At 64.2% G+C, this 112,375-nt stretch carries 105 protein-coding genes, 1 tRNA gene and 1 other RNA gene (1 of these 107 cut by a window edge); 65 read left to right on the top strand and 42 right to left on the bottom strand.

Features of this window, described 5'->3' with window-relative positions; all coding sequences use genetic code 11:
* On the top strand, positions 1-107 hold a 107-nt coding region (locus ACU8YE_RS13200), incomplete at its 5' end, for an IS3 family transposase (protein ID WP_373407738.1).
* A 102-nt stretch (positions 108-209) separates the two neighbouring features.
* Here the strand turns inward: ACU8YE_RS13200 and ACU8YE_RS13205 are convergent.
* The 8 genes from ACU8YE_RS13205 to ACU8YE_RS13240 all read right to left on the bottom strand — a co-directional run bounded on the left by ACU8YE_RS13205 (position 210) and on the right by ACU8YE_RS13240 (position 7,036).
* Positions 210-857 (bottom strand): DUF4124 domain-containing protein, encoded by a 648-nt coding sequence (locus tag ACU8YE_RS13205; RefSeq protein ID WP_446928906.1) that lies wholly within the window; start codon positions 855-857, stop codon positions 210-212.
* 24 nt (positions 858-881) lie between these two features.
* Positions 882-1,484, bottom strand: coding sequence for an aminoacyl-tRNA hydrolase (gene pth, locus ACU8YE_RS13210; RefSeq protein ID WP_232041876.1), 603 nt, complete (start codon positions 1,482-1,484; stop codon positions 882-884).
* Between the two features lie 168 nt (positions 1,485-1,652).
* Positions 1,653-2,279 carry a 50S ribosomal protein L25/general stress protein Ctc gene (locus tag ACU8YE_RS13215; protein ID WP_232041877.1) on the bottom strand — a complete coding sequence of 209 codons (627 nt, stop codon included), beginning with the start codon at positions 2,277-2,279 and terminating at the stop codon, positions 1,653-1,655.
* 152 nt (positions 2,280-2,431) lie between these two features.
* Positions 2,432-3,382, bottom strand: a complete 951-nt coding sequence (locus ACU8YE_RS13220; protein ID WP_004633415.1) for a ribose-phosphate pyrophosphokinase — start codon at positions 3,380-3,382, stop codon at positions 2,432-2,434.
* A gap of 82 nt (positions 3,383-3,464) precedes the next feature.
* Positions 3,465-3,541: transfer RNA gene (locus ACU8YE_RS13225), tRNA-Gln, on the bottom strand.
* A gap of 50 nt (positions 3,542-3,591) precedes the next feature.
* A complete protein-coding gene (ispE, locus tag ACU8YE_RS13230) occupies positions 3,592-4,461 on the bottom strand; it encodes a 4-(cytidine 5'-diphospho)-2-C-methyl-D-erythritol kinase (protein ID WP_446928907.1) in 870 nt (289 codons plus the stop codon).
* 14 nt (positions 4,462-4,475) lie between these two features.
* On the bottom strand, positions 4,476-5,099 hold the full coding sequence (gene lolB, locus ACU8YE_RS13235; protein ID WP_446928908.1) for a lipoprotein insertase outer membrane protein LolB: 624 nt from the start codon (positions 5,097-5,099) through the stop codon (positions 4,476-4,478).
* Entirely contained in the window at positions 5,099-7,036 is a 1,938-nt protein-coding gene (locus ACU8YE_RS13240) for a tetratricopeptide repeat protein (protein ID WP_446928909.1), read from the bottom strand. Before ACU8YE_RS13240 ends, lolB begins: the two co-directional genes overlap by 1 nt.
* Before the next feature lie 101 nt (positions 7,037-7,137).
* On the opposite strand from ACU8YE_RS13240, the gene mutM reads away from it, so the two are divergent.
* The 3 genes from mutM to mutY all read left to right on the top strand — a co-directional run bounded on the left by mutM (position 7,138) and on the right by mutY (position 11,498).
* Positions 7,138-8,013 (top strand): bifunctional DNA-formamidopyrimidine glycosylase/DNA-(apurinic or apyrimidinic site) lyase, encoded by an 876-nt coding sequence (gene mutM, locus ACU8YE_RS13245; RefSeq protein ID WP_446928910.1) that lies wholly within the window; start codon positions 7,138-7,140, stop codon positions 8,011-8,013.
* A gap of 289 nt (positions 8,014-8,302) precedes the next feature.
* On the top strand, positions 8,303-10,246 hold the full coding sequence (locus tag ACU8YE_RS13250; protein WP_232041882.1) for a dynamin-like GTPase family protein: 1,944 nt from the start codon (positions 8,303-8,305) through the stop codon (positions 10,244-10,246).
* A gap of 103 nt (positions 10,247-10,349) precedes the next feature.
* A complete protein-coding gene (gene mutY, locus ACU8YE_RS13255) occupies positions 10,350-11,498 on the top strand; it encodes an A/G-specific adenine glycosylase (RefSeq protein ID WP_446928911.1) in 1,149 nt (382 codons plus the stop codon).
* 30 nt (positions 11,499-11,528) lie between these two features.
* Here mutY and ACU8YE_RS13260 read toward each other — a convergent pair whose 3' ends face one another.
* The 12 genes from ACU8YE_RS13260 to ACU8YE_RS13315 form a co-directional block, all read right to left on the bottom strand.
* Positions 11,529-12,182, bottom strand: coding sequence for an LON peptidase substrate-binding domain-containing protein (locus tag ACU8YE_RS13260; protein ID WP_232041884.1), 654 nt, complete (start codon positions 12,180-12,182; stop codon positions 11,529-11,531).
* A gap of 103 nt (positions 12,183-12,285) precedes the next feature.
* Positions 12,286-13,179, bottom strand: coding sequence for an RNase adapter RapZ (rapZ, locus tag ACU8YE_RS13265; RefSeq protein WP_316878495.1), 894 nt, complete (start codon positions 13,177-13,179; stop codon positions 12,286-12,288).
* Positions 13,180-13,273: 94 nt separating this feature from the next.
* Positions 13,274-13,615: a PsiF family protein gene (locus ACU8YE_RS13270; RefSeq protein WP_260803113.1), complete on the bottom strand. Its 342-nt coding sequence runs from the start codon at positions 13,613-13,615 to the stop codon at positions 13,274-13,276.
* 186 nt (positions 13,616-13,801) lie between these two features.
* On the bottom strand, positions 13,802-14,776 hold the full coding sequence (gene hprK, locus ACU8YE_RS13275; protein ID WP_004633393.1) for an HPr(Ser) kinase/phosphatase: 975 nt from the start codon (positions 14,774-14,776) through the stop codon (positions 13,802-13,804).
* Positions 14,777-14,849: 73 nt separating this feature from the next.
* On the bottom strand, positions 14,850-15,305 hold the full coding sequence (gene ptsN, locus ACU8YE_RS13280) for a PTS IIA-like nitrogen regulatory protein PtsN (RefSeq protein WP_012761097.1): 456 nt from the start codon (positions 15,303-15,305) through the stop codon (positions 14,850-14,852).
* A gap of 347 nt (positions 15,306-15,652) precedes the next feature.
* Positions 15,653-16,006: a ribosome hibernation-promoting factor, HPF/YfiA family gene (gene hpf / locus ACU8YE_RS13285; RefSeq protein WP_004633388.1), complete on the bottom strand. Its 354-nt coding sequence runs from the start codon at positions 16,004-16,006 to the stop codon at positions 15,653-15,655.
* A 50-nt stretch (positions 16,007-16,056) separates the two neighbouring features.
* Positions 16,057-17,565: an RNA polymerase factor sigma-54 gene (locus tag ACU8YE_RS13290; protein ID WP_446928912.1), complete on the bottom strand. Its 1,509-nt coding sequence runs from the start codon at positions 17,563-17,565 to the stop codon at positions 16,057-16,059.
* Between the two features lie 96 nt (positions 17,566-17,661).
* A complete protein-coding gene (gene lptB, locus ACU8YE_RS13295; RefSeq protein ID WP_004633384.1) occupies positions 17,662-18,450 on the bottom strand; it encodes an LPS export ABC transporter ATP-binding protein in 789 nt (262 codons plus the stop codon).
* A gap of 30 nt (positions 18,451-18,480) precedes the next feature.
* Entirely contained in the window at positions 18,481-19,071 is a 591-nt protein-coding gene (gene lptA, locus ACU8YE_RS13300) for a lipopolysaccharide transport periplasmic protein LptA (protein WP_260803112.1), read from the bottom strand.
* A 59-nt stretch (positions 19,072-19,130) separates the two neighbouring features.
* The gene (gene lptC / locus ACU8YE_RS13305; protein WP_045202514.1) at positions 19,131-19,763 is read right to left on the bottom strand and encodes an LPS export ABC transporter periplasmic protein LptC; all 633 of its coding nucleotides are present in this window, start codon (positions 19,761-19,763) and stop codon (positions 19,131-19,133) included.
* A 4-nt stretch (positions 19,764-19,767) separates the two neighbouring features.
* On the bottom strand, positions 19,768-20,364 hold the full coding sequence (locus ACU8YE_RS13310; RefSeq protein WP_316868272.1) for a KdsC family phosphatase: 597 nt from the start codon (positions 20,362-20,364) through the stop codon (positions 19,768-19,770).
* Between the two features lie 16 nt (positions 20,365-20,380).
* The gene (locus ACU8YE_RS13315; RefSeq protein WP_446928913.1) at positions 20,381-21,364 is read right to left on the bottom strand and encodes a KpsF/GutQ family sugar-phosphate isomerase; all 984 of its coding nucleotides are present in this window, start codon (positions 21,362-21,364) and stop codon (positions 20,381-20,383) included.
* Positions 21,365-21,675: 311 nt separating this feature from the next.
* Here ACU8YE_RS13315 and ACU8YE_RS13320 point away from each other — a divergent pair, with 311 nt between their 5' ends.
* Positions 21,676-23,655: a cation:proton antiporter domain-containing protein gene (locus ACU8YE_RS13320; RefSeq protein ID WP_446928914.1), complete on the top strand. Its 1,980-nt coding sequence runs from the start codon at positions 21,676-21,678 to the stop codon at positions 23,653-23,655.
* A gap of 9 nt (positions 23,656-23,664) precedes the next feature.
* On the opposite strand, the gene ACU8YE_RS13325 is transcribed toward ACU8YE_RS13320, so the two are convergent.
* Both ACU8YE_RS13325 and ACU8YE_RS13330 read right to left on the bottom strand, forming a co-directional pair.
* The gene (locus tag ACU8YE_RS13325) at positions 23,665-24,069 is read right to left on the bottom strand and encodes a ribbon-helix-helix domain-containing protein (protein ID WP_232041892.1); all 405 of its coding nucleotides are present in this window, start codon (positions 24,067-24,069) and stop codon (positions 23,665-23,667) included.
* Positions 24,070-24,110: 41 nt separating this feature from the next.
* Positions 24,111-24,689 carry a DJ-1/PfpI family protein gene (locus ACU8YE_RS13330; RefSeq protein WP_446928915.1) on the bottom strand — a complete coding sequence of 193 codons (579 nt, stop codon included), beginning with the start codon at positions 24,687-24,689 and terminating at the stop codon, positions 24,111-24,113.
* A 107-nt stretch (positions 24,690-24,796) separates the two neighbouring features.
* Between ACU8YE_RS13330 and ACU8YE_RS13335 the strand changes: the two genes are divergently transcribed.
* The 3 genes from ACU8YE_RS13335 to ACU8YE_RS13345 all read left to right on the top strand — a co-directional run bounded on the left by ACU8YE_RS13335 (position 24,797) and on the right by ACU8YE_RS13345 (position 27,848).
* Complete coding sequence (locus ACU8YE_RS13335) at positions 24,797-25,405, top strand: adenine phosphoribosyltransferase (protein ID WP_045202521.1); 609 nt, start codon at positions 24,797-24,799, stop codon at positions 25,403-25,405.
* A 126-nt stretch (positions 25,406-25,531) separates the two neighbouring features.
* Positions 25,532-26,152 (top strand): LysE family translocator, encoded by a 621-nt coding sequence (locus ACU8YE_RS13340; protein WP_414560148.1) that lies wholly within the window; start codon positions 25,532-25,534, stop codon positions 26,150-26,152.
* Between the two features lie 19 nt (positions 26,153-26,171).
* Positions 26,172-27,848, top strand: coding sequence for a Na/Pi cotransporter family protein (locus ACU8YE_RS13345; protein ID WP_446928916.1), 1,677 nt, complete (start codon positions 26,172-26,174; stop codon positions 27,846-27,848).
* A 61-nt stretch (positions 27,849-27,909) separates the two neighbouring features.
* On the opposite strand, the gene uvrA is transcribed toward ACU8YE_RS13345, so the two are convergent.
* Positions 27,910-30,774, bottom strand: coding sequence for an excinuclease ABC subunit UvrA (uvrA, locus tag ACU8YE_RS13350; protein ID WP_446928917.1), 2,865 nt, complete (start codon positions 30,772-30,774; stop codon positions 27,910-27,912).
* Between the two features lie 198 nt (positions 30,775-30,972).
* Here uvrA and ACU8YE_RS13355 point away from each other — a divergent pair, with 198 nt between their 5' ends.
* On the top strand, positions 30,973-32,178 hold the full coding sequence (locus tag ACU8YE_RS13355; protein ID WP_232041897.1) for an MFS transporter: 1,206 nt from the start codon (positions 30,973-30,975) through the stop codon (positions 32,176-32,178).
* Positions 32,179-32,351: 173 nt separating this feature from the next.
* Positions 32,352-32,906 (top strand): single-stranded DNA-binding protein, encoded by a 555-nt coding sequence (locus tag ACU8YE_RS13360; RefSeq protein ID WP_316878489.1) that lies wholly within the window; start codon positions 32,352-32,354, stop codon positions 32,904-32,906.
* An 87-nt stretch (positions 32,907-32,993) separates the two neighbouring features.
* On the opposite strand, the gene ACU8YE_RS13365 is transcribed toward ACU8YE_RS13360, so the two are convergent.
* The 10 genes from ACU8YE_RS13365 to ACU8YE_RS13410 all read right to left on the bottom strand — a co-directional run bounded on the left by ACU8YE_RS13365 (position 32,994) and on the right by ACU8YE_RS13410 (position 43,071).
* Positions 32,994-33,254: a hypothetical protein gene (locus tag ACU8YE_RS13365; RefSeq protein ID WP_232043086.1), complete on the bottom strand. Its 261-nt coding sequence runs from the start codon at positions 33,252-33,254 to the stop codon at positions 32,994-32,996.
* A 23-nt stretch (positions 33,255-33,277) separates the two neighbouring features.
* Positions 33,278-33,739, bottom strand: coding sequence for a hotdog family protein (locus ACU8YE_RS13370; protein WP_232041899.1), 462 nt, complete (start codon positions 33,737-33,739; stop codon positions 33,278-33,280).
* Positions 33,736-34,539, bottom strand: a complete 804-nt coding sequence (locus ACU8YE_RS13375) for a beta-ketoacyl synthase chain length factor (RefSeq protein ID WP_446928918.1) — start codon at positions 34,537-34,539, stop codon at positions 33,736-33,738. The genes ACU8YE_RS13370 and ACU8YE_RS13375 overlap by 4 nt, the downstream gene beginning before the upstream one ends.
* Positions 34,536-35,753: a beta-ketoacyl-[acyl-carrier-protein] synthase family protein gene (locus tag ACU8YE_RS13380; RefSeq protein ID WP_446928919.1), complete on the bottom strand. Its 1,218-nt coding sequence runs from the start codon at positions 35,751-35,753 to the stop codon at positions 34,536-34,538. The genes ACU8YE_RS13375 and ACU8YE_RS13380 overlap by 4 nt, the downstream gene beginning before the upstream one ends.
* Before the next feature lie 73 nt (positions 35,754-35,826).
* A complete protein-coding gene (locus ACU8YE_RS13385) occupies positions 35,827-36,690 on the bottom strand; it encodes a polysaccharide deacetylase family protein (protein WP_446928920.1) in 864 nt (287 codons plus the stop codon).
* Positions 36,687-39,107 carry an MMPL family transporter gene (locus ACU8YE_RS13390; protein WP_446928921.1) on the bottom strand — a complete coding sequence of 807 codons (2,421 nt, stop codon included), beginning with the start codon at positions 39,105-39,107 and terminating at the stop codon, positions 36,687-36,689. The genes ACU8YE_RS13385 and ACU8YE_RS13390 overlap by 4 nt, the downstream gene beginning before the upstream one ends.
* 13 nt (positions 39,108-39,120) lie before the next feature.
* Positions 39,121-39,717 (bottom strand): outer membrane lipoprotein carrier protein LolA, encoded by a 597-nt coding sequence (locus ACU8YE_RS13395; RefSeq protein WP_446928922.1) that lies wholly within the window; start codon positions 39,715-39,717, stop codon positions 39,121-39,123.
* Positions 39,714-40,676, bottom strand: coding sequence for an LpxL/LpxP family acyltransferase (locus tag ACU8YE_RS13400; protein WP_446928923.1), 963 nt, complete (start codon positions 40,674-40,676; stop codon positions 39,714-39,716). Before ACU8YE_RS13400 ends, ACU8YE_RS13395 begins: the two co-directional genes overlap by 4 nt.
* Positions 40,673-42,370 carry an AMP-binding protein gene (locus ACU8YE_RS13405; RefSeq protein ID WP_446928924.1) on the bottom strand — a complete coding sequence of 566 codons (1,698 nt, stop codon included), beginning with the start codon at positions 42,368-42,370 and terminating at the stop codon, positions 40,673-40,675. Before ACU8YE_RS13405 ends, ACU8YE_RS13400 begins: the two co-directional genes overlap by 4 nt.
* 26 nt (positions 42,371-42,396) lie before the next feature.
* Positions 42,397-43,071 carry a COG4648 family protein gene (locus tag ACU8YE_RS13410; RefSeq protein ID WP_414560153.1) on the bottom strand — a complete coding sequence of 225 codons (675 nt, stop codon included), beginning with the start codon at positions 43,069-43,071 and terminating at the stop codon, positions 42,397-42,399.
* A gap of 412 nt (positions 43,072-43,483) precedes the next feature.
* On the opposite strand from ACU8YE_RS13410, the gene ACU8YE_RS13415 reads away from it, so the two are divergent.
* On the top strand, positions 43,484-43,744 hold the full coding sequence (locus ACU8YE_RS13415) for a phosphopantetheine-binding protein (protein WP_004633317.1): 261 nt from the start codon (positions 43,484-43,486) through the stop codon (positions 43,742-43,744).
* A 54-nt stretch (positions 43,745-43,798) separates the two neighbouring features.
* Complete coding sequence (locus tag ACU8YE_RS13420) at positions 43,799-44,569, top strand: glycosyltransferase family 2 protein (RefSeq protein WP_045203803.1); 771 nt, start codon at positions 43,799-43,801, stop codon at positions 44,567-44,569.
* Between the two features lie 16 nt (positions 44,570-44,585).
* Here the strand turns inward: ACU8YE_RS13420 and ACU8YE_RS13425 are convergent, their stop codons facing one another.
* Complete coding sequence (locus ACU8YE_RS13425) at positions 44,586-45,164, bottom strand: TetR/AcrR family transcriptional regulator (RefSeq protein ID WP_260803094.1); 579 nt, start codon at positions 45,162-45,164, stop codon at positions 44,586-44,588.
* A 330-nt stretch (positions 45,165-45,494) separates the two neighbouring features.
* Here ACU8YE_RS13425 and ACU8YE_RS13430 point away from each other — a divergent pair, with 330 nt between their 5' ends.
* The 4 genes from ACU8YE_RS13430 to ACU8YE_RS13445 all read left to right on the top strand — a co-directional run bounded on the left by ACU8YE_RS13430 (position 45,495) and on the right by ACU8YE_RS13445 (position 49,160).
* Positions 45,495-46,076, top strand: coding sequence for a tetratricopeptide repeat protein (locus ACU8YE_RS13430; protein WP_232041910.1), 582 nt, complete (start codon positions 45,495-45,497; stop codon positions 46,074-46,076).
* Positions 46,077-46,228: 152 nt separating this feature from the next.
* The gene (locus tag ACU8YE_RS13435) at positions 46,229-47,062 is read left to right on the top strand and encodes a hypothetical protein (RefSeq protein WP_045203800.1); all 834 of its coding nucleotides are present in this window, start codon (positions 46,229-46,231) and stop codon (positions 47,060-47,062) included.
* Between the two features lie 274 nt (positions 47,063-47,336).
* Positions 47,337-48,308 (top strand): alpha/beta hydrolase, encoded by a 972-nt coding sequence (locus ACU8YE_RS13440; RefSeq protein ID WP_232041911.1) that lies wholly within the window; start codon positions 47,337-47,339, stop codon positions 48,306-48,308.
* Between the two features lie 57 nt (positions 48,309-48,365).
* Positions 48,366-49,160, top strand: coding sequence for a hypothetical protein (locus tag ACU8YE_RS13445; RefSeq protein ID WP_232041912.1), 795 nt, complete (start codon positions 48,366-48,368; stop codon positions 49,158-49,160).
* A gap of 16 nt (positions 49,161-49,176) precedes the next feature.
* Here ACU8YE_RS13445 and ACU8YE_RS13450 read toward each other — a convergent pair whose 3' ends face one another.
* Positions 49,177-49,686: a gluconokinase gene (locus ACU8YE_RS13450; protein WP_232043087.1), complete on the bottom strand. Its 510-nt coding sequence runs from the start codon at positions 49,684-49,686 to the stop codon at positions 49,177-49,179.
* A 232-nt stretch (positions 49,687-49,918) separates the two neighbouring features.
* Here ACU8YE_RS13450 and ACU8YE_RS13455 point away from each other — a divergent pair, with 232 nt between their 5' ends.
* From ACU8YE_RS13455 to ACU8YE_RS13475, 5 genes are all read left to right on the top strand, one after another.
* Positions 49,919-51,634: an AMP-binding protein gene (locus ACU8YE_RS13455; protein WP_232041913.1), complete on the top strand. Its 1,716-nt coding sequence runs from the start codon at positions 49,919-49,921 to the stop codon at positions 51,632-51,634.
* A 705-nt stretch (positions 51,635-52,339) separates the two neighbouring features.
* Positions 52,340-53,632, top strand: coding sequence for a hypothetical protein (locus ACU8YE_RS13460; protein ID WP_446928925.1), 1,293 nt, complete (start codon positions 52,340-52,342; stop codon positions 53,630-53,632).
* A gap of 124 nt (positions 53,633-53,756) precedes the next feature.
* Positions 53,757-54,191: a hypothetical protein gene (locus ACU8YE_RS13465; RefSeq protein ID WP_260803090.1), complete on the top strand. Its 435-nt coding sequence runs from the start codon at positions 53,757-53,759 to the stop codon at positions 54,189-54,191.
* A gap of 19 nt (positions 54,192-54,210) precedes the next feature.
* Entirely contained in the window at positions 54,211-54,894 is a 684-nt protein-coding gene (locus tag ACU8YE_RS13470) for a cysteine peptidase family C39 domain-containing protein (RefSeq protein ID WP_433866258.1), read from the top strand.
* 43 nt (positions 54,895-54,937) lie between these two features.
* Positions 54,938-55,471, top strand: a complete 534-nt coding sequence (locus tag ACU8YE_RS13475) for a hypothetical protein (RefSeq protein WP_446928926.1) — start codon at positions 54,938-54,940, stop codon at positions 55,469-55,471.
* A 1-nt stretch (position 55,472) separates the two neighbouring features.
* Here the strand turns inward: ACU8YE_RS13475 and ACU8YE_RS13480 are convergent, their stop codons facing one another.
* The 3 genes from ACU8YE_RS13480 to ilvA form a co-directional block, all read right to left on the bottom strand.
* A complete protein-coding gene (locus ACU8YE_RS13480; protein ID WP_232041917.1) occupies positions 55,473-56,783 on the bottom strand; it encodes a transporter in 1,311 nt (436 codons plus the stop codon).
* A 224-nt stretch (positions 56,784-57,007) separates the two neighbouring features.
* Positions 57,008-57,844 carry an NADPH-dependent 7-cyano-7-deazaguanine reductase QueF gene (gene queF / locus ACU8YE_RS13485; RefSeq protein WP_232041918.1) on the bottom strand — a complete coding sequence of 279 codons (837 nt, stop codon included), beginning with the start codon at positions 57,842-57,844 and terminating at the stop codon, positions 57,008-57,010.
* The gene (gene ilvA, locus ACU8YE_RS13490) at positions 57,844-59,364 is read right to left on the bottom strand and encodes a threonine ammonia-lyase, biosynthetic (RefSeq protein WP_232041919.1); all 1,521 of its coding nucleotides are present in this window, start codon (positions 59,362-59,364) and stop codon (positions 57,844-57,846) included. The genes queF and ilvA overlap by 1 nt, the downstream gene beginning before the upstream one ends.
* Before the next feature lie 142 nt (positions 59,365-59,506).
* On the opposite strand from ilvA, the gene ACU8YE_RS13495 reads away from it, so the two are divergent.
* From ACU8YE_RS13495 to ACU8YE_RS13625, 27 genes are all read left to right on the top strand, one after another.
* Positions 59,507-60,424 (top strand): ion channel, encoded by a 918-nt coding sequence (locus ACU8YE_RS13495; protein ID WP_260803086.1) that lies wholly within the window; start codon positions 59,507-59,509, stop codon positions 60,422-60,424.
* Positions 60,425-60,455: 31 nt separating this feature from the next.
* Positions 60,456-61,703: a nucleoside recognition domain-containing protein gene (locus ACU8YE_RS13500; protein WP_446928927.1), complete on the top strand. Its 1,248-nt coding sequence runs from the start codon at positions 60,456-60,458 to the stop codon at positions 61,701-61,703.
* Positions 61,704-61,760: 57 nt separating this feature from the next.
* Positions 61,761-62,342 carry a YqaA family protein gene (locus ACU8YE_RS13505; RefSeq protein ID WP_232041923.1) on the top strand — a complete coding sequence of 194 codons (582 nt, stop codon included), beginning with the start codon at positions 61,761-61,763 and terminating at the stop codon, positions 62,340-62,342.
* Between the two features lie 201 nt (positions 62,343-62,543).
* Positions 62,544-66,578: a DUF3683 domain-containing protein gene (locus ACU8YE_RS13510; RefSeq protein ID WP_414560159.1), complete on the top strand. Its 4,035-nt coding sequence runs from the start codon at positions 62,544-62,546 to the stop codon at positions 66,576-66,578.
* Entirely contained in the window at positions 66,575-67,018 is a 444-nt protein-coding gene (locus tag ACU8YE_RS13515; protein ID WP_232041925.1) for an HIT family protein, read from the top strand. Before ACU8YE_RS13510 ends, ACU8YE_RS13515 begins: the two co-directional genes overlap by 4 nt.
* Before the next feature lie 114 nt (positions 67,019-67,132).
* Positions 67,133-68,977: an ABC transporter ATP-binding protein/permease gene (locus ACU8YE_RS13520; RefSeq protein ID WP_232041926.1), complete on the top strand. Its 1,845-nt coding sequence runs from the start codon at positions 67,133-67,135 to the stop codon at positions 68,975-68,977.
* A 32-nt stretch (positions 68,978-69,009) separates the two neighbouring features.
* Positions 69,010-69,426 carry a gamma-butyrobetaine hydroxylase-like domain-containing protein gene (locus ACU8YE_RS13525; RefSeq protein WP_232041927.1) on the top strand — a complete coding sequence of 139 codons (417 nt, stop codon included), beginning with the start codon at positions 69,010-69,012 and terminating at the stop codon, positions 69,424-69,426.
* Between the two features lie 52 nt (positions 69,427-69,478).
* On the top strand, positions 69,479-70,210 hold the full coding sequence (gene ubiE, locus ACU8YE_RS13530; RefSeq protein ID WP_232041928.1) for a bifunctional demethylmenaquinone methyltransferase/2-methoxy-6-polyprenyl-1,4-benzoquinol methylase UbiE: 732 nt from the start codon (positions 69,479-69,481) through the stop codon (positions 70,208-70,210).
* A 127-nt stretch (positions 70,211-70,337) separates the two neighbouring features.
* A complete protein-coding gene (locus tag ACU8YE_RS13535; RefSeq protein WP_446928928.1) occupies positions 70,338-71,387 on the top strand; it encodes a Tim44 domain-containing protein in 1,050 nt (349 codons plus the stop codon).
* Between the two features lie 148 nt (positions 71,388-71,535).
* Positions 71,536-72,192 carry a ubiquinone biosynthesis accessory factor UbiJ gene (locus ACU8YE_RS13540; protein ID WP_446928929.1) on the top strand — a complete coding sequence of 219 codons (657 nt, stop codon included), beginning with the start codon at positions 71,536-71,538 and terminating at the stop codon, positions 72,190-72,192.
* Positions 72,189-73,766 (top strand): ubiquinone biosynthesis regulatory protein kinase UbiB, encoded by a 1,578-nt coding sequence (gene ubiB, locus ACU8YE_RS13545; RefSeq protein ID WP_232041931.1) that lies wholly within the window; start codon positions 72,189-72,191, stop codon positions 73,764-73,766. Before ACU8YE_RS13540 ends, ubiB begins: the two co-directional genes overlap by 4 nt.
* A gap of 23 nt (positions 73,767-73,789) precedes the next feature.
* Entirely contained in the window at positions 73,790-74,419 is a 630-nt protein-coding gene (locus ACU8YE_RS13550; protein WP_446928930.1) for an SAM-dependent methyltransferase, read from the top strand.
* Positions 74,420-74,649: 230 nt separating this feature from the next.
* A complete protein-coding gene (locus ACU8YE_RS13555; protein WP_232041933.1) occupies positions 74,650-76,089 on the top strand; it encodes a sodium:solute symporter family protein in 1,440 nt (479 codons plus the stop codon).
* Positions 76,090-76,334: 245 nt separating this feature from the next.
* Positions 76,335-76,679, top strand: coding sequence for an FmdB family zinc ribbon protein (locus ACU8YE_RS13560; protein WP_232041934.1), 345 nt, complete (start codon positions 76,335-76,337; stop codon positions 76,677-76,679).
* 31 nt (positions 76,680-76,710) lie between these two features.
* Positions 76,711-77,448, top strand: a complete 738-nt coding sequence (locus tag ACU8YE_RS13565) for a DUF502 domain-containing protein (RefSeq protein ID WP_232041935.1) — start codon at positions 76,711-76,713, stop codon at positions 77,446-77,448.
* 96 nt (positions 77,449-77,544) lie between these two features.
* Complete coding sequence (gene aspS, locus ACU8YE_RS13570; protein WP_232041936.1) at positions 77,545-79,371, top strand: aspartate--tRNA ligase; 1,827 nt, start codon at positions 77,545-77,547, stop codon at positions 79,369-79,371.
* 163 nt (positions 79,372-79,534) lie between these two features.
* Complete coding sequence (locus ACU8YE_RS13575; protein WP_446928931.1) at positions 79,535-80,395, top strand: hypothetical protein; 861 nt, start codon at positions 79,535-79,537, stop codon at positions 80,393-80,395.
* 116 nt (positions 80,396-80,511) lie between these two features.
* A complete protein-coding gene (gene nudB / locus ACU8YE_RS13580; RefSeq protein WP_260803081.1) occupies positions 80,512-80,997 on the top strand; it encodes a dihydroneopterin triphosphate diphosphatase in 486 nt (161 codons plus the stop codon).
* A 1-nt stretch (position 80,998) separates the two neighbouring features.
* Positions 80,999-81,745, top strand: a complete 747-nt coding sequence (locus tag ACU8YE_RS13585) for an endonuclease/exonuclease/phosphatase family protein (protein ID WP_252691761.1) — start codon at positions 80,999-81,001, stop codon at positions 81,743-81,745.
* Positions 81,742-83,010: a cardiolipin synthase ClsB gene (gene clsB, locus ACU8YE_RS13590; protein WP_260803079.1), complete on the top strand. Its 1,269-nt coding sequence runs from the start codon at positions 81,742-81,744 to the stop codon at positions 83,008-83,010. The genes ACU8YE_RS13585 and clsB overlap by 4 nt, the downstream gene beginning before the upstream one ends.
* A 41-nt stretch (positions 83,011-83,051) precedes the next feature.
* Positions 83,052-84,716: an acyl CoA:acetate/3-ketoacid CoA transferase gene (locus tag ACU8YE_RS13595; RefSeq protein WP_446928932.1), complete on the top strand. Its 1,665-nt coding sequence runs from the start codon at positions 83,052-83,054 to the stop codon at positions 84,714-84,716.
* A gap of 404 nt (positions 84,717-85,120) precedes the next feature.
* Positions 85,121-85,711, top strand: a complete 591-nt coding sequence (locus ACU8YE_RS13600; RefSeq protein ID WP_021196492.1) for a TetR/AcrR family transcriptional regulator — start codon at positions 85,121-85,123, stop codon at positions 85,709-85,711.
* A gap of 51 nt (positions 85,712-85,762) precedes the next feature.
* Complete coding sequence (locus tag ACU8YE_RS13605; RefSeq protein WP_232041942.1) at positions 85,763-87,550, top strand: acyl-CoA dehydrogenase C-terminal domain-containing protein; 1,788 nt, start codon at positions 85,763-85,765, stop codon at positions 87,548-87,550.
* 73 nt (positions 87,551-87,623) lie between these two features.
* A complete protein-coding gene (locus ACU8YE_RS13610; RefSeq protein WP_446928933.1) occupies positions 87,624-90,104 on the top strand; it encodes a 3-hydroxyacyl-CoA dehydrogenase/enoyl-CoA hydratase family protein in 2,481 nt (826 codons plus the stop codon).
* A gap of 33 nt (positions 90,105-90,137) precedes the next feature.
* The gene (locus ACU8YE_RS13615; RefSeq protein ID WP_232041944.1) at positions 90,138-91,337 is read left to right on the top strand and encodes an acetyl-CoA C-acyltransferase; all 1,200 of its coding nucleotides are present in this window, start codon (positions 90,138-90,140) and stop codon (positions 91,335-91,337) included.
* A gap of 217 nt (positions 91,338-91,554) precedes the next feature.
* Positions 91,555-92,520 (top strand): DegV family protein, encoded by a 966-nt coding sequence (locus ACU8YE_RS13620; protein ID WP_232041945.1) that lies wholly within the window; start codon positions 91,555-91,557, stop codon positions 92,518-92,520.
* Between the two features lie 26 nt (positions 92,521-92,546).
* Positions 92,547-93,311 (top strand): enoyl-CoA hydratase, encoded by a 765-nt coding sequence (locus ACU8YE_RS13625; RefSeq protein WP_045203767.1) that lies wholly within the window; start codon positions 92,547-92,549, stop codon positions 93,309-93,311.
* 66 nt (positions 93,312-93,377) lie between these two features.
* On the opposite strand, the gene ACU8YE_RS13630 is transcribed toward ACU8YE_RS13625, so the two are convergent.
* Complete coding sequence (locus ACU8YE_RS13630) at positions 93,378-93,815, bottom strand: acyl-CoA thioesterase (protein ID WP_092973286.1); 438 nt, start codon at positions 93,813-93,815, stop codon at positions 93,378-93,380.
* 90 nt (positions 93,816-93,905) lie between these two features.
* On the opposite strand from ACU8YE_RS13630, the gene ACU8YE_RS13635 reads away from it, so the two are divergent.
* From ACU8YE_RS13635 to ACU8YE_RS13665, 7 genes are all read left to right on the top strand, one after another.
* A complete protein-coding gene (locus ACU8YE_RS13635; protein WP_232041946.1) occupies positions 93,906-95,744 on the top strand; it encodes an ABCB family ABC transporter ATP-binding protein/permease in 1,839 nt (612 codons plus the stop codon).
* A gap of 15 nt (positions 95,745-95,759) precedes the next feature.
* Positions 95,760-96,704 (top strand): LysR substrate-binding domain-containing protein, encoded by a 945-nt coding sequence (locus ACU8YE_RS13640; RefSeq protein ID WP_232041947.1) that lies wholly within the window; start codon positions 95,760-95,762, stop codon positions 96,702-96,704.
* A gap of 152 nt (positions 96,705-96,856) precedes the next feature.
* On the top strand, positions 96,857-98,158 hold the full coding sequence (locus ACU8YE_RS13645) for a Glu/Leu/Phe/Val family dehydrogenase (RefSeq protein ID WP_232041948.1): 1,302 nt from the start codon (positions 96,857-96,859) through the stop codon (positions 98,156-98,158).
* A gap of 520 nt (positions 98,159-98,678) precedes the next feature.
* Positions 98,679-99,587, top strand: coding sequence for a glutamate/aspartate ABC transporter substrate-binding protein (locus tag ACU8YE_RS13650; protein ID WP_322017747.1), 909 nt, complete (start codon positions 98,679-98,681; stop codon positions 99,585-99,587).
* 99 nt (positions 99,588-99,686) lie between these two features.
* Complete coding sequence (locus ACU8YE_RS13655) at positions 99,687-100,415, top strand: amino acid ABC transporter permease (protein ID WP_232041950.1); 729 nt, start codon at positions 99,687-99,689, stop codon at positions 100,413-100,415.
* A gap of 17 nt (positions 100,416-100,432) precedes the next feature.
* A complete protein-coding gene (gene gltK / locus ACU8YE_RS13660; protein WP_232041951.1) occupies positions 100,433-101,116 on the top strand; it encodes a glutamate/aspartate ABC transporter permease GltK in 684 nt (227 codons plus the stop codon).
* A complete protein-coding gene (locus tag ACU8YE_RS13665; RefSeq protein ID WP_414560168.1) occupies positions 101,113-101,847 on the top strand; it encodes an amino acid ABC transporter ATP-binding protein in 735 nt (244 codons plus the stop codon). The genes gltK and ACU8YE_RS13665 overlap by 4 nt, the downstream gene beginning before the upstream one ends.
* A 75-nt stretch (positions 101,848-101,922) precedes the next feature.
* On the opposite strand, the gene ACU8YE_RS13670 is transcribed toward ACU8YE_RS13665, so the two are convergent.
* Positions 101,923-102,753, bottom strand: a complete 831-nt coding sequence (locus ACU8YE_RS13670) for a class II glutamine amidotransferase (protein WP_024976643.1) — start codon at positions 102,751-102,753, stop codon at positions 101,923-101,925.
* A gap of 158 nt (positions 102,754-102,911) precedes the next feature.
* On the opposite strand from ACU8YE_RS13670, the gene ACU8YE_RS13675 reads away from it, so the two are divergent.
* The 4 genes from ACU8YE_RS13675 (at position 102,912) to rnpB (ending at position 106,438) form a co-directional block, all read left to right on the top strand.
* Entirely contained in the window at positions 102,912-104,210 is a 1,299-nt protein-coding gene (locus ACU8YE_RS13675; RefSeq protein ID WP_446928934.1) for a glycerate kinase type-2 family protein, read from the top strand.
* Between the two features lie 33 nt (positions 104,211-104,243).
* Positions 104,244-105,278: a dihydroorotase gene (gene pyrC / locus ACU8YE_RS13680; protein ID WP_004633200.1), complete on the top strand. Its 1,035-nt coding sequence runs from the start codon at positions 104,244-104,246 to the stop codon at positions 105,276-105,278.
* A gap of 1 nt (position 105,279) precedes the next feature.
* Positions 105,280-106,083 (top strand): DUF3025 domain-containing protein, encoded by an 804-nt coding sequence (locus ACU8YE_RS13685; RefSeq protein ID WP_446928935.1) that lies wholly within the window; start codon positions 105,280-105,282, stop codon positions 106,081-106,083.
* A gap of 13 nt (positions 106,084-106,096) precedes the next feature.
* Positions 106,097-106,438, top strand: an RNA gene (gene rnpB, locus ACU8YE_RS13690) — RNase P RNA component class A.
* Between the two features lies 1 nt (position 106,439).
* Here rnpB and ACU8YE_RS13695 read toward each other — a convergent pair.
* Complete coding sequence (locus ACU8YE_RS13695; protein ID WP_232041954.1) at positions 106,440-106,886, bottom strand: OsmC family protein; 447 nt, start codon at positions 106,884-106,886, stop codon at positions 106,440-106,442.
* 698 nt (positions 106,887-107,584) lie between these two features.
* Between ACU8YE_RS13695 and rplM the strand changes: the two genes are divergently transcribed.
* The 5 genes from rplM to erpA all read left to right on the top strand — a co-directional run bounded on the left by rplM (position 107,585) and on the right by erpA (position 110,354).
* Complete coding sequence (gene rplM / locus ACU8YE_RS13700) at positions 107,585-108,013, top strand: 50S ribosomal protein L13 (RefSeq protein WP_009239122.1); 429 nt, start codon at positions 107,585-107,587, stop codon at positions 108,011-108,013.
* Positions 108,014-108,025: 12 nt separating this feature from the next.
* The gene (gene rpsI / locus ACU8YE_RS13705; protein WP_004633190.1) at positions 108,026-108,418 is read left to right on the top strand and encodes a 30S ribosomal protein S9; all 393 of its coding nucleotides are present in this window, start codon (positions 108,026-108,028) and stop codon (positions 108,416-108,418) included.
* A gap of 231 nt (positions 108,419-108,649) precedes the next feature.
* On the top strand, positions 108,650-109,405 hold the full coding sequence (locus tag ACU8YE_RS13710; protein ID WP_446928936.1) for a DUF6776 family protein: 756 nt from the start codon (positions 108,650-108,652) through the stop codon (positions 109,403-109,405).
* A gap of 43 nt (positions 109,406-109,448) precedes the next feature.
* The gene (locus ACU8YE_RS13715) at positions 109,449-109,853 is read left to right on the top strand and encodes a bactofilin family protein (RefSeq protein WP_012761179.1); all 405 of its coding nucleotides are present in this window, start codon (positions 109,449-109,451) and stop codon (positions 109,851-109,853) included.
* 126 nt (positions 109,854-109,979) lie between these two features.
* Complete coding sequence (gene erpA / locus ACU8YE_RS13720; protein WP_004633183.1) at positions 109,980-110,354, top strand: iron-sulfur cluster insertion protein ErpA; 375 nt, start codon at positions 109,980-109,982, stop codon at positions 110,352-110,354.
* Positions 110,355-110,420: 66 nt separating this feature from the next.
* Here erpA and ACU8YE_RS13725 read toward each other — a convergent pair whose 3' ends face one another.
* Positions 110,421-111,575 (bottom strand): anhydro-N-acetylmuramic acid kinase, encoded by a 1,155-nt coding sequence (locus tag ACU8YE_RS13725; RefSeq protein ID WP_446928937.1) that lies wholly within the window; start codon positions 111,573-111,575, stop codon positions 110,421-110,423.
* 174 nt (positions 111,576-111,749) lie between these two features.
* Between ACU8YE_RS13725 and tyrS the strand changes: the two genes are divergently transcribed.
* Positions 111,750-112,375, top strand: partial view of a tyrosine--tRNA ligase gene (tyrS, locus tag ACU8YE_RS13730; protein WP_232041957.1) — the 5' portion only. The gene runs 640 nt beyond the window's last position; only the first 626 of its 1,266 coding nucleotides appear in the window; the start codon lies at positions 111,750-111,752; its stop codon lies beyond the right edge, outside the window.

Below are 112,375 nucleotides of genomic sequence, written 5' to 3' on the forward strand. Positions count from 1 at the left end.
ACTACATCGAGATGTTCTACAACCCAACACGGCGCCATTCGAGCGCCAACGGACTATCACCGGTAGAGTTCGAACAACGTCATTCCCAACGGCTCGGGGGTGTCTAGGAAAGTCGGGGCGATTCACCACCACGCGCGGCGTGAGCACAAAAAAGAGACGGCTTTGGCCGTCTCTTTTCATAGGTGCCTGCCGTTTTGTTGGCAGCATGTCTATTGGATCGGCAGCAGATCTTCCGGTCCTTCGTACGCATAGCCCGGTTCGCAGACGATGCGGTAGTGCGGGTAATGCGGATGCGGTGGGCGCGGCACGATCGGTGTGGGCGCCAATGGTGCTTGCGCGAACGGCTTCGGGCCATTGCCAGGTTGGCGCAGCGCGCCCGCAACCGGCGCGGGAGGTTGGCGAATGACCGGCATCGGCGTCGGATAGGGTTGCGGATATGGCACCGGGTACGGCAACGGCCCCACGTAGACGCGATGGCAGTATCGAACGCCTTCCTGCGCAACCACCACTCTCTGCCGTTGCTCGCGGCGTGCCTGTTCGGCCGCCTGCGCGGCCATCTGGGCTTGGCGAGCGTCTTCCGCAGCCTGCGCTTTGCGGCGCGCGGTTTCCATCTGCTGCACTTCAGCGGCTTCGGCGCTGGCGCGTTCGCGGGCAGCCTTTTGATCGGCGGCGCTGGGTGTGTTGTCGATCATCGGCACGGGCTGGGCGCGCGTACCGCAGGGGTGGTCGGAATAGGTCGTCTGGCCGTTCTCGCTGCAGCGATACACCTGCGCTTGCGCCGGCAGGCTAGCCGCCAGGCCGAGCGCCAGACCCGCCAGCACGGCGGCGCGTGAGGTCAGTTTGGCAAACGGTGTCATGGCGGTCTCCTCGGTGTCGGCGGATCAGCGCGCGGTGTGCAGGCGCATCATGGCCTTCTCGGCGTTGCCGGCAATCAGTTCGGGCAGCGCGTCCAGGCTCTGATCGATGGCGCGGTCGATGAGGTCCTGCTCTTCTTTGCGAGGTGCTTTGAGCACGAAGTTGGCGACATCATGCTGACCGGACGGTGCCGTGCCGGGCGGCAACAGGTTGCGCGGGTGGCCGATGCCCAGCCGCAGCCGCCAGAACTGTTGCGTGGTCAGGTGTGCGGCAATGTCCTTCAGGCCGTTATGCCCCCCGGAACCGCCGCCGAGCTTGAGTTTGACAGCGCCAGGCGGCAGATCCAGTTCGTCGTGCACGACCAGGATTTCATCGGGCATGACCTTGTAGAAGCGGGCCAATGCCACGGTGGCCAGGCCCGAACGGTTCATGAAGGTTTGCGGCTGCAGAAGCCACACCTCGTTACCCCAAAGGTTGGCGCGCGCGGCATAGCCGTGAAAGCGCGTCTCGTTGCGCAACGTCACGTTGCCCATGCGCGCGAGTTGGTCGACCAGCCAGAAGCCAGCGTTGTGTCGCGTCGCCGCATATTCGGCGCCCGGATTGCCGAGCCCGACGATGAGTTTGATCATGCGATTCGTATCAGGTTGGGGTGCAGGAAGCGCCCCTTGATCCTACAAGCATAGCTGCTTTCCGCAGCCTGAAAGCGGTGTGGCTCGCCCCGCTCAGGCAGAAAAAAAGCCCGGCGAGACGAGCTCGGCGGGCTTTTTCGCTCGCACCGAAGTGCGAGGTGCGGCAACTTAGGCTGCCGGCTTGTCTTCGCCTGCAGCAGCAGCGCCTTCTTCGGCGGCGGCGGACTTCTCGCCAGCCGGCACGCTGATGTTGGCAACAGCCGGGTTCTCATCGCCACCGTGGGTGAGGATGGTCACGCCCTTCGGCAGCTTCAGGTCAGCGATGTGCAGGGTTTGGCCGATTTCCAGCGTACCCAGATCCACTTCGATGAACTCCGGCAGGTCGGCCGGCAGGCACGACACTTCAACGTCGTTCAGGATGTGGTTCACGATGCCGTGGCCCAGCTTCACGCCCGGTGCGGTTTCCTGGTTCAGGAAGTGCAGCGGCACCTTGACGTGGATCTTTTCCTTGGCCGACACGCGTTGGAAGTCGACGTGCAGAACCAGTTGCTTGAACGGGTGCAGTTGGAAGTCGCGCAGCAGCGCCTTTTCCACCTTGCCAGCCACTTCGATGTCGAGGATCGACGAGTGGAAGGCTTCCTTCTTCAGTGCGTGGTACAGCGCGTTGTGATCGAGTTCGATCAGCTTCGGCTCGGTGCCAGCACCGTAAATGATGGCCGGGGTCTTGCCGGAATTGCGCAGGCGGCGGCTCGCACCAGTGCCCTGAACGCTACGCTCGAAAGCGACAACTTTCATGATTGCTCCAAACGAAAAAGACGACTCGCGACCAAGCCGTCTGGTGAACGGGGCGCCATATTGCGCCCCGCAGACACCGCAGAAGTGCCGTCTAATCGACGTTTTCTGCAGTAAAGCCTTGAATTATAACAGTAAGCCGCCTGGCTGCCGAATTATTCAGCAAACAGCGACATGATCGAGTCACCGCGCACAATGCGGGTGAACGTCTCGGCCAGCAGCGGTGCCGTCGAGAGCTGGCGGATCTTGCCGCACTTGATGGCGTCTTCGCGCAGCGGGATGGTGTCGGTCACGACCACTTCGTCGAGCGCCGAGTCTGCAATGCGGGCAGCCGCGCCGCCCGACAGCACCGGATGCGTGCAATACGAAAACACTTGCTTGGCACCGCGCTCCTTGAGCACCTGCGCGGCTTTGCACAGCGTGCCGCCGGTGTCGATCATGTCATCCATGATCACGCAGTTGCGGCCGTCGACTTCACCGATGATGTTCATCACCTCGGCCACGTTGGCCTTCGGGCGACGCTTGTCGATGATCGCCAGATCCACGCCGAGTTGCTTGGCGAGGGCACGTGCGCGCACCACGCCGCCGACGTCAGGCGACACCACCAGCAGATCTTCGTAGTTCTTCTTGCGCAGGTCTTCGAGCAGAATCGGCGACGCGTAGATGTTGTCGACCGGGATATCGAAGAAGCCTTGGATTTGGTCAGCGTGGAGGTCCATCGTCAGCACGCGCTCGACGCCTGCGACTTCCAGCATGTTGGCCACGACCTTGGCGGTGATCGCCACACGCGCCGAACGCGGGCGACGGTCTTGGCGGGCGTAGCCGAAGTAGGGGATGGCGGCCGTGATGCGGCGGGCAGACGCGCGCTTGAGCGCATCGACCATCACCATCAGTTCCATCAGATTGTCGTTGGTCGGGGCGCAGGTGGATTGCAGGATGAACACGTGCTTGCCGCGCACGTTCTCCTGGATCTCGACCTGGACTTCACCATCGGAGAATCGGCCGACGAGGGCCTTGCCTAGGGGAATGCCTAGGTGCTTGACGACAGCTTCGGCGAGTTTCGGGTTGGCGTTGCCGGTAAAAACCATCAAGCCTTCGCTGCTCATCGGGGCACCTGTTTTTCGACTTCAGACGCGCCGGTCAGTTAAAGCACCGACCGGGCTATTGCTGGGAACATGAGGAAGAAAATGGCAGGGGCGGAAGGATTCGAACCTACGCATGCCGGAATCAAAATCCGGTGCCTTAACCAGCTTGGCGACGCCCCTACACAACCTATCGGTTACCGCCTCCATTGCAGAAGCGATAACTGCAAACCTTACACAGCAAATCTTTCGAGCGGGTGATGCGTCAGACCTGCCGCACACCGACCTTCCCATTCGGAAGGCACCTGATCCGCTACCGCTTGCGCATGCTCGACGTTGTCGAACGGAGCAAACACGCAGGCACCGGATCCGGTCATTCTTGCCAGAGGGCTGAATTGACGCAGCCAGACAAGTGCTCGGGCGATTTCGCCGTATTTCCTTTCCGCCACTGCTTGCAGGTCGTTGCGACCGTAAGCGAAAACAATTTGTTGGTCAGGAAAGTCCGTAATTATGGTGAGTGGCGTATCGCGTGTCAACCCTTCATCGGAAAAAATTGCGGGGGTGGGTACATGCACGCGTGGGTGAATCACCACGAAGGCGGCTGGCGGCAGCGTGACAGGCGTGAGTTCTTCTCCGATTCCCTCGGCGAAGGCGTTCTGGCCGAACACGAAGAAGGGCACGTCGGCGCCGAGCTTGAGGCCGATCTTCATCAGTTGTGTGCGCGGCAGGTCGAGGCCCCAGAGACGATTGAGCGCAAGCAGCGTGGTGGCGGCATCAGACGAGCCACCGCCAATGCCACCGCCCATCGGCAGGCGTTTCTCGATGGCGATGTCGACGCCGTAGGTGCAGCCGGTTTCCGCTTGCAGCAGGCGCGCGGCCTGGATCACGAGGTCGTCATCGGCGGGCACGCCGGGGATATCGGTGATGCGCACGAGACGGCCGTCGGTGCGGCGCGCGAAATGCAGCGTGTCGCTCCAGTCAATCAGCTGGAAGACGGTTTGCAGCAGATGGTAGCCATCGGGCCGGCGGCCGACCACGTGCAGGAAGAGGTTGAGCTTGGCGGGCGCTGGGCAATCACGCAGCTCGACGGGTGCGGAAGACATGACGAAGCGAGGCGTTACCGGTCGAGCACGAGCCGCACCGAGAGCGGGCCATTGGTGCCCTGCGGGCGGTCAAGATCGAGCCGGCGGATGCTGACCTTGGCGCCGTCGGCACTATTGCCGTCGTCAGTCCAGGCGACGTAGTGGACGGTCCAGCCGTTCTGCTCGATGGTTTCGGGGCGCGATTGCGCGTCACGCGCCACGCGTGCCGGTGTACCGGGAGCGGGGCGGGCGCGCAACCAGTCGCGCAGGCCGGAGACCGGCAGCGAAAAGCCGAGCGCATCCTGCATCAGCGTGTCGACTTCGGGGGCGCGGCGCGGCGGCTGGTTCGGCAGTTCGAGCGTGGCGCCCTGGTTGCTCTGGCTGACGATGGCCAGCGTCTGGCCCAGTGGCGACATCAGCTCAAGCTGCACATCGGGTCCGCGCTCACGCCAGAGGAAGCTGCCGACGGCGCTTTGCTCGGCATTGTTCTGCGTGTAATGGGCTGAGAAGCGACCCTGATAGCGCGTGATGGTGGCATCGGCGTCTTGCGCGCCGGCGAAGAGATCGTTGGCCGGCCGCAAGGTTGTGCAGCCGCTGAACAGCGCGCAGCCAGCGCCAAGCATCAGCGCGCCAAGCGCGCGCGTGAACCGCATCGCCATCAATTTGCACTCACGGGAACATTGGGCACCGGCTGGCCGAAGCGGCGCAGCGTGTCGCGCAGCGTGGAGTCGTTCACGTCGAGCTTGGACGCTTCGGTCCAGATCTGGCGCGCGTCGTCCTGCTTGCCCGATTGCCACAGCACTTCGCCCAGGTGTGCGCCGATTTCGGCTTGCGGGGCGGCAGCCCACGCCTTGCGCAGGATGTCGGTGGCGGCGGGCAGATCGCCGCGACGGTATTTGACCCAGCCGAGGCTGTCGGCGATGTAGGGATCGTCCGGCGCCAGCGACACCGCTTTCTCCAGCAGCTCCTGCGCTTCCTGCAGGCGCACGTTGCGATCGGCCAGCGAGTAGCCGAGCGCGTTGTAGCCGATGGCCTGGCCGGGGCGCAGGTCAATCACCTTGCGCAGCAGCGTTTCCATGTTGTCGTAGTGGCCGTCGTGCTCTTCGAGCATCGCCAGTTGGTACGTGTATTCGACGTTGTCCGGATCGCTCTTGAGCAGCTCGTTGACGCGGGCGCGGGCGCGGCCGTAGGCCTTGGCGTCCATCAGCATGCCGATTTCTGCCTGGCGGATGCCGTCCATCAGGGCCTGGCGGCGCGGGCCGTCGGGCACGTCTTCGGAATCGGCGACGAGCTCGTCGAAGGTCTGCTGTGCCTCGTCGATACGGCGCAGCTTGCCGAGGAGCTGGCCGCGCTTGATGCCCGCTGCCAGTGCGGTCTGGCCATCGGCGTCGCCGTTGGCGGAACCGGTGATCTTGTCGACCCAGCCCAGCGCGGCGGCGTAGTCGCGCTTTTCTTCAGCCAGCTGGGCGAGGCCCTGGTAGCCAGGTTCGGGGCTCAGCGTGGGAGACTTGGCGGTGGCGGCGACGTATTCCTTCAGGTAACGCTCGGCGTCGTCGTACTGGCGCTGTTGCAGGTTCAGCAGGCCCAGGGCAAGCGTGATTCGCGCATCGTTGGGCGCGATCTTCTTGAGCGCTTCGAATTCAGCGCGCGCCTTGTCTTGCTGATTGCGCATGAGGTACATGCGGGCGAGCGTCAGATGGCCGTCGATGGAGGCTGGTGCTGCTTTCAGGAAGCTGCGCAGGCCAGCGATGGCGGCATCGGGATCGCCATCGGCACGCAGTTCGGCGGCGAGGATGGCGGCGTCTTCATAACCGGGGCGCAGCTTGAGCGCGGCGTCCAATTCCGTCAGCGCGCCGGGGACATCCTTGGCGGCAACCTTCGCTCGTGCCAGGGCCAGATGCGTTTCGGGGCGCTGCATGTCATGCGAGGCGATACGCTGCAGCGCGCCTACGGCACCCGCCGGATCGCTGCTCTTGGACATCTGCTGCTGCAATTGCAGCAGGGCATCGGCACGCTGGCCGGGCGAGACCTTGTTCAACTGCGCCTGCAGCATCGGTTCGACTTCCGACCACTGGCCCGTGGCCACCAGCAGGAGCTGCTGCACCTGGCGTGCCGGCATGGACGTCGGTGATAGCTCCACCCACAGGCGCGCGGCGGTCAGGGCTTGCGCGGGGGAGCGTGTCAGAAATGCGATTTCCGTGGCGCGCTGGGCAAAGCGGGGGTCGCGCGTCTCCTGTGCGAGTGCGAGGTAGGTGCGGTACGCCGGTTCGACCAGCCCGCGCTGCAGTGACACCTCCGATGCCAGCACGCGGTACATGATGTCTTCAGTGAGCGCGACACGCGGCAGATCTGTGCGCTCCGAACTCAACAGACCAGTACGCGGGCGCGAGCGCTCAATTTGGATGGCTGCGCGGCCGCCTGCGCCGCTTTCCTGCGCCGCTTGGGCAACGAGTGGTGCGCCGGCAGCCGACTGCGACGACCAGGCCGGCAGGCTCATCAGCCCTCCCGCCACCAGCGCGGCCAGGAGGGCCGTTCGGCTGCGCGGAAATCGCTGCGGGCGTTGCATCGCAGGCGAACGTGAGAGGGCGTGAGGCATGGTCTCGAAGCTCCGGATAAGGGTTCAGGGCATTGTAGCCTGACCGCTACAATCGCCCGCATCGTAAAAAAGGTTGGAGCAGCACATGGGATGGAGGTTCGATGCCTGAGTTGCCGGAGGTCGAGGTCACTCGCCTGGGTTTGCTACCCCATATTACGGGGCGACGTATCGTGCGCGCCGTGGTGCGCCATCACGGCTTGCGCTGGCCGATCGATCCTGCGCTGCCGGAATTGCTCGCGGGCCTGACTGTTACGCGCTTGCTGCGCCGGGGTAAATACCTGCTCATCGAATGCATGCCCGCGGTAAGCCAATCCGCAAGCCATGCTGATGCCGCAGGTGGCTGGCTGCTGATTCACCTGGGCATGACCGGCACGTTGCGCGTGCTGGAGGCGCCCGTGCCGCCCGGCACACACGATCACGTCGACATCGACCTAGCCGACGCAACTGGCGTACCCATCACACTGCGCTATCGAGACCCGCGCCGCTTTGGTGCCGTGCTCTGGCACGCCGGGGACGAAGCCGGCTTGGCTGAACATCCGCTGCTGCGCAATCTGGGCATTGAGCCGTTCGATGCGCGATTCGACGGCGACTGGATGTTTGCCCGCACGCGCGGGCGCCGGGTTGCCATCAAGTCGGCGCTGTTGGCAGGCGACATCGTGGTCGGCGTGGGCAATATCTATTGTTCGGAGAGCTTGTTCCGCGCCGGTATCCGGCCGACCACGGCGGCGGGCCGCATCAGCCGGCCGCGCTATGCGGCGCTGGCCGAGGCCATTCGCGTCACGCTGGCCGATGCCATCGCACGGGGCGGCAGCACGCTGCGGGATTTTGTCGGGTCAGACGGACAGAGCGGCTACTTCCAACTCGAAGCCTTCGTCTACGACCGCGCCGGTCTGCCGTGCCGCGTGTGCGGCACGCCGATCCGCCAGATTGTCCAGGGGCAGCGCTCCACGTTCTATTGCCCGACCTGTCAGCGCTGATCGGTCTGCCAAGGGCATCGAAAGCCGCCTGAAAACGTGGCGCTGGAGCGATCCGACTGCCATTTCGCAAGGTTTTTGAAGTGGGGTGTCCGGCCGCCGATGGCATCCCGCAACACTTGTCTGCCCGGGCTGGAGAACCTTGCGGAAAGTTCGCCCGGAAGCTGGCGGTTCGCTGTATCGTTCCACCTAAATTTGTGCATTTCTGTGCCGTAATTGGGCGGAACAGCGATGTCGAGGGGCGCGTGCATTTTTCTTTGCGGTCGGGTCGCGCACACAATAAGACAGAACGATGAACAACACACTGAGCACACAGTTCGAGCAGTACAGCGCCTGGCGCGCTTCGGTACTGCAGTCGGTGGGGGAATTCCAGGACTGGCTGCAAGCCCAGGAGCTGTACGACGCCCAGGCTGACATGCGCGCGCAGCGCATTCGCGGTGTCCTGCGCAGCGACAAACTGAAGGTTGCCTTTATTGCCGAGTTCTCGCGCGGCAAGAGCGAGCTGATCAACGCCATCTTCTTTGCGGATTTTGGCCGCCGCATTTTGCCGTCGTCGGCGGGCCGGACCACGATGTGTCCGACCGAGCTGATGTACGACGAAAGCTATCCGCCGTCGATCCGCCTGCTGCCGATCGAGACGCGTCTGCATGATGCATCGACGGCCGATTTTCGCGATGCGGGCAGCCACTGGCTGTCCGTGCCGCTCGATCCGTCGTCGCCCGAGGGCATGCTCGAAGCGTTCCGCCACGTGGTGGAAACCGTGCGCGTGCCCAAGGAAGAAGCCGAGCAGCTGGGCCTCTATAACGACGCGGATCCGGATGCCGCGTTCTCGGTGGATGCCGCGGGTACGGTCGAAGTGTCGAAGTGGCGTCACGCGATCATCAATTTCCCGCACCCGATGCTCAAGCAGGGGCTGGTGATCCTGGATACGCCGGGCCTGAACGCCATTGGTACCGAGCCGGAGCTGACGCTGCGCCTGATTCCGGATGCGCACGTCGTCGTGTTCGTGCTGGCGGCGGATGCCGGCGTGACCAAGAGTGACCTGGAACTTTGGCGCTCGCATGTGGGCGGTGGTCAGCGCAAAGGCTGCATCGCGGTGCTCAACAAGGTCGACGGCCTGTGGGATCCGCTCAAGTCCGAAGAGGAAGTCGAGAGCGAAGTCAGCCGCCAGATCATGACGACGGCGCAGGTGCTCGATATCGATGTCGAGCGCGTGTATCCGGTGTCGGCACAGAAGGGCCTGGTCGCCAAGGTCAGCCATGACCATGAGCTGCTGGCCAAGAGCCGGCTGCCGGAGTTGGAGTCGGTGCTGTCGGATCAGTTGATTCCGCAGCGTCGCGAGATCGTCACCGAGCAGGTTCAACTGGCGGTGAAGGACATGGCCACCGGCGCGCAGCAACTGCTGCAGATGCGCCGCCGCGACATCGTCGAGCAGTTGTTCGAACTGCGCGGCCTGCGCGGCAAGAACCATACGATGGTCAAGCACATGCTGATGCGCGTGCAGGGCGAGAAGGAAGAGTTCGAGCAGAGCATCGCCAAGTTCCAGGCGCTGCGTACGGTGTTCGGCCGCCACAGCGCAGAGATCATCAAGAGTGTGCAGCTCAAGCAGATCCGCTCGACCATGCGCGAGGCGCGCGAGAAGATGAAGGAGCGCGTGTTCTCCCGCGGCCTGCGTGACGACATGGACAAGCTGTTCGGCCACCTGACCGGTCTCGTGCGCGATGCAGCCAATCGCATCGACCAACTGCACCAGATGGTCGATGGCATGTACAAGAAGTTCAATGCCGAGCACGGCTTCACGCTGTCGCCGCCGCTGCGCTTTTTGGGTACGCGCTACGATGCCGATCTGAAAGAAACGCTGATGCTTGCGCACAATCACTTCGGCGCATTCAGCTTCTTGACGCGCCCGAAGCCGCAGCTTGTGCACGGCGCGTTCTCGACGGTGGCCAGCCGCGTGCTGGATACCTTCCAGGACATGAACCGCGATATCGAGATCTGGCTGAAGTCGGTCATGACGCCGCTCGAAGCGCAGGTGCGCGATCACCAGAAGCAACTGCGCAAGCGCGTGGATTCGATCGAGCGCATTCACGAAGCGACCGATACGCTGGAAGCGCGCATCACCGAACTCGAAGCGCTGCTCAATACGCTGGATGAGCGCAGCGGCACGATCGCCCAGTACACCGATCGCATTCTTGCGGCCGGGACGATTCTGGAGCGGCAGTCGGTCGCGGCCTGACGCGCACCGTCGGTTACGGAGAAGGCGCCTGCGGGCGCCTTTTTTGTTCTGGTAGGATCGCCGCCAGCGCGCATCTTCTGCTCGCCGCTTCCCCATCACACGCATGACCGCCACCCCTCGCCGCACGCGCCGCGCCGCACAACCTGCTGCCGTTTTACCTTCGCTTCCCGATGATTTCGCCGTGCGCGTGATCGCGTGGCAGCAGCGTCATGGTCGCCACCACTTGCCATGGCAGAACACCGGCGACGCGTATCGCACGTGGTTGTCAGAGATCATGCTGCAGCAGACTCAGGTGAGCGCGGTGCTGGGCTACTATGCACGTTTCATCGAGCGCTTCCCGACCGTGCAGGCTCTGGCCACTGCGCCGGCAGACGACGTCATGGCTGCTTGGGCCGGCCTGGGCTATTACACACGCGCGCGCAACCTGCATCGCTGCGCGCAGATCGTGGTGGCGGAGCACGGCGGCATCTTCCCGCGCGATCCCGACGTGCTGGCGACCTTGCCGGGCATCGGCCGCTCGACCGCCGCGGCCATCGCCGCGTTCTCATACGGCGTGCGTGCCGCCATTCTCGATGGCAACGTCAAGCGCGTCTTCGCGCGCGTGTTCGGCATCGATGGCTTTCCTGGCGACAAGCGCATCGAAGACACCATGTGGCGTATCGCCGAAGCCGTGCTGCCGCCGGCAGACGGCATTCAACCGTACACGCAGGGTTTGATGGATCTTGGGGCCACGGTGTGCACGCGCGGCAAGCCGGCATGCTTGACCGGCGAACGCGCCTGTCCGCTCGAATCGCTATGCGAAGCGCGCAGTACCGATCGCGTGACGGAGTTGCCCGTGCCGCGCCCGCGCAAGGCGATACCCGAGCGTGCCGCGACACTCGTCATCGCGCTGCACGAGGATGCGGTGCTGTTGCAGCGTCGTCCGCAACGCGGCATCTGGGGTGGATTGTGGTCCTTGCCGCTGGTGGGCGAGATGGACGACGCGCTCGATGCGCATCCGTTGGACGCGGGCGCCGTACGTCGTGCTGCGCAGGCATACGGCGCTGTCTCGACCGTGGAGACGGCCGGCGCGCTCACGCACACCTTCACGCACTTCCGTCTGCATATGCACCTGCTGCGCGCGGACGTCACCATGCCCGCTCCGCTCGCCGAGGACTGGCGCTGGGTACCGCTCGCGCAACTCAATTCGGTGGGATTGCCGGCGCCGGTGAAGTTGGCGCTGGAGACGCTGGTGCAGCCAAGCCTGATCTAGCCAGTTCGGCCGGGCTTGGCTGATAAGGCATCACAGAATGTGATGCTGCTTCATGTAGCGATGGACGATCTCGATGCGCATCCCGGCGTCCATCAGTTCCATCAGCTTCTGCTTGGCCTTGAGCGGCACCGGCAGCAGTTCGCACAGCCGGTTCGCGACCCAGCTAGGGCTGGTCCATTCGTAGGGCTCCGCCATCGGGACGTTGCCGTCTTCGCGTGAGCCGAGTGTGGTAATGATGCGGCGCAGGGCGCCCACGCAATCGTCGAACAGTTCGCCCTTGCAGTCTTCCACGTCGGTGCCGATGGGCTCCACGGTGCCGCGCATGAGGCCGTTTGGCGTGGTCTCGAACGTCAGCACCTTGAAGCGCTGCGTCCCGCGTACCTTGATCATTAGCAGGCCGAGCTGCTCCATGTCGCATTCGACGATATGGGCGATGCAGCCAACGTCGACCGGTACGGTCGGGCCGTCTATGGTGGCGACTTCATTGCCGCGCTCGATCAGGCAGACGCCGAACGGCGTCTTGTCGCGCAGGCACGTGCGCACCATGTCCATGTAGCGGGCTTCGAAAATGCGCAGCGGGAGAAGGCCGCCCGGAAACAGCACCGTGTGCAACGGAAAGAGCGGCAGCTCGGTGGGCAGCGGCGGCAGCGGCGAGAACGGCGAGAGAGCGATGTCTTCTTGCATGGACGGGCTTTCAGCAGGCGGCGGCAAGACCTTCGCGGGCGCCGCGCAACAAGCCGCATCCAAATGAAGCTGACCGACGCGCGGAGTGTGTCCGGCGCGCAGTTCAGCCGTCTACGGCCAATTCGCGGTGGCGGACCAACACATTACCATGCGCGCGGAAGTACGTGGCAAGCCGTTCCGCGATGTACACGGAACGATGCTGGCCGCCTGTGCAGCCGATCGCCACGGTCAGGTAGCTGCGGTTGTCGGCGATGAAACTCGGCAGCCACTTTTCCACGTAGGCGCGGATGTCCTCTGCCATCGCAAGCACCATCGGCTGGCTTTGCAGGAAATCGATGACGGGCTGGTCGCGCCCCGTGAGTGGGCGCAGTTGCGTGTCGTAGTATGGGTTGGGCAGCGAACGCACGTCGAAGACGAGATCGGCGTCGGTCGGTACGCCATGCTTGAAGCCGAACGATTCGAACATCAACGTGATGTCGTGCGGCTCGTCGCTGATGAATTCCTTGATGTACGCGCGCAGGGCGTTTGTGCGCAGCGTGCTCGTGTCGATGCGATGGGCCGGATCAGCAAGCGGGCTCAGCAGCTCGCGCTCCATTTCGATCGCTTCGATAAGCGAGGTGTCCAGGCCCTTGGTGGCCGCTTGCACGTTGGCGGCGGTATCGGGGCGGCCGTTACGGATCGACAGCGGATGCCGGCGGCGCGTCTCGGAATAGCGCTGCACCAGCGCGTTCGTGCTCGCTGTCAGGAACAGCATGCGCACGTCGTGTTCCTTGCGCAGCACGGTGACCGTCTCGGGCACCTTGCGTAGCGATTCACGGCTGCGGATGTCAGTGGCCACGCCCAGATGCGTATAACCCTGGTCCGCCAGATAGCGCGCCAGTTCGGGGATGAACTGCGCGGGCAGGTTGTCGACACAGTAATAACCTGCGTCTTCGAGCACGTTCAGGGCGACCGATTTCCCTGAACCCGACATACCGGTGATGAGAATGATCCGCATGCCGCGAGGATAGCATCCCTGTGTTGCAAAGCAGCGACCAGTAAAAAAGGCGACCGATCTGGCCGCCTCTTTTGAAGCGAAGCTAACGCAATACTCAGCCCTTCGAGAGGCACTCTTTTTGGGCTTTCTTGTACTCGTCGCCCTTCTTGCCCTTGTTGGCCTTGGAGCAGGCTGCCATCTTTTCCTGCTGCGTCATCGGCTTGGCGGCCGCAGCCGGCTTGTCAGACAGGCAGCCTTTCATGAACGCCTTGCGCTCGTCGCCCTTCTTGCCGGCGGCGTCCATGTTGCATTGCTTCATCTTGTCTTGCTGCGAATTCTTGGCTGCCGGAGCGGCAGCAGGTGCGGCCGGCGCGGCTGCCGGTGCGCTACCTTGGGCGAATGCCTGGCCAGCCAGGAACGGGAGCGCCAGGGCGCAAGCGGCAATCAGTTGTTTCATCGTCGTGTTCTCCTTGGGTACCATCAGAAGAGCGGGCGAAGACGGCCGCCGCGCTCGCGATGAACGCCGCCGCGTGCGTGCTCGGCGCATTCCCTCCCACAACGGAGAGGCCGCATGACGGGTTGACGTTTCTCACCAAAAACTAGGGTAAAACCGGCCCGATGGCGAAACTTTGTGGCGACTTTGTTAAAGCAGGCGACCCTGAGGCGAGTGCGAGGCAGCTTCGGCCTGCATGGCGGCACGCTGGCGGTCCATGAAGTCGCGCAACGTATCGATGCCGCGCAGGCGCAGGATCGTGTTGCGCACGGCGGCTTCGACCAGCACGGCCAAGTTGCGGCCGGCTGCCACCTGGATCTTCACCATGTGGATCGGCAAGCCGAGCACATCGAGGTACTGCGAATCGAGTGGCAGGCGCTCGAACTCACCATCGTTGCGGCGCACGAGCTGAACGATGAGCTTGATCTTCATCTTCCGGCGCACCGCCGTCTCACCGAAAATCGTCTTGATGTCGAGCAGACCCAGACCGCGCACTTCCAGCAGATTCTGCAGCAGCGGCGGGCAGCGGCCTTCGATAAAGTCCGGCCCGAGGCGCACGAAATCGACTGCGTCATCGGCCACCAGACCATGACCGCGCGAGATCAGCTCCAGGCCCAATTCGCTTTTGCCCAGGCCGGAGTCGCCCATGATCAGCACGCCCATGCCGAGGATGTCGAGAAACACCCCGTGCATCGTCACGCGCGGTGCCGAGATGCGCGACAGATACAGACGCAGATGATCAATGACCGCGGCAGACGAAATCGGCGACGTGAACAGCGGCGTGGAAGAGCGCGTGCAGCGCAGTTCCAGATCGGGCGGCGGATCCACGCCATCGGCCACGACCAGGAAGGGCGGTTCCAGCAGGATCAGCTCGCCCATCTGCCGCTTGCGGTTTTCTTCCGACAGGCGCTGGTAATAGGTGATCTCGGGCTTGCCGAGCACCTGGATGCGATTCGGGTGGATGAGGTTCAAGTGCCCGACCAGATCCGCCGCAGACGTCGCTTCCTTGGCGAAATCCACGTCGAACGCGCGGTCCGCGCCCTCCAGGCCGGCGACCCACGACAGCTTCAAATCAGCTGCGTTGTCGTCAAAGATCGATTGGGCGATGACGCCGGTCAGTTCCATAGCAGGGCACAGTGGTGCCGACGGGGCATAGCGCGTTCGCAATCGGTTGCGCTTGCCACCGATTGCGCTGCGATCAGGGCCGCCAGTCGGTCAGTAGCTGGTGAATCGCCTCGGGCGACGGCAGGGTGGCGAGGCCTTCGCGCATGTCTCGGTCGGACAGCAGTTGGGCGATTTCAGAGAGGATTTCCAGATGTTGCTGGGTCGCCTGTTCGGGCACCAGCAAAAAGATCAGCAACGAGACGGGTTTGCCGTCCGGTGACTCAAAAGGCACCGGCTCGGACAGGCGCATGAATGCAGCCAGCGGTTGCTTGAGCCCTTTGATACGGCCATGCGGAATGGCCACGCCGGCCCCCAGGCCCGTGGATCCAAGCGACTCGCGCGCAAACAGGTTGTCTGTGACGACTGCGCGCGTCACGCCGTGGTTGTTCTCGAACAGCAGGCCGGCCTGTTCAAATACCCGCTTTTTGCTGGTTACGCTGACGTCGAGGGCAATGTTCCCGGGCGGCAGCAGTTTGGCCAAGCGATTCATGTGCAATGCGTGAAATGAGCGGCGTCCTTCTGCACCAAGATGGCGCGCGGACAATGGGGTCATTATAGACCACGTGCCGCGCGGCTTTGTGCGGCGCACCAGTGGTGCACCGCGCAGGGCAGAGAAGCGAATCCCCCAGGGGCTGCGATCAGTCGGTGCCGGCAATCTGCGCGCGGCATCGACCCTGTTTTTGCCAGCATCGCGCCAAAAACCGCGCCACGCCAGCATTCATACTTTCGTCAGATTTTAGCCCGACTTAAATCCGTTGCAATCGGATTCGTCACGAATGCACCACGGCATAAAAAAACCGCGCCAACTCGGGGCGCGGTTTTTGCGGTGCCGTCCTGCTATTGCTGCATCTGCACGGCCTGGAAGGCTTGGTGCTTCATGCTGTCACGATCGTGCCCCTGCACGCGGTCCTTGTACTTGATCACTTGCCTGTCCAGTTTATCGACGAGTAGGTCGATGGCCGCATAAAGATCTTCATGGTGTGATTCGACGAAGACGTCCTTACCCTTGAGGTGCAAGTTGATTTCCGCGTACTGACGCCGATCCTTCTCCTTGTGGTTATCGACCGATAGCAACACGCTGACGCCAATCACCTGATCGAAGTGCCTGATCACACGCTCCAGTTTCGTTTCCACGTACTCACGCAAAGCGGGCGTGATGTCCAGGTGGTGTCCACTGAGTTTGAAGTTCATAGCGGTTCTCCTTCTCAAGATGAGCCGCACCGGAACTGCCCGCGATGCGGCTATAAAGACTTGCGCAAATTCACTGCAGGGATCTTGAGGGCTTCGCGGTATTTGGCCACCGTCCGACGGGCCACCACGAATCCTTGTTCGCCTAACAGCTCGGCAATTCTGCTATCGGACAGAGGATTCTTCGGGTCTTCGGCTCCTACAAGTTGCTTGATGAGCGCGCGTATCGCGGTGGATGACGCAGCCCCGCCGGTTTCCGTCGATACATGGCTGCCGAAGAAATACTTCAACTCGAACGTCCCCATCGGGGTCGCCATGTATTTGTTGGTTGTCACACGGGAGATCGTGGACTCGTGTAGACCCAGTGTATCGGCTATTTCCCGCAAAACCAAGGGGCGCATGGCGATTTCGCCGTGCGTGAAGAAGCTCTTTTGACGCTCGACAATGGCTTGCGAGACACGCAGGATCGTATCGAAGCGCTGCTGGATGTTCTTGATCAGCCAGCGTGCTTCCTGCAGCTTCTGCTGTAGATTGGCGGCGCCCGATTCACCGCGGCTGCTGCGCAGGATCTGCGCGTACATGTCGTTGATGCGCAGGCGCGGCATCACATCGGGATTCAGTTGCGCCATCCAGCCTGCGCTCGTCTTGCGCACGATCACGTCAGGCACCACGAAATCCGCCTCGGCGCGACCGAACGCATGACCCGGGAACGGTGCCAGTGAACGGATCAGCTCATGCGCTGCTTTCAGTGCGGGTTCGTCGACAGACAGTGCCTTCTTCAGGCGCGTGTAGTCACGCGCAGCCAGTAGTTCGAGATGCTGATTGACGATGATGAGCGCCAGCGCCTTCGCGGGCGAATCGAGCCGGTGCAATTGCAGTGACAGGCACTCGGCGGCTGAGCGTGCGCCAATGCCAGGCGGATCAAAACTCTGCAGCATGCGTAGCGCGGCTTGCAGTTCGTCGAGTTCGACTTCGAGTTCGGCGGGCAGATCCGCGAGGATTTCGTCGAGTGTGCCTGCCAGATAGCCTTCGTCGTCGAGCGACTCAATCAGGAAAATGACGAGGCCCTTGTCGCGCATCGACAGCTTGAGCGGTGCGAGCTGTTCCATGAGGAATTCGCGCAGGCTTTGTTCGGCCTCGCGCAATTGCAGCGGGGCGCGGTCGTCTTCGTCGGATTGCGGTTTGCGGGCGAAGTCGTCAAGGCTCCAGTCGGAGCGGTCGGAACCGTAATCGCTGTCGAAATCAGCGCCGTTGTCGTGACTGTTTTCGTAGCTGTCGGGGGTGTCGCTGCTGTCGCCACCGTTGGGTGCGGGCGGAGGAGACTCGGTGGGCAGGGGCGTGGCACTGTTGCTTTGCAACGCGTTCACGGAGCCGTCCGCGCCGATGCGTGTGGAGGTGTCGAGCCACTCGTTTTCCCGCTCCAGCAGCGGGTTTTCAGTCAGGGCCTGCTCAACTTCCTGCTGCAGTTCGATGGTCGACAACTGCAGCAATCGGATCGATTGCTGCAACTGCGGCGTGAGCGCGAGATGCTGGGAGAGACGGAGCTGGAGCGACTGTTTCATGCGGGCTATTCTATGCCCAACTCTCGGTCGATGGAACGGATTTTGCTTTAAGGTGCGGCTTTGCCACGTCCTTAAGGCGTAAGCGTGCAGCGTGGCTTACATCCGGAAGTTATCGCCCAGATAGACCTTGCGTACATCCTCGTTTTCGATGATCTGTTCCGGCATGCCTGCAGCCAGCACGGTCCCTTCGCTGATGATGTAGGCGTGATCGCAGATGCCCAGCGTTTCGCGCACGTTGTGATCGGTGATCAGCACGCCGATATTGCGGTCTTTCAGGAAGCTGACGATGCGTTGAATCTCGCCCACCGCGATCGGGTCGACGCCGGCAAACGGTTCATCGAGCAGGATGAAACGCGGCGACGAGGCCAGAGCGCGCGCAATTTCCACGCGGCGGCGCTCACCGCCCGAAAGCGACAGCGCGGGGTTGTCGCGCAGGTGAGCGATCTGCAAGTCGTCGAGCAGGCCGTCGAGGCGGCGGTTGACTTCGTCTTGCGAGAGCTTCTTGCCGTTCTGCTCCTGCAGCTCGAGCACCGCGCGGATGTTTTCCTGCACGTTGAGCTTGCGGAACACCGACGCTTCCTGCGGCAAATACGACAGGCCCATGCGCGCACGCTGGTGGATCGGCAGGCGGCTGATGTGTTCGCCGTCGAGCACGATGTCGCCGGCGTCGAGCGCCACCAGGCCGACGATCATGTAGAACGAGGTCGTCTTACCTGCACCGTTGGGGCCCAGCAGGCCGACCACCTCGCCACTTTTCACGTCAAGCGACACGTCCTTGACCACGGTGCGCGTGCCGTAGCGCTTCTTCAGATGGCGGACGACCAGCGTGCTGGAAGTCGTGGCCTGCGGCGCTGCAGTTTTGGGGGCGAGGGTGGTGGCAGACATAAGCAGAACAAAAAAGACTGGCGGTGCGGATCAGGGCTTGGCGGCCGGGCTGGATGCCGCCGGTGTGCCAGGCGTGCTCGTGCGCGGTGCTAGAACGGCGCGCACGCGGCCCGACGGATTGGCGGAGGTGGCGTTTTCCGCGCCGCCCGAGGCCGTGTAGAACTCCTTCTGGCCGTCGTATGTGATCACGGCGCCGCGGATTTCGTCGAGCTGCGTAGCGCCTTGCAGGCGCTCCATGCGCGCCCGGGTGATCAGCTTGGAAATCTCTTGCTTGCCGTCGTATTCGATGCGCTCGCCCCAACCCTGGATGTATTCGTCGACGTTGTCCCGCTTCTGGCGAATGAAGGCCAGGTTGCCGGGCTTGGATGTGGCGACGGCGTAGTTGTAGCCCTCCGGATCGGTTCGCAGATCGGCCTCGTCGGAGCGCAGCACCATGGTGCCCTTGGTCAGCACTACGTTGCCGGTCAAGTGATAGACCTGCTTCAGATCGTCGTAGCTGGCGTTGTCGGCTTCGAGCACGAGCGGCTTGTCGCGGTCGGCACGCTCGGCGTGTGCGGGCAGGGCCGGTAGCAGCAGCGCAGCGACGATGGCGAGGCCGGCAGCACGGAGGGAATCAGTCATGGGGATCACGTCGGAGAAGGGCGCGGTCGGTGGGCGTTGTCAGGTGTCGGGGGCAGAGTTTACTGCTTCGGCGCCCCCAGCCCTTCGATTCGGCCGCGCACGTTGCCCAGCAATTGTACTTGGCGCGTCACGTTGTTGAAGGTGAGGCCGTTGGCGTTCATGATCGACGGCCCCCGGTGCAACTCGACCGGCTTGTCGGTGCGCACGATGTCGTCGTTGAGCAGCACCTGGAAGTACGTCGAATCGGCCGTCATCAGCGGGTCCTGGCGGGCGTCGGGGCCCTGCGCGCGGATGACCTTGGCATTGTTGTACAGATCGATGATGGTGCCGTCGCCGTTCATCTTGCCGAGGTCTGCGCGGGCAGTGACCTGCGGGCGGTCGGGCGCGTACACGCGCAGTGCGGGATACGTGACGTCGTAGGTCAGGTCGTCCTCATAGTGGTTCATGTGGACGCCGGTGAAGCGGTATTTGGTCGTGCCGGTCTCGTCCAGCGCGGTGGCCGAGATGCCGTCCATGGTGTAGTCGGCGATGTGGCGCTTGGGCTGGGTGGCGGCTTCGTCCGTTTGCGGGGTGTTGACCTGCACAAGCAGGAACGTGACGCCGCAGACGATTGCCATCAGGAGGATCGGCAGCCCGCGCAGCATGACCTGCAGCACGGTGGAGACGAGGCGTTGGGAGCGTTCGCTGGCCATGGAGTCAGAAGGATTGCGGGGCCTGCAGCAGTTGCGCAAGCAGGGCGTCGTAGGCGCCTTGGGCCTTGAGGATCAGGTCGGCGACTTCGCGCACTGCGCCGCGTCCGCCCGTGGCCTGGGCCACATAGTGGGCGCGGCTGCGCAGTTCGGCATGGGCCTGGGCGGGGCAGGCGGTAAAGCCCACCATCGTCATCACCGGCAGGTCGGGCCAGTCGTCGCCCATGTAGCCGGCGTCGGTGGCCTGAAGTTGCGTGGCGGCCAACAGGTGGGCAAATGCCTCGCGCTTGTCGGCTACGCCTTGGTACAGATGTTCGATGCCGAGTTCCCCGGCGCGCCAGGCCACGATCTCGGATTGCCGTCCGCTGATGATGGCCGGCATGACGCCGGCCTGTGCCAGCAGCTTGATGCCGTGGCCGTCCAGCGTGTCGAACGCCTTGCTGATTTCACCCTCAGGACCGACCAGCAGGCGGCCGTCGGTCAGCACGCCATCCACATCGAACACCATCAGACGCACGCGCGCGGCGCGTTCCATCGCCTGCGGAAAGCGTGCGTCGATGTTGCTGTGGACGCTGTCGGTGGGAAACGGGGCCGGGGTGGTCATCAGCGGCGTGGGCGGGTCAGATGACCTTGGCCCGCGTCAGGTCGTGGATGTGCAGCGCGCCGACCAGCAGGCCGGCGGCATCGACCACCAGCAACTGGTTGATACGGTGCGTTTCCATGACTTCGACGGCTTCAACGGCGAGCTGGTCGGGGCCGACCGAGCGCGGGTTGCTGTGCATGACCTCGTGGATAGGCACGGTGCGCCAGTCGCGCGGAGTTTCGAGCAGGCGGCGCAGGTCGCCGTCGGTGAACACGCCCACGGCGCGGCCTTGCGCATCGACCACGGCGGTCATCGCCATGCCCTTGCGGGTGATTTCCATGAGCGCCTGCGACAGCGGCGTGTCTTTGTTCACGCGCGGGATGGCGTCGCCGGCGCGCATGACGTCACGCACGTGCGTCAGCAGCTTGCGGCCGAGCGATCCGCCCGGATGCGAGCGTGCGAAGTCTTCGGCACCGAAGCCGCGTGCGTCCAGCACGGCCACGGCCAGCGCATCGCCCAGCGCAATCTGCGCGGTGGTGCTGGCGGTGGGGGCAAGATTCAGCGGGCAGGCTTCTACATCGACGTGGGAGTTGAGCACCACGTCGGCGTGTTTGCCGAGCGAGGACTCCGGGTTCCCCGTGACGGCAATCAGCTTGGCGCCCAGCCGCTTGACCAGCGGCAGGATGACGTTCAGCTCCGACACTTCGCCGGAATTGGAAAAGCCGATGAAAACGTCGTCGCGGGTGACCATGCCGAGGTCGCCATGGCTGGCTTCGGCCGGGTGCACAAAGAAGGCTGGCGTGCCGGTGGAGGCCAGCGTGGCGGCAATCTTGCGCGCCACGTGGCCCGATTTGCCCATGCCGGACACGACGACGCGGCCTGTGCAGCCGAGCACCATTTCGACCGCGCGCGCAAAGTCGGCGGACACCTGGGTTTTGAGACCGAGGACGGCTTGCGCTTCGATGTCGAAGGTTTGCTGCGCCAGCGCAAGCGCTCGATCCGGATTGAAATTCGCTATCATGGCGGCGAAGTATAACAACGATTGACATTGTCCTCGGCCGCTGGCGGCGCGTTGGGACTTGGCTTGCGGGGAGGTTGGCGGAGCGTGCGGGCGCTTCGTTTTGCTGCGCCGCGGCATTCAGCTTGCAAATCACTTTTCTGCCCGTCGCCACGCCGTCATTTTTTGCTCTGCGGCGTCTCGCGTAGCACGTTCTTCGTTTATATCCTGGCATCGGTCTTGCAACGCCTACGTGCTCGCTTGCGCACGCACCGTCCTGATGCGCGGGCGCTGGCCCTCCTGTCCAACTCCTTTCGATTGGTTTTTCGCGTCGCATGCATTCGCCGCTGGAACTCACCCTCGTGTTGCTGGCCGCCGCCGTGATCGGCGTGGTGTTGTTCCGGATGCTGCAATTGCCGCCGATGCTGGCGTACCTCGTGGTGGGCGTCCTCATCGGGCCGAAGGCGACCGGGCTGGAATCCGATACGGCGCAGACGCGCTACCTGGCGGAATTCGGGGTTGTCTTCCTGATGTTCTCGATCGGGCTGGAGTTCAACCTCTCCAAGCTGCGTTCGATGCGGCGGCTGGTGCTGGGGCTCGGGGCGTCGCAGGTGGGGCTGACCATCCTGCTCACGATTCCGGTTTCGATGGTGCTGTCCCACTGGTATCCGCTGTCGTGGCAGGCAGGACTGGCGCTGGGCGGCGCGTTGGCCATGTCGTCCACGGCCATCGTCTCAAAAATGCTGGCCGAGCGTCTGCAGCTCGAGACCGAGCACGGCCGCAACATCATCAGCGTATTGCTGTTCCAGGATCTGGCGGTCGTGCTGCTGCTGATCGTGGTGCCGTCATTGGGCAAGAACCCGACCGACCTCGTGCTCCCGCTGTCCATTGCCGCGCTCAAGATCACCGTCGCGCTGGTGCTGATCCTGTTTCTGGGACAGAAGCTGCTGTCGCGCTGGTTCCATCTGGTGGCGGCGCGGCGCTCGCAGGAGCTGTTCATGCTGAACCTGCTGCTGGTCACGCTGGGCATGGCCGCGCTGACCGAGCGGCTGGGCTTGTCGATGGCGCTGGGCGCGTTCCTGGCCGGCATGCTGGTGTCGGAAACGCCGTACAAGCTGCAGGTGGAAGAAGACATCAAGCCGTTCCGGGATGTGCTGCTGGGGCTCTTCTTCGTGACGGTCGGCATGCTGCTGGACCCGCGCGTGGTCTTCGAGCACTGGGCGCTGGTGCTGGGCCTAGTGATGGCGCCGGTACTGTTCAAGTTTGTGCTGATTGCGCTGCTGGCACGTGCCTTCGGTTCGGGTGGCGGCGCGGCGATCCGTACGGCGCTGGGGCTGGCGCAGGCCGGTGAGTTCGGCTTCGTGCTGCTCAACCAGATCGACGGCATGAGACTGATCGACCCACTGCTCGGCCAGGCGATCCTGGCGGCGATGCTGCTGTCGATGCTGCTGGCGCCGTTCCTGATCCAGTACAGCGACGTGATCGCCATGCGGCTGTCGCGCACGGACTGGCTGATGCAATCGCTGGCGATGACCAAGATTGCCGCGCAGAGCATCGCCACGGAGCGGCACGTCATCATCTGCGGCTACGGACGCAGCGGCCAGAACCTGGCGCACATGGTGGAGCAGGAGGGCATCGGCTATGTCGCGCTCGATCTGGACCCCGACCGGGTGCGCGAAGCCGCAGCCGCGGGCGAGCATGTCGTCTACGGCGATGCCGCCCGGCGCGAGTCACTGGTGGCCGCCGGTATCCACCGCGCAGCGGCCGTCGCCGTTACGTATGCCGATACGGCGTCCGCATTGAAGGTGCTGCACCACGTGCAGGCGCTGGAGCCGACCCTGCCCGTGATCGTACGCACCATCGACGATGCCGACCTGGATCGGCTGCAGCAGGCTGGCGCCACCGAGGTCGTGCCCGAAATCATCGAAGGGAGCCTGATGCTGGCCTCACACGCGCTGGTGCTGCTGGGCGTGCCGCTGCGCCGCGTGGTGCGGCGTGCGCAGGAGATGCGTGATGCACGTTACAGCTTGCTGCGCGGCTACTTCCATGGCCAGGATGACGAGGAAGACATGCTCGAGCGCGACGCCGTGCGCCTGCATTCTGTGCCGCTGGCAAAGGGCTCGCCGGCCATCGGCCATAAGCTTGGCACGATGGGGCTGGAGACGTTCAAGACGTCGGTCACGGCGATCCGGCGCCAAGGCATTCGCGCACTCGATCCCGATCCAGACACGGTGCTGGAGCTGGGCGATATCGTTGTGCTGCGCGGCACACCCGAGGGGCTGCAGATGGCCGAGGAGCGGCTCTCGCCGCGTTGATGCCAGCGCTTACTTGATGAACGCTTCCAGCAGCGGCCCGCGCGAGCGGCGGGGCGGCGGGGCATCCGCCATGTTGGCCGGCAGGCCGTCCAGCACCGCCGCGGCATCGAGCGAACTGATCGACACCCGCGTATCGGCCGGAATGCGCCCCTCCTGCTTCAGCATCAGATAGCGCAGGCAGCAGACGCGCAGGAATGACGCGAAGTTCGCCACCTCGCCGCGACGCTCGAACAACTCGTCATAGAGCTTGCTGATGAGCTGGTTGACCGTCAGGCCGTCGCGCTGGCCGATCTCTTCGAGCACCTCCCAGAACAGGCACTCCAGCCGCACGCTGGTCGCCACGCCGTGCAGGCGTAGCGAACGCGCGAGGCTGTCATACGAATGGGGATTGGCGCGGATGAAGATTTCGCACATGGCCGGGGGCTCCTGGGGCGCCCGGCGTGCGGGCAACCGGATCAGTGTAGAACCCGCGTGCCCAGGACTTCAAGAAACTGTGCCAACCACGCCGGATGTGCCGGCCAGGCGGGCGCCGTGACCAGCTTGCCGTCGGTGTGGGCCTGGTCGACGGGGATGTCCTTGAAGGTGCCGCCCGCCGCCGTGACTTCCGGGCCACATGCCGGATACGCCGAGCACGCCTTGCCTTCCAGCACACCCGCCGCCGACAGCAGCTGCGCACCGTGGCAGATGGCCGCGATGGGCTTGTCCGCCTGGGCGAAGTGCCGCACGACGTCGAGCACGCGGGCGTTCAGCCGCAGGTATTCGGGCGCGCGGCCGCCGGGCACGACAAGTGCGTCATACGTTGCCGGGTCGACGTCGGCGAAGGTGGCGTTGACCGTGAACCGATGGCCGGGTTTTTCGGAGTACGTCTGCGCGCCTTCGAAATCGTGAACGGCGGTCGCGACGGAATCGCCAGCGCGCTTGTCCGGGCAGACGGCGTGCACCGTGTGGCCGACCATCTGCAGCGCTTGGAAGGGGACCATGACCTCGTAGTCCTCCACATAGTCGCCGACCAGCATCAGAATTTTCTTTGCCATTGCCGTGTCTCCTGTATGGTTGGGGTTTGCCCATTGTGGTTCGGCGCCATTCGGCCCGGGTGGTAACCCATTACCGCAGACCACGTTTCCTGCTTTCCGTTTTTGCCATGAACCAGGTTCCCCCTCACCAGGCGGCGCTGCTCACGCCGTCATCCATTCCCGCTTCCACCGAATTGGGCGATGTATCGCGCTACCTGCGCGACCGCATCCGCACGGTGCCGGACTGGCCGCAGGCCGGGGTGATGTTTCGCGATATCACGCCGCTGCTGCAGGACCCGAAGAGCCTGCGCGTGCTGGTGGACGTGTTCGTCCATCGCTACATGGGGCAGGGGCTGAACCTGGTGGCGGGCATCGATGCGCGCGGATTCATCCTCGGTTCGATCGTGGCATATGAGCTGAACCTGGGCTTCGTGCCGATCCGCAAGAAAGGCAAGCTGCCGTTCAACACGGTGGCCGAGGAATACATGCTCGAATACGGCAGCGCGACGGTGGAAATCCATGCCGATGCCTGCAAGCCGGGTGACCGCGTCTTGTTGATCGACGACCTGATTGCCACCGGCGGCACCATGATGGCCGGCAAGCGCCTGCTTGAACGGCTGGGCGCGACGGTGGTGGAGGGCGCGGCGATTGTCGACCTGCCCGAGCTGGGCGGCTCACAACTGCTGATCGACGGCGGGCTGCCGCTCTTCACGGTCTGCCGGTTTGATGGGCACTGAGCGGCCACCCGCTGCCTTTGCGTGATGCGCCAGCCGCATACGCTCATGTGACAAAAATATGACGTTCTGCTGCCGCGCGCAGTAGCATGATCGTTTCCATTTTCCCTGCGCCCCCGGGAGACGTCGATGCCCCACGTATTGCTGTTCCTGCTGACCTCGATCGCCATCACGGTGATGCCGGGGCCGGACAACCTGCAAGTGATCGCGCGCGGCGCAAGCCAGGGCCGTAAGGCGGGTTTGTCGGCGGCGGCGGGGTTCGCGTCGGGCTGCCTCTTTCATACGACGCTGGCGGCACTCGGGCTGGCCGCAGTGCTGCAATCGTCCCCTGTGGCGTTCCAGGCGATCCGCTGGCTGGGTGCGGCATATCTGATCTGGCTGGGCATCCAGGCCCTGCGCAGCAAGGGCAGCATCGGCCCGAATCATGCTGGAGCGCAGGCGGCGCCAGACCTCTGGCAGGTGTATCGACAGAGCGTCTTTGCCAATTTGCTCAACCCGAAGGTGACGTTGTTCTTCGTGGTATTCCTGCCGCAGTTCGTCGATGCGCAGGCCGGCCATGCTGCGTTGCAGATGTTGCTGCTGGGCGGGGTGTTCATGGCGCAGACCATCGTCGTGTTCAGCATCTACGGCTGGTGCGCGGCCGCGCTGGGCGGTTGGATGCGCCGTACACCGCGCGCCTCGCTGTGGCTCGACCGGGTGAGCGGTTGTATTTTCATCGGGCTGGGGCTGCGGGTTGCCCTGACCAAATAAGCACGACTGCACGGCATCAATGATCACCCTGCTTAAGCTGCTTTCCGGCGTCGCCCTGTTGGTATGGGGCACGCAGACCGTCAAGGTCGGCATGTTGCGCCTGTACGGCGCGGACTTGCGCCGCCTGTTGTCGCGCAGCGTATCGAACCGGTTCTCTGCACTGCTGGCCGGCATTGGCGTGACATGCCTGGTGCAGAGCAGTAATGCGACGGCCACCATCGTCGGGGCTTTTGTTGCGCAAGGGCTGATGGGCGTGTCGTCGGCACTGGCGATTCTGCTGGGTGCCAACGTGGGCACGGCCATCATGGCGCAGGTATTTGCGCTTGACTTGTCGTGGCTGTCACCGCTGCTGATCTTCTTTGGCGTGATCCTGCATCTGTCGCGCAAGGGCAGTGCCGTGGGGCACTTCGGCCGAGTCCTGATCGGCCTGGGGCTCATCATGATGGCGCTGGAGCTGATCTCGGTCGCGTCGAGCCCGATGGTGGAAGCCAATGCGCTGCGCGTGCTGCTGAGCTCCTTCTCGTCGGACACCGGCCTGAACATGCTGATTGGCGCGGTGCTCACGCTGCTGTGCTATTCGAGCTTGGCTGTGGTGCTGTTCTGCGCGACGCTGGCGACGTCGGCGGCGGTGTCGGTCAAGGTGGCGTTTGCGATCGTGCTGGGCGCCAATATCGGCAGTGCCGTGGCCGCATTGGCGACCACGCCGTCGTCGAGCCAAGCCGCACGCCGGGCAACGCTCGGCAACCTGCTCTCGCGCATGTTGGGCGCCGCGCTGGCGCTGCCCTTCCTGGACAAGCTGGCCGAGTGGGCGCCGCACGCGGGCGTCGCGCCACAGCACGTGGTCGTGGCGTTTCATGTGGTGTTCAACGTGGCGCTGGCTGTGCTGCTGATCGGCTTCACCGATACGATGGCGCGGCTGTGCGCACGCATCCTGCCGGGCGGCGCGCATATCGACGATCTCGTTGCGCCGCGTTATCTCGATCCTTCTGCGCTGGCCACGCCAACGTTGGCGCTGGGCAACGCGGCGCGCGAGGTGTTGCGCATCGGTGATCGCGTTGAGCACATGCTCGACAACACCCTGCGTGTGCTCAAGACCAACGACGTGCGCCTGCTGCAAACCACCCGCGCCATCGACGACGAGGTGGATGCGCTCTACACCGCCATCAAGCTATATCTCACGCAACTGAGCCACGAAGCGCTGGACGCGCGCGAGGGCAAGCGCTGGGCCGACATCATCTCGCTCACCATCAACCTGGAGCACGCTGGCGACATTCTCGACCGCCTGCTCCAGGACGTGCGCGAGAAGAAGATTGCGCACAAGCTGGCCTTTTCCGAGGCCGGCATGGAAGAGCTGGAAGACATGCACGCGCGCCTCGTCACGAACCTGAAGCTGGCACTGTCGGTGTTCCTGACGGGCGACCTGCGCAGCGCGCAGAAGCTGATGCTGGAAAAGGCCCACTTCCGCGATCTGGAGAAACGCTACTCGCGCAGCCACCTCACGCGAGTGTCCGCCCAGACAGCCGAGAGCATCGAGACCAGCTCATTGCATCTGGACATCATCAGCGATTTCAAGCGGTTGAATTCGTTGTTCTGCGCGGCCGCGTATTCCGTGCTGGATGAAGCCGGGGCGCTGAACCGCAGCCGCATGAAAGACGCGGACGAGGTAGAGACCGAGGCGGCGCCAGTTGGCCACTGACGCCCGTATGCTTAAAAAAAACGCAGCGGAAGCTGCGTTTTTTGTTGCCGGATGACGGCGCTTACTTCCGCTTGAGCAGCGGCGCGAGGTATTTGCCGGTAAAGCTCGCCTTGCTCTTGGCCACATCCTCGGGGGTGCCCTTGGCGATGATCTGCCCACCGCCCGCACCACCTTCGGGGCCCAGATCGAGCAGCCAGTCCGCCGTTTTGATCACGTCGAGGTTGTGCTCGATGATCACGATCGTATTGCCGTGATCGCGCAGCTTGTAGATGACCTTGAGCAGCAGCTCGATATCGTGGAAGTGCAGGCCGGTGGTCGGCTCATCCAGGATGTAGAGCGTGCGGCCCGTGTCGCGCTTCGATAGCTCCAGCGACAGCTTCACGCGCTGCGCCTCGCCGCCCGATAGCGTCGTCGCCGATTGACCCAGGCGGATGTAGCCCAGCCCCACATCCAGCAGCGTTTGCAGCTTGCGGCGCACCACGGGAACGGGCGCAAAGAATTCGTGCGCCTGCTCCACCGTCATCTCCAGCACTTCGGTGATGTTTTTGCCCTTGTAGAGCGCTTCGAGCGTTTCGCGGTTGTAGCGCTTCCCGTGGCACACGTCGCAGGGCACGTACACGTCGGGCAGGAAGTGCATCTCGACCTTGAGCACGCCGTCGCCCTGGCACGCCTCGCAGCGGCCGCCCTTGACGTTGAACGAGAAGCGGCCGGGGTCATACCCGCGCTCCTTGGCCGACGGCACGCCCGCAAACAGCTCGCGGATCGGCGTGAACAGGCCCGTGTAGGTGGCCGGATTCGAGCGCGGCGTGCGGCCAATCGGCGATTGGTCGACGTTGATGACCTTGTCGAAATGCTCCAGACCGTCGATGCGGTCGTGGGCTGCCGGCTCCGGCGTCGAGCCATACAGATGGCGCGCCACCGCGTGGTACAGCGTGTCGTTGATCAGCGTCGACTTGCCGGAGCCCGACACGCCCGTGATGCATGTCAGCAGCCCGATCGGAATATCGGCCGACACGTTCTTCAGGTTGTTGCCGCTGGCGTTGATGATGCGCAGCCAGCGCTCTTCATCGGGCGCCGTGCGCTGCTTGGGCACCTCGATGCGACGCTTGCCCGACAAGTAGTCGCCCGTCAGCGACGCCGGCGATTGCTCGACTTGCTGGGGCGTGCCCTCGGCGATGATCTGGCCGCCGTGCACGCCGGCACCGGGGCCGATGTCGACCACGTAGTCCGACGCGCGGATCATGTCTTCATCGTGCTCGACCACCAGCACCGAGTTGCCGAGATCGCGCAGGTGCTTGAGCGTCCCGATCAGTCGATCGTTGTCGCGCTGGTGCAGGCCGATGGACGGCTCGTCGAGCACGTACATCACGCCGGTCAGCCCCGAGCCGATCTGCGACGCGAGGCGGATGCGCTGTGCTTCGCCGCCCGACAGCGTATCGGCACTGCGCTCCAGCGACAGGTAATCGAGCCCGACGTTGTTCAGGAAGTTCAGCCGCGCGGTGATCTCCTTGACGATCTTGTCGGCGATCTCGCGCTTGGCGCCGTGCATGTTCAGCGTCAGGAAATACGTGAGCGCATCGCGCAGCGGCCAGCCGTTGATCTCGTAGATGCCGCGTGCCTGGTCGGCCTCGCCGATCTTGACGAAGCGGGCCTCGCGGCGCAGGCGGGTGCCGTGGCATTCCGGGCACGGCTGGTTGTTCTGGTACTTGGCCAACTCCTCGCGCACAGCGATGGAGTCGGTCTCCTTGTAGCGCCGCTCCAGGTTGGGGATGATCCCCTCGAACGCGTGCTCGCGCACCGTGGTCTTGCCGCGCTCGTTGATATACGTAAACGGTATCTGCTGCTTGCCCGAGCCGTGCAGCACGATCTGCTGGGTCTCGGCCGGCAGGTCTTCAAACGCAACATCGATGTCGACGTCGTAGAACGCCGCCAGGCTCTGCAGCATCTGGAAGTAAAACTGGTTGCGCCGGTCCCAACCCTTGATGGCGCCCGAAGCCAGCGACAGGTTCGGAAAGGCCACCACGCGTTTCGGATCGAAGAACGTGATCTGGCCCAGGCCGTCGCAGTGCGGGCAGGCGCCCATCGGGTTGTTGAACGAGAACAGCCGCGGCTCCAGTTCCTGCAGCGAATACGAACAGATCGGGCAGGCGAACTTGGAGCTGAAGCCGTGCTCCTTGCCTGTGTCCATTTCCAGCGCGATGGCGCGGCCGTCTGCCAGGCGCAGCGCAGTTTCGAATGATTCTGCAAGACGCTGCTTGAGTTCCGGGTTGACCTTCACGCGGTCGACGACGACCTCGATCGAATGTTTGTCGTTTTTCTTGAGCTTGGGCAGGTTGTCGACTTCGTAGACTTTCGCTTCGGCTTCGTGCGCGGTACCGCCGCCCGAGCGGATGCGAAAACGCACGAAACCCTGTGCCTGCATCGCTTCAAACAGGTCGACGTGCTCGCCCTTGCGGTTGGCCACCACCGGCGCCAGGATCATCAGCTTGGTGTCGGCCGGCAGCGCCAGCACCGCATCGACCATTTGCGACACGCTTTGCGCTTCCAGCGGCTGGCCGTGGTCGGGGCAGTAGGGCGTGCCGGCGCGCGCATACAGCAGACGCAGGTAGTCGTGGATCTCGGTAACGGTGCCGACTGTGGAGCGTGGGTTGTGGCTGGTGGCCTTCTGTTCGATGGAAATGGCCGGCGACAGACCTTCGATCAGGTCAACGTCGGGTTTTTCCATCAGCTGCAGAAATTGCCGGGCGTACGCCGACAGCGATTCCACATAGCGCCGCTGCCCCTCCGCATACAGCGTGTCGAACGCGAGCGACGACTTTCCCGACCCCGAAAGCCCGGTGATCACGATCAACTGGTTGCGCGGTAGATCGAGGTTGATGTTCTTCAGGTTGTGGGTGCGGGCCCCACGAATCTTGATTTCGTCCATGTGCGGCTGAATGCTGCTGAATGCGGCGTCGGAGTGCAGACCGCCTGCGGCAATCGGCGGGAGGCGTGGAAAAGGGTAAGCCTGCTAATATACCGAACTTCGGTTTTGCTGGTATCTGCTCCCAGATGGGGCAAGCCGTGAAACCGTTCAAGTGTCCTTGTCGCCGCTTTTTCTGGTTTTCGCGGCGGTTTTCGCACCATGTCCTCCGCCTCCCCATCCATGACTTCCGCTTCCGGCCGCATGAACGGCCTTGAGCTGCGCGCGGCCGCTTCGCTGGCCGGCATCTTCGCGCTGCGCATGTTGGGTTTGTTCATGATCATGCCGGTCTTCGCGGTGTTCGCGAAAACGCTGCCCGACGGCAACAACACCCAACTCGTCGCCTTCGCCATCGGCGTGTATGGCCTCACGCAGGCGGTGCTCTATATCCCCTACGGCTGGCTATCGGATCGCTTCGGACGCAAGCCCGTCATCGTCACAGGGTTGGTCATCTTTGCGGTGGGCAGCTTGGTGGCCGCGTTTTCGCACAGCGTCGCCGGCATCGCCGTGGGGCGCGCCATCCAGGGCGCGGGCGCGATCTCGTCGGCGGTGATCGCCTTCGTGGCCGACCTCACGCGCGAGGAGCACCGCACCAAGGCCATGGCCATGATCGGCGGCAGCATCGGCCTGTCGTTTGCCGTGGCCATCGTGAGTGCGCCGATCATCTTCCGCTGGGTCGGCATGCCAGGCATGTTCACGGCGATTGGCGTGCTGGCCATCGTCGCCATCGGCGTGGTGGTGTGGGTGGTGCCAAACCCCCCGCGTCCGCCCGAGCATGTGAAAGCGCCCTTCCGCGAAGTTTTGCGCAACCCTGAACTGCTGCGCCTGAACTTTGGCGTATTCGCCCTGCATGCCACGCAGACGGCGTTGTTCGTCGTGCTGCCGCACATGCTGGAAGCCGCCGGCCTGCCGGTTGATTCGCACTGGAAGATCTACCTGCCGGTGATGGGCGTGTCGTTCGTGCTCATGGTGCCGGCCATCATTGCCGCCGAGAAGCGCGGCAAGATGAAGATCGTGCTGCTGTCGGCCGTGGCGCTGGTGATGGTGGCGCAAGTGGCTCTGGGCGAGGTCAATCCGACGCTCGCCGCGCTGGCGATTGCGCTGCTGGTCTACTTCCTCGGTTTCAACGTGCTGGAGGCGTCGCAGCCGTCTCTGGTGTCGAAGTACGCGCCGGGCGTGCGCAAGGGCGCGGCCATGGGCGTGTACAACACGACGCAGGCGCTGGGCTTGTTTGCGGGCGGGGCTGGCGGTGGTTGGATTCTGCTGCACGCGGGGCAGCATGCGGTATTCCTAAGCTGCGCCGCACTGGTTTTTGCCTGGCTTATAATTGCGAGCCCCATGCAAATGCCGGCGCTGCGCCGACACTGAAAACCAGTTCACGATCCTGCTGCGCAGTCCGATCTTGGCTCTGCGATGCTCGCCGTACTCATGTACGGCTGCGCTTCTCAAACCAACCTCGGACCGCTCGCTACGGATCGTGAACCGGTTTTAACCACCGGGCCCAACGGCGGCATCACTTCAATTACCTTCGGAAACTCATCATGGCGTCCGTCAACAAAGTCATCATCGTCGGCAATCTCGGCGCCGATCCTGAAACGCGTTACATGCCCAGCGGCGACGCTGTCACCAACATTCGGGTGGCAACTACCGACCGCTACAAGGACAAGGCCAGCGGCGAAATGAAGGAAGCCACCGAGTGGCACCGCATCGCCTTCTTCGGTCGCCTAGCTGAAATTGCTGGCGAATACCTGAAGAAGGGCTCGTCGGTCTACATCGAAGGCCGACTCAAGACCCGCCAGTGGGAAAAGGACGGCCAGAAGCAATACAGCACCGAGATCGTCGCAGACCAAATGCAGATGCTCGGCGGCCGCGGTGGTGAGGGCGGCGGTGGCGGTGGCGGCGGTGCCGGCTACTCGCGCGGCGGTGAAGGTGGCGGTGGCGGTTACGGCGGTGGCCGCAGCCAAGGTGGTCAGGGCCAAAGCCAAGGCGGTGGCTACTCCCGCGGCGGTGAAGGTGGCGGTCAGGGCGGCGGCGCACGTCGTCAACCGGCACCGTCGAACGGCTTTGAGGATATGGACGACGACATTCCTTTCTAAGTCCGTCTCGCCAGAAAACAAAAACCCGGTAGTCCGCCAAGGATGCCGGGTTTTTTGTTGCCTTAGGCGCGCAGGCCCGCAGCCGTTCTAGTCGCTCTCACAAGGCTTCTTGAAGAGGTGTTTCACGCCACATTTCGTGGCATGCGCCGCATTCTTAACGCCGTGGCCGACCGCTCGCGCAGCGTTGGCCGTCGCATGCCCGGCTTCCTTTGCCGCATGGCCGGTCTTGCGGGCCGCTTCCTTCGTGTCCTGCTTGATGTTCTCCTTGGTCTCGGACAAATCGGCATGGGCAAGGGGGCTGAGCAGCGCCAGCAGCAGCGCAGGGATCAAAAGCAGACGACCTTTCACGGCGGAAATCCTCACAAACAGGTTCATGCAACGGACGCGTCGAGCACCACAGCGGCGCGGCCGGTCAACAGGATGCGTGCGCCGCTGCGCACGGTGAATCGGTACAGCACGTTGTTGCCGTCGCCACCGACGCGTTCGGCTTCGATGTCGAGCGGCGAGTCGATGGTGTCGAGGCGCGGCACGTGCGCTTCAACGCTGCGCACGCTGGCGAGAAAGCCCGCCCGCGGGCGTGCCTGCGCAGCATCGCACAGGGCGCCGTGCACGGCCATCGCCTGAGCGGCGTATTCGATGCCGCAGACGGCCGCCAACTGGCCGTGCGAGCGCAACGGGTTGGCGGCGTCACGATGGCTGGTGGCGCTGCAATGGATGTGGGCATCGTCCCAGGCGACGACGGTGTCGAGCAGGCACATCGCGCCGCTGTGCGGAATGCGCGCGGCGATCCAGTGGCGGTCGAGCGGCGGAGATGGCTGCGCGCTTGACGTCATGGCGTGCCGAAGGTGATGTCGACCCGCACGCGGGTATCGGGCAGATAGTCGAGCACGACATTGGCTGCGCGCCGTGCCGCCAACGCTTCCAGCAGTGGCAGCGCGCGGGCCGCGGCGTTGCCGTGCCACAGCGCTTCCAGCTCGGGTTGCGCCAGCGCTGTTGATGCCGCGTCGGTTAGCGCGACATCAATGCGCGCGAGCGTGCGCGGGCCGGCTTCGGGAGCGAGCAACAGCGCCACTGCAAACGGATCGGGTACGGGGCGCACCGCGTTCAGCGGTTCCGGGTAGTCGCCGTCATACGCGACCACCAGCGCGGGCGTGGCGTCAATCGCGACTTGGCAGAGGCTGTCCAGCAGGCCGGCGGCAAAGCTGCCGTCGTATGCGCACAGCACATTGGACGGCGCCATCGCGTGCGTGGCGATGCTCCAGTAGCCGGCCGGCGCGTTGTGCACGGAGTTGTGGAAGCGCGTGGGCGAGAGCTTGCGATCGTCGCCCGCCAGGGTTTCGCAGATGGCGTGGCAGTTATGGCCGTCGCCGCCGGACGAGCTGAAGACGGTGGCCAGCGAGGCGGCATCGCGTCCGCTGGCTGCGACGGCCTCGTGGCCGACCGCGAGCGCGAGCTTGACCACGGGCCCCGTGCGGCGGCGCTCGACCGATGGCAGGCCAACTGGCGGCGGCAACTCGGTCGGTGCGTGTGCGTAGGGCGCACGGCCTGCGAGCACGTCGGCCGTGTGCGGCCAATCCCGCAGGCCGGGGCCCAGCACGCCGATGCTTTCGATAAAGGCGCTCAGTCGGGTCATGATGACAGGCCCACGTGGTCTGCACGGCCGAAGACCAGGCTGCAATTCGTGCCGCCAAATCCAAAGGCGTTGCTGAGCGCCGCGCGAACACCTGCGTGACGGCTCGTCGTCAGGTAGTTCACGGCCAAGGCCGGATCGCACTGCGCAGTGTTGATGCCGGCCGGCAGCAATTGATGGCGCAGCGCCAGCGCTGTGATCACCGCTTCCAACGCACCTGCCGCGCCCAGCGTGTGGCCGGTCGCGCCCTTGGTCGAGCTGCACGCCGTGCCGTCGAACATCGCTTGGATGGCGCGCGCCTCCGCTGCGTCATTGCTGGGCGTGCCGGTGCCGTGCAGGTTGATGTAATCGATGTCTGTTGCGGCCAGGCCGCTTGTGGCCAGCGCTTGCGCCATGGCAGCGCGGGCGCCCAATCCTTCGGGATGCGGCGACGACATGTGATGCGCATCGCTCGATTCGCCAATGCCGAGCAGCAAGATCGTATCGTCGTCCAGCGCGCCCTTCGTTTCAGGGGCGCGCTCCAGCAGCGCAAAGGCTGCCGCCTCTCCGATGGAGATGCCATCGCGCGCCGCATCGTACGGCCGGCACGGTTGGCGCGACAGCAGCTCCAGCGAGTTGAACCCGTACAGCGCGGTCAGGCATAGCGAATCGACACCGCCCACGACCGCCGCATCGATCAGGCCCGCAGCCAGCATGCGCCGCGCCGAGGCAAACACCTTGGCCCCCGACGAACATGCCGACGAGACCACCATGGCCGGCCCGCTCAATCCAAAGTAGGCCCGCACAAACGCTGCGGGCGAATAGATGTTGTGCGTCTGCGCGTAGTGAAAGCTCGCCGGCAGCGCGCCCGTTTGCGGATCGCGCTGCTGGTAGGCGCGTTCGGTTTCGAGAATGCCCGACGTGCTGGTGCCGATGAACACGCCGACGCGCGCGGCGCCATGGCGAGCCTTGGCGGCTTCAACGGCTTCGGCAAAACCGTCCTGCGTGAGGCCGATCTGGGCGAGCCGGTTGTTGCGGCAGTCGAAATCAGCCAGATCCGCGCGCACGGGCGTCGCGTCGGCGCCAGGCACTTCGCCGATCCACGTGTCGAGATCGGCGCGCGGGAAATTGCACGGCGTGAGCCCGCCACGTTGCCCGCGCAACGCGTCGAGCGTGGCGTCAAGGCCACGTCCAAGGCAGCTTGTTGCGGTGAAATGCGTGAGCAGGACGGGCTTCACTGGGGATGATGTCGCGGCAATTGTGGGGTGGGATGGTTCGGCAGACTGGTGTGCCGATCGTCAACAAATTTTATCAAATGGTCATTTGCGGGCGGGTGGTCTGCGCGGGCTGAGCCGGGAGGGCAGCGCGCAACGTCGTCCACTGCAATTGTGCGTGCGCCGCAGCTTCAAGCACCCTCGGCAACACGGCCAATAAGACGGGCGAGCCGTGTGCATCGCGCGCCGCATAGCCATCGTGAAGCAGCAGGATGTCTTGCGGCGCCAGACCGTGCAGCAAGCGGTGGGCAATGGCTTCGGCGTTGCGGGAGCGGGTGTCGAAGCCGCGCCGCGTCCAGCTCGCCAGCTGCAGGCCAAGCTGACACAGCACCGGCTCCAGAAACGGATTGCGCAGCCCGGCCGGCGCGCGGAAGAACAGCGGGCGCGTGCCGGTGATCTGCGTGAGCGTGTCTTGCGCGGCTGCAATTTCGCGTCGTAACGCGCCCGGTCCCTGCAGCGAAAACGTATGCCGGTGGCGCTGACTGTGGTTTTCCACTGCGTGCCCGCGCGCCACGATGGCCTCGACGCAGTGGGGGTGCCGCTGCGCCAATTCGCCGATGCAGAAGAAGGTGGCCTTGGCGCCGTACTGGTCGAGCATGTCCAGCACGCGCGGCGTGACATCGGGGTCGGGGCCGTCGTCGATGGTCAACGCAATCTGCTGGCCGGCCGTGGCGGGCAGATGCGTCCAGTTCGGGCCGAGCCAGTTGCTGCGCGGCCACAACCCGCCGGCCATCAGCACGAGATGCGAAGCGATGACGCTGCCGCCGGCCCACGGCCATGTCGATGGGGCGGCCACAACGGCAACCGCCGCGCCCGCGTGCAGCGCCAGCGCGCCGTTGATCAGCGGGGTCGGCTTCCAGCGGCGGGCCGCGCCAGGCGATGTGGTGATCGGTGAGTTCATGCGGCGGCGTGCTGATCGTGATGGGCGCGCGGCGCCAGGATGGCGGCAAACACCAGCGCGAGCATGGCGCCCGGGCCGACGGTCAGCCCGAATGTTTCCAGCATCGGCACCCGGGAAAACGCCAGCAGGCCGAAGCCGGCCACGGTTGCCAGGTTGGCTACCAGCAGTGACACCAGCGTCTGGGGCGCAATGGCCTGCGTGCGTTGACTGAAGAACAGCGCGTAGTTCGAACCCACGGCCACGATCAGCAGCATGCCGACCAGATGCAGGATGGTCAGCGGCACGCGCGCTGCCGCAAAGCCGGCCGTCACCACCAGCACCGCCGCCACCAGGGGCGCCAACGCGCGAAGGGTGCGCTGCGGTGAGCGCAGCGCCACGAGCAGCAGCAACGCGATCGCCGCAAAACCGGCGAGCGACAGGCGAAGGTCTTCCCGCACGTAGTTCACGTACAGCCGATCGGCCTCGGCCTTCATGTCGACGAAGAGCGCGCCCGGCACATCCGCATGCTCCACAGCGGTGCGAATTGGCGCGGCATCCAGGCTGGATGCGTTGAATGCGCTCTTCAAAGTGGCGGGCGCGGCTGATGGTGCGCGCAACGGCAGCATGGCGCTCCATTGGCCGGCGCGTTCTGTCAGCAGTGCGTCCACCGCCAATGCCATCGATGTGCCCTTTAGGTCCGCGCGCCGTAAAAGTGATTGCGCGCGCGCTGCATCTACATCGGCGACAAACGGGGCGAAGAGATCGGGCTTCACGCGGATCGGCTGATCTTCAACGGCGCCGCGCATGCGTGCCGCCAGCGTGTCAGGGGGGGGCAGGCTTGCGAGGCGCGCGCGCTGCGTGGCATCGCTCGGCAGATAGCGCGCGGGGTTCTCGAAGCCGGCGAGCACGCCGTTGTCCACCAGCGATTGCAGTTGTGCGGCCACTTTTTCGGCACCTTGAAGCGCGGCCTGCTCGGTCGTGGCGGGAATCACCACCAGATAGCGCACGTCGGGCGCCCCCACGTCTGCGCGCAGGCTGGCGTCGAGCGCCTGGCTCTTCGCAGGTACGGGGCTCAGCGCAGCGAGTTCGCGGCTCCACAGGCCATCGCGATGCAGCACCAGCGCCGCACATGCACCCCCGAGCACCACCGCCAACACCCAGCGCAGGCGGGGCGCGGCAGACGTCGCCCGTGCCAGCCAGGCGCCCACGCGCGATACATCCCGAGTCGCCACGTCTGCACCACGCAGATGCGGCAGCACGTAGCGCGTGACAAGCGCAGCCGTCACCAACCCGACAATCGAATACAGCCCCAACTGCACGAGCCCCGGAAAGCCCGAGAACAGCATCGACGCAAAGCCGCACACCGAGGTCAGCACACCCAGGCGGATGGTCGGCCAGTACGTGGCAATCCATGCACGCAAGCTGTCGTTGGGGGTGGCGCCACGCAGGCGGGCCGATTGCACGAAGAGGTAGATCGAATAGTCGACCGCCTCGCCGATGAGCGTGGTGCCGAACCCGAGCGTGAGCCCGTGCACCGCGCCAAACGTAAGACTGACCGCCGCTACGCCTGCCGCCACGCCAGACAGCACCGGCAGCAAGCCCAACGCTACCGTGCGCGGTGAGCGGTACACCGTCAGCAGCAGCGCCACCACCAGCACGAGGCTGACGGTGGAAAGCCGCTCGACGTCGTGCTTGATGGTGTCGCGCGATTCAACGGAGAACACGCCCGGGCCGGTCATCAAAATGCGCGCTGAGGCAGCGTTCGGCACCGTGCGTGCAACCGCATCGAACGCGCGGCGTACGGTATCGATGGCAAGCGCCTGGGCATCGGTGTCGGAGCCGGCGGCCGTTGTCTGCACGACCAGCACGGCACGCTGGCCATCGCGCGACGCCCACACGCCGTGCATTGACGACGGCAGCGCGGTGTTGTCGAGTTGGCTGACAAGCGCCGCCACCTCGCCGGTCGGGTCGCGCGGCAGCATGTTCTTGGCAAACAGTCCGGCTGACGAACTGAGCAGGTCCAGACTCTCGCCCAGCGCCGCATGCAGGCCTTCAGCGGAAAAGCGTTGCGGCGTGACAGCTGGGCTGAGCACGTAGCGGTGGTCGAAGATGAACTGGCGGTCGCGCGCCTCGCTCACGGGCTCACCATTGTTGACGGCGCTGAACTGCGGGTCGGCGCGCAGCGATGCGGCGAGCTGCTTCGACAGCGTTGCGCGGGTGGCCGCGTCACTGCCCCCGATGCCGACGAGGATGAGTCGTGACACCAGCCCCTCGCGCAACTGGTCGACCAGCACGCGCTGCTCCGCACTCGGCGAGCGCGGCAGAAACGCCGACAGGTCCGCCGTAAAGCTCGTCCGCCCGATCACGACCGCGCACAGCAGCAGGCCGGTCAACCAGACCAGCACGGCGGGCCGCTGCAGGCTGTGCAAGCGATTCATCTGCGCGGCGTCCTTAATTGCCCGGCACGCGTTGCAGGCGCATCAGCGAATGATCGCCGTCGGCCTGGCGGATGGCGACGCTGCGCAGCACATCGCGCGTGCCCTCCAGCGTGATGGTGCTGACGACCTTCTGCATACGCGTGTCGATCGGCGAAAGGGTGAGCGTCCAGTCGTCGCCGTGGCCGGCGATGGCGACCTTGTAGATCGCTTCGAGTGCGTAGCGGTTACCGGCCAGCGTCGCGCGGATGCTCTCTATAAAAGCGCCCAGCTCGGGGTACTGCGACAGCGGCATCGTGAACTTGCGCTGGTTGCGCTCCACGGTCAGCTTGTCGCCGTCAATCACGAGGTGTTCGGGCTTGGGGGCCAGCGTGTGCTTTTCCAGATGATCGGGCGCCACGAACACCAGCTCGCCGGAGGATTCAATGGGTTGTTGCGCAATCGATAGCGTCTTTGTTTCCGTAAACGTGGCGCGCCCCGACTTGTTGCGTGCAAGCGTGGACATGAGGCGGTCGAGCGTCCAGGCGGTATCCGCTGCGTGGGCGGCCGTTGCCAACATGCTGGCCGCGAGCATGGCCAGAAGGGCGCGGAGGAATGGGCGCATTGCAGTCATGGCGTTTGGGTGGTCTGGCGCTCGGCCGGGGTGGCATTCTGCGCGTCGGCTGCGTCGGCATCCTGCCAGAAGTCGAAGTAATTGAACCAGTTGTACGGCGCTGCGCGGCAGTAATGTTCAACGCGCTCAACGTAGCGGCCGAGCGCGGCCTGCACGGCGGCTGCGCGATCTTCGCGGCGCACATCGGTAAAGTCTGCCAACGGATCGAAATGCACGGCGTAGCGATTGCCGCCCAAGTGCAGCCCTGTCATGAACAGCACGGGGCGCTTGAGCATGGCGGCCATGTGCAGTGGCCCCAGCGGAAACGCTGCCGGGCTACCGAGAAAATCCAGCCGCTGGACGGATGGCCCAGCATCGCGCAGCAGCGTGCGATCGGCCAGCATGCCGACGAGCCGGTTGTCGTCCAGCGCCTCGCGCACGTGCAGCATGGCGTCTACGCGCCCCAGCGCAATGACCTCCGGCGCTGCTGCAGGGTTGATGGCGGCAACCGCGGCGTTGATGTTGCGTGCGTTCTCTTCATACATGGCGACGGCCACGCGCAGATCGGGCACGGTGCGGCCGAGCGCGCGCACCACCTCGAAGCTGCCCAGGTGCGCGCCCAGCAGGAATGCACCACGCCCCTGCGCCAGCACGTCGTGTATGTGCTGCTGGCCCTGCAACCGGATGTCGAACAGGTCGAAGCGCCCGCTGATCAAGTAGATGCGGTCATGGATGGTCGTGCCGAAGGTGAACATGTGGCAGAACACGTCGCGCAGCGTGGCTGGCCGGCCGAGGGCGCGGCGCAGATAGTCACGCGAAGCACGTCGCGCCTCCGGAGAGGCCGCCACGAAGTACACCGCAATCAGCCACAGCAGGACCCGGCCGAGCGGCCGCCCAAGCCGCAGCGAGAGCCACGTCATCGCGCGCAGCAGCGCGAGGTTGCTGCGCTCCGGACGCTCGGCCCAGTCGGTGCGCTTCATGCGGCAACGCCCTCCGGCGCCGATGCAGACAGCACGCCGCTGGCCACGTCGCGCTCGCCCGCGCGGATGGTGAAGCGGACGGCGTTGCTCGCCGTCGTCTCGAACGCGAGGTCGAGCAACTCCCCGGGTGTCGCAGGACTGAGAAACTTGGCCGAGCTGATCTTGCACGCATCGAGCGAGCGGCCCAGCGCCGCACCAATCGTGTGGAGCGCATGGTCGAGCAGCACCACACCCGGCACGATCGGGTGGCCTGGAAAATGCCCGGGCAACGCCGGGTGATCTGCGGGAATGGTGAAGCGCATGGCGAGCTTGTCTGCGTTGCGGTGCGAATGCTGTGCGACCTGCGCGGCCAGCACATCGCGCGCCAGTTTGCCGGTTTCGTTGCGGGGCAGCGCGTCTACCAGCAGCAGCGGGCGCGGCAGGAATGCTGCATCGATGCGGTCATGCAGGGCGCGCAGCACGTCCGCCGCGCTCAGGCCCGGCGCCACGACCAGTGCCACCAGGCGCGTGACTGCGGCGCTGCCGTGCGTATGCGGGGCAGTGGACGCATCGTCCGGCATGTAGAACACGCCGTCTTGCACGCCGGCAATCGCGTTGAGCTGATGATTCAGATACGCCAGCGACGAGCGCTTGCCGGCGATGTTGATCAGATCGGTCTTGCGGCCGTGCAGGAGAAAGTGCGTGTCGTCGATCAGCTCAATCACATCGCCCATCGGCACAGGGGTTTCGACGTGGCCGCCATCGGCCCACACCGTTGGGCCATCGTCTTCCGGCGTGCCGGCGCGGGATTCCATGCGGACGCCGGGGTACAGATGCCACGCGGTGTCTTGCGCGGTACGGCGCGTTGCGACCTGACCGGTTTCGGTGCTGCCGTAGATTTCCAGGAGCGGCGCAGACAGGCGCGTCTCGGCCTCCCGCGCCAGCGCCTGCGACAGCGGCGCAGTGGCCGACAGTACGAGCGATGCGCTCGGCAACGCGGCGTTCGATGCCAGCAGCGCCCGCAGATGCACCGGCGAGGTCACCAGCACGCGTGGTTGCGGTACGGCCTCAAGCGCCTCGCGAATGTCCGCCGGATAGAACGGCTGCCGGTTGCTGAACGCCAGGCCGCCCTGCAGCGCCAGCAGCACCGTCACCTCAAACCCGTACATATGCTGCGCTGGCACGGTGCCGACCAGCGTGAAGGCGCGCCCGTCGTCCAGGCCAAGGTGCGCGACTGCCGTGCGCATGCAACGCACCAGCGCGCCCCATGTCTTGCGATGCGGCACCGGCGTGCCGGTGGATCCGGACGTGAACAACACCGCCATGACTTGCGACGCGTCGATCTGCGGCACGTCAACGAGCGTTGCGTCGACCGTCAACGCATCGGGATAACGAAAGCCCGGCAGGTCGACCGGGCAGGCGGGCGCATCGTGCAGGCAAAACACATCGGGCGCGAACGCCGAAAGCTGACGCACCATCTGCGGCGTCTGCATGGGCGGCAGCAGACTGATCTTGCCGGCCAACAGCGTCGCGCACAGCCCGACGGCAAAGCGGTAACGGTCTGCGCAGGCGTTGAACACGTGGCCGCCCGGCGGCAGCGTCGCGGCCAGCGCCATCACATCGGCCACGAACGCACGTGCGGAGACGGGCGCGCCGTCACGCCAGGCCAGCGTGTGTTCGAGTGTTGGATGGGAGACCAGCGGGTAAGTCGGCATGAAGCGAATCTTGAGGGCGTGTGGGTTCAGCGGGAGCGCTCTGTGGCGACGGGTGTGGCGTGCCCGGATTGCTGCGATTGTCGATAGGCGCGTACCGCATCGAACAGACTGGAGTGTGGCTCGCCGCGCAGCACGATGCGGCGGCACAGGTATTCCGCCACGAACATCGCGCCCACCAGCGGCAACGACAGGTAGTTCGCAAACGTGGACCACGTTACGGTCGAGGCCGCGGCAAATAGCAGCGTGGACACGGCGGCGGTTGCCAGGAAGAACAGCGTCCATGCGAGTGTGACCCGCCGCGAGTAGCGCGCGATGCGAGGCGTGAGCGTGCCGTGCACCATGTGGGCAAAGCGCGTGCACAGCGGCTCGCGTCCTGCCACCAGCGTGCGGCCGAAAACGTAGGCCATCATCAGGTTGAAGCTTGCATGTTCTGCGTACAGGCCCCAGTCAAAATGCGCCGCCAGCGGCGCGCGGGCCGTCCACAGCATTCCGCAGATGAGCAGCCACAGCGGCAACAGCCATGCCCGATGCGCGGAACGTGTGGCTGCGACCAAGGCAATTGCCAACGGCGGCACGAGCGCCATCGCCAGGCCTATGCCATGCGCGCCCGGCGTGGCCGCTGCGTAATGCGCACCGGCCTGATACGCCACGACCGCGCCCACGCCTGCTGCGCCCCGCGCAAAGCGGGTCAGTCGCGGCATGGCAGGGCAAGGTGGGAGGAGCGGCGCTGCATGGTGATCGTCGGTCGGTGCGGCAATTTCATCGTAGGGCGGAGCACATTCTAGGGCCCCGGGCCGGTCTCGCCCGAACCGGCGCCGGCGTGTTTGTAACCGGATGTACGGCGGCCGGCCGGCCCTGCCGTCGCGTCTGTTGCCGCTTTGCGGCGCCCCGCAAGCCGTTGAATCGTTTGCGTCACTTCGGGCAGGCGCCGCCATCTGCGGTCTTTGTCACGGTTTCGCGCTATACGGGGTGTGACCCTTCGTCTAGAATCCGCGTAGCTTAAACGACCCCCTTTCACAGGCTGGGCTGGACAAGGCAGGGGCTTCGGGCAAGGAGATCGTTGCGGGCTCTGGCCGCAATCCCCGCTGCACGCCGCCTGTGGTTGCAAGACCGATGAACGACCTGGAAAAAGAGCTCGCCGCGCTCATGATCGGCGAACTGAATCTCGAAGACATTCAACTCGATGCCCTGACCGCCGACACACCGTTGTATGGCGAAGGGTTCGGGCTCGATTCCATCGATATCCTCGAAGTGGCGCTGCTGATCTCGAAGAAATACGGCTTTGAGCTGCGCTCGGGCGATCCCGATAACCAGAAAATCTTCGCCTCGCTGGGCTCGCTCGCGGCCTACGTGGCAGAACACCGCACGCGATAGGCTCGCGCCAGCGCCCGACGCATTCCGTTTTCAACGTTTGGCCGGACCGACGCCATGCCGATGACCGGCGCTTCCACTTCGCACCTCGTTCTGATTCCAAGCTACAACCCAGGCCCCAAGGTTGACGACACCGTGCGCAGTGCGCGCGCGCAGTGGAACCCGGTCTGGGTGGTGGACGACGGCAGCACCGACGGCAGCACCGAACGTCTGCAGGCGATGGCCGCGCAAGACCCGGGGCTGCGCGTGATTGTGCTGCCGCGCAATCGCGGCAAGGGCGTGGCCGTACTGGCCGGGCTGGAAGCCGCCGCCGCGGCGGGCTTTACCTACGTGCTGACCATGGACGCCGACGGGCAGCATCCCGCCAACCTGATCCCCGAATTCATGGCTGCCTCGCAGGCGGCGCCCGACGCGATGATCCTCGGCCAGCCGGTGTTCGACGCAACGGCGCCGCAGATACGTGTGCACGGCCGGCGCCTCTCCAATGGCTGCGCAGACATCGAGACCCTGTGGGCCGGTATTGGCGATACGTTGTTCGGCTTTCGCGTCTATCCGATTGCACCGCTGGCCGAGATCATGCGCCGGCATATATGGATGCGCGGTTTCGATTTCGACCCGGAAGCGGCGGTGCGCCTGTGCTGGGCGGGCGTGCGTCCGGTCCGGCTGGCGGCACCGGTGCGCTACTTTCGCGCACACGAGGGCGGTGTGTCGCATTTCCGGTACCTGCGCGACAACATCCTGCTGGTCGGGATGCATCTACGCCTGGCGGCTGAGGGCATGCTGCGCTTGCCCTCGATGATTGCGCGACGGGTGCAGCGCGGCTGGTAGCCTGCGGCGGCCGGGTTTAGACCGCTTCGGTGGTCGCCCTGGCCTGGTTCAGAAGGGTTTCTGCGGCCTGCCAGGCCTGTGAAGCGGCGGACGGATCGCCAATCGCGCGGGCGTCGGCCGTGGCGCCTGACAGCAGCATCACATACACGCCCGCGAGCTGCCGCGCCGTATTGGCGGGCACCACATCCTTGAGCAGCGTTTCCATCATTGCCAGCAGATCGTCGCGGTAGCGCACTGCCACGTCGGTCACCTTGGGGCAGGTGGCGCCAAACTCCGCCAGTGCGCGCTCGAACAGGCACCCTGCAAACTCGGGGGTGCGGAACCACGTGCCGTACCAATCGAAGATGCCCTTGAGGCGGGCAGTGGCGTCGGGCATGGGGCTGAGCGTCTCGGCAATGCTGCCCATGACGAAGGTATAGCGCTGCTCCAGCACTTCCTTGATCAGATCTTCCTTGCCGGCAAAGTGCCGGTACAGCGTCATCCGAGCGACGCCGGACTCGTCGATGATCCAATCGACGCCCACGGGGTGAAAGCCGTGCTTGGAAAACAGCTCGCCGGCCTTGTCCACCACCTGTTGGCGCTTACTTGCGCGCATTGCTACCTCTCTTGGTTGCCGAGCCGCATCTTAGCATCGGCCCCTTGTTGCGACCTTGGCGGCTTGCCCCGAAAACGGTCGGCTGCAGCGTGTTGTTGCTTCGTCAGCTTTACGCTTTGATAACACAACGGCACACGCTTCACGCTAAAGTAGACCGATCTATATCATGTGCTCGCAAATCCTGCGGGGGCGCGGAAGAGAAAGCGTTGCGCAGCCGATCTGGCGGCTGCCGGTTTTGCGAACGGGATCGCAAAAACGACCGGCACCGACCTGACTGCCAGCGGAGTTTCTCTCCAATCAACAGCAACAATAAAAATGAGGGTCAGGCGAATGCGGAATCGTTTGCTGATGTTGGGGGTCGTGTCACTGCTGGCAGCGTGTGCCCAGCCGCAGCCGCCCAGCGATGTGGTGCGGGTGTGCGATGACCGCGGCTGTGCCGATCGGCCGAAAGCCCAGGTGGCGTTTGATCAGGCAAATATCCCCGACGAAGATCCGCGCATTGCCGCACTCAAGGAAGTTGCCAAGCGGGAGCCCAAGGCCGCGTACGACCTGGGCCTGCGCTATTTCCGCGGCGACGGCGTCCGCCAGGACAGCTACCAGGCGCTGAACTGGATGCGCGAGGCTGCCGAGCACGGCAACCTGCAGGCGCAAAAGGCGCTCGGCGCGTTCTACCTGTTCGGGCTGGAAGAGATGGGCTCCGACCCGCGCGAAGCTGAAAAATGGCTGTCGATTGCCGTGAGCCGCGGCGACAAGGAATCGAAGAAGCTGCTTGAGCAGGCACGCGCGGCCAAGAAATCCGACGAAGACGACTACAAGTGGCGCACGCAATGGCGCAGCACTTACTACGGCTATTGGTATTCGGGTTATCCGTACCTCGGCGTCTGGCGCCAGACGAGCTGGTACTGGTACTGAGCAGACGCCGCAGTCATCCGCTTCAAAGCGTTTCAAGGCCGTTCGGGGAGGGGGAAAGCCTGTTGCACACCCCGTACGCCTGATCAAGGGGGGCTTATTGAGTCGCAGGACGCATAAGCCGAACATCGACTCAATGTGAGCCACACAACAATATGAAAACCAATCTTCTCAGCCGCACTGCCAAGGCCGCAGGCGTAGCACTGATCATCTCTTCCCTGGCTGCGTGCGCAGGCGGCGGCATGGTGACGCCGGGCGGTCAGAACGCCGGCGTGAGCGGTGCTGCAGCCGGCGGCTCCAGCGTGGGTGCAGACCCGACGCTCGAGCGCTGCGCCTCGCCGCTGGGCACCATTGCCATGGATGATGGCCGCAATGCCGACTGGTACGGTCAGTTCGGCAGCGCCACCAAGGTGACGACCATCGACCCGCTGCTGCGCATGGCCGTGCAGCAATCGAACTGCTTCGTGATCACGTCGATCGGCAACCAGAAGACCGACGCACGCCTGTCGCGCATCACCGATCTGCAGCGCAACTCCGGTGAATACCGTGCCGGCTCCAAGCAGCAGAAGGGCCAGCGCGTGGCGGCTGACTACTACATGGAGCCGCAGATCATCATCAACGACTCGCCGATCGGCGGTGTGGCGGGCGCCGTGGGCGGCCTGCTGGGCAACAGCGCCATCGCCGCGCTGGCCGGCAGCGTGAGGTCGAAGGCTTCGGTCGTGACGCTGACGCTGTTTGACGTGCGCTCGGCCGTGCAGATCGCAGCTGCGGAAGGCAGCTCGACGGCGACGAACTATGGCGCCGTGCTGGCCGGCTTCGGCGGCGGCGTGGGCGGCGGTCTGGCCGGCTTCTCCAGCACGCCGGAAGGCAAGGCCACGGTGGTCGCCTTTATCGACGCGTGGAACAAGATGGTCGTCGCGTTGCGCAGTTACAAGGCGCAGGACGTCAAGGGTGGCCTGGGCCGCGGCGGTCAGCTCAAGGTCAACTGATCGGGCTCAACGGGGCCGGCACTGAAAGGGGACTTCAGCGCCCCAAGGTGCGAAAGCAAAAAGCCTGCGGCGGTTGCGTCGCAGGCTTTTTGCTTTTGAAGCGGGGGTGCGCTCAGCGCGCGTCTTTCGGCTTGTCGCCCTTGGGCAGGCTTGCTGCTACGGCTTGAGAGACGGCGTTGCCCCATGGGGACACTCGCGTCCAAGCAGGGTGGGAACCGATTGTCTGGGCAGCGCTTCCTCGCTAGCCTGAGACTTTGCAGCGGAGGGTTGCGCGATGAGCTGGCAGAACTGGGTCGTCTCAAGGATGGTGCGCAACCAGGTCAAGAAGCCGACCGAGCGGGAACCCTTCGACCCCATTGCGACCCGCCTGCACGCTGAAAAGCGCAAGATGCCCGTACCGGTCGAGCTGCCGCCGGACTGGCGCATCGTGCCGGCCCATGGCGCCGGCGGCGACGGCCTCACCGGCGAATGGATCGAGCCCGCTGATCCCGACCTGCATGCCGATGCGCCCGTCGTCCTTTATCTGCATGGCGGCGGCTATTTTTTCTGCAGCCCGCGCACACATCGCCCGATCACCATTGGCCTCGCCACGCATGCGCGGGCCCGCGTGTGCGTCCCGGACTATCGACTGGCACCCGAACATCCGTTTCCAGCACCGGTGGAAGATGCGCTCTTCACGTATCGCACGCTGCTTGCGCAGGGCGTGGCGCCATCGCGCATTGTGGTGGCCGGCGATTCCGCGGGCGGCGGGCTGGCGTTGGCGCTGCTGGTGGCCTTGCGCGATGCGGCTGACCCGCTGCCCGCCGGCGCGGTGCTGTATTCGCCGTGGACGGACCTGGCAGCCACCGGCCAGAGCCTGATCGACAACGATGAATCCGACGTGATGTTTCGCGGTGCCTGGATGGCGCACGGTGCGGCGTTGTACCTGGGCGATTCGGGCGCGCCGACCGACCATCCGCTCGCCTCGCCGTTGTATGCCGATTTCACGGGCCTGCCCACGCTGCACTGCTATGTCAGCACCAGCGAAGTGCTGCGCGATGACACCCTCCGAATGGCCGAGCGCGCGAGGGCTGCCGGGGTATCCGTTTCGGTAGAAATGGGGCGGCGGCTTCCGCACGTGTGGCCGATCTTCTATCCTTTCCTTCCAGAGGCGCGCGCAGCGCTCAAACGATCGGGCGAGCAGATCAGGCGATTGGTTGCCGCCCAGCATGAGAACCGAGAACCGGTGGAACTGACACCGGCATGACCCAACCGATGGCGGCCCTGCGTAGCCCGGTCGGGATGCGCCAACGGGGAGCCCAGCATGCGTCGGGTGGTGGTATTGGGGTTGGTGCTGGCCGCGGCGGCCGGCGCCTGGCAATGGAGTCGGCTGCATCGGCTGAGGCTGGCGGATGTGCGTTTTGCGCCGATCGAAAACGTCGCCGCCGCGACAGGCACTGCGGGCGGCCCCGCCTTCAATGCCAACAAATCGCACTGGCTCAAGGCGTGCGACCAGGCGCTCGGCCCGATGCGCGTGGAGGTGCGCGCCACTGAAACGCCGCTGTCTTTCTCCAACGATCGCTCGGTCGATCAACTCACCGCCGAAGCGCCGCCGTACGACCGCTCAGCGCGTGTGCTGGGCAAGACGTACGCGACGCTGGTCGCACGTTTCGACGTCAACAGCCGCTACATGGCTATCGCCACACAGCCGGCTACGACCTGCCTGCGGCCGTCCATCTCGGTGGAGCTTGTACTGAACAACTTCCGGGTGACGGTGGCGCGCGAATTTGCGCCGGGCACTTGCGCGTACAACGCCATCCGCGAGCATGAGTTGCGGCATGTGGCCGTCAACCGAGCGGTGCTGCCGCACGCCGCCGAGGTGATCCGCAAGGAGATCGAGAGCGAATACGGCGGCCGGCTCTATTTTGGAGACCCAGACCGCATTGCCGCAGATCTGCAGGCAGCGCTCACGCGCCATTGGCTGCCGCGCGTGCAATCGCTGATCGAACTGGGGCTGCAGGCGCACGAGCAGATCGATACGCCGCGTGAGCAGGAGCGCATGAGCCGCGTGTGCAACGGCGAGGTGCAAGCCGTGTTGCAACAACTCAGGCGCGGCTAGCGCTGATCGGGCAGGTTCAGGCGGCCGGGCGGTGCGCGGCGCGAGCCTGCAGTTGCGTGACAGCCTGGTCGACGATGGCTTCGGGCGGCAGCGCGATGTCGACGATGACTGCGTCGGTGGGCTCTTCCAGTGCCTCGAACTGGCTGCGCAGCAGGTTCGGGTTGAAGAAGTGGTCTTTCCGTGCAGCCAGGCGGCTTTGCAGCAGATCGAAGTCGCCCTTCAGATAGACGAACTCGGCATTGCCGGCGGGGCCGCGCAGCACGTCGCGGTAGCGTTGCTTGAGCGCGGAGCAGGCAACCACCAGCGATTGTCCGGAGCTGGTCTTCTCATCCATGTAGGCGCGGATGGATTCGAGCCAGGGTTTGCGGTCGTCATCGTTCAGAGGGATGCCGGCGTGCATCTTGGCGCGGTTGGCCTCGGAGTGGAATTCGTCGCCATCACGGAAAGCACAGCCGAGCCGCTCGGCAATCTTCTGGCCCACCGTGGATTTGCCGCAACCCGAAACACCCATCACTACTACGATCATCGTCATTCCCTACGTGCAAGAAAGCGCAAAACGTCAGGCCGGCATGTTAGCGCGTTGATGGCGGCATCCACCGATTTTTGCTGCTGCAGCGCAGCAATTGTTCCGGGTCATTGTTCGTCCGGCAACGGATTGCCAAATACGTCAAGCTGCGTCAAATTGCGGTGGAAGCATTGGTTACAAATCATTCAGAACAAGGCCCCAAAAAGGCCAACGTTGATTGGAGGAGACATCCATGGCTGGTGAGGTTTTCGACGCGCGACCGCGCAACGGTGTGTCGTATGTCGTGGGCGATACGGCGGTGCCGCTGGCGCACGTGACGGTCTCGGCGTTGCTGGCGGAAACAGTACGCCGCTGCCCCGACGACGAGGCGGTTGTGTTCCGCGAACAGAACGTGCGCTGGACGTGGCGTGCCTTTGCCGAACAGGTCGATGCGCTGGCCGCCGGCCTGCACGCGCTGGGGCTCGAACGGGGAGACCGCATCGGCATCTGGTCGCCCAACCGCGTCGAGTGGGTGCTCACGCAGTTCGCGACTGCGCGCCTGGGGCTCATCCTCGTCAACATCAACCCGGCATATCGGCTATCGGAGCTGGAATACGCGCTCAACAAGGTCGGCTGCAAGGCCATCGTGGCGGCCGAGGCGTTCAAGACCTCGCGCTATCTCGAAATGCTGCAGACGCTCGCGCCCGAACTGGCGACCGCGCAGCCGGGCGTGCTGAACGCGGCCAAGCTGCCGGCGTTACGCTGGGTCATCCGCATGGGCGAGGCCGAAACGCCCGGCATGCTGAACTTTGCCGACGTCATTGCGCGCGGAAAAAGCGTACCCGTTGATGCGCTGGATGCCATCACGACCAGGCTGTCGCCTGACGACGCCATCAATATCCAGTTCACCAGCGGCACGACCGGCGCGCCCAAGGGCGCCACGCTCACGCATGTCAACGTGGTGAACAACGCGCGCTTTGTTGCCATGGCGATGAACCTGCAAGAGGGCGATCGGCTGTGCATTCCCGTGCCGCTGTATCACTGCTTCGGCATGGTCATGTCGGTGCTCACCTGCACGGCCACGGGCGCGTGCATGGTGTTTCCGGGCGAGGCGTTCGATCCGCTGGCCACACTGCGCACGGTGGCGGAAGAACGCTGCACGCAACTGCACGGCGTGCCGACGATGTTCATCGCGCAGCTCGATCATCCGGATTTCAAGAGCTTTGACGTATCGACGCTGCGCGGCGGCATCATGGCCGGATCGCCTTGCCCTATCGAGGTGATGAAACGCGTGGTGTCGGAGCTGAACCTGCGTGAAGTCACCATCGCGTACGGCATGACGGAGACGAGCCCGGTGTCATTCCAGAGCGCCGTAACGGACCCGCTCGACAAGCGCGTGACCACTGTCGGCCGTATCCAGCCGCATCTGCAGGTCAAGCTGGTGGATGGCGCGGGAGAGGTCGTGCCCGTGGGCGAAAAGGGCGAGCTGTGCACGAAGGGCTATTCGGTCATGCTCGGCTACTGGGACGACGAGGCCAAGACCGCCGAATCCATCCACGACGGCTGGATGCGCACGGGCGATCTGGCAACGTTCGATGCCGAGGGCTACTGCAACATCGTCGGCCGCGTGAAGGACATGCTCATCCGCGGCGGCGAGAATGTGTATCCGCGCGAGATCGAAGAATTTCTCTTCCGGCATCCGAAGGTGCAGGCCGTCAACGTGTTTGGCGTGCCCGACCCGAAGTACGGCGAAGAGGTCTGCGCGTGGATCGTCCTCAAGCCCGGCCAGCAGGCCACGGAAGATGAGATTCGCACGTTCTGTCAGGGCCAGATCGCCCACTACAAAATCCCGCGTTATATCCGCTTCGTCACCGAGATGCCGATGACGGTGACGGGCAAGGTGCAGAAGTTCGTCATGCGCGACCGCATGATCGAAGAACTCAAGCTGACGGTGGCCGCCACGGCCTAAAACCGGAGCTTGCGGTTTCGCCGCTGAAATGCCAACCGGTTGCGCGCGGCTTTTCGTTGCCTTGACGATGCTTGCCGCGCGCAGCTTTGTTCGCCTGCCTGGGCAACGCCCGGGGTAAAAACCGAGACACGTTTCCCGCGTGCGTCTTGCTGATAGGGGGCACTCGCAGTCAAACGGCCACATAAGGCCGCGTGTTCGCGATGTGCATGCCATCGAGGCGCGCAACACGACGCGACGTGCGCCACGGCACGCTCACCCGCCGGCGACCCACCGCTCACGCAATGTGAACGACGAGGCGGCGGTGTATCACGCCTGAAACACCCACCCAATCGTCCGTCTCAAACATCTTCGCTGCGCGCATGCGTGCGTGTGGTTTGCGTCTTCGCGCGAAGGTCATGCGTGCCATGGCTGCCATGCGTGACACGACGGTGTATCGGTGCCGCAACCGAAAAGGCGCCAACAGCCCCCCAAAAGTTGCATGTGTCGACACGATTGCGTGGCACGGCGCGCGCCCATGTATGCGCGTGCCGGTGAAACTTTTGCGTTTTCAAACGCTTAGAACACCCGTGTGGGGCGGGCCGGGAAGTTGGCACCGATTATGCAAACGAGCCGCCCCGGGGTGGGTCATGTTTTTCCCACAGGCAGAGCGCGCCGGCCTCACTGGCTGCGTTTCCAGCCGTCCCTCTCACCTTTATGGAGTGCGTTATGAAGAAGACCTTACTGGCCACCGCGATCGCCATGGGATTGGGGGTCTCTGGCGTTGCATTGGCCGACATCGGGAACACGGCGTCCGGCGCGGGTGACAAGACCCAAACCAATACGTCAACCATCAACAGAACCAACACCAGCACAGACACGACGACGAACACCGCAACCACCACAACCACCACGGCAACCGATAACTCGAATCAGCACAACAACCAAAGCCAGGGCAGTAACCGCGACAACAGCGGCTGGGCCAATGCAGACGGCTATGGCACCGCCGCCGCCAACAACGGCGGTATGGCAACGGCAACATTCACCAACTCCTTTAACACAAGCAAGGCAATTGCAGTTTCGAAGCTGGATGGCACCGTCACCAACATCAGCGTGTCGGGCATCGGCAACGTCGCCACCAACAATGGCGGCTCGGCCAATGGCGGTGCGGGCGGGCGTGGCGGATACGGCTACGGCGGCACAGGCGCTGGCGGCAATGGTGGCGCTGGCGGTGCAGGCGGCAGCGGTGGCGCGGGCGGCAGCTCGGGCAGTGTCACGCACGGCAGTGCGACCAACGGCGGCGCAGTGGCCGGCAACGGTGGCAATGGCGGTGGCGCTGCAGGCAACGCAGGCGGCGGTGGTAGCGGCGGCAGTTCCGGCACGCTGTCGGCGAGCCTGGGCGCGGGCCTGGGTGGCTTGGCAGGCAGCGCCAGTGCGGCGGGCGGTGGCGCTGGAGGCAGCGGCGGCGGTGCCGGTGGCTCCAATGGCGGTGACGCCAATCACCATCACGGCTCAGGCTCAGCAACGGGCGGCGCTGCAGCCGCGGCCGGCGGAAACGGCGCGGCGGGCGGTAACGGCACCAGTGGCAGCTCCACAGCGTCTGGTGGCGCAGGCACTGGCACGAGCGCGGCCACCGGCACCAGCACGGGCGGCGCAGCAGGTGCGGGCGGTGCAGCTACCAACGTGGCCGGCAATGGCGGCGCAGGCGGCAGCGCGACCAACGGCAGCGCAACCAACGGCGCGGCGTCGTCCACAGCAGGCAATGGCGCTGTGGGTGCAGTCGGTGCGGCCGGCGGTGCAGGCGGCGTGGGCAATGGCGGTGTCGGCAACGGTGCGGTGGGTGGCACCGGCGGTGCAGGCGGCACAGTCGTGGTGGACGCAGGCACGTTCAACATGTCCAACGCCATGACCAGTGTCGGCCAGTCCGCTGCCGGGGTGATGATTGCGAACCAGAACAGCGGCTTTGCATCTCTCGTCCAGCAAAGTGTCAACGTGCAGGCCAACCTGAATGTCGGCCATTGAGTCGACATCGGGTGTGAGCGGGGAAGTGCCGCTGTGCGTGCGGTGACGTTGCGCGCATGGCGGTGGACAGGGCCGGACCGCATCCGTGGTCCGGCCCGCAGTTGGAGCGTATAGGAGACATTCGATGCGATCCGACAGAAGAACCACAGCAGGATGGGCAGCATGGTGGTTGGCATGCGGCCTGGCAGGGTGGCCAGCGGCAGCGGCGATGGCGGCGGACGATGCGTCCATCGCAGACGGTGCTCAGACAGCCAATACGGAAGCGGTGCGTCCCCCGGTCGCCGCGGCCGTGTCGGTGCCTGGGTTCGGTCATGCGGTGGGTGCAGATCGGCTCGACAGCTATCGCGGCGGCACGCAGGATCTCTACCAGACCGTCAATGACGCGCGCCTGTCGGGCACCGTGAGCGACAACGCCGCCGTGAACGTGGCGACGGGGTCGAACATCGTGCGCGACGGCTCGTTTGCCAACGCCAGCGGGATCCCCACGGTCATCCAGAACAGCGGAGCGAACGTGCTGATCCAGAACGCCACCATCGTCAACGTGCAGTTCCGGCCTTGAGTTCGTTGTGAAGGACGGAATGATGCGCAAGGCGTGCGGTGCAGTGCTGATGGCACTGATGTGCGGGCCCGCGTTGGCGGGCGCGATCGACATGCTCGGCACGGGCGGCGGCACGTATGCCGTGCCCGTGACGAGCATGAAGGCCGCGCGCTATCTGCGCACCGTGCATCAGCGCTTCGACTTCAGTTGCGGGTCGGCCGCAGTGGCGACGCTGCTCACGTATCAGTACGGTTATCCGGTGAGCGAGCAGGCTGTGTTCCAGGCCATGTACGAGCATGGCAACCAGGAGAAGATCCGGCGAGAAGGCTTTTCGCTGCTCGACATCAAACGCTATCTGCAGTCTGTGGGCTTTGAGGCCGATGGTTTCGAGCAGCCGCTGGATGCATTGAAGGACGCCCACTTGCCGGCCATCGTGCTGTTGACCGAAAACGGCTATCACCACTTCGTGGTGGTCAAGGGCGTGCAGGAAGGGCGCGTACTGGTGGGCGATCCGGCCATGGGCACGCGTGCGATTCCGCGTGCGAGTTTCGAGAGCATGTGGGACAACCATTTGCTGTTCGTCGTCCACAACCGCGAGGCGGGGGCGACGTTCAATGCCGCATCGGATTGGCGCGTGGCACCGCGTGCGCCGCTGGAGGAGGGCATGGACCGCAGTGGCCTGGGAAACATCGTCGTTCCCAAGCACGGTCCTTCCGACTTCTGAGCATCGTCTGCATGGCAGTCCGGTCGTCCGGCAGGAGGGCATCATGAAGCGGTTTGGCAAGATGGCGTGGGCCGGCTGGTTTGCGCTGGCTGCGGCCGGGCATGCGTTTGCGGCCGGCATGGATGGCATGGGTGACAATCCCGTCCATGCTTGGCACGCCGTGTCCGAAGACAAGCTTGACGACATGCGCGGCGGGTTTGATGTGCCCTCGCTCGCAGGGCTGCGCATCTCGTTCGGCATCGACCGGGCGGTCTACGTCAACGGCGATCTGGTGGCGAGCGCATCGGTCAACATCCCCGATGTGGCACGCATGACGGCCACCCAGGCGCAGCAATTGGCCTCGGTGGTCAACACGGTCAACCTCGTGCAGAACGGCCCCAACAATGTCGCACCGCCCGATGTGAGCGCGGGCGCGGCAGCGGCGGCCACGGTCATCCAGAACAGCCTGAACAACCAGACGCTGCAGGCGGTGACGACCATCAATGCGGCGGTCAACAGCCTGCCGCAATTCCGTCAGATGAATCTCGCCAACGTGCTGCAAGGCGCGTTGGCCAACGTCGCCACCACTCTGCACTGAGTTAGAACTGGATCGGCAGGCGAAGCGTGACGGTCAGGTCCGGCGTGTCGCGCGTCAGGCCTGCCCCCACCGACAGATTCAGCGACATCTTGGGCGAGAGGCGGTACGAATATCCGACCAGCAACGTCCCCAGAATTGTCCGCACCGAGCCCGGCACACGCTGGCCGTTCTGCTTGGTCGGCGCGATGATGCTCTGGTCGTAGCCAATCGAGAACGATGCCTTTTCGTTCAGCGCCAGCCCCATGCCGAAGTTCAGGCCGATGATGTCGCCGGCTTTCACGTTGCCCAGGAACTGCTGTGAGCCGTCCACCAGGTTCAGGCTGACGTCCTTGCGCTCGAAGTTGTGCAGGTAGCTGATGCTGCCGAAGAACACGGCCGGGTCTGTCGGGAACAGCCACGTCAGCCCCGGCTGTACCGCGAAGAAGCCCGAGCCCGTGGGCTGCTGCAGAGGCAGGCCGGTGCCCGTGGTGTTGCTCACGCAGCGCGTCACGCAATCGGTGGTGACTTCAAACGGATCCTTGCCGGTGCGTGTCTTGAAGCGCAGCCAGCCGATGTAGAACGGCTTGTCGACGCCGCCCGCATTGATCTGGTAGCGCGCGGTCAGTTCCACATCGCCAATGCCGCGCCCATGCGAGCTGAAGGCGTTGTCTGTCGCGGTGCCGGTGAACAGTTCGCGGCTGACGGTGTCGCTGGCGCTGTAGACATAGGGCACGCGCGCTTCCAGTTCCCAGCGCCGTGCCAGGCCGTAACGCAACGCAACCGTGCCCGTGAGCGTGGTGGTCTTGACCTGCCGTACGTCGATCAGCCCGATCAGCAGCGCGGGGATGATGGTGTAGCCCACCAGCGCCACGCGGTCGGACGACGAATACGCCATCTGCAATGACGGCTCGACGACGACCTTGCCCGGCGGTGTAAGCGCGCTGGGCTCATCGAAGATCTGCGCGATGCGTGGCGGCCGGTCAGGCGGCTCCGGCGGTTTGCCGACAGGCGTGGTGCCGGGCTGGTCGTTCTGCGCAATTTGCGATGCGTCGCCTGCCGCGCCAGGGGCACCGGCACCGCGCACGGTGTCGAGGCGGCCATCGCTCATGCCGAGCGCGCGCCGCATGCGCCGCAAGTGCGTTTCCTGTTGCTGGATCGAGCGCTTGAGTTCCTGCAGGCGCGCCTGCGTATCGGCAAGCTCGCGCTGCAGCGCTTCCAGGCTAGGTGGCTTGTCGTCCACCGGCTCGTTGGTCTGTGCAAGTGCCGACCTGCCGCACAGCAGCAGGCATGCGCACGCAACCGCGCGAAGCGGCCCCCATGGTGCGTTCTTCATGGCAATGTCCCCGTCGAGAGCGCCCTGTCCACGAAATGCGGATGGGCCCTTCACGATTTCCCCCGGGTGGCGTACTGCGGATACCACTATAGGCGAGCGGTCGTGAAACGACAGGGCGGAGCCGTCCACAAAATGGACGAGGCCGAACTGCCCGTTTGGTGGATCGCTCAGGCAAGAAAAAAGGCGCCCGAAGGCGCCTTGCGTGTCTTGCGTAGCGTCAGCGCTTACTGACGTGCATTGCGCAGGTTATCCGGCCACGGCGTGTTGTAGTTTGTGCGGAACGGGTTGATGTCCAGCCCGCCGCGCCGCGTGTAGCGCGCATACACGGCCAGCTTGACGGGCCGGCACTGGCGCAGGATGTCGGTAAAGATCCGCTCCACGCATTGCTCGTGAAACTCGTTGTGCTCGCGGAACGAAATCAGGTACTTGAGCAGCCCTTCCTGGTTGATCGGCGCACCCACGTAGCGGATTTGTACGCTGCCCCAGTCCGGCTGGCCCGTCACAAGGCAATTGGACTTCAGCAGGTGCGACACCAGTGTTTCTTCGACCGGGCTTTCTTCCTCATCGGCATGCAGCAGCTCGGGCGTGGGCTGGTAGACGTCGGTTTCGATGTCCAGGCGGTCGAGCAGCAGGCCATCGAGCTCGCCCATCTTCTGCCGGGCAAATTCCTCCTGCGGCACGATGCGCACTTGCACCGGCGCGCCGCACGCCTCCGACAAATCGTGGTGAATCAACTGCTGCAGCGCTTCGTGCGACGCCACCTTCGTCTGGTTGAACGAATTCAGATACAGCTTGAACGACTTCGATTCAACGATGTTGGGCGAGTCCGCCGGCACGATCACGGTACCGACAGCCACCTGCGGCTTGCCGCGCAGGTTCAGCCACGACAGCTCGTACAGGTTCCAGAGATCCACGCCGAAGAAGGGCAGGGGCGTGCCGGCGGCGAGACCGATCTCGTCGCGCTTGCCCTGGCGCGGAATCGGAAACAGCAGGCTCGGGTCGTACTCCGTCTTGTAGGCGGAGGTCTTGCCCAGCGGCGAATGTTCGGGTTGGTTGCTCATCACAAAAACAGGCTGTAGACGGGGTTTTCGCTTTCGTCCCAATAGGTATAGCCCAGCGTGGCGAGGAACGCCTTGAACTCGCGCTTCTCGTTCTTCGGTACCTGGATGCCGACGAGGATGTTGCTCGAATCCGCGCCCTGATTGCGGTAGTGAAACAGGCTGATGTTCCAGTTCGGGCTCATGCTCGAGAGGAATTTCATCAGCGCGCCGGGCCGCTCGGGAAACTCGAACCGGTAGAGATGCTCGTTTTCCGCCAGCGGCGAACGCCCGCCCACCATGTAGCGGATGTGCTGCTTGGCCAGTTCGTCGTTGGACAGGTCCAGCGTCGGGAAACCGTGTTTGCGGAAGTTCTCGGCAATCTTGTCGCCCTCCGCGCGCGACGCAATCTGCACACCCACGAAGATATGCGCGGCGTCCTTGCTGGCGATGCGGTAGTTGAACTCGGTCACGTTGCGCGACCAGCCGACCAGCTCGCAGAAGCGCTTGAAGCTGCCGCGCTCTTCGGGAATCGTCACGGCAAACACGGCTTCACGCGCCTCGCCCACTTCGGCGCGCTCGGCCACGAAGCGCAGGCGGTCGAAGTTCATGTTGGCGCCGCTGGCCACGGCCACCAGCGATTCGTTCTTCAGCTTGTGCGTCTCGGCATACTGCTTGAGGCCAGCCAGCGCCAGCGCGCCGGAAGGCTCCAGCAGGCTGCGCGTGTCCTGGAACACGTCCTTGAGCGCCGCGCAGATGGCATCCGTATCCACGGTGATGATCTCGTCGACCAGCTCCCGCGTGATGCGGAAGGTTTCCTTGCCCACCAGCTTGACCGCGGTGCCGTCGGCAAACAGGCCGACGTCTTTCAATTCGACGCGCTTGCCCGCCGCCACCGAACGCGCCATGGCGTCGGAATCCACACTCTGCACGCCGATCACCTTGACGTCCGGCCGTACGGCCTTCACGTAGGCCGCAACGCCGGAGATCAGACCGCCACCGCCGATCGAGCAGAAGATGGCGTGAAGGGGCTGCGGATGCTGGCGCAGGATTTCCATGGCGATCGTGCCCTGACCGGCAATCACGTCGGGATCGTCGAACGGGTGCACGAAGGTATAGCCGTGCTTTTCCTGCAGCTTGGCGGCGTGGTTGTAGGCGTCGGAATAGCTTTCACCGTGGAGCACGACCTCGACCCACTCGCCGCCGCGCGAGCGCACGCCGTCGATCTTCAACTGCGGCGTCGTCACCGGCATGCAGATCACGGCCTTGCATTCCATCCGGGCCGCGCTGAAGGCCACCCCCTGCGCGTGGTTGCCCGCCGACGCCGTAATCACCCCGCGCTTGCGCTCGGCCGGCGTGAGCGAGGCCATCTTGTTGTAGGCGCCGCGCAGCTTGAACGAGAACACCGGCTGGTCATCCTCGCGCTTGAGGTAGACACGGTTGCCGGTGCGCGCCGACAGGTTGGGCGCGAACTTCAGCTCGGTTTCCACCGCGACGTCATAGACCTTCGCGGTCAGGATCTTCTTGAGGTAATCGATGGCCATGGTGCGGACCGGGTTGGACGTGAACAGAGCCCGTAAGCCTATCACGCGGCGTCTTGTGCGCCTTGTCGGACCGGCGTGCCGGTCGGTACACTGCCTCGGCCGCGTCCGGGCGGGCGCGGCGCATCATCGGCGAGAGGCCTCCATGAACACCCCGTCGTCTTCCTCGGAGCGTGCCGGGCGCGCACGCCGCGGTCGCAAAGTCTGGTCTGGCACGCAGCACGTCATTGCCTACGGCATGCCGCCGCTCGGCTGGCGTGACCTTTATCACCACGCGCTTGAAGTCAACTGGCCGACCTTTTTCGCGCTGCTGGCGACGATGTTCCTGGCGCTGAATGCGGTATTCGCGGGGCTGTATTCGCTGGGCGACGGCGCGATCGCGAACCAGTCGCCGCCGGGCTTCGTCGGGGCCTTCTTCTTTAGCGTCGAGACGCTGGCCACGGTGGGCTATGGCGACATGCACCCGCAAACGCTCTATGCCCACGTCATCGCCACGCTGGAGATCTTCATCGGCATGTCGGGCATCGCCATGGCGACGGGGCTGGTATTTGCGCGGTTCTCGCGCCCGCGCGCCAAGATCATGTTTGCCCGCAACGTTGTCGTGCGGCCGCTCAACGGCAGGTCAACGCTGATGCTGCGGGCCGCCAATGCGCGCCAGAACGTCATCGCGGAGGCCACCGCCCGGCTGCGCCTGATGCAGGACGAGGTCTCGCCCGAGGGCTACTCGATCTACAAGATCCACGACCTGAAGCTGGAGCGCAGCGAGCATCCGATCTTCCTGCTGGGCTGGGTGATGATGCATGTCATCGACGAAACCAGCCCGCTGCATGGCGCCACCGCAGAATCGCTCGCCGCCGGTGACGCCTTGCTGCTGCTCACCATCGAGGGCGCCGACGAGACCGCCGCGCAAAACGTGCAGGCGCGCTATTCCTGGCGGCATGACGAGATCCGCTGGAACTATCGGTATGCCGACCTCATCCGCGACGAGGGTGGCGTCACGTCGGTCGACTACGACAACTTCCACCTGATCCATCCGATCGAGACGCCCCCGCAGGCACAATGAGCGGCTTGTCCGATTCCAACGCGCAAACCCCGTGGCCCTGAACCTCGTCTGGCTCGCCTTCTTCCTCGTTGCCTTCGTCACCGCATGCGTTCAGGTGGTGCAGGGCGACATGGAAGTCTTCTCCCGCATGCTGACCGGCATGTTCGATGCCGCGCGCACCGGTTTCGAAATTGCGATCGGCCTGACCGGCATGATGGCGCTGTGGCTGGGCATCATGCGCGTGGGCGAGCGCGCCGGCGTGGTCGATCTGTTTGCGCGGCTCGTGAACCCGCTGATGCGGCACCTGTTTCCCTCCGTGCCAGCCGGCCATCCCGCCAACGGCGCGATGATGATGAACGTCTCGGCCAACGTGCTCGGGCTGGATAACGCCGCCACGCCGCTCGGTCTGCAGGCCATGCGCGAGTTGCAGCAGATCAACCCGCAGCCGCAGCGCGCCAGCGATGCGCAGTTGATGTTCGTGGTGCTCAACACGGCTGGCGTGACGCTGGTGCCGACGTCCGTGATCGCCATCCGCCAAGCCATGGCGGTCAAGCAGGGGCTGGTCGGCTTTAACGCGGCAGACATCTTCCTGCCGACCTTGCTGTCCACGTTCATCGGCTTCTGCGCGGGCATTGCGGCGGTGGCGTGGTACCAGCGCATCAACCTGTTCAAGCCTGCGCTGCTGGCGTATTTCGGCGGCTTTGTCGCGGCGATGGGGCTGCTGTTCGCATGGCTGCGCCAGTTTCCGCCGCAGCAAATGGCCGCGTGGATCGGCCTCATTGGCGCGGGCGTCATCCTCACCATCGTCGTGGCGTTCCTGGTCTGTGGGGCAATTCGTCGCATCAACGTGTACGAAACGTTCGTCGATGGCGCCAAGGACGGCTTCCAGGTGGCAATCGGCATCGTCCCGTATCTGGTCGCGGTGCTGGTCGGCATTGCCGTGTTTCGCGCGGCGGGGTGCATGGATTTCCTGATGCAAGGGCTTTCCGCGCTATTCGCGCACCTGGGCATCGACACGCGGTTTGTGCCCGCGCTGCCCGTGGGGCTGATGAAGACGCTGTCCGGCGCCGGTGCGCGCGGCCTGATGGTCGACGTGATGACCACGTACGGCGTCGATTCCTTCCAGGGCAAGCTGGCCGCCATCATCCAGGGCTCGACCGAGACCACGTTCTACGTGCTGGCGGTGTACTTCGGCAGCGTCGGCATCAAGGACACGCGTTATGCATTGGCGTGTGGCCTGTGGGCCGACCTGATCGGGTTGATCGGCGCCGTGCTGGTCGCCTATCTGTTCTTCGCCTGAGCGGCTAGGGCGGCCCCCAAGCGACGCCGCGACCGCCCGCCCTCTACAATCGACCGCATGGAACAGTGGATCGACACGCTTTTTGCCACGCTCGCCCTGCCCAAGGTCGGGCTGCCTGCCATCTTCGTCGTCAGTTTCATCTCGGCGACCCTCCTGCCGCTGGGCTCAGAGCCGGCGGTTTTTGCTTACATCAAGCTCAATCCGGACATGTTCTGGCCGGCCATCGTCGTGGCCACGCTCGGCAACACGCTGGGCGGTGTGGTCGATTGGTGGATGGGCTACGCGGCCAAGCTGGCGTTGGTGCGCTACCACCTTGCGCGCCGCCGCCGTCAGCACAACACCGAGCACGCCCAGCACGTGCCGCACCCCAAGCGCCACCGCGAGCCTCCGCTCGATAAAAAATACTTCCGCTGGATGCGCCGCATTGGGCCGGCGTCCCTGTTGGTGTCTTGGCTGCCCGGCATTGGCGACCCGCTCTGCACGCTGGCCGGCTGGCTGCGCCTGAAGTTCTGGCCCAGCGTCATGTACATGGCCATCGGCAAATTCCTGCGCTATCTGGCCATGACTGCGGCCTTGATGACCCTCCCCGACGGCTTCTGGCACGGCATCCTCGGTTGGATCAAGAGCGTGATGATGTGACGTTTGCGTGGCGCAAGCCGCACTTTGGCGGCCTTACGCTTTTCGCAAGCCATTGAAAACGCGGCGGTTTTGCCGCCCATGTCACCGGCAGGGATACCGTTGCTGCGACGCATCAACGGCGCACGTTGCAGTACAATCGCCCTTTAAAGACCGCGCGGCTTGGGCCCTCTTTGCCGCGCCCTCCCTCCCCAGCGGCACGCCATGAATGCCCCACTTCTGATCGACGCCAAACTCACGGCGCAGGACGCTGCGCCCCGGCTGCGCGAGATTCCCTACAACTACACCTCGTTCTCGGATCGGGAAATCGTCATCCGTCTGCTGGGCGAGTCTGCGTGGCAAATCCTGGACGAACTGCGCGCCGAGCGTCGCACCGGCCGATCGGCACGCATGCTGTACGAAGTGTTGGGCGACGTTTGGGTGGTGCGCCGCAACCCCTATCTGCAGGACGACCTGCTCGACAACCCGAAGCGCCGGCAGATGCTGATCGACGCACTCAATCACCGCTTGGCGGAGATCGAGAAGCGCCGCGTGGCCGACCACGATTCGCACCACGACCCCGTGGGCGACGAGCGTGCCAGCAAGGTCGAGCAACTGGTCGTGCATGCACGCCGCGCCGTCAAGGCATTCCAGGAAGAATTCGCCCAGGTGTACGACCTGCGCCGTCGCGCACAGAAGGTGCTCGGCCGCGTCACCGCGAAGGACAACATCAAGTTCGACGGCCTGTCGCGCGTGTCGCATGTGACCGACGCCACCGACTGGCGGGTCGAATATCCGTTCGTGGTGCTCACGCCCGATACGGAAGAAGAGATTGCCGGGATCGTCAAGGGCTGCTTCGAGCTGGGTCTGACCATCATCCCGCGCGGAGGCGGTACCGGCTACACCGGTGGCGCCGTGCCGCTCACACCGTTCTCGGCTGTCATCAATACGGAAAAGCTGGAGCGGCTGGATGCGGTCGAGATGACGGACCTGCCGGGCGTCGACCATCCCGTGGCGACCATCTACTCGGGCGCCGGCGTGGTCACGCGTCGCGTGGCAGATGCGGCTGACAAGGCTGGCCTCGTCTTCGCCGTGGACCCGACTTCGATAGACGCGTCGTGCATTGGCGGGAACGTCGCCATGAACGCGGGCGGCAAGAAGGCCGTGCTGTGGGGCACCGCGCTGGACAACCTCGCCTGGTGGCGCATGGTTGACCCGGATGGCAACTGGCTCGAAGTCCAGCGCCTCAATCACAACCTCGGCAAGATTCACGACGCGCCGGTCGTCACGTTCGAGCTGAAGTGGTTCGACGGCAACGCGCCGGTCGGCGCCAAGCTGCTGCGCACCGAAACGCTCACCATCGAAGGCCGCAAGTTCCGCAAGGAAGGGCTCGGCAAGGACGTCACCGACAAGTTCCTGGCCGGCCTGCCCGGCGTGCAGAAGGAAGGGTGCGATGGCATCATCACGAGCGCGCGCTGGATCCTGCATCGCATGCCCAAGTCGATCCGCACCGTGTGCCTGGAGTTCTTCGGCCAGGCGCGCGACGCGATCCCGAGCATCGTCGAGATCAAGGACTACCTCGACGCCGAGACCAAGAAGCCCGGCGGCGCGATCCTCGCCGGTCTGGAGCACCTGGACGAGCGCTACCTGCGCGCGGTCGGCTACGCCACCAAGAGCAAGCGCAACGCGTTTCCGAAGATGGTGCTGATCGGCGACATTGTTGGCGACGACGATGATGCCGTGGCGCGCGCCACCTCGGAAGTGATCCGTCTAGCGAACGGCAAGAGCGGCGAAGGTTTCGTGGCCGTGAGCCCCGAAGCACGCAAGAAGTTCTGGCTCGACCGCTCGCGCACGGCTGCGATTGCGAAGCACACCAACGCCTTCAAGATCAACGAAGACGTGGTGATCCCGCTCAATCGCATGGGCGAATACACCGACGGCATCGAGCGCATCAACATCGAACTGTCGATCAAGAGCAAGCTCAAGCTGACCGACGCGCTGCTCGATTTCTTCGCTGGCAGCAACCTGCCGCTCGGCCGCACCGACGACGCCAACGAGATCCCCAGCGCAGAACTGCTGGAAGACCGCGTGCAACAGGCGCAGCAACTGCTGCGTGCCACGCGCGCACGTTGGCAATACCTGCTGGACCATCTCGACACGCCGGTCACCACGGCGCGCGCGAGCCTCATCGGCCTTGGCCTGGGCTACCTTGCGCAGACCATCGACGACCGTCTGGTGAATCAGCCCGACGCGAACCTGTTCCATCTGCTGCAGGATCGGACGATCCGCGTGTCGTGGAAGGCGGAGATTCGCGCAGAGCTGCGCAAGATCTTCAACGGCGGCGAGTTCAAGCCGATCCTCGACGAAGCCCAGGCGATCCACAAGAAGGTGCTGCGCGGCCGCGTGTTCGTGGCGCTGCACATGCATGCCGGCGACGGCAACGTGCACACCAACATCCCCGTCAACTCGGATGACTACGACATGCTGCAGGACGCCCACAAGGCGGTGGCCCGCATCATGACGCTCGCGCGTTCGCTGGACGGCGTGATCTCGGGCGAGCACGGCATCGGCATCACCAAGCTGGAATTCCTCACCGACGAAGAGATCGCCGACTTCGCTGCCTACAAGCGCCGCGTCGATCCGAACGGCCGCTTCAACAAGGGCAAGCTGCTGCGCGACATCAACGACCCGCAAGGCCTGGCTGCCGATCTGCGCAACGCCTATACGCCGTCGTTCGGCCTGATGGGGCACGAGTCGATCATCATGCAGCAGAGCGACATCGGCGCCATCTCGGAGTCGATCAAGGACTGCCTGCGCTGCGGCAAGTGCAAGCCGGTGTGCGCCACGCACGTGCCGCGCGCCAACCTGCTGTACAGCCCGCGCAACAAGATTCTTGCCACCTCGCTGCTCATCGAGGCCTTCCTGTACGAAGAGCAGACGCGCCGCGGTGTGTCGGTCAAGCACTGGGAAGAGTTTGCCGATGTGGGCGACCACTGCACGGTCTGCCACAAGTGCGTGACGCCGTGCCCGGTCAAGATCGACTTCGGCGATGTGTCGATGAACATGCGCAACCTGCTGCGCAAGATGGGGCAGAAGAAGTTCAACCCCGGTACCGCAGCGGCGATGTTCTACCTGAACGCGACCAACCCCGAGACGATCAACCTCACGCGCAAGGTGATGTTCGACTGGGGCTACAAGGCGCAGCGTCTGGGCAACGACATCCTGAAGAAATTCGCGAAGAAGCAGACCGCCCGTCCGCCCGCTACGGTCGGTAAGCCGCCGGTGCGCGAGCAGGTGATTCACTTCATCAACAAGAAGATGCCGGGCAACCTGCCCAAGAAGACGGCGCGTGCCTTGCTGGACATCGAGGACAACGAGATCGTCCCGATCATCCGCAACCCGAAGGCGACCACGCCGGACAGCGAGGCGGTCTTCTACTTCCCGGGCTGCGGCTCGGAGCGCCTCTTCTCGCAGGTGGGTCTGGCCACGCAGGCAATGCTGTGGCACGCCGGCGTGCAAACGGTGCTGCCGCCGGGCTACCTGTGCTGCGGTTATCCGCAGCGGGGCACCGGCCAGTTCGACAAGGCCGAGAAGATCGTCACCGATAACCGCGTGCTGTTCCACCGCGTGGCCAACACGCTCAACTACCTCGACATCAAGACGGTAGTGGTGAGCTGTGGCACCTGCTACGACCAGCTTGCCGGATATGAATTCGACAAGATCTTCCCGGGTTGCCGGATCATCGACATTCACGAATACCTGCTGGAGAAGGGCGTGAAGATCGACGGTGTGCAGGGCACGCGGTACATGTATCACGACCCCTGCCACACCCCGATCAAGACCATGGACCCGACCAAGCTGGTCAACCAGCTGATGGGCGGCAACATCGGCGCCGACGGCCAGACCCGCGCGATCGAGAAGAATGACCGCTGCTGCGGCGAGTCGGGCACGCTGGCGATTTCGCGCCCCGACATCTCCACGCAGGTCCGCTTCCGCAAGGAAGAGGAGATGCAGAAGGGCGCCGACAAGCTGCGCAGCCTTGGCCAGACCAACGGCCAGGGCGAGGCGTTCAACGGCGACGTGAAGATCCTCACGAGCTGCCCGGCGTGTCTGCAGGGTCTGTCGCGCTACACCGAAGATGTCTCGGTGCAGGCCGACTACATCGTGGTCGAGATGGCGCGTCATGTGCTCGGCGAGACCTGGCTGCAGGACTACGTTGCGCAGGCCAACGCCGGCGGCATCGAGCGCGTGCTGGTGTGACGACGATCGAGCGGACGCCAGGCTGCGCGCTGTGCGAGGCGGATGGCGGCGAGCCCGTCTGGCGTAATGCCAAGGCGCGCGTGGTGCTGGTCGAGCACGCGCGCTTTCCGGGCTTCTGCCGTGTCATCTGGAACGACCATGTGGCCGAGCAGACCGACTTGTCCGATGCCGATCGCCACTGGCTGATGGAAGTCGTCGCCCGGGTCGAGCGCGTGCTGCGCGCCGAACTGGCGCCGGACAAGATCAACCTCGCCAGCTTCGGAAACTTCGTGCCGCATCTGCATTGGCACGTCATTCCGCGCTATCGGTGGGATACACATTTTCCGGAAGCCGTGTGGGGCCCCGAGCAGCGCGCGCCCGATACCGCGCGCATGGCCGAGATCACGGCCAAGCTGCCGGCGCTGTCGTACGCGCTGCAAGCGGCGCTGGCCGACGCTTGAGCCCGTCGGCGATAGCGTCGGGTAACGCCTGGTAACGCATCGCCACGTCGTGCGCGGAACCCCTGTGGCGCGCACAACGTCTGACTCTCTTTCTGTTGCGCCAACGCCCTCGCCATGACGACTCCGCGCACCGCCGCCACGCCCGATTCCCACAAGGATTCCATCTCCGAACTGACCGTCCATCATGGGCGGCTCAATCTCTCGGAGACCTGGCAACTGATTCGTCCGTACTGGTTTTCGGATGATCGCCACAAGGCGTGGGGTCTGCTTGCCCTGGTGATCGGCCTGAACCTGTTCCTGGTCTACATGAACGTGCTGTTCACCGATTGGAACCGGCTTTTCTACAATGCGCTCGAGCAGAAGAACTACGGCGAATTCTGGGCGCAGCTGCTGCGTTTCTCATGGATTGCCGCGCTGCTGATCATTGGCTCGATCATGCGGCTGTACTACTCGATGATGTTGCAGATGCGCTGGCGGACGTGGATTACCGGCAGCTTCCTCGACGACTGGCTCGGCAAGCAGGCGTTCTACCGCCTCGAGCAGACGCGCAGCGCCGACAACCCCGACCAGCGGATTGCCGACGACCTGCGCACCTTCACCGATGCAACGCTCACCTTGGCGCTGGGGTTCCTGAATTCGGCTGTGACGCTGGTGTCGTTCTTCGGCATCCTGTGGGCGGTGTCGGGGCCGCTGGCGTTCAGCCTGGGTGGCCACGACTTCGTGATTCCCGGCTACATGGTGTGGTTTGCGCTGCTGTACTCGATCGTGGGCTCGGTCATCATCCATTTCGTGGGGCGGCCGCTGATCGGGCTGTCGTTCCAGCAGGAACGTTACGAGGCGTACTTCCGTTTCCTGCTCGTGCGCGTGCGCGAGAACAGCGAGAGCATTGCCCTGTACCGCGGTGAGCCGACCGAGAAAGCCATCCTGAGCGGCCGTTTCGAACGCATCCGCACCAACTGGAATCAGTTGATGGACTACACGCGGCGCCTGACTTTCGCCAGTTCCGGCTATGCGCAGTTCGCTATCATCTTTCCATTTCTGGTGTCTGCGCCACGCTACTTTGGCGGCACACTCACGCTGGGAGGGATGATGCAGGTCGCCACCGCGTTCGGGCAGGTACAGGACGCGATGTCGTGGTTTGTCACGAACTACCGCACGCTGGTCACCTGGAAAGCGTCCACTAACCGCCTGATCGAATTCCAGCGCGCCATCCGCGCCGCCGAGCGCGAAGAAGAGCACCGCGCCGGCGTGCGCGACGTCGAGGTCGAAACAGCGGCCGTACCCGCTATCGAAGCCCGCGGTCTCGCGCTGAACCTCCCGAACCGCAAGCCAGAAGACTTGCTGGTCGAGCCATTCGACATGACGCTCGCACGCGGTGAGCGCGTACTCGTCAATGGCCCGTCGGGCTGCGGCAAAAGTACGCTGGTCCGCGCCGTGGCGGGTATCTGGCCGTATGGCAGCGGCCGCATCGAGGTGCCGGACGATGCCCGCGTCCTGTTCCTGCCGCAGCGCAGCTATCTGCCGTCCGGGACGCTGGCCGATGCGCTTTCGTATCCGGATCTGGCCACCCAGTACACCGCTGAGCGTCTGACCCAGGTGTTGAACGCGTGCCGGTTGCCGGCACTGACCGACCTGTTGGACGAGGTGAGCAACTGGAGCCTGCGCCTGTCCCCCGGCGAGCAGCAGCGCTTGGCTTTTGCGCGGGCGTTGCTGCAGCGCCCCGATTACCTTTTCCTCGACGAGGCCACCAGCGCACTCGACGAAGACACCGAGGCGTTCATGTACAGCCTGATGCTCGAATCGATGCCTGATGTGACCATCGTCAGCGTGGCACACCGCAGCACGGTGGCACGATTCCACCATCGCCGCCTGCGCTACATCCCCGAGGGCGATCCGTTGACTGCGGTAAGCTATCGGGTGGTGGAAGAGCCTGCGCACATGGCACTGGCAGCTTCCTGAAACACAGTTTTTGACTCGACGAGACGTTTTTCATGGCCGGACTTTCCGCCGACACCCCGCACCCGACCGGCATCACCGTGCATACGCAATCACGCGTGCTGGAGATCGCCTTTGCCGATGGCAAGCAGTTCAGCCTGCCGTTCGAATACCTGCGCGTGCTGTCGCCGTCGGCCGAAGTGCAGGGGCACGGGCCCGGCCAGGAAGTGCTGCAGACCGGCAAGCGCGAGGTGGGCATCGTCGGCGTCGAGCCGGTGGGCAATTACGCGATCCGGCCGCTGTTCTCCGACGGCCACGATTCGGGCATCTTCGATTGGGCTTACCTGTACCGCCTCGGCATCGAGCACGACATGCTGTGGCAGGCCTATCTCGATCGCCTGGCCGCTGCCGGCGTCGACCGTGACGCCCCGATGGCCGAGAACGCCGGTCACGCCTGCGGCCACAGCCACTGATTTCCGATTCACTTCGCAGCGCCTGCGCGCTGCATCCGTATCCCTTTCTGTCATGAGCCAAACCCACTTCGGATTCCAGCAGGTCGAAGAGCAGGAGAAGGCCGGCAAGGTTGCCGGCGTGTTCCATTCCGTCGCGAGCAAGTACGACGTGATGAACGACCTGATGTCCGGCGGCCTGCACCGCGTGTGGAAGATGTTCACCATCGCCCAGGCAGCGGTGCGCCCGGGCTACAAGGTGCTCGATATTGCCGGGGGCACAGGTGATCTGGCCAAGGCTTTTGCGCGCCAAGCCGGCCCCACCGGCGAGGTGTGGCTGACCGATATCAACGAGTCGATGCTGCGCGTCGGCCGTGACCGCCTGCTCGACGCCGGCGTGCTGACGCCCACTGCGCTGTGCGACGCCGAGCACATTCCCTTTCCGAATGCTTACTTCGATGTGGTGACAGTGGCTTTCGGCTTGCGCAACATGACGCACAAGGATCGCGCGCTCGCTGAAATGCGCCGCGTGGTGAAGCCAGGGGGCAAGGTCATGGTGCTCGAGTTCTCCAAGGTGTGGCAGCCGCTGGAGAAGGCCTACGACCTGTACTCGTTCAAGGTGCTGCCGTGGTTGGGCAGCAAAGTGGCGGGCGACCCCGAGAGCTACCGCTACCTGGCCGAGTCCATCCGCATGCACCCGGATCAGGAAACGCTCAAGCAGATGATGGAACAGGCCGGATTGGACTCGGTCGAATACTTCAATCTGACAGCGGGGGTCGTGGCGCTGCACGTCGGCCGTCGCCTCTAAGTGTTTCCGTCGTTCCACCAGATGGGCGATGTAGCGCGCTGCGGCGATATGCCACGATCCTTCACATTGAATTTCGGCATTGACGTCTTCATCTAACGGCGTCACTGCCATTGGAGAGAAGACAGCGATGAGTTTGCACTGGGGTGGAAAATTGATGGCGGGCGCGCTGGTCGCGACGCTCGCACTGGGCACGGCAATCGACGCCAACGCCAAGCGCATGGGCGGCAGCCGCAGCATCGGCAAGCAGTCGTCCACCGTGACGCAACGCCAACAGACGCCGCCGGCCACAACGCCGTCGCCGACACAGCAGGCCGCACCCGCCGCGCAACCCTCGCCGGCTGCACCGGCTCCGACGGCGCCGGCCGCAAAGCCCGGACGTAACTGGGGCGGCATGCTGGGTGGCTTGGCAGCCGGTCTGGGTATCGGTTATCTGCTGTCGAAGTTCGGTCTGGGCGCGGGCCTTGCCTCGTTGTTGTCGAACCTGATCCTGATCGCGCTCGTCGCGTTCGTGGTGATGTGGATCATCCGCAAGGTGCGCGGGAGCCGTCCGCAAGGTCCGGCCTACGCCACGGGTGGCCCGTCGCTTGGCGGCGACCGTGAGCCGTACGTGCCGCAACCTGCCGCACCGGCCCCGCAGGCTTCCGCACCGGCGGCCGCATCGCTCAACACCGGCAATACGTCGGGCCTGGGCGCTGGCGCGGCAACCGCTGCGCAGTCGTGGAGCCTGGGCGGTCCGGCGGCTTCCAGCGCGCAGGCCATCAACGCGCAGCCTGCTGCGGCCGCACCGCAGCAGCCGTGGGGCGTGCCGGCAGATTTCGATACGCAAGCCTTCCTGCGCAACGCCAAGGTCTACTTCATCCGCCTGCAGGCGGCTTGGGATGCCGGCAATCTCAATGACATCCGCGAGTTCACTACGCCGGAGATGTTTGCCGAGATCAAGATGGACCTGGCTGACCGCGGCACGTCGCCCAACAAGACCGACGTGGTCTCGGTCGAAGCCGAAATGCTGGGCATCGAAACGCAAGCCGCCGAGTACCTCGCGAGCGTGCGCTTCTCGGGCATGATCCGCGAAGAAGCCAATGCGCCGGCGCAGCCGTTTGCCGAGGTATGGAACCTGACCAAGCCGACGCAGGGTGCGGGTGGCTGGGTGTTGGCGGGTATCCAGCAGCTGCAGTGATGCTGTAACAACTTGAAGCGCCGCAAAACGGCCGTTTCAACATTCCCCGTAAAATAGGGCCCGACCGTCTGGTTCGGGCCTTTTTTTTGTCGCCCGCCACCAGCCCCGCTTCTTGCTGCTTTCTTGCTGTTTTGCGCACCATCACCGCATGTCTTCGACAGCCACTTCGTCTCCGTTTCCGCTTGTGCTGATGCAGCCGCTGCTGCTCGCGCTCAACCATCTGCTGCACCAGGAGCCCTGGGCGCAGGAGACACTGCGCCCGTTCGCGGGCCGCGTGGCGCGCTTTAACCTGGCGCCCATGTCGATGACCTTGCAGGTGGATGCCACCGGCTTGGTGACCGCTCCCGACCCTGATGTTGAACCGGCCGTGACGGTTGTCGTACCGCTCGCGGCCGCTGCGGGCGATTACGCCACGGGCGGGCAGGCCGCCGTGCTCAAGCACGTGCGCATCGACGGCGAGGCCGAATTTGCCAACGTGCTGTCCACGCTGCTGCGCAATCTACGCTGGGATGCGGCGGAAGATCTCTCGCGCGTGTTTGGCGACGTGATCGCGCAGCGTATGGTGAGCGGCGCGCAGGCCGCCCGCACCGAGGCCACGCGCGTCAGCCGTTCGCTGGCGGAATCGGTGGCGTCGTACCTGACCGATGAGCAACCGACGCTCGTGCGCCATGCACGCCTCGCGCAGTTCGCCGCCGACGTGGCGGCACTGCGTGATGCCGAAGCGCGTCTGGTCAAGCGGCTGGAGCGGCTCGAAAAGCTCCCGCGACCTGCTGCCCGGACCGCTCGTCAGGGTGAATCGGCATGACGCGCTTCTTCCGGCTGGGCAAGATTGTTTTCGTCATCCTGTATTACGGGCTGGATCAGCTCGCGTTGTCGGGCTTCAAGAGCCGCCGCATTCGCGCGCTCGTCTGGCTGCTGACGCTGGGTCGCAAGCCCAAGCTCCCGCGCGGTGAGCGCCTGCGCCTGGCGCTTGAACAGCTCGGCCCCATCTTCGTGAAGTTCGGGCAGGTGCTGTCGACGCGGCGCGATCTGCTACCGCCCGACGTGGCCGACGAGCTGGCCAAGCTGCAGGACCGCGTGCCGCCGTTCGACCCGAAGGTGGCGGCAGCCATCGTGGAGAAATCGCTCGGCAAGCCGCTGTCTGCGCTGTTCCATCGTTTCGATCATCATCCGGTGGCGAGCGCGTCGATCGCGCAGGTGCATTTCGCCACGCTGCGCGGCGGCCCGGACGACGGCCGCGAGGTGGCGGTCAAGGTGCTGCGCCCCGGCATGCTGCCCGTGATCGATAGCGACCTTGCGCTCATGCGGGACCTCGCTACCTGGATGGAAAAACTGTGGGCCGATGCCAAGCGCCTGAAGCCGCGCGAGGTGGTCGCCGAGTTTGACAAATACCTCCACGACGAGCTCGACCTGATGCGCGAGGCGGCCAACGCCAGCCAGTTGCGCCGCAATTTTGCCAAGTCCGACCTGTTGCTGGTGCCGGAGGTCTTCTGGGATTGGTGCACGTCTGAAGTGTTCGTGATGGAGCGCATGCACGGCATGCGAATCTCGCACACCGAAGAGCTGCGCGCTGCCGGCGTCGACATGCACAAGCTCGCGCGCGACGGCGTGGAGATTTTCTTCACACAGGTCTTCCGTGACGGCTTTTTCCACGCAGACATGCACCCCGGCAACATCCTGGTGAGCGTGGCGCCCGAGACGCTGGGCCGCTATATCGCGCTGGATTTCGGTATCGTCGGGGCGCTGTCGGAGTTCGACAAGAACTACCTCGCGCAGAACTTCCTGGCGTTTTTCCAGCGCGATTACCACCGCGTGGCCGTGCTGCACATCGAGTCCGGCTGGGCGCCGGAAGAGACGCGCGTGGAAGAACTCGAAGGGGCCATCCGCGCATGCTGCGAGCCGTATTTCGATCGGCCGCTGGGTGAAATTTCGCTGGGTCTGGTGCTGATGCGGCTGTTCCAGACCTCGCGCCGCTTCAACGTGGAAGTGCAGCCGCAGCTCGTGCTGCTGCAGAAGACCCTGCTCAACGTCGAGGGCCTTGGCCGCCAGCTCGATCCGGATCTGGACCTGTGGAAGACGGCCAAGCCATTCCTCGAACGCTGGATGCACGAGCAGATCGGCTGGCGCGGCTTTGTCGAGCGCCTGAAGGTCGAGGCGCCGCAGTGGGCCAACAAGCTGCCCGACTTCCCGCGGCTGGTGTACCAGATTCTGGATCGCCGCTCCCGCGAGGATGGCAACGCGCAGACCGCGGCGCTCACAGCGCTGCTTGCCGAGCACAAGCGCACGAACCGGCTGTTGTCCGCGGCCTTGCTGTTCGTCGGCGGCTTCGCGGTCGGCATCATCGCGACGCACGTGCTCGCCTGGATGGGCCGTTACTGAACCGCTGTCAACTTTCGAGCGCCATGGCCCAACCGCCCGTCTTCCAGTCTCGTGACGCCGCCGATCCCGCTTTCTGGGACGAACGCTTCAGCCGCGAGCACACGCCCTGGGACGCCGCCGGTGTGCCCGCCGCGTTCCGGCAATTCTGCGAAGCGCAGCCCGCGCCGCTTTCCACGCTGATTCCCGGTTGCGGCAACGCCTACGAAGCCGGCTGGCTGGCCGAGCGCGGCTGGCCGGCCACGGCCATCGACTTTGCGCCGAATGCCGTGGCATCGGCCAAGGCCGTGCTGGGTCCGCACGCCGACGTGGTCGAGTTGGCGGATTTCTTCCGCTTTTCGCCGCCTCGTCCGGTGCAATGGATCTACGAACGCGCTTTCCTGTGCGCCATGCCGCGTCGTCTGTGGCCAGATTACGCCGCGCAGGTGGCAAAACTGCTCCCGCCTGGCGGGTTGCTGGCCGGCTTCTTTGCCGTGGTGGAAGGCCGTGAGGCGGCGCCCAAGGGGCCGCCGTTCGAGACCACGCAACCCGAGCTGGATGCGCTGTTGTCGCCGGCGTTCGAGCGCATCAGCGATATGCCCATCGCCGAGGCCGATTCCATTCCGGTGTTTGCCGGGCGTGAGCGCTGGCAAGTCTGGCGCCGCCGCGCCGATTGATGCGTTTTCCCGGTCAGTGTTGGTGCAAAGCAACATGGGCCGTGGTCAACAAAAAGCCTACCGACGCCCGTTGCGGGCGGGTGCCTGGAAATCTGGCAAACGGGGCGGCGTTCGTGGTCGCGCCGATGCCCCGGCACCCGGTCCCATCGCTATAATCCGGCCACTTTGCCCGCGCCCAGGGGCCCAAAACCTGGCCGCCATGGGGTTTTCCAGCTTCTTTCCGCGCTGCCATGCTGATCTGGTTTGTCATTATTTACTGGGTAATTTCGGTCGGTATCGGCCTATGGGCTGCACTGCGGGTGCGCAATACCGCCGACTTCGCCGTGGCTGGCCGCAGCCTGCCGTTCTACGTCGTGACGGCAACGGTGTTCGCCACCTGGTTTGGCTCCGAGGCGGTGCTCGGGATTCCCGCAGAATTTCTCAAGGATGGCCTGCACGGTGTGGTGGCCGATCCGTTTGGTTCGTCGCTGTGCCTGATCTTGGTGGGTTTGTTCTTCGCCAAGCCGCTGTACCGGATGAACCTGCTCACCATTGGTGACTTCTATCGCAACCGCTTTGGCCGCGTGGCCGAAACGCTGACCACCTTGTGCATCGTCGTGTCGTACCTGGGCTGGGTGGCGGCGCAGATCAAGGCGCTGGGCCTGGTGTTCTACACCGTGTCTGACGGCGCGGTCTCGCAAGACCTCGGGATGATGATTGGCGCGGGCAGCGTGCTCGTCTACACGCTGTTCGGCGGCATGTGGTCGGTGGCGGTGACGGATTTCATCCAGATGATCATCATCGTGATCGGCATGCTGTACATCGGCTGGGAGGTGTCGGGGCAGGCTGGTGGCGTGGGCACGGTGGTGGCGCACGCGGCGGCTTCGGGCAAGTTCTCGTTTTGGCCGGCGTTCAACCCGATCGAGGTCATCGGCTTCGTGACGGCGTGGATCACCATGATGCTCGGCTCGATCCCGCAGCAGGACGTGTTCCAGCGGGTGACATCGTCGCGCACCGAGCGCATCGCCGGCACGGCGTCGGTGCTGGGCGGCGTGCTGTACTTCATGTTTGCGTTCGTGCCGATGTTCCTGGCGTATTCCGCCACGCTCATTGACCCGGAGATGGTCGCAAAGTACATCGACACCGATTCGCAGATGATTTTGCCGAACCTGGTGCTGCAGCATGCGCCGATCTTCGCGCAGGTGATGTTCTTCGGCGCGCTGCTCTCAGCCATCAAGAGCTGCGCGAGTGCGACGCTGCTGGCGCCGTCCGTGACGTTTGCCGAAAACGTGCTGCGCCCGCTGTTGCCCAACATGGATGACAAGCGCTTTCTGCGCGTGATGCAGGCTGTGGTGCTGACCTTCACGGTGCTGGTGACGTTGTTCGCGCTGAACTCGCATCTGTCAATCTTCCACATGGTCGAAAGTGCTTACAAGGTAACGCTCGTGGCCGCTTTCGTGCCGCTGGCCTTCGGTCTGTTCTGGAAGCGTGCGACCAAGCAGGGCGGTCTGCTGGCCATCATCCTGGGCCTTGCGGCGTGGATCTGGTGCGAAGTGTTCCTGCCTGATGCGATGCTTCCGCCACAATTGGTTGGCCTCCTGGCCAGTTTCGGCGCAATGGTCCTGGGCTCGCTCGGACCGCAGTGGATCGCGAACCGCGCGCCGACCACCAAGGCGGCCACGCAAGCCTGAGCGCCCCGCTGCAGGCGTGCGCGGTGTGCCACTTTGTCGCGCACCGCCATCGCCCGATCCGAATCTACGGTCGGGAATTCCCGCAAAAGGGTTTATAATTCAAGGCTTTGCGCGCCAGCACTTGTATGGCGCGCAGTTGCCCCAATCTTTCGCGAGCCCGTGCGTATTTCCCGCACTGCGTTCGCGGTCTGGGCGGGCAATCCAATCGCTTACTTGTCATTTGTTTGTTCCAGGGTGAGGACACCATGCCGATCTATGCTTATCGATGCGACGCCTGCGGCCACGCCAAAGATGTGCTGCAGAAGATGAGCGACGCGCCGCTGACGGATTGCCCCGCATGCGGCGCGCCGGCGTTCAAGAAGCAGCTCACTGCTGCCGGCTTCCAGCTCAAGGGCTCGGGCTGGTATGTGACGGACTTCCGCGGCGGTTCGGGCGGTGCATCGGCTGCGGCGCCCGCGACCGGTACGGCGGCCAAGGCGGATGCCGCTGCGCCCGCCGCCGCACCGGCCGCGTCGTCGGACAGCGCGTCGTCCAGTGCGAGCACGCCGGCTGCGTCCGGTGGTTGCGGCACGTCGTGCGCCTGCCACTGATCGCATCGCTCACCTTTCGGTCCATCGCCCCATGAAACAGAAAACCAGCGCACTCAAGACATGGTTCCTGACCGGTCTTCTGGTGCTTGTCCCGCTTGCGATCACGCTGTGGGTGCTGTCGCTCATCATCGGCACGATGGACCAGAGCCTGGCGCTGCTGCCGTCGGCATGGCAGCCCGATCAGCTATTTGGCCGGCGCATTCCTGGCGTGGGCGCGATTCTCACGCTGGCGTTCATCCTGATCGTGGGCGTGCTGGCGCACAACTTCATCGGCCAGAAGCTGGTGCTGTGGTGGGAAGCGCTCGTGGGCCGCATTCCCGTGGTCGGCCCGATCTATTCGAGCGTGAAGCAGGTGTCGGACACGCTGCTTTCGTCCAACGGCAATGCGTTCCGCAAGGCCCTGTTGGTGCAATACCCGCGCGAAGGCTCGTGGACAATCGCGTTCCTGACTGGCCGCCCCGGCGGTGATGTCGAGAACCACCTGCAGGGCGAGTACGTCAGCGTGTACGTGCCGACCACGCCCAACCCGACATCGGGCTTCTTCCTGATGATGCCCAAGGCTGACACCATCGAGCTGGACATGACGGTGGATGCGGCGCTCAAGTACATCGTGTCGATGGGGGTCGTGGCGCCCGAAGCGCTGCCGCGCCGCATGGACCCGCCCGATGCCTCGCCACAGACGGAGGACCGGTCGCCGGCTCAAGAGCCGCGCGACCCTTCGAATCCGACCGCGCTGCCCGCAGAGGGCGGCGCCATCGCGGCACCCTGAGCCGGCGATACGAACGAAGTCGAATCGACCCCGGCCCCCCGATCAACTTTCACGCGCGACGCTTTCTTGGCGGCGCGCTTCGCGGAAAAACACAACATGCAAATGCGTACTCAATACTGCGGTCAGGTCACCGAACAACTGCTCGGCCAGAGCGTCACGCTGTCGGGCTGGGCCCATCGTCGTCGTGACCACGGCGGCGTGATCTTCATCGACCTGCGCGACCGTGAAGGCCTGGTGCAGGTCGTGTGCGACCCGGACCGCCCGGAGATGTTCAAGGTCGCCGAAGGTGTGCGCAATGAGTTCTGCCTGCAGGTGAAGGGCGTCGTGCGCGCCCGCCCGGAAGGCACCACCAACGCCAACCTGACCAGCGGCAAGGTCGAAGTGCTGTGCCACGAGCTGACGGTGCTCAACGCTTCCGTCACGCCCCCGTTCCAACTGGACGACGACAACCTGTCCGAAACCACGCGCCTGACGCACCGCGTGCTGGACCTGCGTCGCCCGCAGATGCAGTACAACCTGCGCCTGCGCTACAAGGTCGCGATGGAAGTGCGCAAGTACCTGGACGACAAGGGCTTCATCGACATCGAAACGCCGATGCTGACCAAGAGCACGCCGGAAGGCGCGCGCGACTACCTCGTGCCCTCGCGCGTGAACGCCGGCCAGTTCTTCGCGCTGCCGCAATCGCCGCAGCTCTTCAAGCAGATGCTGATGGTGTCGGGCTTCGACCGCTACTACCAGATCACCAAGTGCTTCCGCGACGAAGACCTGCGCGCTGACCGCCAGCCCGAATTCACCCAGATCGACTGCGAAACGTCGTTCCTGACCGAGCAGGAAATCCGCGACCTGTTTGAAGAGATGATCCGCACGGTGTTCAAGAACACCATGTCGGTCGAGCTGGACGCCAAGTTCCCGGTGATGGAGTTCCGCGAGGCGATGGCCCGCTTCGGTTCGGACAAGCCGGACCTGCGCGTCAAGCTGGAATTCACCGAACTGACCGACGCCATGAAGGACGTCGACTTCAAGGTGTTCTCGGGCCCGGCCAACGCCGAAGGCGGCCGCGTCGTGGCACTGCGCGTACCGGGTGGTGCTTCCCTGTCGCGTGGCGATATCGACGCCTACACCAAGTTCGTCGAAATCTACGGCGCCAAGGGCCTGGCCTGGATCAAGGTCAACGAAGTGGCCAAGGGCCGCGACGGCCTGCAATCGCCGATCGTGAAGAACCTGCACGACGCGGCGATCGCCGAGATCCTCAAGCGCAGCGGCGCACAGGATGGCGACATCCTGTTCTTCGGTGCTGACCGCGCGAAGGTCGTCAACGACGCGATGGGTGCGCTGCGCCTGAAGGTAGGCCATTCGGACTTCGCCAAGAGCAACGGGCTGTTCGAAGACGCCTGGAAGCCGCTGTGGGTGATCGACTTCCCGATGTTCGAGTACGACGAGGATGACGCGCGCTGGGTTGCCATGCACCACCCGTTCACGAGCCCGAAGGACGAGCACCTGGAATACCTGGAAACCGATCCGGGCAAGTGCATCGCCAAGGCTTACGACATGGTGCTCAACGGCTGGGAAATCGGCGGCGGCTCGGTGCGGATCTATCGCGAAGAAGTGCAGAGCAAGGTGTTCCGCGCGCTGAAGATCAACGATGAGGAAGCGCGTGCCAAGTTCGGCTTCCTGCTGGACGCACTGCAGTACGGTGCGCCTCCGCACGGCGGTATCGCGTTTGGTCTCGACCGCGTCGTCACGATGATGGCCGGCGCGGACTCGATCCGCGACGTGATCGCCTTCCCGAAGACGCAGCGTGCGCAGGATCTGCTCACGCAGGCCCCGAGCCCGGTCGACGAAAAGCAATTGCGCGAATTGCACATCCGCCTGCGCGCCGCCGAGGCCAAAGTGGCTGCACCGACGGCCGCAACGACTGCCTAAGCGCCCGCGCTGACGCTCCACAACAAACCGCGCCGCCCGACAAGGGCGGCGCGGTTTGTTTTTGGGCGCCTGCCAGGCAACGCGCAGCAATCGGGAACATTGCGTGCTAAACCGAATCTTTCGTTTCTGTCACGTTGGGTGACAACGAAGGAGGAGTGTTTAGATGGACTACATCGACTTTGCGCGCACATGGGTCGTCGCCCACGCGGAGTTCCTGCTCACCTGGCTGATCGCCGCGCTGGTGGTGATGCTGCTGGCCTGGATCGAAATCCGCCGCGCCACCCGGCGCGCCGCCGTGGCGATGGCCGAGGCTGTGGCCACCACGGTTGCGGCCTGCGTGCCAGAGATCGCGGCAGCGGCGCAGAGCGCACATCCTGGCGTACCTGTATCGGCGACGTCTCCGGGTCTGGCGGAGGCGATGCGCGCGCTGGGTCACCTTGCGGCAGAGCGGATGCGGTGGCTGCACGCGGTCGCCAACCTGCGTTTGCCCGAAACGGCGTTGCCTCCCGCCGCACCAAGCATGCCGGTGCATCCGCTTGTCTACGACACGCCGCGCCCCCTGGCCGAAGCTCACTTGGCGGCAGAACTCCGCTTTGCCGACCACGCGCGTGTTCTGCAGGCCGAACGCCGCGCCCTGCAAGCGCTGGAGACCGCTGAACGTGAGGGCACCAGCGAATTGCATCGCATCGAGCGCGAGACTTTGGCCATCGTTGAACGCTTCGATCAGGCCAACGCTCAATCGGAGCAGACGGATGTGCAGCGCTTCCTCATTCAGAAATTCAACACGCTGGGCAATCGCGAACGCGAGTTGACCGCACAGCTCGCTGCGCTGCGCCAACAAATCGGCGAGCGTACAGAAGCGTTGTGGGCGCAATCACAGCGCGCGGCCGAAGACTATGCTGCGATGCTCGATCCGCTGCTGGCCGCGGCCCGCCGCGAGTTGGGTCACGAAACGGCGGCGGATGAGACGGCGCTGTGGCTCGCCCGCACGCGCACGGGTCAAGGGCCGCTGCGGGCTGCCTGATTGTTGCCACGGCATGGCGGCACGCTGAACGTCACGGTGGCACGCTTCTGGCTGCGGTAAGCTATTGCCTTGCAGCGCGATCGCGCCGCCCATCGAAGCACGCAGCAACCGCACCCATGTCGCACAAGATTCCCGTCTCCGTTCTCGTCGTCATTCACACGCCCGATCTGCATGTGTTGGTGATGGAGCGGGCAGATCGTCCGGGCTTCTGGCAATCCGTGACGGGCAGTTGCGATGCGCTCGACGAACCCCTGTCTGATACCGCTCGCCGCGAGGTGTTCGAAGAAACCGGTATCGACGCGGCCCAGCATCATCTGATCGATTGGGGCCACCACATCGAATACGAGATCTACCCGCATTGGCGGCACCGTTACGCACCGGGCATCACGCGCAACACCGAGCATTGGTTCGGTTTGCTGGTGAGTGGCAAGGTGCCGGTGCGGATGTCCCCACGCGAGCATGTGCAGGCCGAATGGCTGCCCTACCAGGATGCCGCCGCGCGGTGCTTCTCCCGCAGCAACGCCGAGGCCATTTTGCAGTTGCCCGAACGCCTTGCTGCCTATCACGCGCGTCAGGCCGCACTGACAAAGGACCGAGCCTGACATGCTCCGTTTGCGCGTTGCCACCTACAACATCCACAAAGGCGTGACAGGCATCGCGCGGCGCGTGCGCGTGCATGACGTGCGGCAGGGCCTGCATACGATGGACGCCGACATCGTCTTCCTGCAGGAAGTACAGGACCGCAACGACCGCCTGGTTGCCGCCGAGCTGTTCGATCCGAACTACACGCAGCTGCGCTACCTTGCGACCGACGTCTATCCGCACTCGGTCTATGGCCGCAACGCCGTCTACGAGCATGGCCACCACGGCAACGCTATCCTCTCGCGGTTCCCGATCCTGCTGTCGGAAAACCTCGATATCTCCGACCACCGTTTCGAGCAGCGCGGCCTGCTGCACGCCGTGACCGATCTCGGCTTTGGAGAGGTCCATTTGCTGTGCGCTCACTTCGGCCTGTTTGCCCGCAGCCGGTTGCGGCAGGCAGAGGCGCTCGTCGATCGCGTGCGTTCCGTCGTGCCACCGGATGCGCCGCTGGTGGTGGCGGGTGATTTCAACGATTGGAACAACCGGCTCGATCGCATGATCTGCCAGGCGCTGGGTGCGACCGAAGTGGCCGACAAGGCCGCCGATGCGCGCCCGGTGCGCACTTTCCCGAGCCACATGCCCTGGTTGCGGCTGGACCGCATTTACGTGCGCGGGTTTGAGATCGAACGTGCGCATGCGTTGACGGGCCGCGAATGGGCGCAGCGCTCTGATCACGTGCCCCTGCTGGCGGAACTGGCACATTCATGAGGGTCGTTCGCGATGCAGGGCCGCTGCGCTCGGAGTGGCGGCGGGGTAAGCCCCTGCCGGGCAACGACGTCGACCTGCTGTGCGGCGGTGCCGAGTTCTTCCCAGCCTTGATCGAGGCAATCGACGCCGCGCAACGCCGCGTTGCGCTCGAAACCTACATCTACAGCGACGACGCCACCGCCCACAGCGTGACAGAAGCGCTCGCCCGCGCGGCGCGCCGCGGCGTGGATGTCAACCTGACCATCGACGGCTTCGGCACCGGGCTGCTGCCCGACAGCATCGGCGCAATGCTCGAAGCGGCGGGCGTGAGCTTGCGCATCTATCGTCCGGTGCGCGGCTTTCGCCTGCAGCGCCGCTACTTGCGACGGCTGCATCGGAAGATCGTCGTCATCGATGACGACGTGGCGTTCGTGGGCGGCATCAACATCATCGACGACCTGAATCACGCGCCATTTCACGACGCTGCGCTGGGGCCGCGTTACGACTTTGCAGTGCGGGTACGCGGGCCGCTGGTCGCGCAGATTGCGCTGACCGTCGACCGGCTCTGGTGGCAGATGGGCGTACGCGCTGGCATGCGGGAGGTGGGCGTCACAGGCGTTGCCGCCGAGTTTCCGGTGATGACGGATACGCCGCGGCCACGGCATCGCGGCGCTTCCGGACGAGAAAGTGAGCGCGCACCGGGCACCGTGTTGGCTTCGCTGGTGCTGCGTGACAACGTCCGTAACCGGCGTGCGATCGAACGCGAGTATCTGCGCGCGCTGGGTGTGGCGCGGCACGAGGTGATCATTGCCAACGCGTACTTCCTGCCGGGCGTGCGTTTCATGCGCGCGCTGGCTGCATGCCGACGGCGCGGTGTGCGCGTGCGGCTGTTGCTGCAGGGGCAGGTCGAATATCGGTTGCAGCACTACGCGACGCGGTCGCTGTATCACATGCTGTTGCGCGACAACGTTGAGATCCACGAATACACGTCCAGCTTCCTGCATGCCAAGGTAGCCGTGGTGGACGATCGATGGGCCACGATCGGCTCCAGCAACATCGACCCGTTCAGCCTGCTGCTGGCACGCGAAGCCAACGTCGTCGCGTGGGATGCGACCGTGGCCAACGAATTGCGCGGCGCACTTGAAGACGCGATCACTCATCACGCACGCCGCGTCCTGGCTGATGAGCACGCAGCGCGCCGCTGGTGGTGGCGCCTGGCAGATTGGTGCGCCTACCGCCTCGTGCGCCTTGGCGTCGTCATCAGCGGGCGCGCAGCGCAGTATTAGCGGTGCAGGCATCTGCAAAAACATAACAAGACGGAGGAGACATGCAAGTCATCACAGCCGATGAGGCGGCGCGGTTGGTACAGCCGGAGTGGACGGTCGCATGCGCCGGATTTGTCGGCGCGGGCCATGCAGAGGCCGTCACGCACGCGCTGGAGCGGCGCTTTCTGGCCACCGGCGAGCCGCGCGATCTCACACTGGTCTACTCCGCCGGACAAGGCGATCGTGCCACGCGCGGCGTCAACCACTTCGGCAATCCCGGGATGACGCGCTGTGTGGTCGGCGGGCATTGGCGCTCCGCCACACGACTGGCGGACCTGGCGCTTGCCGAGCAATGCGATGCGTTCAACCTGCCCCAGGGCGTGCTCACGCATCTGTACCGCGCCATCGCGGGTGGCAAGCCCGGCGTGCTGACCAAGATGGGTCTGCACACCTTCGTCGACCCACGCACGGAGCTTGACGCGCGTTACCACGGCGGCGCCATCAACGCCCGCGCCAAGGCAGCACGCGCTGCTGGCACAGCCTCGTGGGTTGAGTACGAGCGCTTTCGCGGCGAAGACTATCTCTTCTACCCCAGCTTTCCGCTGCACTGCGTCTTTCTGCGCGGCACGGCCGCCGACCCGCGCGGCAATATCAGCACCCACGAAGAAGCCTTTCACCACGAACTGCTGGCCATGGCACAGGCCGCACGCAACTCGGGTGGCATCGTCATCGCGCAAGTGCGTCGGCTCGTCGATCGGCACGACAACCTGCAGGCGATCCACGTGCCGGGCATCCTCGTCGATTACGTGGTCGTCGCCGACGATGAAACAGAACACCAGATGACCTTCGGAGAGGCGTTCAACCCGACCTATATCCGCCCCTGGCAAGGTGAGGCGATCCAACTCAAGGAAGACGCCATTGAAGCGAGCGAGGCGCTCGAGACGAGCCAGCACGGCGCGCTCGATGCCCGCACGCTGGTGCAACGTCGTGCCGTGCTGGAACTGATGGCGCAGCAACCGCGCGTCGTGAACCTGGGCGTCGGCATGCCCGCAGCTGTCGGCGCACTGGCTGAACAGGAGGGCGCGCGTGGCTTTACGCTCACCGTGGAGGCCGGCCCAATCGGCGGCACGCCGGCAGATGGCCTCAGCTTCGGCGCCTCGGCCTATCCTGAAGCCGTGGTGGACCAGCCTGCGCAGTTCGACTTCTACGAAGGTGGCGGCATCGATCTCGCCATCCTCGGGCTGGCAGAGTTGGACGGTGCCGGCAACGTCAACGTCAGCCTGTTTGGTGAGGGCGGTGACACCGTCGTCGCAGGTGTCGGCGGCTTCATCAACATCACGCAGAGCGCGCGCTCGGTCGTGTTCATGGGCACGCTCACCGCTGGCGGCCTTCAAGTCGAAGCCGAGGACGGCAAACTGCGCATCGTGCGGGAAGGACGGCTCAAGAAGATCGTGCCCGCCGTCTCGCATCTGACCTTCAACGGTGAATATGCGGCGCAATCAGGCATTCCCGTGCGCTACGTGACGGAACGCGCCGTCTTCGAGATGCGCGACGATGGCCACGGCACACGGCGCCTTACACTGACCGAAATCGCTCCCGGCATCGATCTGCACCGCGACGTGTTAGACCAGTGCGCTGCGGAGGTTGCCGTGGCAACTGATCTGCGTGAAATGGACGCCCGCATCTTCCGCCGTGGCGCCATGTGCGCAGGCATCAAGCCGGGCTGAATTTCCACCAGTTTATTTACTGATGAGTAGTACTAGAAAATTCATCAATTATGCTGCGCCGCTCGCGTTTTCTGGGTGCGGCGCACATCCTGCAAAGCCTTTCAAATAAAGGGTTTGCACGATCTGCGCTGCACTGCGAAAGATGGCGATTCCGTATTGCCATTTAGATGCCGCTTTCTAATAAAACACTTGCCGCTCCAAGGGCCCCTGTAAATAATTGAACGACCGTTCGATTTTGGGCTAGAGTGTTTGCGCAGGCTGGTTTACAGTCCTGCCCGGCATGCGAAAGGCGCCCCGCAAGAAGCCATTTATTTCGCGTGTCACGCCCCAGAAAAGAACGGAGAGAAATCATCATGCGTCACCCGACCGCTCGTCTCGAATCGAATCACGCAGCAGCCACGCCGATGCGCAAGGGCGAGCTGACGCGTGCAGCGATTCTCGATGCCGCGCTGGAACTGGCCTCGCGCGACGGACTGGAAGGATTGACGATCGGTGTGCTCGCGGAGCGCATGCAGATGAGCAAGAGCGGGGTGTTCGCGCACTTCGGCTCGCGTGAGGATCTGCAGGTGGAAGTGGTTCGCGAGTATCACAAACGGTTCGAGCAGGAAGTCTTCTACCCGAGCTTGACGGAACCGCGCGGTCTGCCGCGCCTGTGGAGCATGGTGCGACGCTGGATGGAGCGCCGCATTCAGGAAGTGACCACGGGCTGCATCTACATCAGCGGCGCGGTGGAGTACGACGATCGTGCCGAAAGCCCGGTGCGCGACGAACTCGTCAAGAGCGTGACGATCTGGCGTGCAGCATTGGCCCGCGCGATCGCACAGGCAAAGGAAGAGGGCCATCTGCGTGCAGAAGCGGACCCGCAATTGATGCTCTTCGAGATGTACAGCCTGGAGTTGGGTCTGCATCACGATGCGCGTTTCCTGCGGTTGCCGAACAGCGCCGAGCTGGCCATGGTGGCGCTCAACAAACTCATTCAGTCTTACCGAACCTGACGCGGCATCGCACACCTAGCGGTCGCGCAGTACACACCAAGGAGTTGCAAGATGGGTCAATACACCGCACCGCTGCGTGACATGCAGTTTGTTCTCCACGAGCTTCTCGGCGTGGAGGACCACCTGAAGCAAATGCCGCAGCACGCGGAGATCGATGCCGACACCATCAATCAGGTGATCGAGGAAGCCGGCAAGTTCTGCTCCGAAGTCATCTTCCCGCTCAATCAGTCCGGCGATCGCGAAGGCTGCACGTACCACGGCGACGGCGTGGTGACTGCTCCGAAGGGCTTCAAGGAAGCGTATCAACAGTACGTCGAGGCCGGCTGGCCCTCGCTGGGCTGCGATCCGGAATACGGCGGTCAGGGCTTGCCCATTCTGATCAACAACGCGCTGTACGAGATGCTGAATTCGGCCAACCAGGCCTGGACGATGTATCCCGGCCTCTCGCATGGCGCGTACGAAGCGCTGCACGCGCACGGTACCGACGAACTCAAACAGCGCTACCTGCCGAAGCTGGTGTCGGGCGTGTGGACCGGCACGATGTGTCTGACCGAGCCGCATTGCGGCACCGACCTCGGCATCCTGCGCACCAAGGCCGAGCCGCTGGCCGATGGCTCGTATGCCATTACCGGCACGAAGATCTTCATCTCGGCGGGCGAGCACGACCTGGCCGAAAACATCATCCACCTGGTGCTGGCACGCCTGCCGGATGCGCCGGGCGGCACGAAGGGCATCTCGTTGTTCGTAGTGCCGAAGTTCATCCCCGATGCCAACGGCAACCCGGGCGAGCGCAACGGCGTGAAGTGCGGCTCCATCGAACACAAGATGGGCATCCACGGCAACGCCACCTGCGTGATCAACCTGGATGGTGCCAAGGGCTGGATGGTCGGCGAACCGAACAAGGGCCTGAACGCCATGTTTGTGATGATGAACGCCGCCCGCCTGGGCGTCGGCATGCAGAGCCTGGGCCTGACCGAAGTTGCGTACCAGAACTCGGCTGCCTACGCCAAGGAACGCCTGCAGATGCGCAGCCTGTCGGGCCCGAAGGCACCGGACAAGCCGGCCGACCCGATCATCGTGCACCCGGACGTGCGCCGCATGCTGCTGACCCAGCGTGCGTTTGCCGAAGGTGGCCGCGCATTCAGCTACTGGATCGCCCTGCAGATCGACCGCGAGCTGTCGCACGAAGACGAGTCCGTGCGCAAGGACGCGGCTGACCTCGTCGCGCTGCTGACCCCGATCGCCAAGGCCTTCCTGAGCGACAACGCATTCATCTCCACCAACGAAGGCATGCAGGTCTTCGGTGGCCACGGCTACATCGCCGAGTGGGGCATGGAGCAGTACGTGCGCGACGCCCGCATCAACATGATCTACGAAGGCACGAACACCGTGCAGTCGCTGGACCTGCTGGGCCGCAAGATCCTTGGCGACATGGGCGCCAAGATGAAGAAGTTCGGCAAGCTGGTGCAGGACTTCGTGGAAGCCGAAGGCACCAACGAAGCGATGCAGGAATTCATCAACCCGCTGGCCGACATCGGCGACAAGGTTCAGAAGCTGACCATGGAAATCGGCATGAAGGCCATGGCCAATCCGGACGAAGTGGGCGCGGCTGCTGTGCCGTACCTGCGCGTGGTCGGCCATCTGGTGTTCTCGTACTTCTGGGCCCGTATGGCCAAGATCGCTCTGGAAAAGCAAGACAGCGGCGACACCTTCTACAAGGTCAAGCTGGCAACGGCGCGCTTCTACTTCGCCAAGCTGCTGCCCGAAACGGCTTCGCAGATTCGCATGGCACGGGCCGGCGGCGCCACGCTGATGGCACTCGAAGCCGATCTCTTCTAAGCAGTCATCCTCTTGGGGCGACGCGCACGCGCGTCGCCCTCTTGTCTCTCTCCTCACCTCCCGCGAGGACACCATGACCCGCACTGAACTCTCCACCAGCGCGCAGCCGCAGGCCGGCCAGCGCTCCAACTTCCTCGTCCGGCGCGTTGCTGTGCTGGGCGCCGGCGTGATGGGCGCGCAGATTGCTGCGCACTTGGTCAACGCCAAGGTTCCCGTCACGCTGTTCGATCTTCCGGCCAAGGAAGGCCCGAAGAGCGGCATCGCGCTCAAGGCCATTGAAAACCTGAAGAAGCTGTCGCCGGCGCCGCTGGGCATCAAGGACGACGCCAACCTCATCCAGGCTGCCAACTACGAAGACGACATCGAGAAGCTGCGCGACTGCGACCTCGTCATCGAGGCCATTGCCGAACGCATGGACTGGAAGCACGACCTGTACAAGAAGGTCGCGCCGCACATCGCCCCGCACGCGATCTTCGCGTCGAACACGTCGGGCCTGTCGATTACCGAACTGTCAGATGGTTTCGATGCCGAGCTGAAGTCGCGCTTCTGCGGCGTGCACTTCTTCAACCCGCCGCGCTACATGCACTTGGTCGAGCTGATCCCAACCGCAGACACGCGTGGCGATATCCTCGACAAGCTGGAAACGTTCCTGACCTCCGCGCTCGGCAAGGGCGTGGTGCGCGCGAAGGACACGCCCAACTTCATCGCCAACCGCGTCGGCATCTTCTCGATCCTGGCCGTGTTTGCGGAGTCGGCGAAGTACGGCATTCCGTTTGACGTGGTGGATGACCTGACGGGCTCGAAGCTGGGCCGTGCCAAGTCGGCGACGTTCCGTACGGCGGACGTGGTGGGTCTGGACACGATGGCCCACGTCATCAAGACAATGCAGGACAACCTGAAGGACGATCCGTTCGCCCCGGTCTACGCCACGCCGCCCGTGCTGGCCAAGCTGGTGGAAGCAGGCGCCCTGGGCCAGAAGGCCGGCGCCGGTTTCTACAAGAAGGAAGGCAAGGAAATCAAGGTGCTGGACCCGCAAAGCGGCCAGTACGGCCCGAGCGGCAAGAAGGCGGATGACATCGTTGTGCGCATCCTGAAGAAGGAACCCGCCGAACGTCTGAAGCTGCTGCGTGAATCGACCAACCCGCAGGCGCAGTTCCTGTGGGCGGTATTCCGCGACGTGTTCCACTACATCGCCGTGTACCTGGAGCAGATTGCCGACTCCGCTGCGGAAGTCGACCTGGCGATCCGCTGGGGCTTCGGCTGGAACAGCGGCCCGTTTGAAGACTGGCAAGAGGCGGGCTGGAAGCAAGTGGCCGAGTGGGTGAAGGAAGACATCGAAGCCGGCAAGGCGCTGTCGAACGCAGTGCTGCCGCAGTGGGTGTTCTCCGGCCCCGTGGCGGACAACGGCGGAGTGCATTCGGCACAGGGTTCGTGGTCGGCGAATCAGAGCACGTTCCTGTCGCGCAGCACGCTGCCGGTGTATGGCCGTCAGGTGTTCCGTGCACCGATCAAGGGTGCGACGACGGTCAACCCGCTCACGTATGGCAAGACCATCGAAGAGACCGATGCCGTGCGCATCTGGGTGGACGACGCGGCAGGCCAGGACGACGTGCTGATCGTCTCGTTCAAGAGCAAGATGAACACGATCGGACCGAGCGTCATCGACGGTCTGACGCGTGCCGTTGATCTGGCTGAAGCCGGCTACAAGGGTCTGGTGGTGTGGCAGCCGACGTCGCTCAAGCTGGGTGCGCCGGGCGGTCCGTTCTCTGCCGGTGCCAACCTGGAAGAAGCCATGCCGGCCTTCATGATGGGCGGCGCCAAGGGCATCGAGCCGTTCGTCAAGAAGTTCCAGGACGGCATGATGCGCGTGAAGTACGCCGGTGTGCCGGTTGTGTCGGCCGCATCGGGCATCGCACTGGGCGGCGGCTGCGAACTGCTGCTGCACTCGGCCAAGCGTGTGGCTGCGCTGGAAACGTACATCGGTCTGGTGGAAGTGGGCGTGGGTCTCGTGCCGGCAGGTGGTGGCCTGAAGGAAGCTGCGCTGGCCGCTGCCAAGGCGGCACAGGCAGCAGGCAGCACGAACATCCTGCAGTTCCTGACCAACCGCTTCCAGGCCGCGGCCATGGCCAAGGTGTCGTCTTCCGCGCTGGACGCGCAGAAGATCGGCTACCTGCAACCGACCGACACCATCGTCTTCAACGTGCACGAACTGCTGCACGTTGCGCGCAACGAAGTGCGTGCGCTGTCCGATTCGGGCTACCGCGCGCCGCTGCGTCCGGTCGGCATTCCGGTGGCAGGCCGTTCGGGCATCGCCACGATCAAGGCGTCGCTGGTGAACATGCGTGACGGCGGCTTCATCTCGCAGCACGACTTCACGATCGCCTCGCGCATTGCTGAAGCCGTGTGCGGCGGCGACGTTGAAGCCGGCGCGCTGGTGGATGAAGACTGGCTGCTTGCGCTGGAGCGCAAGGCCTTCGTGGATCTGCTCGGCAGCTCCAAGACCCAGGAACGCATCATGGGCATGCTGCAAACCGGCAAGCCGGTGCGCAACTAATTGCCGCGACGACAGAGAAACAGGAGTTTCATCATGACCAAGCAACTGCAAGACGCCTACATCGTCGCCGCAACGCGTTCCCCGATCGGCAAGGCGCCGAAGGGCACGCTCAAGAACCTGCGCCCGGACGATCTGCTGGCGACCATCCTCAAGAGCGCCGTCGCCCAGGTGCCGAACCTGGACCCGGCGCTGATCGAAGACGCGATCGTCGGCTGCGCGATTCCGGAAGCGCAGCAGGGCCTGAACGTGGCGCGTATCGGCGCGCTGCTGGCCGGCCTGCCGAACACGGTGGGCGGCGTGACCGTCAACCGTTTCTGCGCCTCGGGCTTGACCGCCGTGGCGATGGCGGCCGACCGCATCCGCGTGGGTGAATCCGACGTGATGATTGCCGCGGGTGTGGAATCGATGAGCATGGTGCCGATGATGGGCAACTCGCCGTCGATGTCGCCCGAGATCTTCACGCGCGACGAGAACGTCGGCATCGCCTACGGCATGGGCCTGACAGCCGAGAAGGTCGCCCAGCAATGGAAGATCTCACGCGAGGCGCAGGATGCTTTCTCGCTGGCTTCGCATCAGAAGGCGCTGGCCGCGCAGCAAGCCGGCGAATTCAAGGACGAGATCACCCCGATCGAGATCATCGAGAAGTTCCCGAACCTGGGCACGGGCGCCATCGACATCAAGACGCGCACGATGTCGCTGGATGAAGGCCCGCGTGCCGATACGTCGGTTGAAGGCCTCGGCAAGCTTCGCGCCGTGTTCGCCAACAAGGGCAGCGTGACCGCCGGCAACAGCTCGCAGACCTCGGATGGTTCGGGCGCGCTGATCCTGGTGTCGGAAAAGATCCTGAAGCAGTTCAACCTCGTGCCGCTGGCGCGCTTCGTATCGTTTGCGGTGCGCGGTGTGCCGCCGGAAATCATGGGGATCGGCCCGAAGGAAGCGATTCCTGCTGCGCTGAAGGCCGGCGGCCTGACGCAGGATCAACTCGACTGGATCGAGCTGAACGAAGCATTTGCGGCGCAATCCCTGGCCGTGATTCAGGACCTGGGCCTGGACACCAGCAAGATCAACCCGCTGGGCGGCGCGATCGCGCTGGGCCACCCGCTGGGCGCGACCGGCGCCATTCGTGCGGCCACGGTGGTGCACGGCCTGCGCCGCCGCAACCAGAAGTACGGCATGGTGACGATGTGCGTCGGCACCGGCATGGGTGCCGCGGGCATTTTCGAACGCATGTGACCCCACGCAAGGGGGAAGGATTAAGGCCTTCCCCCTGCTTGCTAATCGCCCGTCTCACCACGCATGATTGCGCAGGCGCGCGCAGCATTACATAACAAGCGCGCCGAAGAATGCGGCCGGCTCCAAGCCGGTATCGCAATAGAAGCGGAGCCCCGACTCCGCAACAGAGGAGACACACCACCGGGTCACCGGCGGTGCATCAAGAGGAGGGCGCGCGATGGGCAACACTGTCGGCGACACAATCGTATTGACCGATGCGGCATGCGATATGCCGCGCTCGATGATCGATCAGCTGGGGTTGGGCGTGGTGCCGTTCCGCATTCGTGCGGGCGAATTGTTCGTAGAAGACCGCCGCGACGAGGCGGCGCTGCCGCAGCTCTATCGCAAGTACCTCGTCGACAAGCAAGATCACTATGCCGAATCGATTCCGCTGCTCGAACGCGAGATCGAGGACTACCTGCTCAAGCACGTGGTCACGCAACACGACCGTGCCTTGCTGCTGACGATTGCCAGCTCGCGCAGCCATTTCTACAGCCACGCAACCGGCGCGGTGGTGGGCACCACGGCCAAGAGCTTCAAGCCACGCAAGGATGCCGGCCGCTCTGGCCTGTTCGAGTTGACGGTGGTGGACACGGGCGCCATTGGTCCAGGCCAGGCGCTGATGGTGCACGAAGCCGCGCGCATGCTGCGCGAGGGCGCGGAGGTCCGTGACGTCGTACACGTGATCGAGAACCGCCTGCGCGATGCCTCGCACGTCTACCTCGTCCCCGATGAGTTGCTGTACATGTACACCCGCGCCAAGCAGAAGGGCGAGAAGAGCATCACCTGGGGCCGCTACATGATGGGCACGGCGTTCAACGTGCGCCCGCTCATTCATATGCACCGGGGCGAGACGGAGGCCATCGCCAAGGTGCGCGGTTCCGATGAAGGCATCCGCCGTCTGATGGCGCATACCGAAACCATGATCGCCGAGGAGCGTCTGGCCACGCCGGTGGTGGCGATCACGTATTCCGGTTCGCTCGACACCGTGCGCCGCATGGAGCCGGTGCAAGCGTTGATGCGAACCGCACAGGACCATGGCGTGGAAGTGCTGCTCGCGCCGATGAGCCTGACCGTGGCGTTGAACGTGGGGGCGAACGCGTTCTCCGTCGGTTATCTGTCTGATTCTCCTGTGCCGATTTAGCGGCGCAGGTTTCACCTGGAGTTTTCATGTCGATTCGTACCGAGACCGCAGACGGCGTCCTGACGCTCACCTTTGACCGCCTGGACCGCAAGAACGCCATCACGGCCGCGATGTACCAAACGCTGGCCGATGCCCTGGTGGCCGCCGAGACCGATCCCGCCATCCGCGTGATCGTGCTGGCGGGCCATGAGAGCGTGTTCACGGCGGGCAACGATCTCGAAGACTTCATGAAGAACCCGCCCAAGGACGAGAGCGCCCCCGTGCACCAGTTCCTGAAGGCGATCAGCAGGGCGACCAAGCCGCTGATCGCCTCTGTGAGCGGCGCGGCTGTCGGCGTGGGCACGACGATGCTGCTGCATTGCGATCTCGTCTACGCATCCGAGACGGCCAAGTTGTCGATGCCGTTCGCGCAGCTGGGCCTCTGCCCGGAAGCCGCATCAAGCCTGCTGCTGCCGCAACTGGCTGGCTATCACCGCGCGGCGGACAAGCTGCTTTTCGGTGAGCCTTTTGACGCGAACGAAGCGCGCGAGCTGGGCTTGGTCAATCGCGTGCTACCGGCAGGCGAGCTGGATGCCTTCGTGCGCACGCAGGCGCGCAAGCTGACGCTGCTGCCGCCCGCATCGCTGCGCGCCACCAAGCGCCTGATGAAGGAAGGCGCCACGCCGCAGATTGCCGAGCGTATGTCGGTGGAAGGCAAGCAGTTTGGCGAGATGCTGCGCGCGCCGGAAGCGCGCGAGGCGTTCACGGCGTTCTTCGAAAAGCGCCGCCCGGATTTCTCCAAGTTCAATTGAGCGAATCGCTCACCCGCAAAAAGAAAACCCGGCGCGAAGCCGGGTTTTTTTGTTGGGCGTTGCCGTTCAGAGCGGCGGCAGCACGCGCGGCTTGCGTGTCTCGTCGGTGGCCACGTAGGTGAGGGTGGCTTCCGTGACCTTGACGGTGGCGTGGCTGCCGTTGGCGTGCATGCGCTGCGCATAGACCTCCACGTCCACGGTGATTGATGTGCGCCCCGTCTTGACCACGTTGGCGTAGAAACTCACCAGATCGCCCACGTACACGGGCTGCTTGAAGACGAACGAGTTGACGGCGATCGTGGCGACACGGCCGTTGGCGCGCACCACGGCGGGGATCGACCCGGCAATGTCCACCTGCGACATGATCCAGCCGCCAAACACATCGCCGTGGACGTTGGCGTCGGACGGCATTGGCATCACCCGCACGGCGGGCTGCTTGTCGGCGGGCAGCGTGACGGTTTCAGTGGTGGCTTGGGTATCGGACATGATGATGCAGGGCAGCATTGAAGCGGAGGGAGGGCCCACCAGCGGGCCCAGGGCGCGCGCAGGTGATCGGTGGGAGAATACACAATCCGCCATTTTATTGCACCGCACATGCGCCGCTTTCCCGCCTCCTCCGAACCGCCTCCGCCGGGGGCTGCCCGCGGCGACTGGCGCACCATCAAGAGCCTGCTGCCGTATCTGATGGCCTACAAATGGCGTGTGGCGCTGGCGCTGTCGTTCCTGATCGCGGCCAAGGTGGCAAACCTGGGTGTGCCGATGGTCATGAAGCGCCTGATCGACTCCATGAACGTCTCGCCGTCCGACCCGCGCGCGCTGCTGGTGGTGCCGGTGGGCGTCATCATCGGCTACGGGCTGCTGCGGCTGTCGACGTCGCTGTTCTCGGAGCTGCGCGAAATCCTGTTTGCGAAGGTGACGGAGAGTTCGGTGCGCACGCTCGCACTGCAGGTGTTCCGTCATCTGCATGCGCTGTCACTGCGTTTTCATCTGGAGCGCCAGACCGGCGGCATGAGCCGCGACATCGAGCGCGGCACGCGGGGCATCCAGTCGCTCATTTCCTATTCGCTGTACAGCATCCTGCCGACGCTGGTGGAAGTCGGCCTCGTCATCACGTATTTTTTCGTGAAGTACGACGTGTGGTTTGCGCTCATCACGTTCTGCGCGCTCGTGAGTTACATCGTCTTTACGGTGACGGTGACGAACTGGCGCACGCACTTCCGCCGCAAGATGAACGAGCTGGATTCGCGCGCCAACCAGAAGGCGATCGATTCGCTGCTCAACTTCGAGACGGTCAAATACTTCGGCAACGAAGACTACGAAGCGCGTCGCTACGACGAGAACCTGAAGCACTACCGTGCCGCGGCCATCCGCTCGCAGAACTCGTTGTCGGTGCTCAACTTCGGCCAGCAGTTCATTGTGGCCACCGCGCTCATCCTGATTCTGTATCGCGCCACGCAAGGGGTGGCGGCGGGGCACATGACGCTGGGCGACCTCGTGCTCGTCAACACGCTGATGCTGCAGATCTACATTCCGCTCAACTTCCTTGGCGTGATCTACCGCGAGCTGAAGCAGGCCGTGACCGACATGGACCGGATGTTCAACCTGCTGCAGACCAACCGCGAGGTTGCGGACAAGCCTGACGCCCCACCGTTGGCGGTGCATGCGGGCGAAGTCCGCTTCGCGCATGTCGACTTCAGCTACGAGGCCAAGCGCCAAATCCTGTTCGATGTGGATTTCACAATTCCTGCCGGCACGACCACAGCGGTCGTGGGGCAAAGCGGCTCGGGCAAGTCGACGCTCGCGCGCTTGCTGTTCCGCTTCTATGACGTGAAGTCGGGCGCCATCCAGATCGATGGCCAGGACCTGCGCGATGTCACGCAAGCCAGCGTGCGCGCGGCCATCGGCATCGTTCCGCAAGACACGGTGCTCTTTAACGACAGCATCTACTACAACATCGCTTACGGCCGCCCCGACGCGAGCCGCGAAGAGGTGATCGAAGCCGCCCGCGCGGCGCAGATCCACCACTTTGTCGAATCGCTGCCTGATGGCTACGAGACGCAAGTCGGCGAGCGCGGCCTCAAACTCTCCGGCGGTGAGAAGCAGCGCGTGGCGATTGCGCGCACGCTGCTCAAGCGTCCGCCGATTCTCGTCTTCGATGAGGCGACGTCTGCGCTCGACTCGCGTACCGAGCACGCCATCCAGGAAGAGTTGATGCGCCTGGCGCAGAACCACACCACGCTGGTCATCGCACACCGCTTGTCGACCATCGTCCGTGCGCACCAAATCCTGGTGATGGAGCATGGCCGCATCATCGAGCGCGGCACGCACGAATCGTTGTTGCGTGCGGAAGGTCGCTACGCGCAGATGTGGCGCATGCAGGCACGCGAGCCCGAACGCGTGGCCGAAGAAACAGAAGACACCCGAGTTGGCTGAGGGAGAGACAACGCGATGGAACTCAAATGGCTGGAAGACTTCATCAGCCTGGCGGAGACGCGCAGCTTTTCGCGCTCGGCCGAATTGCGGCACGTGACGCAGCCGGCGTTTTCGCGGCGCATTCAATCCCTTGAGGCGTGGCTCGGCAATGAGCTGATCGATCGGTCAAGCTACCCCACACGCCTGACGCCCGCCGGAGAGGTCTTCTACGAACAGGCGTTGGCGATGCTCGCCCAGGTGAGTGAGACGCGGGCCCTGATGCGCGGCCAGCGTCCGGCCAGCGCGTCGACGATCGACTTTGCCGTGCCGCATACGCTGTCGCTCACGTTTTTCCCCGGCTGGCTTGCCCAGGTGGAAGAGAAGATCGGCAAGCTGCAATGCCGGCTGCGCGCGCTCAATGTGCACGATGCGGTAATGACACTGGTGGAGGGCGGCTGCGATCTCGTGATGGTCTATCACCACGCGCGGCAAATGATCCAACTCGACCCCACGCGCTACGACATGCTGGTGCTGGGCACCGAGCGGCTCTCGCCGTTCTCCAAGCCCGACGCAAGCGGACGCCCGATTTATCGGCTTGTTCCGACCGCGCGCAAGCCGATCGCCTACCTGAGCTATACGCCCAATGCCTTTCTGGGGCGCATGGTGGATGTGCTGCTGGAAAACTCGCCGGTGGCACCGCTGCTCGACAAGTGTTACGAAACCGACATGGCCGAGGCGCTCAAGGTGATGGCGCTGGCGGGACACGGCGTGGCGTTCCTGCCCGAGAGCGCAGTACGGGACGAAGTGGCAGCCGGGCGACTGGTACGCGCCGAAGGCAAGGGGGGCGGCACCTTGTCGATCGAGATGGAGATCCGGCTGTACCGCGAGCACCCGCAGAACGGCACGCACGATCGTCGGCACCCGCAATCCAAGCGCAAGCGCGAGCTGATCGACCAGCTTTGGAGCGTATTGTCGGCGTGATCGCGCTACTTGATATACCTGCGATGGTTATGCGTTGGATGCATAACCCGATGTAAAAACGGCATTGGATTTCGTTCTGGGCGGTCCCTAAGCTGGCGGGCATTTTGTGGGACTTGAAGGGCCTTACCGAGGCCCAAAAAAGGAAGACAGCCATGTCCAATGTCGCATCTCCGTCGACACTCCAGCACGCCATCCCGTCCTATCTGCCGGCCGACAATCTCGGCCCGTGGGGCATCTACCTGCAGCAGGTCGATCGGGTCACCCCCTATCTTGGCTCGCTCGCTCGTTGGGTTGAAACGCTCAAGCGCCCGAAGCGCGCGCTGATCGTCGACGTGCCCATCCAGATGGACGACGGCCGCATTGCCCACTTCGAGGGCTACCGCGTGCAGCACAACACGTCGCGCGGCCCGGGCAAGGGCGGCGTGCGTTTCCACCAGGACGTGACGCTGTCGGAAGTGATGGCGTTGTCTGCATGGATGTCGGTGAAGAACGCGGCCGTGAACGTGCCGTACGGCGGCGCCAAGGGCGGTATCCGCGTCGACCCGCGCAAGCTGTCTTCCGGTGAACTCGAGCGCCTGACCCGCCGCTACACCAGCGAGATCGGCATCATCATCGGCCCGAACAAGGACATTCCGGCGCCGGACGTGAACACCAACGCGCAGATCATGGCGTGGATGATGGACACGTATTCCATGAACGAAGGCTCCACCGCCACCGGCGTGGTGACCGGCAAGCCGATCGCACTGGGCGGCAGCCTGGGCCGTCGTGAAGCCACTGGCCGCGGCGTGTTCGTGGTGGGCAGCGAAGCCGCACGCAACCTTGGCATCGACGTCAAGGGCTCGCGCGTGGTGGTGCAAGGCTTCGGTAACGTGGGCAGCGTGGCCGCCAAGCTGTTCCACGACGCCGGCGCCAAGGTCATTGCTGTGCAAGACCACAAGGGCATCGTGTTCAACGGCAACGGCCTCGATGTCGACGCGCTCATCAAGCACGTTGACCACAACGGCAGCGTGGCCGGCTTTGCCGCAGAGACCGTCTCGCAAGACGACTTCTGGGCACTGGACTGCGAATTCCTGATCCCGGCCGCGCTGGAAGGCCAGATCACGGCGAAGAACGCGCCCCATATCAAGGCAAAGATTGTCGTGGAAGGTGCAAACGGCCCCACGACGCCCGAGGCCGACGACATCCTGCGCGACCGGGGCATCCTGGTCTGCCCGGACGTGATTGCCAACGCCGGCGGTGTGACGGTCAGCTATTTCGAATGGGTGCAGGATTTCTCGAGCTTCTTCTGGACCGAAGACGAGATCAACCAGCGCCTGGTACGGATCATGCAAGATGCCTTCCGTGGCGTTTGGCAAGTGGCGCAGGACAACAAGGTTACTCTGCGTACGGCGGCGTTCATCATCGCCTGTACGCGGATTCTGCAGGCCCGCCAAGAGCGCGGTCTGTACCCCTGATCGGCAACGCGCTGGTCAATACCGGCGCGGTGCCCCAACAGGGCGCTGCACTGGTCTATCGCGTTGCTGCCGATCAGGCGGCCATGCGCGACGGTTGAAGAAAGCCGGTGCTCATGGGACGAACCATAACGTTCCAAAGCACCGCACCATGAGAAGGGCGATGGCACCATCGTCGTCCTTCCCATCCTCAAGTCGGGTTCGTTAAGCGACAGAGAGCGCACATCGGGCGGGCTTTATTTCCCCTTGTTTTCCTTAGCAATTGGCGGTGATCCGCTCAAGCATCGGGCCTGCGTGCCGATGTTGCAGAGCGTTGCCGTGTTTGGCGCTGCGCGTCTTTTCCGGATTTTCGGAAAAGCACAACGTAAGGTATCCGGTTGCCTGGAAAACGCGGTTGCGGCAGGGTCCGCGCCAGAGGAAAAACTCCGTTGGATTCAACGATTTAGTGGCAACACCAATACTGTCGCCAAACGTTTTTTGGTACAGTCCCGTCTTTCTCTTTCATGGTCAAAAGGAGACTTTCATGAACCTCGCCAAGCTGGCAACCGTGGTTGCAGCCGTTGGTGTCGCCATTGGTACATTCGGCAGCGCAGCCCACGCAGAAGAGCTGACTGGTACGCTCAAGAAGATCAAAGACACCGGCACCATCACCCTGGGCGTGCGCGATTCGTCGATTCCGTTCAGCTACAACGTCGGCGGTGTCCGCACGATCGGTTATTCGTACGACGTCGCCACCAAGATTGCCGAGGACGTGAAGAAGCAACTCGGCATGAAGGATCTGAAGATCAACGAGATCCCGGTCACTTCGCAAAACCGCATCACGCTGCTGCAGAACGGCACCATCGATCTGGAGTGCGGCTCGACCACGAACAACCTCGAGCGCCAGAAGCAGGCATCGTTCACGAACACCATCTTCATCATCGGCACGCGCATCATGGTGAAGAAGGATTCGGGCATCACCGACTGGGCACAGCTCAAGGGCAAGAACGTCGTGACCACCGCCGGCACGACGTCGGAACGCCTGCTGCGCAAGATGAACGATGAAAAGCAGATGGGCATGAACATCATCAGCACGAAGGACCACGGCCAGTCGTTCCTGACGCTGGAATCGGGCCGCGCTGTTGCGTTCATGATGGACGACGCCCTCCTGTATGGCGAGCGCGCCAAGGCCAAGAACCCGGCTGACTGGGTGGTCGTGGCCAAGCCGCAATCGCGCGAAGCCTACGGCTGCATGGTTCGCAAGGACGACAAGCCGTTCAAGACTTTGGCTGACAAGACCATCGCCGGCATGATGAAGGACGGCTCGATCGCTGCCGAGTACAAGAAATGGTTCGAGCAGCCGGTTCCGCCCAAGGGCGTGAACATGGAGTTCCCGCTGTCGGACGACATGAAGGCGCTGATCAAGAACCCGAACGACAAGGCTCTTGACTGATCGGCTCCCTCAACGGGCCTGATACAAGCGTCACCGAAACGGAAGGCAAAGGCCGGTTAACAGGTCTTCACCCTTCCGTTTCTTTTTGAGGGAACCATCATGAATTACCACTGGAACTGGGGTGTCTTCTTTACGGAAGCCGCCCAGAATCAGACCTATCTCGACTGGCTGCTGGCGGGGTTGAAGACGACCGTCGTACTCGGCCTGTCTTCCTGGATCATCGCGCTCGTCATCGGCTCCGTGCTGGGCGTGCTGCGTACGGTGCCGAACAAGTGGCTGTCGGGCCTTGCCGCCGCGTACGTTGAGCTGTTCCGCAACATTCCGCTGATCGTGCAGCTCTTCATCTGGTACTTCGTCATGCCCGAACTCGTGCCGGGTGGCGATTACATCAAGCAGATGAATCCCAACACGGCGATGTTCCTGTGCGCAATGCTGTGTCTCGGTACCTTTACCGCGGCGCGTGTCTGCGAGCAGGTGCGCTCCGGTATCAATTCGCTTCCGCGCGGTCAACGCAACGCCGGCTTGGCCATGGGGTTCACGCTGGCGCAGACGTATCGCTACGTGATGCTGCCGATGTCGTTCCGGATCATCGTGCCGCCGCTCACGTCGGAGTTCCTGAACATCTTCAAGAACTCGGCCGTGGCATCGACCATCGGTTTGCTTGAGCTTGCCGCACAAGGCCGCCAACTGGTTGACTACACCGCGCAGCCGTACGAATCGTTCATCGCCGTGACGCTGATGTACATGCTGATCAACCTGACCGTAATGGGCCTGATGCGCTGGGTGGAAGCACGTTCCCGGCTGCCTGGCTTCATCGGTGGCAAGTAATCGGGCGAGGACTCTTCATGGCTTATCAATTCGATTTCTCGTCCATCAACGCCGACAACATGCGCGTGCTCGGCGAGGGGATGGTCCTCTCGCTCCAGATTACGGGCACGGCCATCCTGGTCGGCATCGTCTGGGGCACGCTGCTGGCGATGATGCGCCTCTCCGGCATCAAGCCGCTGCAGTGGTTCGGGCAGGCGTACGTGAACCTTTTCCGGTCCATCCCGCTGGTGATGGTGCTGTTGTGGTTTTTCCTGATCGTGCCGCAGTTGCTGCAGAAGATCTTTGATCTGTCGCCGGCAACCGACATGCGCATGACCTCCGCGCTGGTCGCTTTCGCGCTATTTGAAGCAGCGTATTACTCGGAGATCATCCGCGCCGGTATCCAGAGCGTGTCACGCGGGCAGATGTTCGCGGCCTATGCGATGGGCATGACGTACGGCCAGGCCATGCGTCTGGTGATCCTGCCGCAGGCATTCCGCAACATGATTCCGCTGCTGCTCACGCAGGCCATCGTCCTGTTCCAGGATACGTCGCTGGTGTATGTGAGCGCGCTGTCGGACTTCTTTACGCAGGCATACAACATCGGTGAGCGCGACGGCCGTATCGTCGAACTGCTGCTGTTTGCCGGCTTGTGCTATTTCGTGATCTGCTTCGGCGCCTCCGTGCTGGTGAAGCGACTTCAGAAGAAGGTGACCCAATGATCGAGATCAAGAACGTTTCCAAGTGGTACGGCAGCTTCCAGGTGCTGACCGACTGCACCACCAGCGTGAAGAAGAGCGAGGTGGTGGTGGTGTGCGGCCCGTCGGGTTCGGGCAAGTCCACGCTCATCAAGACCGTCAATGCGCTGGAGCCGTTCCAGAAGGGCGAGATCCTCGTTGACGGCACTTCTGTGGGCGCCAAGGGTACGAACCTGCCGAAGCTGCGCTCGCGCGTGGGCATGGTGTTCCAGAACTTCGAGCTGTTTCCGCATCTGTCGATTACCGAGAACCTGACGATCGCGCAGCAAAAGGTGCTGGGCCGCTCGAAAGAGGAAGCCATGGCCAAGGGGCTGAAGTATTTGGATCGGGTGGGCCTGAAGGCGCACGCAGCCAAGTACCCAGGGCAACTGTCGGGCGGTCAGCAGCAGCGCGTGGCTATCGCACGTGCGCTGTCGATGGACCCGATCTGCATGCTGTTCGACGAGCCGACCTCGGCACTGGACCCGGAAATGGTCAACGAAGTGCTCGACGTGATGGTGGAACTGGCCAAGGAAGGCATGACCATGATGTGCGTGACCCACGAAATGGGCTTCGCTCGCAAGGTCGCCAACCGCGTGATCTTCATGGACCAGGGCCGCATCGTTGAAGACTGCGAGAAGGAAGAGTTTTTCGGCAACATCGACGCTCGTTCCGACCGTGCCAAGCAGTTCTTGTCGAAGATCCTGTCGCATTGATCGACGGTTCCCGGCAACAAAAAGCCGCTCCGGGTGTAGCCCACTCGGAGCGGCTTTTTTACGGGCACTGCGATGTCAGGTGCAGGCGGTGTTGGCTGCGTTGGCGATCTGCACGGCTTCTGGAATCGGCACCTTGGTCGCCATCGTGGCCTGGCCTGATTCGAACATCAGCAGCTCGCCCGGCACGAATTGCGTCCAGACTTCGTTGTCGGTGAGCGGCGCGGTCGCGATGACGGCCACGCGGTCGGCAGGTGTCGTGTATTTGGCGAAGTCGATCGTCATGTCGGCGTCGATCAAGTGCGCCGTCGAGAACGGCCACTGCCGCACGATGTAATACAGCCGCGTCGAGCAATGCGCAAACTGCGCCTGCCCGTTGCACAGCAGGAAATTGAACACGCCGTAGCGGGTGATTTCCTTGGTGATGTCAGACAGCGCGTAGAACAGTTCGTTGAGCGGCGGCTGTGAACCCGGAAAGCGCTTGCGCAGTGCCTGCATGATGAAGCAGAAGGCCAGTTCGCTGTCGGTATCCCCCACGGGCTGATAGACACCCGAGAGGAACGGCGAGAAGTTCTTCAAATCGCCGTTGTGGGCGAAGATCCAGTGCCGGCCCCACAGCTCACGCATGAAGGGGTGGCAGTTTTCCAGTCGCACCGTGCCCTGCGTCGCCTTGCGGATGTGCGAGATGACGTTCTTGGACTTGATCGGATAGCGCTTGACCAGTTCCGCCACCGGCGAGGTGCCGGCCGACTGGTTGTCGATGAACAGGCGGCAGGCTTTGTCTTCGAAGAAGGCGACGCCGAAGCCGTCGGCATGGTGGTCGGTCACGCCACCGCGCGCGGCGAACCCGGTGAACGAGAACGTCACATCGGTCGGTTCGGCGCAGTTCATGCCCAGCAGCTGGCACATGGTGGGGGAAAAGTCGGATGCAATAAAATAGCCATTATCCTGCCGGCCGCCGGGGGTGCCAAGCGCCTTCGTCTTCACGGCGCCGCGCCTGGCTGCCGGGCGTTGCGCACATGCCGCAACCCACCCGCACCCGACTGCCTTAACCGGAAGCCATTCCCATGAAGCTCGACCGCACCGCCGCCCGCGCCCTCCTGCTGGAGAGCTACGCCGCCGCCGTGGGCGCGGCCGATCCGCTCAAGATCGTCGCAAACTTCCTCCCGCCACCGCATGTCGGCGGCAAGACGCTGGTGGTTGGCGCCGGCAAGGCGGCTGCCTCGATGGCGCTGGCTGTCGAGCAGGCCTATGCCGGCCGCGCACAGATCGAAGGCGTGGTCGTCACGCGCTATGCGCATGGGCTGCCGACCGAGCACATCCGCGTCATCGAAGCCGGGCACCCGGTGCCGGACGAAGCCGGCGAGCAGGCGGCGCAGGAAATCCTGGATCGCGTCTGCGCGCTTACCAAGAACGACCGCCTGATCGTGCTGGTCTCCGGCGGCGGCTCCAGCCTGCTGTCCCTGCCCGCCGAAGGCATCCCGATGGCCGATCTGAAGGCCGTGACACGCGAACTTCTGCGCTGCGGCGCGCCGATCACCGACATGAACATCGTGCGCAAGCACCTGTCGCGTATTCAGGGCGGGCGGCTAGCCGCTGCATCCCGGGCGCCGGTCACGACGCTGATCGTCTCCGACGTGGCGGGCGACGATCCGAGCGCCATTGCCAGCGGCCCGACCGTGCCGGATGCAAGCACCTACGCCGATGCGCTTGCCATCATCAAGCGGTGGGGCGCACAGATGCCCGATACCGTGCGCGCGCACCTTCAACGTGGAGCACGCGGCGAGATTGCCGAAACGCCCAAGCCCGGCGACGCCTGCTTTGCACGCGTGACCAATCACGTCATCGCCACCGCGCAACAGAGCCTCCAGGCCGGCGCGCAGGTGTTTGCGGCGCGCGGTATCCACACGGCCATCCTTGGCGACACGGTGACCGGCGAGGCTCGCGAGGTCGCCCAGGTATACGGGGCGCTGGCGCGCCAGGTGCGCCAGCACGGCACGCCGTTTGCGGCGCCGGTAGCACTCATCTCCGGCGGCGAATGCACGGTGACGATTCCGCCGGGCTTGAGGGGCGGTCGCGGCGGGCGCTGCGCGGAGTTCCTGCTCTCGCTCGGCGTCACGCTCGAAGACATGGGCGACGTCTATGCCCTCGCCGCCGATACAGACGGCATCGACGGATCGGAGGACAATGCGGGGGCGCTGCTCGACCCCGACTCCATCGCCCGCGCGGCCGCCAAGGGCGTCGCCGCCCGCGCCGCGCTCGACGCACATGACGCCTACGGTTTCTTTGCCGCCGCCGATGACCTGATTGTCACCGGCCCGACGCGCACCAACGTCAACGACTACCGCGTCATCCTCATTCTCTGATTCACGTTTTTGCTGACCGCTTCCGCACGCACCATGACCGATACTCTTACGATCGTCCGCCCCGATGACTGGCACCTGCACCTGCGCGATGGCGATGCCCTCGCCGATGTGGTGGGCGACACCGCGCGCCAGTTCGGCCGGGCGATCATCATGCCGAACCTCAAGCCGCCCGTGACCACGACTGCGCAGGCGCGCGCCTACCGCGAGCGCATTCTCGCCGCGTTGCCCGCAGGCACGCAGTTCGAGCCGCTGATGACGCTGTATCTGACCGACAACACCTCGCCCGAGGTGATCCGGGAAGCCCGCGCCAGCGGTTTCATCCACGGCGTGAAGCTGTATCCGGCTGGCGCGACCACCAACAGCGATGCCGGCGTGACGGACCTGCGCCGCTGCGCCAAGACGCTCGAAGCCATGCAGGAAGTCGGCATGCCGTTGCTCGTGCACGGCGAGGTGACCGACCCGACCGTCGACATCTTCGATCGCGAGGCGGTCTTCATCGACACGGTGATGCTGCCGTTGCGCCGCGATTTCCCCGCGCTGAAGGTCGTGTTCGAGCACATCACCACCAAGCACGCGGCCGAATACGTGCGCGATGCGGAGGGCCCGGTTGGCGCGACCATCACCGCGCACCATCTGCTGTACAACCGCAATGCACTGTTTGTCGGCGGCATCCGCCCGCATTACTACTGCCTGCCGGTGCTCAAGCGCGAAACACACCGTCTGGCACTGGTGGCCGCGGCCACCTCGGGCCACCCCCGCTTCTTCCTCGGTACCGACAGCGCGCCGCATGCCAAGGGTGTAAAGGAACACGCCTGCGGTTGCGCCGGCTGCTACACCGCGCTGCACGCCATGGAGCTGTACGCCGAGGCCTTTGAAGACGCCAACGCACTCGACAAGCTCGAAGGCTTCGCAAGCCTCCATGGGCCGGACTTCTATGGCCTGCCACGCAACGCCGGTACGCTCACGCTCACCCGCTCGCAGTGGCAGCTTCCCGCCGAAGTCCCGTTCGGTGAGCAGACGCTGGTGCCGTTGCGCGGCGGCGAGATGCTGCGCTGGAAGTCTGTCTGACTTGGCGATTGACTGCCTACGTGCGATCGACTGGAGCCATCCGGCGTTCGCACCGCTCGCGGCGGTCGGCGTCCCAATTGCACGCGCGATTGAGGAAGGCGCCGATCTTCGAGACGCACTGAACGCACATTCGGCCGCGCAGGTAATCCGCACCGCTGGAGGCCATGCCCTGCGCTTCGTCCCGCAAGATGCCTTGCCGGCCGACACCGCTTACGAAGCACACATCGCCGCCACCGGCGGGGTGCCGACGCGGGACAACCTCCACGATTTCTTCAACGCGCTGATCTGGCTGCATTGGCCGCGTGCCAAGGCGGCACTCAACGCACGCCAGGCGCGGGCGATTGCGCAGGATGGGATTGGCGCGGCACGCGGCGCCGTCCGCGATGCCGCCACGTTGCTCGACGAAAACGCCCTGATCTTCCTGCACACCGAAGACGCACCGGAGCGAAGCCTGACCGGCTTCGATTGGCGCGGCTTGTTCGTGGAGGGCAGGGCAGCATGGGGCGCCACCTGCGCCGTTCTGCTGTTCGGTCATGCGCTGCTGGAAAAGCTGGTCGCGCCGTACAAGTCGATCACCGCACATGCGTGGCCGCTGCACGTGGCTGCGTTGCCGGCAGATCGCCCGTCACTCGACGCAGCGCTGGCCGAGACGCTGCTGCACGCCGATCTCGCGCCCCGCCATTTCCGCCCGTTGCCCGTCATGGGGATTCCGGGCTGGTGCGATGCCAATGTCGACGCCGGCTTCTATCTGGATACGACGGTCTTTCGGCCAGGCCGGCGGCGCTTCGTACCTGAACAGTGCTAGACTCGCGCCTCGCGAAGCGGACCAGACAACCGCTGCTTTCGCCGCCTCGTGCGACGGAAGGGGAGGAAAGTCCGGACTCCATAGAGCAGGGTGATGGCTAACGACCATCCACGGTGACGTGCGGAATAGGGCCACAGAGACGAGTCTTCGCCCCAGGCTTCGGCCAGGGCGAAGGGTGAAACGCGGTAACCTCCACCCGGAGCAATCCCAAGTAAGCAGGCGATGAAGCGGCTCGCTGAGTCTGCGGGTAGGGAGCTTGAGCCGGCTGGCAACGGCCGGTCTAGAGGAATGGTTGTCACGCCGCTGGCTTCGGCCACGCGGTGCACAGAATCCGGCTTATCGGTCCGCTTCGCTTCTTATTCCGATGCCGTCGGCTGGCTGGCCAGGTCCACCAGTTCCAATGAGTGCGTGATCTCGGCCGTCTTGGCCAGCATGATCGACGCTGAGCAGTACTTCTCGTGCGAAAGCTGCACGGCGCGTTCCACCGTTTCCCGCTTCAGGTTTCGCCCCGTCACCGTGAAGGTGAAGTGGATGCGCGTGAAGACCTTCGGGTCGGTCTCGGCGCGATCGGCATGCAGCTTGACGCTGCAGCCTTGCACGTCCTGCCGGCCTCGCTTGAGGATCAGCACGACGTCATAGGCGGTGCAGCCGCCGGTGCCCAGCAGGACCATTTCCATCGGGCGCGGTGCGAGGTTGCGGCCGCCCCCGTCGGGCGCACCATCCATCGTGACGAGATGGCCGCTGCCGGTTTCCGCCAAAAAGGCCATGCCATCCGGGCCGGTCCAGCTCACTGTGCAATCCATGTCCAATCCTTGTGCAGAGGGTCGGCCAGCGCCGACGAAAAGCCACATTGTAGCCATCGGCCCGCGCATGCGTTGCCAGCCTAGGGTGAACGCGGCTTGACAGTGATACCTGCGCAAAAAGGTGCAACCCGTCTTCTGTGCACCCAAATCGCGCCAGAATTCGAGGGATATCTCTAGTGCGCACCAGATCGGAAGATCTGAAATTTTCGCAAGATATTGATTTTGAAAGGAAATTTTGACATGTCGCCGATGAAATTCGCATTCCGCATTACGAAATGCGATTTCGTAGTGCAAATTCCCTTGCGCGTGCCCCAGAAATGGGTATAATTTGCACCATTGGATCGGCTGATGCGGTGCAACCCACCAAGTCAACGATCAGCAGGTGTCTCCTCCACCCTCCTCCTTTGGTGGATTCAAACCCAAGCTCAGTGGCTTGGGTTTTTTTTGCCTTCAGGATTTGCGCGCACCTTTTCCTTGTGTCAAGGAGACCGTGCACGGTACAATCGAAATCTTTTCCGGATTGCCCGCGGAAAAGAAATTCAGAGAGCCCGCACCAACAAGCGGGAAGGCGGGCCGGCGATGACCTCGCATGAGGTTGCGCAGGCGTCCGCAAGACGATCCGTTCGTGAGCAGTCTGAACGTAAGTTCTCAGCGCGATACGGGTCCACTCGGGCACTGACTCAATATTTGGAAAAATCATGAAGACCTTTTCCGCAAAGCCCCATGAGGTGAAGCGCGATTGGTACGTGATTGACGCGACGGACAAGGTCCTCGGGCGTGTCGCCAGCGAAGTGGCACACCGACTGCGCGGCAAGCACAAGCCCGAATTCACTCCGCACGTCGATACCGGCGATTTCATCATCGTCATCAACGCAGCCAAGCTGCGCGTGACGGGCGCCAAGACGACCGACAAGAAGTACTATCGCCACTCGGGTTACCCGGGCGGTATCTACGAAACGACGTTTGGCAAGATGCAGCAGCGTTTCCCGGGCCGCGCCCTGGAGAAGGCTGTGAAGGGCATGCTGCCGAAGGGTCCGCTGGGCTACGCGATGATCAAGAAGCTGAAGGTTTACGCCGAAGGCTCGCATCCGCACGAAGCTCAGCAGCCGAAAGCGCTGGAAATCTAAGGGGCCTAATCCATGATCGGAAACTGGAACTATGGCACCGGCCGCCGCAAGAGCGCTGTGGCACGTGTCTTCATCAAGTCCGGCAAGGGCGACATCATTGTCAACGGCAAGGCCATCAACGAGTACTTCGCTCGTGAAACCTCGCTGATGATCGTGCGTCAGCCGCTGGAACTGACCAACCACGCAGCTACGTTCGACATCAAGGTGAACGTGGTCGGCGGCGGGGAAACCGGCCAAGCCGGTGCGGTGCGCCACGGCATCACCCGTGCCCTGATCGACTACGATGCAACGCTCAAGCCCGCCCTGTCGAAGGCCGGTCTGGTGACGCGCGATGCACGCGAAGTCGAGCGTAAGAAGGTTGGTCTGCGCAAGGCCCGCCGCGCCAAGCAGTTCTCGAAGCGTTAATCCGCTTCCTGCTGCTTCAGCAAAAAACCACACCCTCGGGTGTGGTTTTTTGTTTTTGAGGATTCGAACCAAACGGTGTGATCTTTGCGGCGCCTTGCTTACCCTTTGCAACAGCTCCGACATGTCCACGGGACTACAATTCACATTTCGTTAGCGTTCGGCCCGTATGATGCAATCCGCTGTTTCTCCTAATCCGATTCTGATCTGCAAGGCGGGTCAGGAGACGTGCGCATGAAGGCGCGTCGCTTGTTGCGTCGCGCTTCCGTGCTCGCGCCGAACGTCACGGTACGTTCGCGCTTGCCTTGGCCTGTAACGGTGTTGTTGATTGCGGTGGTACTTGGGCTTGCGGCCGCGGCGGCGCTGTGGGCGTTCGAAGAAGGGCGCCGCCTGACCGGTCCGCACGATGCTGATTTGCGTGCAATGAACCGCGAGCTGACCGCCAAGCTGGCTGCCGTGCAAGCCGAACGAGACAAGCTTTCTGCATCCGCCGGCACCGTGGACGCACGTCTGGGGATCGCCGAAGGTGCTCAGGCGCAAATGGCGGAGCAACTCAAGGCGCTGGAAACCGAAAACGCGCAGTTGAAGGAGGATCTGGCTTTCTTTGACAGCCTATTGCCGGCGCCCACCAATTCCGCCGGTATCTACGTGCGCAGCTTCCGCATCGCGCCGGACGAGGCACAGCCGACGCGCATGCGCTTCCGGGTTCTGCTGATGCAGGGCGGAGGTATGGCGTTCGCGCCGGTCTCCGAATTCGAGGGGCAATTGGCGCTCACGCTGAACGTCGTGCAGGGCGGCAAAGCTGCTACGATCGATTTCCCGGGCACGGTGGCCAGCGGATCGCCCGCCACCAGCGCCCGCGTCAAGCTCACGCACTACCAGCGCCTCGAGGGCTGGGTGGATGTGCCCCCTGGCACCACGGTGCAATCGGTGATGGTGAAAGTGCTGCAGAACGGCAAGATCAAAGCGAGCCAGAGTTTTTCCATCTGACAGGCATTGTCCTGTCGAGGATCCGTACACAGAGGAGTCGACGATGCTGTTTGGCAAAAAGAAAGGGCTGGCGATCGAAACGCTACTGGGGGCCCGTACCAAGCTGGAGGGGGATCTGCGCTTCTCGGGCGGTCTGCGAATCGACGGCGAAATCAAGGGCAACATCTATGGCGATCCTGACAAGCCCAGTATGTTGGTCATTACTGACAGCGCTCGTGTCGAGGGCGAAGTGCACGTCGGCCATCTGATCCTGAACGGCACAGTGGTCGGCCCCGTGCATGTGGCGGAGCTGCTGGAGCTGCAGCCGAAGGCACGCATCGAAGGCAACGTGCAATATGCGGCGCTGGAGATGCACCAAGGCGCGGTAGTCATGGGCACGTTGACGCACGCGGCACCCGGCGATGTGAAGTTGCTGCCCAATCTGAAGCTGGCGTCCAATCAGGATTGATCACATCGCCCGCTGGCCGTTGCTGGCGTACCGCACAATGCCCACTTGAAACGCAAGGCTTCGGCACGATTTGCAGCTTGCGCTTAAAATACAAGCAAGTTTCAGACGTTCCCACAGGAGATTTTCATGAACGCAGTCGCGCAGGCAGCCACGCCCGATGTGAACGAGGTTCCGGCTCCGCTGGTCTTTACGGACAGCGCTGCGGACAAGGTCAAGCAACTGATTGAAGAAGAAGGCAACCCGGAGTTGAAGCTGCGCGTGTTCGTGCAAGGCGGCGGGTGCTCGGGCTTCCAGTACGGCTTCACCTTTGACGAAGAGACCAACGAGGACGATACGACCATGACCAAGAATGGCGTGTCGCTCTTGATCGACTCGATGAGCTACCAATACCTGGTGGGCGCCGAGATCGACTACAAGGAAGACATCAACGGCGCGCAGTTCGTCATCAAGAACCCGAATGCTTCGACCACATGTGGTTGCGGCTCGTCGTTCTCGGTCTGACGCCACATCGCTGTAAAGGAAAAAGCGCACTTCGGTGCGCTTTTTTGTTGCCTGCAGACAGGGCGCTCAGGCCGGGTAGATTGCGCCGAGGATGCGACCGCCCGATGCGCCGGTCGCCGTGTGCAGGTTGCCGTGGGCGCGGAGCACGCACTGTCGCGCGAGCCACGCAAAGGCCAATGCCTCCACCTGATGCGCGGGCACACCGAACGCATCGGTCGGCGCGACTCGCACGCCCGGCAATCGCTGCGCGATACGTGCCATGAGCGCGCCATTGCGGGCGCCACCACCGCAGACCAGCAGTGACGCAGCCCGCGGAGCATGGGCACACACGGCATCGGTGATGGTGTCGGCCGTGAGGGCGAGTAGCGTCGCTTGAACATCTTCAGGGCGAACAATGTTCAGCGCATCGCCGAGGGTTTGCTGCAGCCACGCCGGGTTGAACAGGTCGCGGCCGGTGCTCTTGGGCGGCGGGGCTGAGAAGAACGGCTCGGCCTTCAGACGCGCGAGGAGCGTTTCGTCGATGCGTCCGGTGCGGGCCCAGGCGCCGTCGGCGTCGTAGCGGGTATCGCGGTGCGTGTGAACCCAGTAGTCCATCAGCGCGTTGCCGGGGCCGCAGTCGAAGCCGAGTACGGCGTCGCGCGCGTCCGAACCCTGCGGCGGCAAGACGGTGAGGTTCGCGATGCCCCCGATGTTGCATACCACGCGCCACGCGTCGGGCAGGCCGAATAGCGCGCGATGCAGCGCAGGGACAAGCGGCGCGCCTTGCCCGCCGGCGGCGATGTCGCGGCTGCGGAAATCGGCAACGACGTCGATGCCGGTGCGTTCAGCCAGCACCGCAGGGTGCTGGCTCTGGCGCGTATAGCCGGTGCCATCATGCGCGCCGGGCTGATGACGAATCGTCTGCCCATGGGCGCCGATGGCCTGTACGTCGTGCGCGGCCAGACCCGTACCGGCAAGCAGCCGGGCGACGCATTCGGCGTAGACCATGGCCAGTGCGTTGGCGGCCAATGCTTCGCGATGGATCTCGTCGTGGCCTGCATGTTGCAGGTCCAGAAAGCGCTGGCGCAGCTCGGGCGAGAAAGGCACGTAGGCGTCGGCGAGGACGGCTGGGTGTTCGCCGGAAAAGTCCGCCAGCACGCCGTCGACGCCGTCCAGGCTGGTGCCCGACATCAAGCCGATGTAGCGGTTGCTGGGAAGTGCGGTGTGGTTGGGATGGCTCATGCGCGACAGCTTACCAGCGCAATGGCGGGCCAAACGGACACATCACGGTAAAATCCAGGGATTGCGCGGCCGGCACTTCAATTGATGTCGGCCATCGTGCACGCCCCGTTTCCCCTGATTGTTGATCCGTTCGCGCCGTTTTCCATGTGCGGCGCGGTGACCTCTCTTTTTGCCATGACTGCATCTGACACTTCCGCCGTTTCCGACAACACCACGCCGGCCAAACCCAAGTACCCGGTGACCCCGGAGGTGGCGCACGCGATGGAAGTGTCGCTGCGCGGCTGCGACGAATTGCTGATCGCTGCCGAGTGGGAGCAGAAGCTGGCCAAGAGCGCCGCCACCGGCGTGCCGCTGCGCATCAAGCTGGGCCTGGACCCGACGGCGCCCGATATCCACATCGGCCACACCGTGGTGCTCAACAAGATGCGCCAGTTGCAGGATTTGGGGCATCAGGTGATTTTCCTGATTGGCGATTTCACGTCGACGATCGGTGATCCGTCCGGCCGCAACGCCACGCGCCCGCCGCTCACGCGCGAGCAGATCGAGGCCAACGCGCAGACGTACTACCGTCAGGCCAGCATGGTGCTGGATCCGAGCAAGACGGAAATTCGCTACAACAGCGAATGGTGCGACCCGCTGGGCGCGCGCGGCATCATCCAGCTTGCCGCCAAGTACACCGTCGCCCGCATGATGGAACGCGACGATTTCACCAAGCGCTACAAGGCGGGTGTGCCGATTTCGGTGCACGAATTCCTTTACCCGCTGATGCAGGGCTACGACTCGGTCGCGCTCAAGTCCGA

Source organism: Ralstonia sp. VS2407 (assembly GCF_052950655.1).

Bases quoted from the DNA above. Each gene is read 5' to 3' on its own strand.
- ACU8YE_RS13205 (WP_446928906.1), bottom strand. From the start codon at position 857: ATGACACCGTTTGCCAAACTGACCTCACGCGCCGCCGTGCTGGCGGGT.
- pth (WP_232041876.1), bottom strand. From the start codon at position 1,484: ATGATCAAACTCATCGTCGGGCTCGGCAATCCGGGCGCCGAATATGCG.
- ACU8YE_RS13215 (WP_232041877.1), bottom strand. From the start codon at position 2,279: ATGAAAGTTGTCGCTTTCGAGCGTAGCGTTCAGGGCACTGGTGCGAGC.
- ACU8YE_RS13220 (WP_004633415.1), bottom strand. From the start codon at position 3,382: ATGAGCAGCGAAGGCTTGATGGTTTTTACCGGCAACGCCAACCCGAAA.
- ispE (WP_446928907.1), bottom strand. From the start codon at position 4,461: ATGTCTTCCGCACCCGTCGAGCTGCGTGATTGCCCAGCGCCCGCCAAG.
- lolB (WP_446928908.1), bottom strand. From the start codon at position 5,099: ATGGCGATGCGGTTCACGCGCGCGCTTGGCGCGCTGATGCTTGGCGCT.
- ACU8YE_RS13240 (WP_446928909.1), bottom strand. From the start codon at position 7,036: ATGCCTCACGCCCTCTCACGTTCGCCTGCGATGCAACGCCCGCAGCGA.
- mutM (WP_446928910.1), top strand. From the start codon at position 7,138: ATGCCTGAGTTGCCGGAGGTCGAGGTCACTCGCCTGGGTTTGCTACCC.
- ACU8YE_RS13250 (WP_232041882.1), top strand. From the start codon at position 8,303: ATGAACAACACACTGAGCACACAGTTCGAGCAGTACAGCGCCTGGCGC.
- mutY (WP_446928911.1), top strand. From the start codon at position 10,350: ATGACCGCCACCCCTCGCCGCACGCGCCGCGCCGCACAACCTGCTGCC.
- ACU8YE_RS13260 (WP_232041884.1), bottom strand. From the start codon at position 12,182: ATGCAAGAAGACATCGCTCTCTCGCCGTTCTCGCCGCTGCCGCCGCTG.
- rapZ (WP_316878495.1), bottom strand. From the start codon at position 13,179: ATGCGGATCATTCTCATCACCGGTATGTCGGGTTCAGGGAAATCGGTC.
- ACU8YE_RS13270 (WP_260803113.1), bottom strand. From the start codon at position 13,615: ATGAAACAACTGATTGCCGCTTGCGCCCTGGCGCTCCCGTTCCTGGCT.
- hprK (WP_004633393.1), bottom strand. From the start codon at position 14,776: ATGGAACTGACCGGCGTCATCGCCCAATCGATCTTTGACGACAACGCA.
- ptsN (WP_012761097.1), bottom strand. From the start codon at position 15,305: ATGAATCGCTTGGCCAAACTGCTGCCGCCCGGGAACATTGCCCTCGAC.
- hpf (WP_004633388.1), bottom strand. From the start codon at position 16,006: ATGAACTTCAAACTCAGTGGACACCACCTGGACATCACGCCCGCTTTG.
- ACU8YE_RS13290 (WP_446928912.1), bottom strand. From the start codon at position 17,565: ATGAAACAGTCGCTCCAGCTCCGTCTCTCCCAGCATCTCGCGCTCACG.
- lptB (WP_004633384.1), bottom strand. From the start codon at position 18,450: ATGTCTGCCACCACCCTCGCCCCCAAAACTGCAGCGCCGCAGGCCACG.
- lptA (WP_260803112.1), bottom strand. From the start codon at position 19,071: ATGACTGATTCCCTCCGTGCTGCCGGCCTCGCCATCGTCGCTGCGCTG.
- lptC (WP_045202514.1), bottom strand. From the start codon at position 19,763: ATGGCCAGCGAACGCTCCCAACGCCTCGTCTCCACCGTGCTGCAGGTC.
- ACU8YE_RS13310 (WP_316868272.1), bottom strand. From the start codon at position 20,364: ATGACCACCCCGGCCCCGTTTCCCACCGACAGCGTCCACAGCAACATC.
- ACU8YE_RS13315 (WP_446928913.1), bottom strand. From the start codon at position 21,364: ATGATAGCGAATTTCAATCCGGATCGAGCGCTTGCGCTGGCGCAGCAA.
- ACU8YE_RS13320 (WP_446928914.1), top strand. From the start codon at position 21,676: ATGCATTCGCCGCTGGAACTCACCCTCGTGTTGCTGGCCGCCGCCGTG.
- ACU8YE_RS13325 (WP_232041892.1), bottom strand. From the start codon at position 24,069: ATGTGCGAAATCTTCATCCGCGCCAATCCCCATTCGTATGACAGCCTC.
- ACU8YE_RS13330 (WP_446928915.1), bottom strand. From the start codon at position 24,689: ATGGCAAAGAAAATTCTGATGCTGGTCGGCGACTATGTGGAGGACTAC.
- ACU8YE_RS13335 (WP_045202521.1), top strand. From the start codon at position 24,797: ATGAACCAGGTTCCCCCTCACCAGGCGGCGCTGCTCACGCCGTCATCC.
- ACU8YE_RS13340 (WP_414560148.1), top strand. From the start codon at position 25,532: ATGCCCCACGTATTGCTGTTCCTGCTGACCTCGATCGCCATCACGGTG.
- ACU8YE_RS13345 (WP_446928916.1), top strand. From the start codon at position 26,172: ATGATCACCCTGCTTAAGCTGCTTTCCGGCGTCGCCCTGTTGGTATGG.
- uvrA (WP_446928917.1), bottom strand. From the start codon at position 30,774: ATGGACGAAATCAAGATTCGTGGGGCCCGCACCCACAACCTGAAGAAC.
- ACU8YE_RS13355 (WP_232041897.1), top strand. From the start codon at position 30,973: ATGTCCTCCGCCTCCCCATCCATGACTTCCGCTTCCGGCCGCATGAAC.
- ACU8YE_RS13360 (WP_316878489.1), top strand. From the start codon at position 32,352: ATGGCGTCCGTCAACAAAGTCATCATCGTCGGCAATCTCGGCGCCGAT.
- ACU8YE_RS13370 (WP_232041899.1), bottom strand. From the start codon at position 33,739: ATGACGTCAAGCGCGCAGCCATCTCCGCCGCTCGACCGCCACTGGATC.
- ACU8YE_RS13375 (WP_446928918.1), bottom strand. From the start codon at position 34,539: ATGACCCGACTGAGCGCCTTTATCGAAAGCATCGGCGTGCTGGGCCCC.
- ACU8YE_RS13385 (WP_446928920.1), bottom strand. From the start codon at position 36,690: ATGAACTCACCGATCACCACATCGCCTGGCGCGGCCCGCCGCTGGAAG.
- ACU8YE_RS13390 (WP_446928921.1), bottom strand. From the start codon at position 39,107: ATGAATCGCTTGCACAGCCTGCAGCGGCCCGCCGTGCTGGTCTGGTTG.
- ACU8YE_RS13395 (WP_446928922.1), bottom strand. From the start codon at position 39,717: ATGACTGCAATGCGCCCATTCCTCCGCGCCCTTCTGGCCATGCTCGCG.
- ACU8YE_RS13400 (WP_446928923.1), bottom strand. From the start codon at position 40,676: ATGAAGCGCACCGACTGGGCCGAGCGTCCGGAGCGCAGCAACCTCGCG.
- ACU8YE_RS13405 (WP_446928924.1), bottom strand. From the start codon at position 42,370: ATGCCGACTTACCCGCTGGTCTCCCATCCAACACTCGAACACACGCTG.
- ACU8YE_RS13410 (WP_414560153.1), bottom strand. From the start codon at position 43,071: ATGCCGCGACTGACCCGCTTTGCGCGGGGCGCAGCAGGCGTGGGCGCG.
- ACU8YE_RS13415 (WP_004633317.1), top strand. From the start codon at position 43,484: ATGAACGACCTGGAAAAAGAGCTCGCCGCGCTCATGATCGGCGAACTG.
- ACU8YE_RS13420 (WP_045203803.1), top strand. From the start codon at position 43,799: ATGCCGATGACCGGCGCTTCCACTTCGCACCTCGTTCTGATTCCAAGC.
- ACU8YE_RS13425 (WP_260803094.1), bottom strand. From the start codon at position 45,164: ATGCGCGCAAGTAAGCGCCAACAGGTGGTGGACAAGGCCGGCGAGCTG.
- ACU8YE_RS13430 (WP_232041910.1), top strand. From the start codon at position 45,495: ATGCGGAATCGTTTGCTGATGTTGGGGGTCGTGTCACTGCTGGCAGCG.
- ACU8YE_RS13435 (WP_045203800.1), top strand. From the start codon at position 46,229: ATGAAAACCAATCTTCTCAGCCGCACTGCCAAGGCCGCAGGCGTAGCA.
- ACU8YE_RS13440 (WP_232041911.1), top strand. From the start codon at position 47,337: ATGAGCTGGCAGAACTGGGTCGTCTCAAGGATGGTGCGCAACCAGGTC.
- ACU8YE_RS13445 (WP_232041912.1), top strand. From the start codon at position 48,366: ATGCGTCGGGTGGTGGTATTGGGGTTGGTGCTGGCCGCGGCGGCCGGC.
- ACU8YE_RS13450 (WP_232043087.1), bottom strand. From the start codon at position 49,686: ATGATCGTAGTAGTGATGGGTGTTTCGGGTTGCGGCAAATCCACGGTG.
- ACU8YE_RS13455 (WP_232041913.1), top strand. From the start codon at position 49,919: ATGGCTGGTGAGGTTTTCGACGCGCGACCGCGCAACGGTGTGTCGTAT.
- ACU8YE_RS13460 (WP_446928925.1), top strand. From the start codon at position 52,340: ATGAAGAAGACCTTACTGGCCACCGCGATCGCCATGGGATTGGGGGTC.
- ACU8YE_RS13465 (WP_260803090.1), top strand. From the start codon at position 53,757: ATGCGATCCGACAGAAGAACCACAGCAGGATGGGCAGCATGGTGGTTG.
- ACU8YE_RS13470 (WP_433866258.1), top strand. From the start codon at position 54,211: ATGATGCGCAAGGCGTGCGGTGCAGTGCTGATGGCACTGATGTGCGGG.
- ACU8YE_RS13475 (WP_446928926.1), top strand. From the start codon at position 54,938: ATGAAGCGGTTTGGCAAGATGGCGTGGGCCGGCTGGTTTGCGCTGGCT.
- ACU8YE_RS13480 (WP_232041917.1), bottom strand. From the start codon at position 56,783: ATGAAGAACGCACCATGGGGGCCGCTTCGCGCGGTTGCGTGCGCATGC.
- queF (WP_232041918.1), bottom strand. From the start codon at position 57,844: ATGAGCAACCAACCCGAACATTCGCCGCTGGGCAAGACCTCCGCCTAC.
- ilvA (WP_232041919.1), bottom strand. From the start codon at position 59,364: ATGGCCATCGATTACCTCAAGAAGATCCTGACCGCGAAGGTCTATGAC.
- ACU8YE_RS13495 (WP_260803086.1), top strand. From the start codon at position 59,507: ATGAACACCCCGTCGTCTTCCTCGGAGCGTGCCGGGCGCGCACGCCGC.
- ACU8YE_RS13505 (WP_232041923.1), top strand. From the start codon at position 61,761: ATGGAACAGTGGATCGACACGCTTTTTGCCACGCTCGCCCTGCCCAAG.
- ACU8YE_RS13510 (WP_414560159.1), top strand. From the start codon at position 62,544: ATGAATGCCCCACTTCTGATCGACGCCAAACTCACGGCGCAGGACGCT.
- ACU8YE_RS13520 (WP_232041926.1), top strand. From the start codon at position 67,133: ATGACGACTCCGCGCACCGCCGCCACGCCCGATTCCCACAAGGATTCC.
- ACU8YE_RS13525 (WP_232041927.1), top strand. From the start codon at position 69,010: ATGGCCGGACTTTCCGCCGACACCCCGCACCCGACCGGCATCACCGTG.
- ubiE (WP_232041928.1), top strand. From the start codon at position 69,479: ATGAGCCAAACCCACTTCGGATTCCAGCAGGTCGAAGAGCAGGAGAAG.
- ACU8YE_RS13535 (WP_446928928.1), top strand. From the start codon at position 70,338: ATGAGTTTGCACTGGGGTGGAAAATTGATGGCGGGCGCGCTGGTCGCG.
- ACU8YE_RS13540 (WP_446928929.1), top strand. From the start codon at position 71,536: ATGTCTTCGACAGCCACTTCGTCTCCGTTTCCGCTTGTGCTGATGCAG.
- ubiB (WP_232041931.1), top strand. From the start codon at position 72,189: ATGACGCGCTTCTTCCGGCTGGGCAAGATTGTTTTCGTCATCCTGTAT.
- ACU8YE_RS13550 (WP_446928930.1), top strand. From the start codon at position 73,790: ATGGCCCAACCGCCCGTCTTCCAGTCTCGTGACGCCGCCGATCCCGCT.
- ACU8YE_RS13555 (WP_232041933.1), top strand. From the start codon at position 74,650: ATGCTGATCTGGTTTGTCATTATTTACTGGGTAATTTCGGTCGGTATC.
- ACU8YE_RS13560 (WP_232041934.1), top strand. From the start codon at position 76,335: ATGCCGATCTATGCTTATCGATGCGACGCCTGCGGCCACGCCAAAGAT.
- ACU8YE_RS13565 (WP_232041935.1), top strand. From the start codon at position 76,711: ATGAAACAGAAAACCAGCGCACTCAAGACATGGTTCCTGACCGGTCTT.
- aspS (WP_232041936.1), top strand. From the start codon at position 77,545: ATGCAAATGCGTACTCAATACTGCGGTCAGGTCACCGAACAACTGCTC.
- ACU8YE_RS13575 (WP_446928931.1), top strand. From the start codon at position 79,535: ATGGACTACATCGACTTTGCGCGCACATGGGTCGTCGCCCACGCGGAG.
- nudB (WP_260803081.1), top strand. From the start codon at position 80,512: ATGTCGCACAAGATTCCCGTCTCCGTTCTCGTCGTCATTCACACGCCC.
- ACU8YE_RS13585 (WP_252691761.1), top strand. From the start codon at position 80,999: ATGCTCCGTTTGCGCGTTGCCACCTACAACATCCACAAAGGCGTGACA.
- clsB (WP_260803079.1), top strand. From the start codon at position 81,742: ATGAGGGTCGTTCGCGATGCAGGGCCGCTGCGCTCGGAGTGGCGGCGG.
- ACU8YE_RS13595 (WP_446928932.1), top strand. From the start codon at position 83,052: ATGCAAGTCATCACAGCCGATGAGGCGGCGCGGTTGGTACAGCCGGAG.
- ACU8YE_RS13600 (WP_021196492.1), top strand. From the start codon at position 85,121: ATGCGCAAGGGCGAGCTGACGCGTGCAGCGATTCTCGATGCCGCGCTG.
- ACU8YE_RS13605 (WP_232041942.1), top strand. From the start codon at position 85,763: ATGGGTCAATACACCGCACCGCTGCGTGACATGCAGTTTGTTCTCCAC.
- ACU8YE_RS13610 (WP_446928933.1), top strand. From the start codon at position 87,624: ATGACCCGCACTGAACTCTCCACCAGCGCGCAGCCGCAGGCCGGCCAG.
- ACU8YE_RS13615 (WP_232041944.1), top strand. From the start codon at position 90,138: ATGACCAAGCAACTGCAAGACGCCTACATCGTCGCCGCAACGCGTTCC.
- ACU8YE_RS13620 (WP_232041945.1), top strand. From the start codon at position 91,555: ATGGGCAACACTGTCGGCGACACAATCGTATTGACCGATGCGGCATGC.
- ACU8YE_RS13625 (WP_045203767.1), top strand. From the start codon at position 92,547: ATGTCGATTCGTACCGAGACCGCAGACGGCGTCCTGACGCTCACCTTT.
- ACU8YE_RS13630 (WP_092973286.1), bottom strand. From the start codon at position 93,815: ATGCTGCCCTGCATCATCATGTCCGATACCCAAGCCACCACTGAAACC.
- ACU8YE_RS13635 (WP_232041946.1), top strand. From the start codon at position 93,906: ATGCGCCGCTTTCCCGCCTCCTCCGAACCGCCTCCGCCGGGGGCTGCC.
- ACU8YE_RS13640 (WP_232041947.1), top strand. From the start codon at position 95,760: ATGGAACTCAAATGGCTGGAAGACTTCATCAGCCTGGCGGAGACGCGC.
- ACU8YE_RS13645 (WP_232041948.1), top strand. From the start codon at position 96,857: ATGTCCAATGTCGCATCTCCGTCGACACTCCAGCACGCCATCCCGTCC.
- ACU8YE_RS13650 (WP_322017747.1), top strand. From the start codon at position 98,679: ATGAACCTCGCCAAGCTGGCAACCGTGGTTGCAGCCGTTGGTGTCGCC.
- ACU8YE_RS13655 (WP_232041950.1), top strand. From the start codon at position 99,687: ATGAATTACCACTGGAACTGGGGTGTCTTCTTTACGGAAGCCGCCCAG.
- gltK (WP_232041951.1), top strand. From the start codon at position 100,433: ATGGCTTATCAATTCGATTTCTCGTCCATCAACGCCGACAACATGCGC.
- ACU8YE_RS13665 (WP_414560168.1), top strand. From the start codon at position 101,113: ATGATCGAGATCAAGAACGTTTCCAAGTGGTACGGCAGCTTCCAGGTG.
- ACU8YE_RS13670 (WP_024976643.1), bottom strand. From the start codon at position 102,753: ATGTGCCAGCTGCTGGGCATGAACTGCGCCGAACCGACCGATGTGACG.
- ACU8YE_RS13675 (WP_446928934.1), top strand. From the start codon at position 102,912: ATGAAGCTCGACCGCACCGCCGCCCGCGCCCTCCTGCTGGAGAGCTAC.
- pyrC (WP_004633200.1), top strand. From the start codon at position 104,244: ATGACCGATACTCTTACGATCGTCCGCCCCGATGACTGGCACCTGCAC.
- ACU8YE_RS13695 (WP_232041954.1), bottom strand. From the start codon at position 106,886: ATGGATTGCACAGTGAGCTGGACCGGCCCGGATGGCATGGCCTTTTTG.
- rplM (WP_009239122.1), top strand. From the start codon at position 107,585: ATGAAGACCTTTTCCGCAAAGCCCCATGAGGTGAAGCGCGATTGGTAC.
- rpsI (WP_004633190.1), top strand. From the start codon at position 108,026: ATGATCGGAAACTGGAACTATGGCACCGGCCGCCGCAAGAGCGCTGTG.
- ACU8YE_RS13710 (WP_446928936.1), top strand. From the start codon at position 108,650: ATGAAGGCGCGTCGCTTGTTGCGTCGCGCTTCCGTGCTCGCGCCGAAC.
- ACU8YE_RS13715 (WP_012761179.1), top strand. From the start codon at position 109,449: ATGCTGTTTGGCAAAAAGAAAGGGCTGGCGATCGAAACGCTACTGGGG.
- erpA (WP_004633183.1), top strand. From the start codon at position 109,980: ATGAACGCAGTCGCGCAGGCAGCCACGCCCGATGTGAACGAGGTTCCG.
- ACU8YE_RS13725 (WP_446928937.1), bottom strand. From the start codon at position 111,575: ATGAGCCATCCCAACCACACCGCACTTCCCAGCAACCGCTACATCGGC.